This window comes from Pseudoduganella sp. GW821-FHT05F09, assembly GCF_059419605.1.
Genome location: NZ_JBWKSD010000001.1, coordinates 115,343 through 230,685 on the forward strand (window position 1 = coordinate 115,343; position 115,343 = coordinate 230,685).

Consider the following 115,343-nt stretch of genomic DNA (forward strand, 5'->3'; position numbering starts at 1 on the left):
AAAGGCGGCAGCCACAGGCAATCCCTTGGAGTACCTGATGCTGTCGGCCTCCACCGAGGAACTGGCTTCGCTGCGCCCGCTATTGACCGGCCCCAAAGAGCAAACCGCGCGAGGCCTGCTGGATGCACTGCTGGAGAGCCGTGCCATTTATCAGAAGAGCGCCTCGAAAGTGCGCGGCGACCGCGACCTCTCCAACCGTATGCGGTTGACGCTGTTAAAGGGGACCTTGGCCACCCGGCTCGGCGTGCAAGAGCAAAAGCTGCTGATCAAGGTCGGTGCCAATCACGCCTACAAGGGTATTAATCCACTCAATAATCGTGACATCGGCAACTTTCTGGCTGAACGCGCCGAAGGCCAGGGCCGTACCTCGCTGCACCTGATTGTGCTGGCGGCGAAGGGGACGCAACTAAGATTCGCGGGAGCGGGCAAGCCACATCAGCCGGCACCGATCGAACTTGACAGCTCTGCCTTCAAACTGCTGGCCGGTGCCAGCGCCACCGACGGCAGCTGGTCGCTATTTGATCTGCGGCCACTGCGGCCAGACTCGCGTAAACTGGCAGCGGGCGACATTGAATTGTTCAATTTGATTAACGGCTACGACTTCGCCCTGATTATCCCCGAAGGCAGCGCTTCGGCGCAGCTTGTGGCGCCGTAGAGGGTGGGGGGACATTGTCATAAATAGGGAAACCGCAGCGACCGCTTTGGAGCCAGTGGCAGAGCCCGCCGACAGTGGGCGATGCTGGCCAATATGTAACAGCAAGGGAAGGGAATAAGCATGACCGTTGGAAAAAAGCCGGACGCCGCGCGTCTGGACAAAATTGTGGCCGATGCACGACGCGCGGCCGACCAGCGCGAGCTGGGCTATCGCGAGCGCTCGCTGAAAATGTATCCGTGGGTGTGTGGACGCTGCATGCGAGAATTCACGCATACCAATGTGTCGCAACTTACAGTGCACCATCGTGACCACAATCACGACAATAACCCGCCTGATGGCAGCAACTGGGAATTGCTGTGCCTTTACTGCCACGACAACGAACACTCGCGTTATCTAGAGGCCGACCGGGGACTCAGTCTGAAATCGGCCGAGGTCGCGCCGGCAACGCACAATCCATTTGCCTCATTGGCGGGGCTGATGAAAAAGAAGGAGTGAAATTAGAGTGGTGTCGATGCTGTGAATAGGAACAATCGGTCAAGAGTGGTCCTTGAGCGGTACCAACGAATAGAGAATGAAAGCGCCTCAGAGTGAAACATTCAGCCCAGAAGAAGTGGTTCGTCATTGCGGGGTTTGTCTTTGCGGTATTTGCTTGCTACAGCGTACTTGGGGTGCTTCAGGCGCTAAGTCTCTACCAAGGAGAAAGGGTAGTAGTCAACCTGCGCTGGTGGGGCTCAGTCGCGCTAGCGAGTCTTTTTGCAGCGGGAATATGCCTGTATTTTGCCCTACGTCGTAACAGGACCTGAGTGACGCGCCGTGAGATGTCACTATCCGCAGCGATCAGCAGCCATTCAAGGTTGGGGCCGAACCGGAAACTAATATTTAGGAGTTTTCAATGCCTGGAAAATTTCTTACGCGAGATGCTATTGTTGATCTTGTCAAAAGCGAAGAGCGAACCAACAGCATACAGAGGCGTGAGGGGCTTACTTTGCATCCAGTTCGAGCAACCAAGTGTGGATGCTCGACACCTGGGTGTGGAGGCTGGCATAGCATCCTCACTGACCGCACAATTCCTACGCCAGAAGAATGTGACGTCATTCTTAAAATGGAGAAGGCGAGCAGGAAGTCGGGGTAATACGAGATACATGGCGCCGATGCGCCAGCCAAAGCGGACTGGTCTGAAAACCTACATAAAGGCAAAAATCACTGCCAGTTTGTAGCAGCGATGCGGATGCAGTCTTAGTTGGGCACTGCTTTGCGGCCCACGCAAAAGTGTGTGTGAATTTATGCCTATTATCAGCAGCTGGCGCGGAGACTATAGTGAATGCATGTGTTTAAACAGGAGGACATATGCAAGTCACACCCTTGGAAATTGGTTTTGGCGCCGTCATTGAAGGCATGGATCTCCGCCAGGTTGACGGCAGTACAGCCGCGTTGTTGCGTGCCTCATTGCTCGAGTATGGCCTGCTGGTGATACGCGGGCAGTCATTGACGCCACAGGAGCAGGTGGCGGCGACCAATGTGTTTGGCCAGCCCGAAGTGTTTCTCGTTGTGCGTGGCCAATTATCGTCATGGCCGGAGATTTTCCGCGTGGCGAGCCAGCCTGCCGACGGTCATGTGGAAGTGGGGCGCTATTGGCATTCGGACGGCTCCTTCCGGGAGGCTCCCACGCCCATCAGCTTCTGGTACTCGGTGATGCAGTCGGAGTTGGGCGGCGACACGCTGTTTACCGATCTGCAGCAAGCCTATGCCGAGCTGCAGCCCGATATCAGAGAAGAGTTCGATACGCTGAGGACGGCCCATCGCAACGGCGTGGTGCATCCGCTGGTGTTGCGCCATCCGAAGAGCGGAGCGCGAGCGCTGTACTTGAATATGGGCCTGACTGCAGGTGTCCTGGGCTACAGCCCGGAGCAGTCCAGGGCTGTGATGGAGGCCGTTGACAGGCATTACTCGCGGCCAGGTGCAAGCTATCGCCACCACTGGCTGCCCGGCGATGTTGTGGTGGCCGACAACCTGCATGTTGCGCACAAAGCGACGCCGCTGCCGGCGTCGGCTCGCCGGATTTTAAACCGCACGACTGTGCGTGCCGATGGTGTGCTCTGGCACGAGGAGCAGCAGGCGGCGTGATGGTGTGGCGCAAAAAGGATCTTCCCGGATTCGCGGAAAATCGACTTTGGACCGCAAGCTTGCGTCCGTCGTCCTTTGTCCGCACCGTTTCATGGTTTGGCCATGCTGGAACCTGTCTCGTTTTTTCGGATTTTACTAAAACGTGCTAACCGCTACTACCTCGTGATATTCGTCGATATTTCGCAAGTTTTCTCGCTAAACAGGAACTAAACCGCGCTAAACCTCTCTAACTAACGCAGGCTAAAAAATCGGATGCCGCCAAATGTTCGGCATCACAATTTTAGTAAGCGATAGCGCGCTGTAGTAAGCCTTAGCGGGAGTTAACAGCGTTTAGTAAAACGGTTTTTTCGGGAGGCGCCTATGCCTGCAATGCCGGTCTACATCCCTGTCGAAACGCTCGAGGCGCTGGCTAAGTTCACCGGCAACTGGTGGTCGGATACGTTTGCCATGGAGCCATTCATTCTCGAGGCGATAGACAACTACATCAAGGCGCCGCCAGCCCAACAACAACAGCCAGCGGCGCCATCCGAGGCGGGATACCAATGGAAGCAGGTCTTTCTTCCAGAAGGAACCAGGCTGCGTGCCTGCTTCGCCGGACAGCCCTACTACGCCACCGTAGAGGGGGCGCAGATCAAGTACGGCGAGCACGCCGTGTCGCCATCATGCTTTGCAAACCTGCACGGCAGCGGCAATCGCAATGCGTGGAAAGCCGTCTGGCTGCACTTGCCTGGCAGTGAGGAATGGCTGCTCGCAGATGTCTACCGGTCCGCCCGGAGTGCGGCCATCGTGCGTTTGCTTGGCAACGCGGTGCAGGCCGACTGTCCGCCGCAAGAGCAAGGGAAGCTGCCGCAGACGCGCCAAGCAAGCAACCGTTCGGCCGACGGCTTGCCTCCGCCGCCGTAAGCGCCGTGCGGCGAAACGCCATCCCGGAAGTCCGTAAAGAGCCAAAAAAAAGCCGCCCCCAGCTTGCACCTGGGGCGGCTTTCTCGGAGCTACGCTGCTTAGATTGCTTCCAGCGCGCTGTTGAAGGTGGCGCTAGGACGCATTACAGCCGAGGTCTTGGCTGGGTCTGGGTAGTAGTAGCCGCCGATTTCCACGGCTTTGCCTTGCACTTCGGCCAGCTCGGCCACGATCTTCGCTTCGTTCTCGCCCAGGGCTTTCGCCAGCGGCGTGAAGTGGGCTTTCAGTTCCGCATCGTCGTTCTGCGCGGCCAGGGCTTGTGCCCAGTACAGCGACAGGTAGAAGTGGCTGCCACGGTTGTCCAGCTCGCCAGTGCGGCTCGATGGCGACTTGTTGTTGTCCAGCAGCTTGCCGGTGGCTTCGTCCAGGGTCTTGGCCAGCAGCTTGGCTTTCGCGTTGCCGGTCTTGATGCCCATGTCTTCCAGCGATACCGCCAGCGCCAGGAACTCGCCCAGCGAATCCCAGCGCAGGTGATTTTCTTCCACCAGCTGCTTCACGTGCTTGGGCGCCGAACCGCCCGCGCCGGTTTCGTACATGCCGCCGCCGGCCATCAGTGGCACGATGGACAGCATCTTGGCCGAGGTGCCCAGTTCCAGGATAGGGAACAGGTCGGTCAGGTAGTCGCGCAGGATGTTGCCGGTCACCGAGATAGTGTCCAGGCCGCGGAAGGCGCGTTCCAGGGTGAAACGCATGGCGCGGGTCTGCGACATGATCTGGATGTCCAGGCCCTTGGTGTCGTGGTCTTTCAGGTAGGTCTGTACCTTCTTGATCACTTCGTTTTCGTGCGGACGGTAGGTGTCCAGCCAGAACACGGCAGGCATGCCGGAGTTGCGCGCGCGGGTGACGGCCAGCTTGACCCAGTCGCGGATCGGCGCGTCTTTCACCTGGCACATGCGCCAGATGTCGCCTTCTTCCACGGTCTGGGTCAGCAGCACTTCGCCGGTGGCCAGGTCGGTGATGTTGGCGATGCCGCCTTCCGGTACTTCGAAGGTCTTGTCGTGCGAGCCGTATTCTTCGGCTTGCTGCGCCATCAGGCCCACGTTAGGCACGGTGCCCATGGTCTTCGGATCGAAGTTGCCATGCCATTTGCAGAAGCCGATCATTTCCTGGTAGATGCGGGCGAAGGTCGATTCCGGCATCACGGCCTTGACGTCCTTCGGACGGCCGTCGGCGCCCCACATTTTGCCGCCGATGCGGATCATGGCCGGCATCGATGCGTCAACGATGATGTCGTTCGGCGAGTGGAAGTTGGTGATGCCCTTGGCCGAGTCGACCATGGCCAGTTCCGGACGGTTGGCGTGGCAGGCGTGCAGGTCTTTCAGGATTTCTTCCTTCTGCGACGCTGGCAGCTTTTCGATTTTCTCGTACAGGTTGCCCATGCCGTTGTTCACGTTCACGCCGATCTCGTCGAACAGCTTGGCGTGCTTGGCGAACGCTTCCTTGTAGAAGATGCGCACGCAGTGGCCGAACACGATGGGGTGGGACACCTTCATCATGGTCGCTTTCACGTGCAGCGAGAACATTACGCCGGTCTTGCGCGCGTCTTCCAGTTCGCGCTCGTAGAACTCGAGCAGCGCTTTTTTGCTCATGAACATGCTGTCGATGATTTCGCCGGCTTGCAGCGAGACCTTCGGTTTCAGCACGATGGTTTTGCCGGAGGCGGTGATCAGCTCCATCTTCACGTCGCGCGGCTTGTCCAGGGTCATGGACTTTTCACCGTGGTAGAAGTCGCCATGGTGCATGTGCGACACGTGGGTGCGCGATGCCTGGCTCCATTCGCCCATCGAGTGCGGGTTCTTGCGTGCGAATTCTTTCACGGCCTTCGGCGCGCGGCGGTCCGAGTTGCCTTCGCGCAGAACCGGGTTGACCGAGCTGCCGATGCACTTGCCGTAGCGGGCTTTCAGTGCTTTTTCTTCTTCGGTCTTCGCGTCTTCCGGGTAGTCCGGCAGCTTGTAGCCGCGTGCTTGCAGTTCGCGCACTGCCGCCACCAGCTGCGCTACCGAGGCGCTGATGTTAGGCAGTTTGATGATGTTGGTGTCCGGCAGCTGGGTCAGGGCGCCCAGTTCGGCCAGGGTGTTCGGGACTTTTTGCTCGTCGGTCAGGTATTCCGGGAACTCTGCCAGCACGCGCGCTGCGACCGAAATGTCGCTGGCGACGACGTCGACGCCGGCCGGTGCGGTGAACTTCTTGATGATGGGCAGCAGGGAATAGGTTGCCAGCAGCGGCGCTTCGTCGGTCAGCGTGTAGATGATTTTAGATTTTTGTGTTGCCATGTCATTCCCTCGTTTGCGGTCGGTGGTCTTACTTTCGTGGGTGTGCTTGGTATTGGCGCTGTGGCCTTTTTCACCCAAATGCGTATTTTAGACTGTTGCACCTAAGTTTGCCCAAAAAACCCCCAGAAACAGCACGGATAAGCCCTTCGCAGGGCATTTCTCCAAATTTCTCATAGCTGGCGCGAGAAAATACATAGCTGACGCCCCGCGAAGGCGGGTAATCTCGCAGGATAGTCAACCCTTAAATTTATGTTATGGCAATTTCTGCGAACAAAGTGGTCAAAATTGGCCTGGTCGGCCTGGGTAAAATTGCTGTGGACCAACACATCCCCGCGCTGCGCGGCAATCCCGGCTTTGAACTGGTAGCGGGCTGCTCGCCCCATGCGCGTCCGGACGGCATCCTGGCCTACCCGGACATGGAGGCCATGCTGGCCGCCCATCCCGAGATCGAAGCGCTGGCCATCTGCACGCCGCCGCAGGTGCGGCACCGCATCGCCAAGGACGCGCTGGCCACCGGCCGCCATGTGTTCCTGGAAAAGCCGCCCGGCGCCACCTTGGGCGAGGCCGAGGTGCTGCGCGCCTTCGCGGCGGAGAAGGGCGTGACGCTGCTGGCCAGCTGGCACTCGCGCTTTGCCCCGGCCGTGAGCCTCACGCGCGCGTGGATCGCGCAGCGCAAGCTCAAGAGCATGCATATCGTGTGGAAGGAAAACGTGCGCCAGTGGCATCCGGGCCAGGCCTGGATCTTCGCGCCGGGCGGCATGGGCGTGTTCGATCCGGGCATCAACGCCTTGTCCATCTTGACCGCCGTGGTGGGCGACGCGGTGATCGTGAAGAAGGCCGACCTGCACATCCCGGTCAACTGCGATGCGCCCATCGCCGTGGAGATGGAGATGGCCACCGCGCAGGGCGTGCCGGTGCGCGCCGATTTCGACTTCCTGCAGGAGAACCTGCAAACCTGGAGCATTTTTGCCGAGGCCGAAGACGGCGGCAAGCTGTCGCTGGGCATGGGCGGCACCATACTGGAAATCGACGGCCAGCCGGTGATGAAAGAGGCCGAGCGCGAATATCCGGGCCTGTATGCGCACTTCCACGAGCTGATCGCCAGCGGCGCTTCGGACGCGGACTTTGCGCCCCTGCGCATCGTGGCGGATGCCTTCATGCTGGGCAAGCGCATCGCCGCGCCGGAGTACATCGAGTGAAACAATCACGGCGATGATTGAATTGGTCAAGCCAATTTTGTAATTGGTCTTGCCGCAGCCTCTTGCTGGGACTACCATATTTACGGCATTAATCCGTAAGTCATGTAGTAGTCAAAAACCAAAGAGGGGACACGCAGCATGGACGAAAAAGGCCTGGGACCAATCGATCGACGTACTGTTTTGAAAGCGGCCGGCACTGCCGGCTTGCTGCTGGCTGGCGGCGCGGGAGGGGCGGGCGGCGCATTTGCCGCCGAGCCGCGCAAGCGCTATGCCGTGGTGGGCGTGGGTTCGCGCTCGCGCATGTACACCGGCGCCATCACCGGCAAATTCCGCGACCGTAATGAAGTGGTGGCCGTGTGCGACCGCAACGCCGGCCGCGCCGCGCTGGCGGTCAGGAAGATCGCCGCCACCGGCGCCAGCGCGCCCAAGGCCTACGGCCCGGACGACTTCGAGCGCATGGTGCGCGAGACCAAGCCGCAGTTCGTGATCGTCACCACCACCGACGCCAGCCATGATGATTTCATCGTGCGCGCGCTCGATGCCGGCTGCGACGTCATCACCGAAAAGCCGATGACCACCACGGCGGAAAAAGCCCAGCGCATCCTGGACGCCGTGAAGCGCAGCGGCCGCCATATCCGCGTCACCTTCAATTACCGCTATTCGCCGCCGCGCACGCAGGTGAAGGACATCCTGATGAGCGGCGAGATCGGCGACGTGCTGTCGGTCGACTTTACGTGGCTGCTCAACACCAAGCACGGCGCCGACTACTTCCGCCGCTGGCACAGCAACAAGGCCAATTCCGGCGGCCTGATGGTGCACAAGGCCACCCACCATTTCGACCTGGTGAACTGGTGGCTGGGCGCGCAGCCCGAGGTGGTGCACGCTTTCGGCTCGCGCCAGTTCTACACGCCGGTCATGGCCAAGCGCCTGGGCCTGGAGGGGGCGCACGAGCGCTGCCTGACCTGCACCGAGAAGGCCAAGTGCACCTTCTACTTCGACATTGCTGCGGACCAGGGCTTGAAGGAGCTCTATCTGGACAACGAGAAGCACGACGGCTATTTCCGCGACCAGTGCGTGTGGCGTCCCGAGATCAATATCGAGGACACCATGAACGTCATGGTCCGGTATGACAACGGCGTGCAGCTCAAGTACGCGCTGTCGGCCTACGATGCGTGGGAGGGCTATCACATCGCATTCAACGGCACCAAGGGTCGCCTGGAGCACCGCATTGTTGAATCGGCCGGGGTGGCCGGCGCCAACGAAACGCAGAGCAAGAGCGACAACGTGCAGATCCGCGTGATACCGATGCGCGGCGCGCCACGCGATATCGAGCCCTGGACCGGCGTTGGCGGCCATGGCGGCGGCGACGACGTCATGCTCACCGAGATCTTCGGCGATGCGCCGGCGGACAAGTACAAGCGCGTGTCCGACGAGCGGGCGGGGACGTATTCCTGCCTGGTGGGCATTGCCGCCAACCGGTGTTTCGTCAACGGCGCTTCGGTGCGCATTGCAGACATGGTCAACGGCCTGACGCCGCCGGACCGTGCGCCTATGCCGGACCGCAATGGTCCGGTGCCTATGCCTATGCGGACCGGCAAGGCCTGAGGCGGCTCCTGGCGGGTTAGCGGCGCCAGCCGCGTAACCCGCCATCCTTGTGGACAAATAGCAACGTCGTAGCCACCCTTGCCTGAAGAGTACGGTTTTCCTTGTTAAAGTGGTCTAACCAATTTAGTATCTGGCTATACCAAAAAAAATATTGATCGAACCAATTCGATTAGACACCTTGAGGAGGAGATCCCCCATGAAGCAAAAACCGCAACTCCAGCGTGCCGTGCTGGCAACCGCAGTCAGCCTGGCTGTACTGCAGATGGCCAGCCATGCGCAGGCTCAAACCGCCCCGGCCGGCGAGCAAGTGCAGGCCGTGGTCGTTACTGGCTCGCTGATCCGCCGTGTCGCCGACGAAGGCGCCACCCCGCTGACCACCATCAAAGCCACCGAACTGGCTGCGCGTGGCCACACCGAACTGAAAGACCTGGTGCTGGAGCAGCCGCAGTCGCTGTCGCTGGGCACCAACTCGGGCGCCGCCGGCCCCGTGACCAACTTGCGCGGCCTCGGCCCGATGCGCACCCTGTCGCTGCTGAACGGCCGCCGCCTGGCCAACGAGCCGCTGCAGGACCAGTACGTGTCCGTCAACGTGATGCCGCGCATGGCGCTGGACCGCGTGGAAACCCTGAGCGGCGGCGCCGCTTCGATCTACGGCGCGGACGCCATCGGCGGCGTGCAGAACTACTGGACCAAACGCGGCTACGAAGGCGCCACCATCAAGGCCGAATACGCCACGCCTGAAATGAGCGGCGGCGGCGACACCAAGTCCATCGGCGCCATCTTCGGCTACGGTAACCTGAGCAGGGACGGCTACAACGCCTACATCGCGGTCGACCACCAGAAGAAATCGGCGCTGTTCCAGAAGGACCGTCCGGAGCAGCACGACCCGGCCATCCTGCGCACGCTGGGCCTGGGCATCCTGCCGGACGCCCGCAACGCCAGCCCGTTCGCCAACTTCGGCTTTACCCGCGCGGCCAACACCAACTACAACCCGACCTTCGCCACCGGATGCGGCGACGGCACCTATGCGCTGCCAACGCTGGGCAACGCCAGCGCCAACACGCCGCCGACCTACGCGCCGGGCTGCGCCCGCAATGCGCTGTACTGGACCGCCATCACCGACGGCAGCGAGATCACCAACGTGGCGGCGCGCGCCAGCTGGAACTTGTCCGGCGGCCACAAGATCGACCTGGACGTCCTGCACAGCAATTTCACGGTGCAGAAATACCGTGGCATGCAGGTGCCGGGCGCTACGCAGCCTTTCACCACCTATACGCTGCCGTCCACCAGCCGCTTCTACCCTGGCAAAGGCATCACGCCTAATGTGCAGGTGGTGGGCAGCAACACCGGCGCCAACACGCCGACCATGTTTATCGACGCGACCAAGACGCCGGGCGCCGTCACCAGCCTGAATCTGAACAACCGTCCCATCTACTTCCAGTGGGGCCCCGCCGAACTGGGACCTGCCTACCGCAACGACGAACAGACCAACAACCGCCTGGTGCTGTCGGCCGAGGGCGAAGTCATGGGCTGGGACTACCGCGCAGGCCTGAACTACGGCGCCTCCGAGCGCGACACCCGGGTGGGCGAAGGCTACATCCTGTACAGCAAGGCGCAGGAAGGCTTCGACAAGGGCATCCTGAATCCGTTCGGCCTGCAGGACGAAGCCGGCGCGCAATACCTGCGCGACATCCAGGCCAATGACTACACCTACCGCCTGAACAAAGCCTACAACAAGAGCGTGGACGTGACCCTGTCGCGCGCGCTGATGCCGCTGGGCGGCGGCGACCTGACGCTGGCAGTGTCCGGCGAATTGCGCCGCGACTCGGCACGCACCTTCAACGCACCGCTGGACTATGTGCTGAAGAAGGCCGACGGCAGCTACAACATCGACGCCGCAGGCAACGTGGTGCAGTCCGACCTGGTGGGCGAAACCCCGCAAGGCGTGGCCAAGAAGCTGAAGCGCGACATCTCCTCGCTGGTGATGGAGATCGATGCGCCGCTGACCTCGACCTTCCTGCTGAACGGCGCCGTGCGCGCCGACCACTACGACGACCTGAAGCAAACCACCGTCAATCCGAAGCTGGCCGCACGCTGGCAGCCGATCAAGGAACTGGTGCTGCGCTCCTCGCTGTCGACCGGTTTCCGCGCGCCGTCCATCATGGACATCCAGAATCCGACGCCGGAAGTGCGCACCCAGGTGATGGATGACCCGGTGCTGTGCCCAAGCACGCAGCCTACGGTTGCAGGCACCGGTACGCCGAAGCCTGGCTACACTGCGGACCAGGTCTGCAACGTGACCACCAACTACTGGACCAAAACGCCGAACAACGCCTTCCTGAAGCCGGAGAAGTCGCGCGGCTTCTCGTTCGGCGGCGCGTATGAGCCGATCAAGGACCTGGCGCTGACGGTGGACTACTGGGGCCTGAAGCTGAAGGACGTGCTGGGCGCGCTGACCATCGCCGAAGTGCAGCAGAATCCGGCCAAGTACGAGGAATACATCATTCGCGGTGCGAACGGCGTCATCGACCACATCGTGGCCAGCCAGGCCAACCGCGGCCAGACCCGCATCCGCGGCGCGGACGTATCGGCCAGCTACCGCTTCCCGGCCACCAGCATCGGCAACTTCGATGCGAAGATCGACGGCACCTGGTATCACAAGTATGAGTTCCAGAGCGAGAAGGACGGCCCATGGCTGCAGAACGTAGGCATCATCACCAATGATGGCCGCTTCGGTGGCGCAGGCCCGAACTCCGGCCTGGCCGGCATGCCGCAGATGAATCCGCGCTGGAAGTACACGGCGGCTGTAACCTACACCACCGGCGACTGGAGCGGCACCCTGTCGCAGCGCTTCCAGACCGGCCTGACCGACCTGACGCCGCGTGCAGGTTCCACGCTGACCACGGTGGATTCGTACAGCCAGTACAACCTGAACGTGCGCTACAAGGGCTTCAAGAACACCACCATCAGCCTGGGTGTGAACAACTTGACCAAGGAATGGCCGCCGCTCACCTCCAACAGCATCTACGGTGGTGGCTACGTGACCAGCATGGCCGACATGATGGGCCGCGTGTATCGCCTGTCGGTTGAATACAAGTTCTAAAAAGCTTGTTTGAAGGGCGCGGCTCCGCTGTTGGCGGAGCCGCGCTTTTATCGTTGTTGGGAGACTGATTTGTTCATGACACTTCGCTGTTTCGCCGCTATTCCCCTGTTCATCGTCTTGACGGCCCACGCGGCTGCCCCCATCAACCGGCAAGCGCTGGCCGCGCGCCACTCCCCCCATTTATCCGCCATCGACACCATGGCCCCGCTCAGCGTGGGCAATGGCCGCTTCTGTTTCACGGCCGACGTCACCGGCCTGCAAACCCTGCCCGATCATTACCGCGCCGGCGGCACGCCGCTGGAAACGCAGGCGCGCTGGTCCTGGCATGAAAATGCCAACCCGAACGGCTACAAGCTGTCCGACGCCAACCGCGACTTCACCGCGCATGGCCGCACGCAGGGCTATCCCACCAACGCGGGCTCGCCGGCCGGCGTGTGGCTGCGCGAAAATCCGCACACCCAGCCGCTGCCGCAGATAGGTTTTGTGATGGCGGGCGAGGGCGCGCGTGCGCTGACCGCCCCCGACGTGGCCGCCGTGGACCAGCGCCTGGACCTGTGGCAGGGCCAGCTGCAAAGCCGCGTGCGGCTGCTCGGCCAGCCGGCCAGCGTGCGCAGCACCGCCAGTCCGGACAGCGACACGCTGGCGCTGCATATCGAAACGCCGCTGTTCGCACAGGGCAAGGTGGCGGTGCGCATCGCGCTGCCGCTGGGCTACGACCTGGCGGCGGCCAAGCACAATCCCCCTCTGGACTGGTCGCATCCCGACGCGCACAAGAGCACCGTGCTGGCGCAGACCGCGCGCACGCTCACCGTTGAGCACAGCCGCGACGCGTCGCGCTACAGCATGACGCTGGCCGGCGCCGCGCCGCTGTCCATCACGCGCAGCGGCCCGCACAGCTTCGACATCACGCCCGCAGCGGGCAAGGTGATGGACCTCACGCTGACCTTCGTGCAGCTTGGCGCGGGCACGCAGGGCGCCGAGAATGCGGCGGACCAGCCGGCGGGCAAGCTGACCGCCGCGCAAATATTTGCCCGCAGCGCCGCCTTCTGGCGCGGCTACTGGCAATCCGGCGCCGCCGTCGATTTCACCGGCAGCACGGACCCGCGCGCGCAGGAGCTGGAGCGGCGCGTGGTGCTGTCGCAGTACCTGGCCGCTATCCAGCTGGGCGGCGAGCTGCCGGCCCAGGAAAGCGGGCTGACTACCGCCACCTGGTTCGGCAAGCACCACAGCGAAATGGTGTGGTGGCACACCGCCCACTTCGCGCTGTGGGGCCGTCCCGGCTACACCGCGCGCACGCTGGACTGGTTCAAGCGCACGCTGCCCGCCGCGCGCGCGGTGGCTGCCGAGCGCGGCCTGCAAGGCGCGCGCTGGATGAAGATGACCGGTCCCGGCGGCCGCGAAAGCCCGGGCGGCAATCCGCTCATCGTCTGGAACCAGCCGCACCCCATCCACCTGGCCGAGCTGCTGTACCGGGCCGACCCCACGCCCGCCACGCTGGCGCGCTACGGCGAACTGGTGTCCGAAACCGCGCAGGCCATGGCGTCCATGCTGCACTGGCAGGAAGAGCGCCAGCGCTATGTGCTCGGCCCGCCGCTGTGGATAGCGCAGGAGATCTACGACCAGTCCACCAGCATGAATCCGGCCTATGAGCTGGGCTACTGGGCCTGGGGGCTGGAGAAGGCGCAGCAGTGGCGCGAGCGCGCAGGCCTGCCGCGCAATCCGGACTGGGAACACAAGCGCACCCATTTGTCCGCGCTGCCGCAGAAGGACGGCAAATACGTGGCCGTGGAATCGCATCCGGACACCTGGGACAACGTGGACAGCCGCCATGACCATCCGTCCTTCCTGATGGCGCTGGGCCAGTTGCCGGGCGACGGCGTGGACCCCGAAACCATGCGCAGCACGCTGCACGCGGTGCTGGTGCAATGGGACTGGGCCACCAAGATCTGGGGCTGGGACTATCCCATGATCGCCATGACCGCCGCGCGCCTGGGCGAGACCGAACAGGCGGTTGCCGTGCTGATGAAAACGGACGGCCCGAACAACAGCTACACGCAGGCGGGCCACAACCCCAACAAGGGCTTGCCGGTCTACCTGCCCGGCAACGGCGCGCTGCTGGCGGCCGTGGCCATGATGGCGGGCGGCTGGGAAGGCGCGCCAGGCCGCGCCGCGCCTGGCTTCCCTGCGGACGGCCGCTGGGTGGTGCGCGCGGAAGGATTCAAGAGGCTGCCATGATGAGTAAACGCTACTTCCTTAAAGCCGCCGTGGCTGCGGCGGTCGCACTGGGCGCCGTCCTTGCCGCGCCGTGGAGCGCTGCGGCGCCCGCCGTGGTGGAACGCTGGGGCAGCACGGAGATTGCGCTGTCCGGTCCCAGCGCGGGCAATCCCTTCATGGAAGTGGAGCTGTCGGCCACTTTCCGCCAGGGGGAGCGCGCGCTGAAGGTGGCGGGCTTCTACGACGGCGACGGCCAGTACAAGATCCGCTTCATGCCGCCCGAAACCGGCGAGTGGGAATACGAAACGCAGAGCAACCGCGCGGAACTGAGCGGCCGCAAAGGCACGCTCACCGCCGTGGCGCCGTCGGCCGGCAACCACGGCCCGGTGCGCGTCAAGAACACCCACCATTTCGCCTACGAGGACGGCACACCGTTCTGGCAGGTGGGCACCACCAGCTACGCCTGGGCGCACCAGACCGAGGCGCTGGAGCAGCAGACGCTGGCGACGCTGGCCGGTGCGCCGTTCAACAAGCTGCGCATGGCGATCTTCCCCAACCAGGACGTGAAGAACCAGCCGCAGCGCTTTCCTTTCCCGGGCCAGCCGCCCAAGGGCTGGGACCTCACGCGCTTCAATCCCGAATTCTTCCGCCATATCGAACAGCGCGTGGGCCAGCTGCGCGAGCTTGGCATTGAAGCGGACCTGATCCTGTTCCACCCTTACGACAAGGGCTACTGGGGCTTCGACAGCCTGCCGGCCGACGTCAACGAGCGCTATCTGCGCTACGTCGTCGCGCGGCTGGGCGCCTACCGCAACGTGTGGTGGTCCATGGCCAACGAGTTCGACTTCCTCAAGGCCAAGAGCATGGCGGAGTGGGACAGCTACTTCCAGACCGTGCAGGCCAGCGACCCATACCAGCACCTGCGTTCCATCCACAACGCCTTCGTGTTCTACAACCACACCAAGCCCTGGGTCACGCACGTGAGCGTGCAGAGCGGCGCCATTGCCGAGGACTTCGAGCGCGCGGTGCTGTTCCGCGACGTCTACAACAAGCCCGTGGTGTACGACGAGGTGAAATACGAGGGCAATTTCTCGCGCCGCTGGGGCCAGCTCAAGCCGGAGGAAATGGTGCTGCGCTTCTGGGAAGGCGCCATCGCGGGCACGTATGTGGGCCACAGCGAAAGCTATGAAGACCCGAACGGCCTGGTATGGCTGGGCAAGGGCGGCGTGCTGAAAGGCCAGAGCCCGCCGCGCCTGGCCTTCTTCCGCAAGATACTGAGCGAGAGCCCGCCGGAAGGGCTGGAGCCGATAGACAAGTGGCAGAACCATCCCTTCGCGGGCAAGCATGCGCAGTACTACCTAGGCTACTTCGGCCTGGGCAAACCCAAGAGCTGGCCGTTCGTGCTGTTCAAGACCGGCCTGAAAGACGGCATGAAATTCAGGGCCGAAGTGATCGATACATGGAATATGAAGGTGACGCCAGTGAACGGTACTTTTGAAATCGACAAACGCGACGACTATACTTTTGCAGACAAAAACGGCCGCAGCATCGCGCTGCCGGGCAAGCCCTATATGGCGCTGCGCATCGTGCGGGTGGAGCAATGATGGCCGCCCGCCTGCCGCGCACCATCGCCGCCGCCGCGCTGTTGGCCGCCTTTGCGCTGCCCGCCGCCAGCCACGCCGAAATCATCGGCCACATGAAGCCTGCGGAAGCGCTGAGCGAAGCGGCCGTTGCCGGCCTTGCGGGGCAGGAGCAGGCCGCCTGGCTGGCCTACATCTCCCGCTCGCGCGCGCTGATGGCGGCGGACAAGGCCGCGCTGGCGGCCGAACGCGCAGGCATGGCCCCTGCGGCCATTGCGCCGCCGCCGCCGCATTCGGGAAGCCGTGACGGCGGCATGCCGCTGGGCCGTCCCGCCGCCTGGTACGGCGGCGCGGAAGCGCGCGTGGTGGCCCTGAACATTGTCAGCTTCCAGACGCCCGCCGGCGGCTGGGGCAAGAACGTGGACCGCAACGGCCCCGCGCGCCAGCGCGGCCAGCACTACATCGCGGACGACCACACGCCCGGCCTGCCGGTGCAGAGGGAAGCCTGGAGCTACGTCGGCACCATAGACAACGACGCCACCACCACCGAGCTGCGCTTCCTGGCCCGGGTGCTGGCGCAAACGCCGGCCGGGGAGGGCGCGGCCTACCGCGAGTCCTTCCTGAAAGGCCTGCGCTACCTGCTCAATGCGCAATATCCCAACGGCGGCTTCCCGCAGAACTACCCGCTGGAAGGCGGCTACCACGACGCCATCACCTTCAACGACAACGCCATGGGCAGCGTGGTGACGCTGCTGGACGAGGTCGGAGCCGGAAAGGGCGACTATGCCTTCGTCCCGGCCGCCATCGCCGCCGAGGCGCGCGCCGCCTCGGCCAAGGCGATCCGGATGATACTGGCCGCGCAGATTGTGGTGGCAGGCCAGCGCACCGGCTGGTGCCAGCAGCACGACCCGGTAACGCTGGCCCCTGTCGGCGCGCGCAATTTCGAGCCGCCATCGCTTACCAGCTCGGAAAGCGCCTCGCTGCTTAACCTGCTGATGCAGCAGCCCAACCCCACGCCGGACACCGTGGCGGCCGTCCGCGCCGCCGCCGCCTGGCTGCAGCGCGTCACGCTGCGCGACGTGGAGTACACCGGCAAGGAGTCGGCGGGTGGGCGGCAACTGGTGGCCAAGCCGGGCGCCGGCCCGCTGTGGTCGCGCTACTACGACATCGCCACCATGAAGCCCATCTTCGGCGACCGTGACCGCAGCATCCACGACGACGTGAACGCCATCAGCCTGGAACGCCGCAACGGCTACGCGTGGTTCGGCAACGGCCCGGCCCGGGCGCTGGAGAACTATGCCCGCTGGCCGCACCGTTGAAAGCATTTTATTTGACCAGGACAGGGCATAACGTTAAAATGAATGCACTAAAGAAATAGCATGTTGAAACCAAAACTCCGTTTCCGCATTACCTCACACAGGTAGCATCTCATCCCGCCCAAGCTTGCGCCACGATGAAGCTGCTGCCTCGAAACGGAGTACTCGCATGTTTGCCAAGACCACCATCCGCTTGCGGCTCATTTCCACCATGGCGCTGCTTGGCCTGCTTATTGTCGGCACGGGCCTGAGCGGCCTGCATGGCATGAACACCATCAACGCCAGCCTGCGCGACGTCAATACCAACACCATGCCGTCCGTGGTTGCGATCCTGAATTCGCAGCTGTTCCTGAGCCGCGCGCGGCTGGCCATGGACCGCGTGACCATGCACCCGGAAGATCCGGACGCGGCCAAGACCTTGCAGCGCGCCGCCGCTTTCGTGGCGGAGTCGGACAAGGCCTGGGCCGTCTATCTGGCGCTGCCGCAAGGCGCCGACGAAAAAGTGCTGTCGGACGACATGGACAGCCGCCGCCGCAAATTCATCGACGACGGCTTCCAGCCGCTGGCGGCCGCCGTCAAGGCGGGCGACGCGGCCAAGGCCGACGCCATCACCATGAAGACCATGCAGCCGCTGTTTGCCAGCCTGTCCGACAGCGCGGCCAAGCTGACCGACTACCAGGAACGCAGCAATCTGGCGCAGTTCGACGCCAGCCAGGCCATGTACAGCCAGCGCCTGTGGCTCACGCTGGGCGCCATCGGCGGCGGCGTGCTGCTGATGCTGATCGCCTGCGTGTCGCTGCTGCGCTCCATCCTGCGCCCGATCAACGAGGCGGTGGGCCACTTCACCAGCATCGCCGGCGGCGACCTGTCCAACCGCATTTCGGTGGACGGCCATGACGAAATGGCGGTACTCATGCGCGGCCTGGCCGGCATGCAGGCCAAGCTGGCGGCCCTGGTGCGCGGCGTGCGGGACGGCACCGCGTCCATCGCCACCGCCACCCACGAGATCGCCGAGGGCAATCTGGACCTGTCGCGCCGCACCGAGCAGCAGGCGGCCAGCCTGGAGGAAACCGCGTCCTCGCTGGAGGAGCTGACCGCCACCGTGCAGCAGAATTCCGAGCGCGCGCGCCAGTCCAACCAGCTGGCGCAGGCGGCGTCGGAGATCGCGGTCAAAGGCGGCGCGCTGGTCGGCGGCGTGATCGGCACCATGGGCGCCATCCGCGAATCGTCCACCCGCATCCAGGATATCATCGGCGTGATCGACGGCATTGCGTTCCAGACCAACATCCTGGCGCTGAACGCTGCGGTGGAAGCCGCCCGCGCCGGAGAGCAGGGACGCGGTTTCGCCGTCGTCGCGTCCGAAGTGCGCAGCCTGGCGCACCGCAGCGCCGACGCGGCCAAGGACATCAAGACGTTGATCGGCGACTCGGTGGCCAAGGTCGACAGCGGCGGCCAGCAGGTGGGCGAGGCGGGCGCCACGATGAATGAGATCGTGTCCAGCATCCGCCGCGTGGCTGACATCATGGGTGAGATCGCCGCCGCAGGGCACGAGCAGGAAATGGGCATAGGCCAGATCAATGTGGCGGTGGCCGAACTGGACGACGTGACGCAGCAGAACGCGGCGTTGGTGGAGGAAGCCGCTGCGGCGTCCGAATCGCTGAAGGAGCAGGCCGAGAAGCTGGCCGACGTGGCGAGCGCTTTCCGTGTCGACGGCGTGGACGGCGGTGCCGGCGCAAGCCGGACAGGCAGCGCGCGGCGTCCCGTTGTGGCGGGCCTGCTGCAAAGGGCCTGACGGGCGCCTGGGCGCTCGGTTAAGATGGCCGCTTATCGCATAAAACAGCAAGGATAAGCGGCATGAGCGACATACTGAAAACACTGCATGGCAACCGCCTGGCGGCCCCCTTCGCGCGGGCGCTGGGCCTGCCCAAACCCGTGACGCTGGCGCGCGCCGCCGGCGGCTACGAGGCGCAGCCCTTTGCGGGTCAGGCCGCGCTGCTGCTGGCGGCCGGCGGCGGCTACGCTGCGCAGGCCTTGCGCAGCGCGCTGGAGGAAGCCGGCGCCAGCGTGGCGGCCGCGCTGCCGGAGGACGAACGCCAGCAGGCCGGCATCGTGGTGATGGACGCCACCGGCTGCCGCTCTCCCGCCGACTACCGCGCGCTGTACGACTCCTTTCACCCCATCATGCGCCGCATCGCCCGCAACGGCCGCGTCCTGATTGCCGCGCCGCTGCCGGACGCGGGCGGCGATCCGGTGCAGGCCGCCGTGGCGCGCGGCATTGAAGGCTTCAGCCGCTCGCTGGGCAAGGAACTGGGACGCAAAGGCGTCTGCGTGAACACCGCCTACGTCGCCGCAGGCGCGGAAGACCGGCTGGCGGGCGTGGTGCGCTTCTTCTGCGGCAAACAATCCACCTATGTGTCCGGGCAGGCGGTGCGCGTCACCGCGCGCGTGGCGGCGCCGGGCGCCTTGCCGCAGGCGCAGGTCCTGGCGGGCAAGACCGCGCTGGTGACCGGCGGCGCGCGCGGCATAGGCAAGGCCATCGTGGAGCGCCTGTCGCAGGAGGGCGCGCGCGTGGTCTGCCTGGACGTGGCGGCGGCCGCCGAGGAGCTGCGCAGCACCTGCGCGCAGTTCGGCGCCATTCCGCTCACGCTGGACATCACCGCGCCGGACGCTCCGGCCCAGCTGGCGGACTTCCTGCGTGGCCAGGGCGGTGGCCTGGATATCCTGGTCCACAACGCGGGCGTGACGCGCGACCGCACACTGTCCAATATGAAGCCGCAGGACTGGGACATGGTGGTCAACATCAACTTCGCCGCCATTACGGCCATCGACGCAGTGCTGCTGTCCAGCGGGCTGCTGCGCGACGAGGGACGGATTGTGTACCTGTCGTCCATCAGCGGCGTGGCGGGCAATTTCGGACAAAGCAACTACGCGGCCACCAAGGCGGCGCTGATAGGCTACGCGGCGGCACAGGCGCCTTTGCTGGCGGCGCGCGGCATCTGCGCCAACGCCATTGCGCCGGGCTTTATCGAAACCGCCATGACAGCGAAGCTGCCGTTCTTCACGCGCGAGATAGGCAGCCGCCTGAACGCGCTGATGCAGGCCGGCCAACCCAGGGACGCGGCCGAGCTGGTGGCCTTCCTGAGCAGCCCCGGCGCCTATGGCGTCAGCGGCGAAACCATACGCGTGTGCGGCCAGGGCGTGATGGGCGCGTGAGCTGTCATGTCAATGTAATAATCCTGTGATCCAATAAGGTCCGCTGTAAAAAACATAACAGGGACCGGGAATCATGGGCTTCAGCGTGATGGTGGTCGAGGACGAGTCGGCTATCCAGGAGCTGATCGCAGCCTCGCTGAAAGGATACGAGGTGCGCTGCACGGGCAGCGCGGAAGCGGCCGTGCTGGCGCTGGCGCAGGCCACGCCGGACTTGCTGCTGCTCGATTGGGGCTTGCCGGGACAGTCCGGCATAGACCTGCTCCGCCGCCTGCGCGCGCAGGCCCGCACGCGCGCGCTGCCGGTCATTATGCTGACCGCCCGCAGCCAGCCGCAGGACGTGGTGTTCGGCCTCGAGTGCGGGGCGGACGACTACATCGCAAAGCCATTCAGCCCGCTCGAGCTGCGCGCCCGCGTGCAGGTGCAACTGCCGCGCAGGGCGGGCATGGCGCTGAACGGCTTGCAGCTGGACCCGGCGGCGCGGAGCGTTTCGGCCGGCGCGCGCGGCCTTGCACTGGGGCCTGCTGAATTTTCCCTGCTGCGCCATTTCATGCGCCACCCGGAACGCATCCATACGCGCGCTGCCTTGCTGGAGCAGGTGTGGGGCAATGACAGCGGCGTGAGCGAGCGCGCGGTCGATACACGGGTGCGGCGCTTGCGCCTGGCCCTGCAGGCCAGCGGCCACCACGCCATGATAGAAACCGTGCGCGGCGACGGCTACCGCCTGGCGGTGTCGCGCTGAGCGCGGGTTGATGGCATGGACGATATCGTTACGCCTTCGGCGCGCGAGCTGGAATACCTGGTGCGGATAATTGAACGCGCGGCCACCGTGCGCGCCCGCGCGGGCTGGTCTTCCTGGTCGCAGGGACTGCTGCAAACGCTGCTGCCGCATCAGGCCATGGTTTGCCTGCAGTTCGGCGAACGCGGCCAGCTGCTCGATGCGCATTGCCTGCACGGCGAGATGGCGCACGCGGCGCAGGAGGAGCGCCTTTGCGCCCTGGCGGCGCGCTTGTCCGCCATCTGCCGCAGCCAGTATGGCTTGCCGTGGGCGGTTGCCGGGGCGGAGACGTCCGCTGCGCTGGCGGAACTGCGGCGCGAGATTGCCGGGCTGGTGGCGGGCGGGCTGCTGCTGCACGGGTCTGGCGATCTGCAAGGCGGCGCCAGCATGTTCGTGCTGTTCGGGATGCCGGACGAGGGCAGGGCGCGGCACAAGTATTTCATCGAGCTGCTGCTGCCTTGCATGCATCTGGCCTGGCAGCGGCAGGCGGCGCACCAGTCCACGCCCGGCCTGCCGCAGCAGGCGCCCGCGCTGGCCGACCCGCTCACCGGGCGCGAGCTGGAGATACTGCGCTGGCTGAAGGAGGGCAAGATCAACGCGGAGATCGGGCTGGCGCTGGGGATCAGCGCGCATACGGTGAAGAAGCATGTCTACAACATCTACCGCAAGCTGAATGTGCAGAACCGCGTCCAGGCGCTGTCACGCGCCGCCGCGCTGGCGTTGACCGCGCAGGCGGTTTGATGCGCGCCGCGCGGACAACGCCTATGCTGGCGGCGTTTGCCTGCGCCGTGGCCATGGCGCTTGCCGCCGCCCCGTGCAGCGCGGCAGGCGCAGCTTCGGCTTCGAGGCCGCTGACGCTGGAGCTCTACAACGTCACCCTGCAGCAGGCTTTCGGCGAACTGGCGCGTTCGTGCGGGCTGGTATTCGACTTCGGCGCCGGCGTGCGCACCGACCGCCGCATGTCGCTCTTCCTGAAAGACGCCGAGCCTGAATCGGTCCTCTACTACGCACTGCGCGCCAACAGCCTGGCCATGCTGCCTCCGCGCGAGGGCCGCGCATTGCTGGTGCCGGCCGACGAGACCGACGACGCGCCCACGGTGGCCATCGGCACATCCTCCTTGCTGATCGAGGTGAGCAAGGATGACGCGGACGTGCAGCAGCAGCGCGCCCGCATGCCGCCGCCGCCCTCCGCGCCAGCGGCAACGCCAGCCGCAGCGGCGTCCACGGCGGCGTCCACAGCACAGCCGGCAGGCACGCTGCTCGACTGGAAGATCCGTCCGCGATCGCGGGTGGGCAGCAATTTCACCGTGCAGATTTTCCTGCGCTCCGACCGCCAGGTGGATGCCGTGCCGCTCACCGTCAGCTTCGACGGGCAGGCGTTCGAAGTGGTGCGGGTGGAGGCGGGCAGCTACTGGGGGCCGCAATCGAGCCTTGGCAGCCGGGTGGACCCTGGCGGAACGCTTACGCTGGAAGCCGCGCGCGCTGAAGCCGCCGGCACCGGCGCCGGCACGGTAGCCGGCCAGCCCGGCCTGCTCGCCTCCATCACCTTCCGCGCTGCCGCCGCCGCGCCGGCCGCCCATATCCAGATTGTCGCCGCGCGCGCCGTGGGCAGCGACGGCAAGGACGCCGGCGTGGCCGTCCCGCTGCGGCACGCGATGCAGGTCCAGCCCTGAGCGCGCATACGCCGTTCGGCCTATTTTCCATGTCAAACATGACATCACGTTGACACACTTGCAATCTACCATCCTCGGCTGAGCTGCGACGCGCGCAGCGACATCAAACCCCCAACGGAAGCCGACTATGCAAACCCCTTTCAAACTGAAGCACCACCTGCTGCTGGCCGCAATGGGCATGGCCGCCGCCGCGCTGGCCCACGCCGAACCGTTCAAATTCGGCGTCATGGCCGATACTCAATGGACCAGCAACGACGCGGGCAACAACCCGAACACGGTCGCGCTGGGCATCATCAACCAGATTCTGCCCAAGTTCGTGGAGCATCAAGTGAAATTCGTGGTGCAGGTGGGCGACCTGACCGACAACGGCAGCACCGGTGGCCTGGACACCTGGAATGTGGCCGCGCAAACCCTGTACAACAACCGTATCGGCTTCTACCCCGTGCGCGGTAACCACGAGCCTTCGGCCACCGCCGCCGCGCGCTTCACCGCCAACTTCCCGCAAACGCGTGGGCAGGGCGCGAACGTGGCGGGCGCCATCAACCACGCCAGCCCGGCCACGCCGGTGGGCCTGACCGGCCTGACCTACTCCTTCGACTACGGCAACACCCGCTTCATCGCCGTGGACCAGTACACCCGCACCAGCGGCAGCACGCCCGCCGTGAACTCGGCCGCGCTGGACCAGCTGGGCTGGATCGGCCAGCAGCTCGACGGCAAGCCCGCCGACAGCCACGGCTTCGTGTTCGCCCACAAGGAACTGATCGGCCAGAACCACACCGACGTGCTCACCGGCGCGGACCCTGCCGCCAACGCGGCGCAGCGCAATGTGCTGATCGGTGCGATGGCGCGCAACAAGGTGCGCTACTTCCTGGGCGGCCATGACCACATGCACCACCGCTCCATCGTCAAGAGCCCGGACGGCGCGGCCACCGTGCAGAACATCATCCACTCTTCCGACAGCTACAAGTTCTACGTGCCGTCGGTGCCGTCGAAAGACCAGACCTACAACGCCGGCAACCGCCAGGAAATGCCGATTGCGCAGGAGCTGTTCAGCATCGGCTACTACATCTTCACCGTGGACGGCCCGCGCCTGACGGTGGACCACTACGCGTCCGACAACGGCTGCGGCGGTTCGCTGGGCGCAGGCCGTGACTGTGACCTGACCCGCACCCCGGCGCTGACCTTCTTCAAGCGCGAGAGCTACGGCTACAGCCTGAACGGCAAGGAGTTCATCGTGCAGCCGGGCGCCAGCTTCGCCAGCATCGCCGACGCGGCGCCGGCCGGCGGCAACTGGGGCGGCACCAAAATGGCAATCCTGGACGGCGCCAACGCCGTCTCCACCACGCTGTATGACGGCCGCGTGGCGATCCAGGACGTGAACACCGGCTGGTCCAGCCGCGCCGACATCGACGCCAACGGCGCCGCCAAACTGAAAAGCGACGCGCTGACCCTGTGGGGCATGGAAAACGCCATCGGCAGCGAAGAGGCGGACGTGTTCACCCTGTCGCTGAGCTACGACGCCAACGCGCGCGGCCCGCTGGCGCTGGTGGCGCGTCCCTTCAACGGCAGCGCATGGGAGCCGGTGGCCTCGCGCAACCTGGGCGGCAGCGCCAAGTACGTGGTCGGCCCATGGAAAGCCGGCTATGCGCTGGGCACCTACGGCGTGGACCCGGCCACCCGCACCGCCTGGGCGGTGGTCAACCGCGGCGGCGAGTTCGCCGTAGCGCAAACCATCAGCGGCGACCTGAATGGCGACGGCGTGGTGGACAGCCGCGACGTGGCCCTGCTGACGCAAAAGGTCAACCGCGACGCCTCCGAACTGCCGGCCGCCGACCTCGATAACGACGGCAAGATCACCGCGCTGGACGCCCGCAAGCTGGCCAGCATCTGCAACAACGCCAACTGCGCCATCGCCAACTAACCCCTATATCTGGAGCTACCATGATCAACATCATCCGCAAACAGGCGCGCAAGGCGCTGACCGCAGCCCTGCTGGCCGCCAGCGCCATCGGCGCGCCCGCCATGGCCACCACCCTGAGCTTCACCCCCGCCGCCGGCAGCGTGACGGTGGGCGGCAACGTCGCCGTTGACGTGCGCGTATCCGGCCTGGCAGCAGGCGTGGACGTGGGCGCGTTCGACTTCAGCGTGCTGTTCAATTCCGGCGTGCTGAACCTGACCGGCTACAGCCTGGGCGCCGCGCTGGGCGACCTGTCCGCCTTCGAAGCGCTGGACGTGAGTGCCGGCAGCACCGGCAGCGGCAAGTTCAACCTGGCCGAGATCTCGCTGCTGTCCGACCTGGGCTTGCAGCAGGACTCGTTCACGCTGGCCACGCTGTACTTCACCGCCGTCGCTTCCGGCAATGCCGCGCTGTCCCTGGGCGACGTGGTGCTGGGCGACGCCTTCGGTGACGCGCTGGCTGCGGACCTGGGTGGCGCCGCCATCAGCGCCGTGCCGGAACCGCAAGCGCTGTTGCTGTTCATGAGCGGCCTGGCGCTGCTGGGCGCCGCGCGCCGCCAGCGCAAGCAGTAATGCAGTGGGCGCCCGGCTTCGCGCCGGGCGCCATCGAGACTCCGCCGACCCAGCCTATCCCCGCATCCATGACCTCCATCCTCAAGAGTTTCCAGCGCCGCGCCGCGCTGCTGTGCGCCGCCATGCTGTGCCTGGCCGCTGCGCCGTCATTTGGCGCTGCCGCCGCCGCCGTCCCCGCCGCGCGCAACGGCGAAGCCGCCCCCATGCTGATCGCGCGCCAGGGCCACACGGCCACCGTGCTCAGTGACGGCACCGTGCTGGTGGCCGGCGGCATAGGCCGCGACGGCGCCGCTACCACCCACACCGAAATCTACGACCCCAAGACCAATAAGTGGACCGAGTCCGAGACCATGACGGTGGCGCGCTCGCAGCACACCGCCACGCTGCTCGCCAACGGCAACGTGCTGGTGACCGGCGGCGTGGACCGCACCACCTTCCGCAACAACGCCGAAGTGTACGACCCCGCCGCCAACACCTGGTTCGCGCTCGGCCCCATGAGCGAAGCGCTGCGCGCCGCGCACACCGCCACGCTGCTGCGCGACGGCCGCGTCTTCATCGCCGGCGGCCACGGCTATCCGGACGACGACGAATACGAAGACACCATGGCGCTGGCCACCGCCGTCATCTACGACCCGCAGTCGCAAACCTGGACCAAGGCCGCGCCCATGCGCACCGCGCGCCAGCTGCACGCGGCCACCTTGCTGGCCAACGGCAAAGTGCTGCTGAGCGCAGGCGCGGGCGAGTTCGGCGGCCTGTCCGACAGCGAGATCTACGACCCCGCCAGCAACAGCTGGGCGCCGGGCGGCGTGCTGCGCGAGCAGCGCTGGTCGCACACGGCCAGCCTGCTGCCGAACGGGAAAGTGCTGGTCACTGGCGGCTTCGGTTCCAACCGCTCGCTGGCCAGCGCGGAACTGTACGACGCCGCGCAGCAGCGCTGGTCGCCCGCCGCGAGCATGGCAGCCGCGCGCCATTTGCACACCGCCACGCTGCTGCCCAGCGGCCGGGTGCTGGCCGAAGGCGGCGTGATCGCCAGCGGCTCGCTGCCCACGGCGGAGCTGTACGACTACGCCGCCGACCGCTGGACCCCGGCCAAGGTGGCGCTGCGCAAGCGCTTCAGCCATTCGGCCACGCTGCTGCCCGGCGAGCGCCTGATGCTGCTGGGCGGCCTGGACGCCAACGACATCCTGTCCAGCGCCGAGGTGTTCAGCCTGAAGGCGGTGGAGGCGGCGCCGTAGCGGGGGGCGGGCGAGGTAGTCCTTTTTTCGCTTTTGCTATACGTTTTTTGGTATTGATCGGTAAAGCTTTTCAAGTTGATACTGGCTGTCCGATCAATCCATTTTCCCTGCCATGCGCCTGATTCCCCATCTGCTGCTCGCCGCCGGCGTGGGCATGAGCGTGTCCGCCCATGCCGCCGACCGTGTTTCCTTCAACGCCGACTGGCGTTTCATGAAAGGCGAGCCGGCCGGCGCCGCAGGGACCGGCGCAGCGCCTGGGCTGGACGACAAGGCCTGGCGCAAGCTGGACCTGCCGCACGACTTCGGCATCGAAGGCCCGTTCAAGCAGGAGTACGAAGGCGAAACCGGCAAGCTGCCTTGGTGGGGCGTGGCCTGGTACCGCAAGACCTTCACCGCGCCGGCCGCCGACGCGGGCCGGCAAGTCTACCTCGACATCGACGGCGCCATGTCGCACGCCACGGTATGGCTCAACGGCCAGCAGGTGGGCGGCTGGCCTTACGGCTACAGTTCCTTCCGCGTGGACCTGAGCAAGCACCTGAAGCCGGGCGCGGAGAACGTGCTGGCGGTGCGCATCGATAATCCGCCCGACTCCTCGCGCTGGTATCCGGGCGGCGGCATCTACCGCAATGTGTGGCTGGTGAAAGCCGCGCCGCTGCATGTGGCGCATAACGGCACCTTCGTCACCACGCCCATCGTCAAGGCCGGCGAGGCCACGGTGGACGTGCAGGTGACGCTGGAGAACAGCGGCGGCGCCACGGCCGCGCAAGTGTCGACCGCGATTTACGCGCTGGATGCGGCGGGCCGCCGCACCGGACCGGCGCTGGCGCAAAGCAGTCCGTCGGCGCTGACCAAGGTGGGCGCGGGTAGGCAGATCCTTCTGGCCCAGTCGCTGCAGCTGGCGCAGCCCAAATTCTGGAGCCCGTCCAAGCCGCAGCGCTACGTGGCGGTGACCACCGTGTCCGGCGAGGGCAAGGTGGCGGACGAAGTGGAAACGCCGTTCGGCGTGCGCACCGTGGCCTTCGAGGCCGGGCGCGGGCTGATACTGAACGGCGAACATGTGCCCATCCAGGGCGTGTGCATGCACCACGACCTGGGCGCGCTGGGCGCCGCGCTGAACGTGCGTGCGCTGGAGCGGCAGCTGGAGATCCTGCGCGACATGGGCGTGAACGCCATCCGCACCACGCACAATCCGCCCGCGCCGGAAATGCTGGAGCTGGCCGACCGCATGGGCTTCCTCATCGTGGAAGAGGCCTTCGACGCCTGGCGGCTGCCGAAAAAGAAGAACGACTACGGCACGCTGTACGACGAGTGGCACGAGAAGGACTTGCGCGCCATGGTGAAGCGCGACCGCAACCACCCCAGCATCATCATGTGGAGCATAGGGAACGAGATCCGCGAGCAGGGCGAACCGGAGGGCTGGAAGATGGCGGCCCACCTGGCGGACATTGTGCGCAGCGAGGATCGCACGCGCCTGACCACGGCCGGGTTCAACCACGTCGTTTCCGGCTACAACGGCTTCCAGACCGCCGTGGACGTGGTGGGCTTCAACTACAAGCCGTGGGAATACCCCACCTTCCACAAGAGCGCGCCGCATATCCCGGTGATAGGCAGCGAGACCGCGTCCACCGTCAGCTCGCGCGGCGAATACTTCTTCCCGGTGAGCGACGACAAGTCGAAAGGCCTGGCCAACTTCCAGGTCAGCAGCTATGACTTGTCGGCGCCGCGCTGGGCCTCCGCGCCGGAGCTGGAGTTCAAGGGCCTGGACGACAATCCTTTCGTGGCGGGCGAATTCGTCTGGACCGGTTTCGACTACCTGGGCGAGCCCACGCCCTACAACGCGGACAGCACCAATGCGCTGAACTTCACCGACCCTGCCGCACGCGCGCGCGCCGAGAAGGAGCTGGCGGAGCTGAGCAAGGTGAAAGTGCCGTCGCGCAGCTCCTACTTCGGCATCGTGGACCTGGCGGGCTTCAAGAAGGACCGCTACTACCTGTACCAGGCGCGCTGGCGTCCGGAACTGCCGATGGCGCACCTGCTGCCGCACTGGAACTGGCCGGAGCGGGTGGGGCAGGTCACGCCGGTGCATCTGTACACTTCCGGCGACGAGGCGGAGCTGTTCCTGAACGGGAAGTCGCTGGGCCGCAAGCAGCGCGGCGCGCGCGACTACCGTTTGCGCTGGGACGACGTGGTGTACCAGCCCGGCACGCTGAAAGCGGTGGTGTACAAGCAGGGCAAGCCCTGGGCCGAGGATACTGTGCAGACGGCGGGCAAGGCCGCCAGGCTGGCGCTGACGGCAGACCGCAGCGCGCTGCAGGCCGACGGCAAGGACCTGTCCTTCGTCACGGTGGCGATCACCGACAAGGAGGGCAGGCCGGTCCCGCGCAGCAGCAGCGCGGTGCGCTTCACCGTCAGCGGACCGGGCGAGCTGGTGGCCACCGACAATGGCGACGCCACCAGCCTGGTGTCCTTCCAGTCACCCGAGCGCGCCGCCTTCAACGGCCTGGCGCTGGCCATCGTGCGGACCAGGGCGGGGCAGGCGGGCGCGATCACGGTGACGGCGTCCAGCGAGGGCCTGACCGGCGGCAAGCTTACGCTGACCAGTTCCCCCCCGCGTTAGATTTCGCACAGACGCGGGTGCGTCGTGGTCCCAGATATCTGGCTGCACAAGCAGGTGATGGCGAAGCTGGCCGCCAACGGCGGCAAGGTGCCGGCGGACCTGGCGTCCTGACCGGCTCAATCCGCGCCGGGTGAACCTTCGTAGTTGACCGGCAGCCAGCGGTAGCTGGCGCCGGCGCCGTCCGGCGGGCCAATGCGGCCCAGGCCGGGGAAGGCGATATGGGCGGCGCCCACCACCATGCGCTGGCTGGCGGCCAGGTCCAGCAGCTGGCGGCGCTGGCGCTGCGCGCCGGCGGCACTGCTGTCGTATTTGACGGTGGCGTCCGGGTGCGGGAACTGCAGCGGCGCCACGTGGACGATATCGCCCCAGATCAGCAACTGGCGTCCCCTGCTCTCTACCAGGTAAGCGGCGTGTCCCGGTGTGTGGCCCGGCGCGGGCAGGGCGCGCACGCCGGTCTCCAGCTGGCCAAACGCGGCGTAGGGCTGGAAGCGGCCTGCGGCCTGGTAGGGCGCAACAGCGGCGCGCGCGCTGTCGAAGAAGCTGCGCAGGAATTCCGGCGCGGCTTGCTGCTCCTGCCTGCTCAGCCAGTAGTCCGCCTCGCCTTGCGCCATGCGCAGCACCGCGTTGGGGAAGGCCGCCGCGCCCTGGCGCATGACGCCGCCGGCGTGGTCCTTGTGCAGGTGGGTGAGCAGCACGGTGTCCACCTGCTCCGGCTGGTAGCCTGCCGCGCGCAGGTTTTCCAGCAGCTTGCCGCAGCAGTCGCCGTACAGCGCGCCGGCGCCTGCGTCGATCAGGATCAGGCGGCTGCCGGTGTTGACCAGGAAGGCGTTGATGGAGCCTTGCAGCGGCTGCGCCAGGCCCGCCTCGTCCAGCCCGCGCGCGATCTGCGCCGGGGTGATGTTGTTCATGACCGTGTCGATGGGGAAGGCGTGCGTGCCGTCGGACAGCACGGTGATTTCGAAGTCGCCCAGCATCATGCGGTAAAAGCCGGGCGCCTGGGTGCGCACTTGCGGCGCGCCCGCCTGGACGGGCGGCGCCAGCGGCACGAATTGCAGCATGGCTGCGGCCAGCAGCGGAAGGGTGAACCTGGTGGTGGTCGCAGCCATGGCGGTCACGCTCAGGAACGCAGGAAGGCCAGCAGTTCGGCGTTGAGCCTGTCCTTGTGGGTTGCGGGCAGGCCGTGCGGTGCGCCTTCGTACACGCTCAGCGTAGCCTGCGGCAGCAGCTCCACGGCGCGGCGGGCGGTGGCGGCGATCGGCACGATCTGGTCGTCGTCGCCGTGGATCACCAGCGTCGGCACGGTCATCTTTTTCAGGTCTTCGGTGAAGTCGGTTTCCGAGAACTGCTTGATGCAGGCGTAAGCGCTGCGGATGCTGCACTGCATGCCCTGCAGCCAGAAGGTGTCGCGCACGCCTTGCGAGTCCTTGGCGCCTTCGCGGTTGAAGCCGTAGAAGGCGCCGGGCAGGTCCTTGAAGAACTGCGAGCGGTCGGCCTGCACCGCGCTGCGGATGCCGTCGAACACTTCTATCGGCACGCCGTTCGGATTGGCCGGCCCCACCAGCATTTGCGGCGTGACCGCGCCCACCAGCACCGCGCGCGCCACGCGGCCGGTGCCGTGGCGGCCGATATAGCGCGCCACTTCGCCGCCGCCGGTGGAGTGGCCCACCAAGGTGGCGCCGTTCAGGTCCAGCGCCTCGATCAGCGTGGCCAGGTCGTCGGCGTAGGTGTCCATGTCGTTGCCGTGCCAAGGCTTGCTCGACAGGCCGTGGCCGCGGCGGTCGTGCGCGATCACGCGGTAGCCGTGTTCGGCCAGGAACATCATCTGGTCTTCCCAGGCGTCGCCCTGCAGCGGCCAGCCGTGGCTGAACACCACGGCCGGGCCGTGGCCCCAGTCCTTGAAGTTGATCAGCGTACCGTCGCGGGTGGTGACGGTGTTGATGGTGCGGGTAGTGGTCATGGCAACTCCTTGCTGGTTGGTCAAGCCTGCATTCTGGGCAGCGCACGATTGCCCGTCTATCTGGACTAAGGGATAGACGCAACTCCCACTTCATTGCGCCATGCGCAAAACCGCTCGTGGCGCGGCGCTGCGCGCCAGCCTCCGCCCCGGATCAGGCCAGCTGCCCCGCCAGGTGCTCGGCCAGCAGGTCGACAAAGGCCTTGATGGCCTGCGAGCCGCGCCGGTTGGCGGCGTACATGGCATACAGGCCGATCTCCATCTCTCCCGGATTGGCCTGGTAGCCGCCCAGCAGCGGCTGCAGCGTGCCGGCGGCCACGTCGCCGCGCACCAGCCAGTCCGGCAGCATGGCGATACCCACGCCGTCCAGCGCCGCGCGGCGCAGCATTTCCGAATTATTGATGGTGAGCGTGCCGCGTACCGGCAGCTCGGTGCAGGCGGTGTCTGCCCGTTCCTGGCCGCTCTCCTGGCTTTGATCCTGGCCTTGTGCCTGATCCCCCTGCTGGCATCGCAGGCGCCAGCCGCGCCGAGCCACGCCGTAGGAGAACTGCAGGCAGTTGTGGCGCAGCAGATCCTCCGGCGCCTCCGGCGTGCCGTGCTGCGCCAGATAGGCCGGACTGGCGCAGATGACGCGCTGGTGGCCGCTCAGGCGGCGCGCGATCAGGTTGGGCTGCTGCTGCGCTGCGCCGATGCGGATCGCCACGTCGATGCTGTCGTCCACCATATTGCTCACCGCGTCGCTCAGGTGCAGGTCGAGCTCCAGCCGGGGATGGCGGCGCGCCAGCTCGCCCAGCAGCGGCGCGATAAACATGGTGCTGAACGTGACCGGTGCCGACACCCGCAGCAAGCCGCCGGCCTGGCCGTGGCGGGCTGCGGCCGCGTCGTCGGCCTGGTCCAGCTGCGCCAGGATGGCCTGCGCGCTGGCGTAGTACTGCTGGCCGCTGTCGGTCAGCGTGACCTTGCGCGTGGAGCGGTTCAGCAGCGCCGTGCCGACCCGCTTTTCCAGCGCATCGACCAGCCGCGTCACCGACGACGCGGCCACCCCCAGCTGGCGCGCCGCCGGCGAAAACCCGCCGCTGGCCGCCACCAGGCAAAACGCCTTCAATTCCGCAAAACGATCCATCCGTGTTCCTTTATCTTTGCGCGCAGCGCAATGGTGTTGTCGGTCCCGCCCCGCTTATCGGCGCGCCCCGGCGCCGCTACAGTGGCTGCATACACTTAACCGGAGCCGAATATGAAAAACATCCTGCAAACCATAACCCTGGGCGGCCTGGCCCTCAGCAGCCGCATCGCCATGGCCCCCGTCACCCGCTCCCGCGCAGGCGAGGGCGGCGTGCCGACGGCGCTCAACGCAGAATATTACCTGCAGCGCGCCACGGCGGGGCTGATTATCAGCGAAGCCACCAATGTGTCGTCCAACTCGGCGGCCTTCGAGCTGGCCCCCGGCATCTATAACGAAGCGCAGCTGGCCGGCTGGAAGCGGGTTGCAGACGCCGTGCATGGCCGGGGCGGAAAAATCTTCATGCAGCTGTGGCACGGCGGCCGCGTGGGCAGCTACGCGCTGCTCGAAGGCCGCCAGCCGCTTTCGCCGTCCGGCTACAACGACGACCTGGGCCTGCTGCAAGTATATGGCGCGCTGCGCAACGGCCAATACACCCGCCTGGCCGCTTCGCCTTCGCGCGCCATGAACGTGGCCGAGATCCACGAGGCTGCGGAAGAATTTGGCGCCGGCGCCGCCAATGCGCTGCGGGCCGGCCTGGACGGCGTGGAAATCCATGCGGCCAACGGCTACCTGCCGCAGCAGTTCCTGTCGCCCCATGTTAACCGCCGCAGCGACGAATTCGGCGGCAGCGTGGAAAACCGCGCGCGCTTTCTGCGGCTGGTGGTCGAGGCGGTGCTGCGCGCCGTGCCGCCGGAGCGCGTGGGTGTGCGCATCTCGCCCTTCGCGCTGTATAACAATGCACTCGACGAGGGCGCCGCCGAGACCTATGCCTACGTGCTGCGCATGCTCGACAGCTACGGCATCGGCTACGTGCACGGCGCCGACACCAACGCCTGGGGCGGCAGCAGCGACATGGCCCAGTTGCTGCCGCTCATCCGCAGCAACTACAGCGGCGTGGTGATCGCCAACGCCGGCCTGTCGCCGGAACAGGCCGAGCAACTGGTCGCACTGGGGCGCGCGGACATGGTGGCCTTTGGCCGCCAGTTCATCGCCAATCCCGACCTGGTGGCGCGCATCGCCCGCAACGGCCCGTACAACGAGCCCGATCCGTTCAGCTTCTACGGCGGCGGCGCGCGCGGCTACACCGATTACCCGGCGTTGTAAGTATCAAACCTTACGCATCACACCTTAGTATGAGGCGGCATACCAAGGTCTGATTTTCAGGCCGCCATCCGTTATCTATAGTGATCAGCATCCCGCAGCTTTGCGGCCTGTACCGATCCGGAGGGAGTCATGCCAGTCGAACTGTTAGCCCGTTGGCGCCGTCCGCGCCGCGCCACCGCCGAGTGGCTGGTGCTGGCGCTGGTGCTGTTGATGAGCGGCCTGATGGCCGTGTATTTCATCTGGACCGAGCGCCGCCTGCTGCTCGGCTCCGATATCGAGCGCATGCGCATGCAGACGCTGATCATCGACGAGAATCTGCAGCACCAGCTGGAAGGCGTGCGCAATGCGCTCGACAGCGCGCGCGCCGCCTTCGGCACGCCGGGCGGCGCGGGCACCTGCGCCAGCGACTGCCGCCGCCTGCTGCTGCAATCGCTCAAGCGCGCCATGCCGGGCGTGCGGGCGCTGGTGGTGGTCGACCGCGAGGGCCGCATCCAGGTCTCGGACGACGACCTGCGCGACGCCCGCCTGGACGACAAGCTCTACACCAGCCAAGTGGCGCATATGCGCTCGCCGGACACACTCTACCTGTCGCAGCCCTACGAAAACACGCCCGGCGTGTTCAACCTCAAGCTGTCGCTGGCGATGGTGGACGGCGCCGGGCACAACGCGGGCGCGGTCAGCGCCATCCTCAACCCCGAATATTTCGATGCGGTGATGCGCTCGGCGCTGTACGCGCCCGACATGAGCAGCGCCATCACCGACGGCAGCGGGCACCGTATCCTGTACGTGCCGGCCAACCCGGCGGCCATGCGCGCCGACGGCGCCGCCGACCTCTTTTTTCGTTATCACCTGCACAGCGCCCTGCCGCTGACGGTGCTGGGCGGCGACCACCGGCTGGTGGTCCAGCGCACCATGGCGCTGCGCGAGCTGGGGCTGGACAAGGCGCTGGTGGTGAGCCTGACGCGCAGCCAGGACAAGATCGAGGCGGGCTGGCACAACCTGGCCTGGATCGCGGGCATGGCCTGGCTGCTGACCGGCGTGGCTGGCGCGGGCGGGCTGGCGCTGGCGCAGCGGCGCCGCATGGCGCTGGAACAGCTGGCGCTGGAGGGCGAGGAGGAGCGCGCCGCCGCCGCCGAGCGGGTGGAGCTGGCGCTGAACGGCGCCAACCTGGGCCTGTGGGACTGGGACCTGGTGCGCGACGTGCGCACCGTCGACGCGCGCGCCGCCGCCATGCTGGGCTATCTGCCCGGCGAGCTGCCGATTGCGCCGGGCAGCTGGCGCGCGCTGGTGCATCCGGAGGACTGGGAGGCGATGGACGCCGCGCTGGCCTCCCATCTGGACGATGGCAGCCGCTCCTACGAAGCCGAATACCGCATGCGCCACCGCGCCGGCCACTGGATCTGGCTGCAAAGCCGGGGCAAGGTGAGCGAGCGCGCGCCGGACGGTACGGCGCTGCGCATGGTGGGCACGCGCATGGACATCAGCGCGCGCAAGCTGGCCGAGGCGGAAATCGCCCACCTGGCGTTTTACGACGGCCTGACCAAGCTGCCCAACCGCCGCCTGCTGCTGGACCGGCTGGGCCACGCCATCGCCAAGTCCGAGCGCGGCGCCTGCCACGGGGCTGTGCTGTTCGTGGACCTGGACAATTTCAAGTCGCTCAACGACACGCTGGGCCACGACATGGGCGACCGTCTGCTGGAGATGGTGGCGTTCCGGCTGCAGCAGGTCACGCGCGACAGCGACACCGTGGCCCGGCTGGGCGGCGACGAATTCGTGATCCTGCTCGAAGTGTTGGGCGCCAGCGCGCAGGAGGCGGCGGCCCATGCCGAGGTGGTGGCGCAGAAAGTGGTCAGCGCCCTGAGCCTGAGCTATCCGCTGGACGGCCACGAGCTGCGCAGCACGCCCAGCATAGGCGTGGTGCTGTTCGGCGCGGGCAACCACACCATCAGCGACCTGCTGCGCCAGGCCGACATGGCCATGTACGAGGCCAAGGCGGCGGGCCGCGCCACCTTCCGCTTCTTCGATCCGCTGATGCAGGCGGCGCTGGACGCCACCGCCATGCTGGAATCGGACCTGCGCTTCGCGCTGGCGCGCGCCGAACTGGAATTGCACTACCAGCCGGTGGTGGACGCGGCCGGCCGGCCCACCGGCGCCGAAGCGCTGCTGCGCTGGCGCCATCCGCGCCGCGGCCTGGTGCCGCCGGCCGAATTCATTCCGCAGGCGGAAAAGAGCGGGCTGATTATCGATATCGGCGACTGGGTGCTGGCCACCGCCTGCCGCCAGCTGGTGCAGTGGCAGGAGCAGCCCTGCACGCGCGGGCTCACGGTGGCCGTCAACGTCAGCGCGCGCCAGTTCCGCCAGCCGGACTTCGCCGAGCATGTGCTGCAGATCGTCGCCGGCACGGGGGCGGACCCGCGCCTGCTGAAACTGGAGCTGACCGAGAGCATGCTGCTGGCCGACGTGGACGACATTATCGCGAAGATGGCGCGCCTGAAGGCCTGCGGCGTAGGCTTCTCGCTGGACGACTTCGGCACCGGCTATTCCTCGCTCAGCTATTTGCAGCGCCTGCCCATCGAGCAGCTGAAGATAGACCGCTCCTTCGTGCGCGACATGCTGCGCGCGCCGCACGCGGCCACCATCGTGCGCAGCATCGTCACGCTGGCGCACGGCATGGGCTTGTGCGTGGTGGCGGAGGGCGTGGAGACCCCGGCGCAGCGGGACGCGCTGTGCCAGATCGGCTGCGACGGCCTGCAGGGCTACCTGTTTGGCCGCGCCGAACCGGCCGATACTATACTTTGGTCTAAGATCATTCCTGTGGCGGTGGAATTATAATAAGAAGATATCACTCCGCATGGGAAGGGCAGGGCATGGTCAGGGTTCAAGGCAGCCCCTTGTTGTCGCTGTTGCTGGTCGGCCTGACGCTGGCCATATTCGCCGTCGACGCTTTCACGCCGCTGGATGTGGCCATCGCCGTCATGTACGTGGTGGTGGTGCTGCTGTCGGCCAGCGTGTGGCGCCGGCGCGGCGTGATACTCACCAGCGCCGTGTGCCTGGGGCTCACGGTGCTGGCCTACGCCTTCTCGCACGCGGCCATGTTCTCCGGCCCCGCCTCCGGCCGCATGATGGTCAGCCTGGCCGCCATCGGCATCGTCTCCTACCTCGCGCTGCGCTGGCAGGCCGCCACCAACGCGCTGATCGCGCGCGAGGAAGCGCTGCACCGCTCGCAGTCGCAGCTGGCCCATGTCACGCGCGTGACCATGCTGGGCGAGCTGGCGGCATCCATTGCCCATGAAGTGAACCAGCCGCTGGCCGCCATCACCACCAACGGCGGAGCCAGTCTGCGCTGGCTGAACCGCGCGGAGCCGGACCTGGACGAAGCGCGTGCCGCCATCGGCAGCGTGCTGGAGGAGGCGGGCCGCGCCAGCGAAGTGATACGCCGCATCCGCGCGCTGGCGCGCCGCAGCGATCCGCGCCATCTGCCGCTGTCGCTGAACGAGGTGGCGCAGGAGGCGGCGCGCTTCGTGCGGCGCGAGCTGGCCAGCCACCAGGTGGAGCTCAAGCTGGACCTGGCGCCGGACCTGCCGCAGGTGTGCGGCGACCGCGTGCAGCTGCAGCAGGTGCTGATCAATCTGCTCATGAACGCCATGCAGGCCATGCAGCATTGCGCGCCCGGCGAGGCCTTGCTGCTGCTGCAGACCCGCATCCACGAACAGGGCGGCGTGGTGTGCAGCGTGGCCGACACCGGCCCCGGCATCCCGCCCGAGCACCTGCCCAAGCTGTTCGACGCCTTCTTCAGCACCAAGGAGGACGGCATGGGCATGGGCCTGCCGATCTGCCGCTCGATAATCGAAACCCACGGCGGCCGCATCTGGGCGGGCATGGCGCCGCGCGGCGCCATGCTGTGCTTCTCCCTGCCCGTGACCGAGGAATGTTCCGCATGAACGTCTATATCGTCGACGACGACGCGCCGCTGCGCGCGGCCATTTCCAGCCTGTTGCGCTCCGTGGGCCTGCGCGTGTTCGATTTCGGCTCGGTGCCGCAGTTCCTGGCCCACCAGCGCGAGGAAGCGGCCAGCTGCTTGCTGCTGGACGTGCGCCTGCAGGGCATCAGCGGGCTGGAATTCCAGGCCGAACTCAATCGCGACGGCGTGTCCCTGCCGGTGGTCTTCATGACCGGCCATGGCGACATTCCCATGTCGGTGCGCGCCATGAAGGCCGGGGCGCTGGACTTCCTGGCCAAGCCCTTCCGCGACCAGGACCTGATCGACGCGGTGAACGCGGCGCTGGAAGTGGACCGTGGCCGCAGGCAGCAGAACCAGGCGCAGCATGCCTTGCAGGCCTGCTACCAGTCGCTCACGCCGCGCGAGCGCGAGATCATGGCGCTGGCCGCCAGCGGCTTGATGAACAAGCAGATTGCCGGACAGGTGGGCACCAGCGAGATCACGGTCAAGATCCATCGCGGCAACGCCATGCGCAAGATGCACGCACGCACCTTTGCCGACCTGGTGCGCATGGCCGAAGCGCTGGGCATCGATACTGCACGTAAGGGATAGCCACTCTATACCCTTGTATGATTCCGCTACCACGGCGCACACGGTATCTTGTTCCCATGCAGATTCAGGGAGTAAGCCGTGTCCAGTTCCACCACCATCACTAGCAGCACGAGTGCCCGCGTAGCCATCGTCGACGACCACGACGCCGTGCGCGGCGCCGTCAGCAGCCTGCTGCGCTCCAGCGGCTACGCCGTCACCGAATTCGATTGCGCCGAAAGCCTGCTGGCCGCCGGCGCGCAGCACGACTCCCACTGCATCATCAGCGACTTGCAGATGCCGGGCATGAGCGGCCTGGATTTGCTGGAGCACCTGCGCCGCAACGGCTGCGGCGTGCCGCTGATTATGCTGACCGCCTTCCCCGAGCCTGCAGTGCGCCAGCGCGCGCAGCAGGGCGGGGCGGCCGCCTTCCTGAGCAAGCCTTTCCAGTGCGACGAGTTGTTGCACTGGGTTGCGCTGTGCGTTGCCGCGTCCAGCCTTTCCTCCGTACCGTCCACCATTTAGGGAGCACTGCATGAGCACAGTCATGAACACCGCCACGCGCAGCCTGGCATCCGGCGCCGCCCCACAATTGCGCCTGCCGTCCGCGCCACGGCTGCGATGGAGCGCCTGCCATTCGCGCTGGGCCGCCTATGCGTTGCTGGTGTGCCTGATCGCCGCCAGCGTGGCTTTATCTGTGATGATAGAACGCTCGTCCGGTTCCGGCATGACGCGCCTGGTCCACCTGTTCGACATCGTGGCGCTGCTCACCGGGGCCTTCCTGCTGTACCACGTGCGTGCCCGCTTCCGCGTCGAGCAGCAGCTGGTGCACCAGGCCGGGCACGATCCGCTGACCGGGCTGGCGCACCGCCGCTCCTTCGAGGCGCGCCTGCGCAGCCTGCCCGTGCGGCCGCACTCCGTGGTGCTGGGCACCATAGACCGCTTCTCGCGCATCGTGGGCGGCTACGGCCACGGCTTCGGCGACCGCATGATCATCGGCCTGACCAGCCGCATCCGCCAGGCTGCGGAGGCGCGCGGCGGCGAGGTGTATCGCCTGGACGGCGCCAACTTCGCCATCCTGTACCAGGGCCGCCTGGACAGCCCGGAGTTCGACGCGGCCATTTCGGCGCTGCGGGCGGAAGTGGGCCAGCCCTATGTGTGCGAAGGCCACGAGGTGTTCACCACGCTGAGCCTGGGCGCCGTGTGCTACCCGCAGGACGGCGCAGAACCGGAAGTCCTGCTGCGCAACGCCGACGCCGCGCTGCAGGCGGCGCGCCAGGCCGGCGGCGACACGCTGGTGCACTACTCCGAAAGCCTGAACGCGCAGGCCGGCTTGCGGCTGGACCTGGAGGCCGAGCTGCGCCGCGCGGTGGAGCGCCGGGAGCTGGAGCTGCATTATCAGCCGCAGCAATCGCTGGCGGACGGCAGCCTGATCGGCTTCGAGGCGCTGATACGCTGGCGCCGTGGCGGCGAGCTGGTGTCGCCGGCCCACTTCATTCCGCTGGCCGAGGAATCGGGCCTGATCGTCTCCATCGGCGAGTGGGTGCTGGAAGAGGTGTGCCGCCAGCTCAGCCAGTGGCAGGCCGACAGCGGCCGCCAGCTGGTGGTGGCGGTGAACATCTCGCCGCGCCAGTTCGCCGCGCCGGGCTTCCTGGCGCATATCGAAACGCTGCTGGCCAGCACCCATATCGACCCGTCCAGCATAGAGCTGGAGATTACCGAAGGGGTGATGATGGAGAACGCCGAAAGCGCCATCGCGCTGCTGCAGCGCCTGCGCGCACTGGGCCTGCGGCTGTCGATCGACGACTTCGGCACCGGCTATTCCAGCCTGGCCTACCTGAGCCGCTTCCCCATCGACAAGCTCAAGATCGACCAGTCCTTCGTACGCAATATGGGCACCGTCAAGCAGCAGAGCGCCATCGTGCAGGCCACCATAGGCCTAGGCCACAGCCTGGGCATGACGGTGATCGCCGAGGGCGTGGAGACCGAAGCGCAGCGCGCGCTGCTGCACAGCTGGCAGTGCGACGAGATCCAGGGCTACCACTACAGCAAGCCCTTGCCCGCCCGCGCCGCATTGAATTTCCTGCAAGGCAGCGTGCAGCTGCGCGCCGCCTGAACCCACACCACACCGGAGACAAAAAATGAACTGGTTCTATCACCTGAAGATTGCGCACAAACTGCTGGCAGCCGTCGCCGCCGTGATGGCGCTGACCGTGGCGCTGGGCGTGTTCTGCTTCCTGCAATTGCAGCATCTGCACCGCGTCAACGACGACATCACGCAGCGCTGGGCGCCCGCGGTGCGCAATGTGCTGCTGGTGAAAGCCAGCCTGCTGCGCTTCCGCACTTACGAGCTGCAGCACGTGCTGTCCTCCCAGCCGGTGGAGTTCGACTACTACGAGGCGCAGATGAACGGTGAAATGGCGGAGATGCGCAGGGCGCTGGCGCTGTACGCGGCGGTGCCCAAGTCCGGCGCCGAGCAGGCCGACTTCGCCAAGTTCCGCTCCGCGCTGGACTCCTACGGCGCAGCGGTGCGCCAGGTAGTGCAGCTGGACCGCGCAGGCAACCACGCGGGCGCCATGACGCTGCTGCGCGGCGAATCGCGCACCTACAATTTCGAAGCGACGGACCTGGTGGGGCGCCTGGTGGCGGCGGGTGAGCAAGGCAGCGACGCGGCGGCGGCGTCCGCAGCCAGCGCCTACGCCAAGTCGCGCAGCATGATTAGCGCGCTGATCGCGGCCACCGTGGTGCTGGGCATGCTGCTGGCGGGCTGGGTGGCGCGGCTGATTTCGCGGCCATTGCAGGAAGCGGTGGACATCGCCCGGCGCGTGGCCGGCGGCGATCTGCGCGCCGTGGCCAAGACCTGCTGGCGCGACGAAACCGGCGACCTGCTGCGCGCGCTGAACGGCATGAACGCGCGACTGCAGCAGATGGTGGGCCAGGTGCGCGGCGGCGCCGACACGGTGGCTGCGGCCTCCGCGCAAATTGGCGCCGGCAATGCCGACCTGGCCAGCCGCACCGAGCGCCAGGCCGCGTCGCTGGAGGAAACCGCCGCCACGATGGAGCAGCTCACCGCCACCGTGGGGCACAACGCCGACAAGGCGGAGCAGGCGCACGGACTGATGGAGCGCACCGCCGCCGAGGCGCAGCAGGCCGAGCGCGCGGTGGGCGCCATGCTGGCCACCATGGAAGGCATAGACGCGTCCTCGCGCCGCATCGGCGACATCGTGGGCCTGATGGACGGCATCGCTTTCCAGACCAATCTGCTGGCGCTGAACGCGGCGGTGGAGGCGGCGCGGGCGGGCGAACAGGGACGCGGTTTTGCCGTGGTGGCGGGCGAAGTGCGCGTGCTGGCGCAGCGCAGCGCGCAGTCGGCCAGGGAGATCAAGCAGCTGATCGCCGCCTCCATCGAACAAGTCGGCGAGGGCAGCCGCGTGGTGCGCGGCGCCGGTTCCACCATAGGCGCGGTAACGGGCGGCGTGCAGCGCGTGGCGGGGCTGGTGGCCGACATCAGCTCCGGCAGCCGCGAGCAGAGCATCGGCCTGCAGCAGCTCAACGCCACGCTGGCCGAACTGGATGGCGCCACCCAGCAGAACGCCACGCTGGTGGAGGAATCGCTGGCCGCCACGCTGTCGCTGGGCGAACAGGCGCAGCGCCTCACGCGCAGCGTGGACCTGTTCCGCTTGCGGGACGCCGAACCGGACGAAAGCGTGATCGACATGGCCGTCCCCGCCGCCGCGCCCGCGCGCGGCCCTTTGCGCGGCGGCGCGGTGCGCCGTCCGGTCTACGTGGCCGGCGTGGTCTGAACGTGCTAGGCCACCACGGTGACCACGTTGAGCAGGCCCTCGCGCGCCATCTTGGCGTAGGGGCAAACGCGTTCGGCGTTGCGCACCAGTTCCTCCGCCGTGGCCTGGCGCAGGCCGGGCAGGCGGATTTCCACATTGGCCATGAGCAGATACATGCCGTCCACCGGATCGCGCGCGAACGACACCGCAACCTGGACGGAGCACTCGGCCGAGCTGAGTCCCGCCTTGGCCGCCAGCAGGTACAGCACGCCGTGGAAGCAGGCCGCGAAGCCCGCCGCGAACAGCTGCTCCGGATTGGTGCCGCCGCCCGGGCCGCCCAGTTCCGGCGGCAGGCGCAGCGCCAGCTCCAGGTTGCCGTCGTCCGAGCGCGCCACGCCCGAGGCGCGTCCGTGTCCAGCCTCGCCGCCGGTCACGGTCACGGTGGTGGTGTAGAGCGGCTGGATGTCCTGCCCGACATATTTGTCGAGCAGGGATAAGGGCGGCGCTGTCGGTGCTGGCGGCTTCATGTTCTGGTGGTCTCCTGGTGGCGGGCGCGCGGATGCGTACCGTGCGGGCCAGTGTAGGCCGCTGCCGTCGCAGCCGGTAGATACGCGCCGGGCCGCACGCTGGTGAGCGCCGCGCAACAGTGTTTTGCAAGGTGCGCGGGCGCGTGGCGGATTGGTGCCTGGCGCTCACCAGCGTGCGGCCCGCCATGCGTCTACCGGAGCAGCCGGCGCGCTCCTAGAATGATTCTGTGCCGCGAGCTTCCGCAAGCGGACGAACACCCAACCAGGAGAACATCATGACGCAGCGTATCAACTACCAGGAACAATCCCCCGAGCTGTTCAAGAAACTCGTCGAACTCAATGCCGTCATCAAGCAGGGCGCGATCGAAGAATCCATCCTCGACCTGGTGGCCATCCGCGCCTCCCAGATCAACGGCTGCGGCTTCTGCGTGGACATGCACATCAAGCAGGCCACCATCCACGGCGAGCGCGCGCTGCGCCTGCACCACCTGGCCGCATGGCGCGAATCGACGCTGTTCATTCCGCGCGAGCGCGCCGCGCTGGCCTGGACCGAAGTGCTGACCCGCCTGCCGGAACAGGGCGTGCCGGACGATATCTACGAGCGCGTGCGCACGCAACTGTCCGAGAAGGAGCTGTCCGACCTGACCTTCGAAGTCATGGCTATCAATGCGTGGAACCGCATTAACGTCGCCTTCAAGTTCGTGCCCGGCTCTTACGACAAAGCCTTCGGCCTGGACAAAGCCCACCTCGAATAAAACGCCGTAGCGGGGACGGGGTTTCCACCCCCGCCCCCCGCCTGTGCATGGAGCCAATATGAATGCCCCGATACTGCCGTTCGCCGGCCGCCCTGCGGCCCACCGCATCAAGGTTTACCTGATGCATAGCTCTCCCATTGTTTGCGCGGGGCTGGGCGCCATGCTGGCCGGCGCACCGGACCTGGAAGTCAGCGCACCGGCCCGCTGGCCGTGCGCCGACGAGGCTTGCGTGGTGATCGCCGACTACACCTCCGCGCTGCGCGCTGCGCGCGAGTGCGGCCAGGCCTCTGCGCAGGGGACGCGCGCCATGCGGCTGCTGGTGGTGAGTTCGCAAGGCAAGGCGGGCGAGGTGCGGCATGCGGTCGACAGCGGCGTGCACGGCTACCTGCTGCAGGAGGCCGACGCCGGTGAATTGCTGGAATGCGTGCGCCTGCTGGGCATGGGCTGCCGCTACCTTGGCGCGGCGGCCAGCCGCAGCGTGGCCAATGCGCTCCAGCTTCCGCCGCTGACGCGGCGCGAGGCGGACGTGCTGTCCATCCTGTCGCGCGGCCATCCGGACAAGCTGATTGCGCGCGAACTGGGCATAGGCGTGGGCACGGTGAAAACCCATATGAAGCAGCTGATGCAAAAATTCGACGTATCCACCCGCACCCAGGTGGTGCTGAGCGCGATGGAGCAGGGGCTGCTGGCCGCGTCCTTCAGTCCACCAGCGTGACCACGCTGAGCAAGCCCTCGCGCGCCATCTTGGCGTAAGGGCAAACCCTTTCGGCGTTGCGCACCAGTTCCTCGGCGGTGCCCTGTTTCATGCCAGGCAGGCGCACCTGCAATGCGGACGTGAGCAGATACATGCCATCCATGGGATCGCGCGCAAAGGAGACGGTCGCTTCCACCGAAGCGCCGGCCGCACTCAGGCCGGCCTTGGCCGACAGCAGGCTGATTACCCCGTGAAAGCAGGCCGCAAAGCCGGCCGCGAAAAGCTGTTCAGGATTGGTGCCGCCGCCCGGGCCGCCCAGTTCGGGCGGCAGGCGCAATTGCAGCTCAAGGTTGCCGTCGTCCGAACGGGCCACGCCGGAGGCGCGCCCGTGTTCGGCCTCGCCCCCCGTCACCCGCACCGTCGTTGTGTAGAGGGACTGGATGTCCTGCCCTACATACTTGTCGAGCAGCGAAAGCGGCGGGGGAGCGAGCGGCTTCATTTCTTCTGCAGCCAGTTCTGTATGGTGGCCGCGCCCAGGCGCGCCTTGCCGGCCGGGACCAGGGTGCGCTCGTTCAGCAGCGCGCCGAAGTAGCGCGCGCCGGCGTCGGCTTCCACCTTGCGAGGATCGCCGATGGACACCAGGTACTGCTGCACCAGCCCGGACAGGGGGAAGGCTTCCGGGCCGGCGATTTCCACCGTGCCGTTGACCGGCGCGGCGGTGGCGTAATCGGCCATGGCCAAGGCCACGTCGTCCGACGAAATCGGCTGCACCAGGGCGGGGGACAGGCGCACGGTGTTGCCGTCCGCGCCGGACTGCGCGATCCCGCCGAGGAATTCGAAGAACTGGGTTGAGTGCACGATGGTGTAAGGCACCGAGGCTTCCTTGATCAATTTTTCCTGCGCTATCTTGCCCCGGAAATAGCCGCTTTCGGCCAGTAGGTCGGTGCCCACCACGGACAAGGCGATGTGGTGCTTTACGCCCGCCTCGGTTTCCGCCTTGAGCAGGTTGCGGCCGGAGGCGGTGAAGAAGGCCAGCACGTCCGCGTCCGCGAAGGACGGCGAGTTGGCCACGTCGATCACCACGTCGGCGCCGGCCAGCACCGCAGCCAGGCCTTCGCCGGTGACGGTGTTGACGCCGGAATTGGGCGAGGCGGCGATGGCTTCGTGGCCGCGTTCCTGCAGGATCTTGATGGTTTTGCTGCCTATCAGGCCGGTGCCGCCGATAACGACGATTTTCATGATGAAGCTCCTGGTGTTGCGCTCAGTGCGGCTGAGGCGTCCGGTTGCGGAGATCGCGGTACAAGGCCAGTGTAGGCCGCGCCCGGGCGCGCCGGTAGGCGCGTGGATGGCAGCACAGTGTTGAGCGGCGGGCACCAATCAAGGTGCGTCAAGGCGGGGAGAAATTGCCGATGCAGTAGAGGTCCAGCGCGCGGATCTGCAAGGTGATGTAGTCGATGAACACGCGGGTGCGGGTGGGCAGGTGGCGCCGGTTCAGATAGCAGAGATAGTGGCCGCGGTCGTCCGGCGCGTACTGCGGCAGCACCGCCACCAGCTGCCCGCTGCGCAGCAGCTCGCACACCTGGTAGCCGGCCAGCTGCGCCAGGCCTTCGCCGTTCAGTACGGACTGCAGCACCAGGTCGGCGTCGTTGAAGGTGCAGGCGGCCTTGGGCAGCAGCGTGCGCGACACGCCGCCCACCCTGAATTCCCATTCCTCCACGCGGCCGGTGGCGAGCCGGTAGGTGATGCAGCGGTGCCCGGCGATCTCCTCCACGCTGGCCGGCAGGCCGTGCGCCTGCGCGTAGGCGGGCGAGGCGCACAGCAGCAACTGCATGGGGATCAGCTGCTTGGCCACCACCTGGCTGTCGTCCATGCGGCCGTTGCGGAAGGCCACGTCCACCCGTTTGGCGATGAAGTCGGTGGGGTTGCTGTCCAGCACCAGATCCACCGTGATGCCGGGGTAGAGCGCGCGGAAGCCGCTCAGCAGCGGCGCCACCACCTTGCGGCCGAAGCCGGCCGTGGCGCACAGGCGCAGCTGGCCGCGCGGCGCGCCCGAGCGCAGGTCGCGCATCTCTTCCACGGCCTGCACGATGCGATCCACGCCGGGGCTGCAATATTCGTAAAACAATTCGCCTTCGCTGGTGAGCGTGGTGCTGCGGGTGGTGCGCAGGAACAAGCGCGTATCGAGCTGGGTCTCCAGTTTGAGGATGCTGCGGCTGACGGCGGACCGGCCTATGCCCAGGCGCTCGCCCGCCTTGGCGAAGCTGCCTTCGGTGGCGACGGCGATGAAGGCCACCACGCCAGCGTAAGTGGTGGCGAAGCTGGACGCCAGCGCGTCGGATTCTGCCGCGGAGAATGAATTCATGTTTTCCAGAGCATTATTCTGAGACAATATTGACAGTAAGTAGACTAAACCCGCAGGAGTAGTGAGTAAATGCCAAACAACGGCGATTTTCTGCCAGGCGCATCGCGCCGGCCCTTGGTGCTGTTCGTGGCCTTTCCCGGCATGTGCATGCTGGACATGGCCGGTCCGCAAACCGTGTTCTGGTGCGCCGACCGCGTGATGCGGGAGCGTGGCCGTCCCGGCTATGCGCGCCACACGGTCAGCCTGGAGGGCGGCCCGGTGCCCACGCTGGAGGGTGTGCCCATGCTCACCGAAACGCTGTCCGCCTTTGACCCGGCCGGCGTGGACACCATCGTGGTGCCTGGCGCGCCGAATATCGAACAGGTGCTGGTGCACGCGCAGCCGCTGGTGGACTGGCTGCGCAAGGCGGCGGCCAGCACGCGGCGCACCACGTCCGTGTGCAGCGGAGCGTTTGTGCTGGCGCAGGCCGGGCTGCTGGACGGCAAACGCGCCGCGACGCACTACGCCTTGAACGACAGGCTGAAGGAACTGCACCCACTGGTGGAAATCGACCGCGAGGCGATCTTCGTCCAGCAGGGCGGCACCTGGACTTCGGCCGGTGTCACCGCAGGCATCGACCTGGCGCTGGCGCTGGTGGAGGCCGACTGCGGGCGCGACGTGGCGCTGGCCGTGGCGCGCGAACTGGTGGTGTTCGTCAAGCGTCCCGGCGGGCACGCGCAGTTCAGCGCCTTGCTGAAAGCGCAGCTGGACGACGGTGACCGCTTCGAAGAGCTGCATCTGTGGATCTCGGACAACCTGGCCAGCGCGCACCTGACGGTGGAAGCGCTGGCGGCCCGTGTGCTGATGAGCCCTCGCAACTTCTCCCGCGTGTACAAGGAGACCACCGGCCGCACGCCGGCCAAGGCGGTGGAGATGTTCCGGCTGGAGGCGGCGCGCCGCATGCTGGAGGACTCCAGCCGCAACATCGACCAGATCGCCCGCGACTGCGGCTTTGGCGACGAGGGCCGCATGCGGCAGTGCTTCCAGCGCAACCTGTCGGTGTCGCCCAGCGCCTACCGCGAGCGGCGCGGCGGCGCCGCTTGATTTGTCCGTGATTGGTGCCTGCCGCTCACCAGCGTGCGGCCCGCCGCAGGCCTACCGGCGACGCCGGCGCACTCCTAGAATTGATCCTGTTGCAGCCACTTATCCCAACAGGAGTATCGAAATGGACATCAAGAAAATCTGCCTGAGCCTGGCCCTGAATGCCGCCATCGCCGTGGGCATGCCGCTGGCGCACGCCGCGCCCGGCGGCGTATCCTTCAAGCCCCTCATCAACAAGGACGTGGCCGAAATGCCCGGCAAGGAGCTGATGATGATCTCCGTGGAATACGCGCCCGGCGGCGAGGACCCGGTGCACCGCCACGACGCGCACGGCATCGTCTACGTGCTGGAAGGCTCCATCGTCATGGGCGTAAAGGGCGGCAAGGAAGTCACGCTCAAGCCCGGCGACACCTTCTACGAAGGCCCGGCCGACCTGCACACCGTGGGCCGCAACGCCAGCAAGACCAAGCCGGCCAGGTTCGTTGTCTTCCTGCTGAAGGAAAAGCAAAAGCCGGTGCTGATACCGGCGCAGTGATGCTGCTGTGGCCTGGCCGCTAGCCCGGGCAGGGCATGCCGGCGGCGGCCCACGCTTCCAGTGCGCGGATAAACTCGCTGTGCGTCATCGGCGGCACGCTGCGTTTGGCGCCTGGCTGCCAGGCCCACAGCACCAGCGGGTCGGTCTTCATGTGCTCGATCACTTGCTGGCCGGTTTTTCGGTTTCCGTTGCGGGCCGGATCGCGCATCTGCCGGCACACGCCACGCTTGTCCAGCCCCTGCCAGCGCATGCTGAGCGGCGCCAGGTGCCAGTTGGGCGCGCCGGGCACGCGGCCTTGCGCCGTATTGACGCTCTGGTGGCAGGCGGCGCACTGCAACGCCGCCGAGCCATGGCCGTCCTTGCCGCGCACCACCTGCTGCGCGTGCAGCACGCCGAAATCCTTCTGGCGCGGCGCCTCGGCCTGGTGGCAGTTCACGCAGCGCGGCGTCATCACCACGCTCGCAACCGGGTCGAACAGGGCGCCTTGCCCGGGATCGGCTGGCGCTGGCGCGGCATGGATGGAGCCCGCCAGCGCGGCGCCCAGCAGCAGGGGCAGGTAGGGACGGCCCATCATGCCTGCCCCGCCGCTTTGTGGATGGCGGCGCGGATGCGCGGATAGGTGCCGCAGCGGCAGATGTTGCCCGCCATGGCCTGGTCAATATCCTTGTCGCTGGGCTTCGGGATGGCGCGCAGCAGGGCGGTGGCCGCCATGATCTGGCCCGACTGGCAGTACCCGCACTGCGGCACGTCGATCTCGGCCCAGGCCTGCTGCACGCGCTTGCCCACCGGCGTGGCGCCGACCGCTTCAATGGTGGTGATCTTTTTCCCCACGGCGGCCGATGCCGGCATCACACAGGCGCGCGTTGGCTGGCCGTCGATATGGACGGTGCAGGCGCCGCACAGCGCCATGCCGCAGCCGAATTTGGTGCCGGACAGGTGCAGCTCGTCGCGCAGCACCCACAGCAGCGGGGTGTCCGGCTCGGCCTGTACTTTGGTGGACTTGCCGTTGATGGTCAAGGAAATCATGTCTGCTCCTGTTAATTTTCCTGCAAGGCCGCGGCGATCGGCAGCTTGCGTATGCGTTTGCCGGTGGCGGCGAAGATGGCGTTGGACAGCGCCGGCGTCAGCGCCGAAGTGCCCGGTTCGCCCATGCCGCCGGGCGCCTCGTTGCTGGCGATGATGTGGATCTCGATCGGCGGCGTTTCGTGCATGCGCAGCACGCGGTAGTCGTGAAAATTGCTCTGCTCGACGCGGCCGTTCCTGAACGTGATGTCGCCCCACAGCGCACCGGAAATGCCGAACACCACGGCGCTCTCGACCTGCGCCCGCACGGTATCCGGGTTGACCACCACGCCGCAGTCGAGCGCGCAGACCACGCGGTCCACCCGCACCTCTCCGTCCTCCACGCGCGCATCCACCACCATGGCCATGTAGGTGCCGAAGGCGAATTGCACCGACAGGCCTCGGCCGGCGGATCCGGCCCTTGGCCCGCTCCAGCCGGCCTTGCGCGCAGCCAGCGTCAGTACCGCCTCGGCGCGCGGATTGTGCTTGAGCATGGCCAGGCGGTAGGCCAGCGGATCGATTTTGGCGGCGGCCGCCAGTTCGTCGACGAAGCTCTCCACCACGAACACGTTGTGGGTGGGGCCGACGCCGCGCCAGAAGGCGGTAGGAATGTGCGGCGGCTCGTGGCGCGTGTAGTCGACCCGGATGGCCTTGAAGGCGTAGGGCGGCGCCTCGGCTCCGTCCACCGTTTCAGGGTCGAACCCGTTGTTAAAGGCAGGCGGCAGGAAACGGCCCAGCACCGAGGAACCCGTCAGGTGGTGGAACCAGGCCAGCGGCATGCCTAGTTCGTCCACCCCGGCGCGCACGCGGTCGTAGAAATATGGACGATACATATCGTGCTGGATGTCTTCCTCGCGGCTCCAGATCACCTTGAGCGGGTGCTTGACCTGGCGCGCGATGCGCACGGCGCGCTCCACACCGTCGACCTCCAGCCGGCGTCCGAAGCCGCCGCCCAGCAGGAAGTTGTGCACGGTGACTTTGTCTTCCGGCAGGCCGGTCACCTTGGCTGCGGCGGCGCGGGCGCGAGTGACGACCTGGGTGCCGGTCCAGACCTCGCAGCGGTCCGGCTGCACATGCACCGTGCAGTTCATCGGTTCCATCGCCGCATGGGCCAGGAAGGGCAGTTCGTAAGTGGCTTCCAGCACGCGGCTGGACTTGGCCAAGGCCTGTTCCGGCTCGCCGTCGCTGCGCACTTTGGCGGCGCCCTGTTGGGCCGCCCGTGCCATGTCGGCCACGATGTCGGCGGTGGACAGGTTGGCGTTCGGCCCGTCGTCCCAGCGCAGCGCCAGCAGCGACAGGCCCTTCTGCGCCGCGCCGTAGTGGTCCGCCACCACGGCGGCGCAGTCGTCCAGCCGCACCACCTGGCGCACGCCTGGCACCTTCAGCGCCGCCGCTTCGTCCAACCCTAGCAGCCGGCCGCCATAGGCCGGGCTGATGGCCAGCGCCGCCACTTTCATGCCCGGCAGCTGGACGTCGATGCCGTACTTGGCCGAGCCATCGAGCTTGCCCGGCGTGTCGAGGCGGCGCGTCGCCTTGCCGATCAGGCGGAAGTCCTTCGGCTGCTTCAGCACGATGGCCTCCGGACCAGGCAGCGGCAGGGCGGCGGCAGCGGCGGCCAGCTCTCCGTAGCGCAGTTTGCGGCCGCTGGCGGCGTGTATCACCGCGCCTTGCTGCGCGCGGCAGGCCGAGGGATCGACCTGCCAGCTGGCGGCCGCCGCCTGCACCAGCAGCATGCGCGCGGCGGCCCCGGCCTGGCGCATTGGCAGCCAGGCGGCGCGGATGGTGGTGGAACCGCCCGTCACCTGGAAGCCCAGCGCCGGGTTGACGTAGCGCTGGTCGTCCGCGCCGGCGTGCTCCAGCACCACGTCCTTCAGGTCGAGTTCCAGCTCCTCCGCGATCAGCATGGGAATCGAGGTGTAGGTGCCCTGGCCCATTTCGACATACGGCATGGTCATGGTGACTTTGCCGTCGGCCGCGATGCGCAGCACTGCGTTGGCTTGCCAGGCCCCGCTTGCGGCGCCGTCGCGCGCCCGGGCGGCGGGAAGGGCGATCTGCAACAGCAGGCCGCCCCCCGCCGCCATGGCTTTGAGGAAGAATCGACGATCGGTCATGCACGCTCCTTGCGCAATAGAGTGCCTGCCTGCTCTGCGAGCGGCGGGGGGGATGTTGGGAAGATTGTACGAAGCGTGCGCGGCGGCCAGGGGACCAAAAACCGGCTAAAACGGACATCGCGGCAGGGGCGCATGCGCGCCGCCGCCTCACATGCTGAGGGAGGCGGGCGGGCGCGACGCGCGCATGAACTGTTGCGGAGGTTCGCCCAGCACCCGCAGGAACGCGCGGCGCATGCGTTCATCGTCGCCAAAGCCGGTCTGGACGGCGATGCGCGCTGCGGACCCATGGCCGCTTTCGATCAGCGCCCGCGCCGCCTCCACGCGCAGTTTTTCGATCGCCTTGGCGGGGGACAGGCCGGTCTCGGACTGGAAGGCGCGGCTGAAATGGCGCGGGCTCCAGTTCACCAGGTCGGCCAGCTGCTGTATGCTCAGCGGTTCGCGCAGGTTGTCCTTGATGAAGGAGAGCACCCGGCGGATGCGCTCCTGCTTGGGGTCGATTTCGGCCAGCAGCGAGAACTGGCTCTGCCCGCCGGAACGGCGGTGGTAGAGCACCATGGTCTGGCTGATTTTCTTGGTGATGTCGTGCCCGAGGTCCGCCTCCACCATGCCCAGCACCAGGTCGATGCAGGCGGTCATGCCTGCCGAGCTCCAGAACTTGCCGTCGCGGATGAAGATCTTGTCCGGCACCACGCTGGCGGCAGGGAAGCGGCGCGTGAGCGCCTCAGCAAAGCCCCAGTGGGTGGTGACCGAACGGCCGTCGAACACGCCCGCTTCGGCCAGGATGAAAGCCCCGGTGCAGATGCTTGCAATGCGGCGCGAACTGCGCGCGGCCGCCTGCAGGCGTTCCACCATGCCGGGGCAGGGTACTGGGATGGCGGGCGAGCTGCCGACTATCACCGTGTCATAGCGCTGTTCGCCGAAGGCCGTGGTCTCCACGCCCACGCCGGACATGCTGCGCACCATGCCGCCGCTCATGGACACGATATCGACCGCATAGCTGTCCGGCGCAAAGTGGTTGGCGATGCCAAACACCGACAGTATGGACAAGTCGAGTATGTGAAACCCAGGAAATATTAGCAGTGCTACTTTGGCTACCACGGATGCCTCGCCTAAAAAAAGTCAGTAAACGCCTTTATGCCATAACTGGCCGCCTTCTTCCATGTGCTTCGTGCCGCCGCGCTATTCGCCGGCCAGCCAATGGGCCGTGTTGACGACGTAGCGTTGGATATCGCGCAGCGCGGCCGGGTTGGCTGCCATGCCGTCTCCGGGCGGTTCGCTGACGAAGCCGGGGCAGCCGGTGCCTGGATCCCAGTTGTAGTCGCAGAAATGGTGGAACGAACTCTGGGCAATGGCGCGTCCGCGCTGCGCGTCGCCCTCGAAGGCGACGGCCAGATTGAACAGCGCGCCGCTCGCCAGGCTGCGTCCGCGGGCGATCACGCGCGCCGGTTCGCCCGGCGGGGCGCTGACGGCGCCCTCGTGCGGATGGGCCGGGAAAAAGCGGATTGCGCCGTTGGGCGAGCCGTGGTCGGCCAGCACCGGGTGCACCGGGCCGGCCACCGTCAGCTCCTGGTAGTCGCCGTTGCGGCCTGAATGGTAGTTGGGCCAATGGATATAAGGCGTGCCGGTATCGTCGTTGACGCGGCGGCGCGGGTCCGTCTCGGGATTCCGGGTATGGAAGTGATGTGCGTCGCCGATGCCAGCCAGTCCGCACAGGGACGAACCGAGGTCCATGTGGTCGCGCGCCACCAGCACCCCGCCGCCCTGCTGGCGAAAACGCTCGATTGCGCGGCATTCCTCCGCATGCAGTCCGGCGCCGGTGTCGACCGCGAGCAGCCAGAGGACGTCGATGCCGAGGGTGTCGAGCCGGGACAGCACGCTGTCCGGTCCACTGCCGGCGTCCCGGTCCCTGGCGATGACTTTGAAAGCCGGCTGCCCTTGCGGGTCGCGCTGCCCGGCGAGCAGGCGCACCAGGAGGCCGAAACGCGCCACGGACCAGTCGCCGCTTGTCGATGGGATGGTGGTCTGGACCAGGATGGTGGGCGGGCCGTCGGCGCGGCGGTGCTCTCCTGCCGGGTGTGGCTTGCTCGTCATGCGGGTGCGCTTCCTATGTGGCCGTTGGATGAAAGATGGCCGCATTATAGAAGTTTCTTAGCGCTTGAAAGGGACAATAAGCCCTCGATTCCTGCCATTGCGCGAGGCGGGCGCGCCGCTAGCGCAGGCGTCCGAGCTGGCCTGCCTGGAATTCGTCCTTTTCCTGCCACTTGGACGCGCCCAGCAGGATCACGTGCAGCTGCTGCACGAAATTTTCCTCCATTTCACCCTCCAGCAGCGGCTGGCCGGGCGGCAGGTCCAGGATGTCGGTGGCGGCGGCCAGCATGGTCATCACGATCAGGCCGCACACCATTTGCAGGCGCGGCGTCGGCAGGTCGCGGTAGCGGCCCAGCGCGCGGATGTCCTGCGCCATTTCATTGGTGAAGTGGGTCACGTCGGTGCGGATCGCCAGGCGCAAAATGCGGCTGCCGCCCGAACGCTCGGTGGCGATGAACTGGAACTGCAGCCGGTTCGCCTTCACATAGTCCAGGTACACCCGCACCGAACGGCGCAGGATGGAGCCGCGCGACACGTCGATCTGGCGCGCTTCGCGCAGCAGGCGCCGCAGCGTGATGCCGGTTTCGTCCACCAGCTCCAGCCCCAATTCGTCCGTGTTGCGGAAGTGGCGGTAGAAGGCGTTCGGCACCACGCCGGCTTGGCGGGTGATCTCGCGCAGCCCCAGGCTGGTGAAGCTGCGGCCTTCGCCCACCAGCGTCAGCGCCGCCTGCAGCAGGGCCTTGCGGGTGTCGGTCTTGCGCTCGGGCCGCGCCGCGCCTTCTTCTGATTCATGCTCGATCATGGCTTCCTTGTGTACAGGTGTACCGCCATTTTACACGGGCAATCCACGGAAATGTGACGGGCGTGTGACGGGGCTGCCTATTTGTTGTGCAGGCGGGACTTGACTTGATGTGTACAAGTGTCCACAATCATGGCTATTCTTATTATTTGCTATGCCATGACTATACGAGCATCCCTGGCGCGCCTGGCGGACATGTTTGCCTACCCGCTGCGCCACTCGCACTACGTGGAGCTGGTGAACCCGCTCTGGACCACGCACGCGCTGATGGCGCGGGTGGTGGGCGTGCGCGAGGAAACGGCCGACAGCCGCACCCTGACCCTGCGCCCCGGCGCCGGCTGGCGCAGCCACCGCCCCGGCCAGTTCGTGCGCCTGGGCGTGCCGATCGGCGGCCAGCGGCATACCCGCACCTATTCCATTTCGTCCGCGCCCGACCGCGAAGACGGCTGCATCACCGTCACCGTGAAGGCGGTGCCGGAAGGGCGCGTATCGGAGCGCCTGGTGCGCCAGGTGCGCGTGGGCGAATATCTGCCGCTGGGCGAGCCGCAGGGCGATTTCGTTCTGCCCGAGTCCATGCCCGTGCATCCGCTGTTTATTACCGGCGGTAGCGGCATCACGCCCATCATGAGCATGCTGCGCAACTACGTGCAGGAGTACGAAGTGGTGCCGGACACGGTGCACCTGCATTACGCGCCGCGTGAGCGCGACGTGATCTTCGGCGGCGAGCTCGATACGCTGGCGTCCACCCAGCGCCACTACCAGCTGTTCCGCCACTACACCCAGGACGGCGGCGCGCGTTTCAGCGCCGAACAGCTGGAAGCTGCCTGCCCGGACTGGCGCGAGCGCGAAGTGTGGGCCTGCGGCCCGGCCAGCCTGCTGGCGGCGGTGGAGGCGCACTGGCAGGCCGCCGGCCTGGCGCACCTGCTGCACGTGGAACGCTTCCACGCGCCCATGGCGGCCGGCACCGACCAGGCCACCGCCGGCCGCGTGCTGTTCGCGGGCAGCGCCACCGAGGCGCAGTCGGACGGCGTGACCAATCTGCTGCGCATCGCCGAAGATGCCGGCCTCAATCCCAAGCACGGCTGCCGCATGGGCATCTGCCACGGCTGCGACACCAAGCTGGTCAGCGGCTGCGTGCGCGACCTGCGCAACGGCGCCCTGATCGCCGAGCCGGGCGACACCGTGCAAGTCTGCGTCTGCAGCGCGGTCGGCGACGTCGAACTGGCGCTGTAACCACCCAACGAGAATTCCATGCCTATTCCATCCCACCTTACTCCCGCCGACATCGCCGCCTTTGGCAGCGATGTCGAAGCGATCCGCAACGAAGTCATGGCCAGCCGCGGCGAGCGCGACGCGCGCTATGTGCGCCGCCTGCTGAAAGTCCACCGCTGCCTGGAAGTCGGCGGCCGCCTGGGCATCTACGCCAGCCTGGCGCTGCTGCCGCAATGGGGCCACGCGCTTGCCGGCTGGGCCTTCTTCTGGCCCGTGATGGTGCTGGGCGTGCTGACGCTGGGCGCCGCCAAGATCCTGGAAAACATGGAGATCGGCCACAACATCCTGCACGCGCAATGGGACTGGCTGCGCGACCCGGAGATCCAGTCCGGCCGCTGGGAGTGGGATCACGTTTGCCCGTCCGACCAGTGGAAGCACGCGCACAACGTCAAGCACCACACCTGGACCAATGTGCTAGGCAAGGACGCCGACGTGGCGGGCTACGGCCTGCTGCGCCTGTTCTCCGGCCAGCGCTGGAAGCCCTTCAACCTGGGCAATCCGCTGTGGGCTTTGCTGCTGGCGGTGTTCTTCGAATGGGGCATTGCGATCCAGGAGCTGGAGCTGGGCCGCGTGATCCAGGGCCGCATGAAGTGGTCCGCGCTGCGCCCCATGTGGCTGCGCACGCGCGCCAAGATCCTGCGCCAGGCGCGCAAGGACTACCTGCTGTTCCCGCTGCTGGCCGGGCCGTTCTTCTTCTACGTGGCGGGCGCCAACGCGGCGGCCAATATCGTGCGCAATCTGTGGACCTACCTGATCATCTTCTGCGGCCACTTCCCGATGGACGTGCACGTGTTCACCAAGGCGGAAGTGGAGAACGAAACCCGCGCGCACTGGTATGTGCGCCAGCTGCTGGGCTCCTGCAATATCAAGGGCGGCAAGCTGTTCCACATCATGAGCGGCAACCTGAGCCACCAGATCGAACACCACCTGTTCCCGGACATGCCGAGCAACCGCTACGGCGAAGTGGCGCCGCGCGTGCGCGCGCTGTGCGCCCAGTACCGCCTGCCGTACAACACCGGCTCGCTCACGCGCCAGTTCGGCACCACGCTGCTGCGCATCGTGCGCATGAGCTTCCCCGGCTACAGCCCCTTGCTGGACGGCCCGCCGCCGGCGCGTCCGCCGCGCACGCGCAAGGTGGCCGACGCCGCCACCTCGGCCTGACGCCTTACTTCTTTTCAGCCTGCGGAGTGCGCACCAGCTTCTGCAGGCTGTATCCCTGCTTCTCCAGCCGTGCCAGCAGCGCCGCATAAGCTTGCGGCTCCACCGTTGGCGTGCGCGACAAAATCCACAGGTACTCGCGTTTCGGTTCGCTGACAGCGGCCAGCTGGTACTGCTCGTCCAGCTCGATCACCCAGTAGTCGGCCCACACCATGGGCAGGAATGACAGCCAGGCGGGCGCGAAGCGCACCTCCAGCTTGGGGGACGTGGCGGCGCCCACCTGGCGGCCCGCGGCCGTGGCCACGATGGCTTCGCCCCCTTCGATCGCGCAGCGGTTGGTCACCTGCACGGTCTTGTCGGGCTGCAGCGCGTAGTTCGCGGTGGTGTCGCCCACGCATTTGCGCTGGAAGTAGTTGGGGTATTTTGCGATTTCGTACCAGGTGCCCATATAGCGCGGCACGTCGAGCGCGGTGATGGGTTGCACGGGCGCGGCGGCGGCGCCCGTGCAGGCCAGGATAAGACTGGCGGCGGTCAGCAGTTTGCTCATTGTGGTTCTCTATGGCAAAAGTGCCATGGTAGCGCCTTTGCCAGTACTGCGCCGCCGTGCTGCTCGACGGGAGCTCAAACCATTTCACCCGATGATAGCGTCTGTAATTCGGTCGGGGTGAGTCCGAATATTCAAAGTTTGGTACCGATTAGTATTGTTTTGATAGTCGTTGAGATGGCCGGCATATAGCGTGGATAAGGCTTCCGGGCCAGAAAGATAAAATTTGACCAGGGCGAAATATTTCTATAAATTCCTGTTGGGATAATTGAAGTATTATTTTGAGGATACTACATTGAAAGTTATTTCTCAGTTTGCCTTTGTTTTTCTCTGCATTTATGGGAATTCCGCTTTTGCCGAAGAACGTGATATCCAACAGGTGATCGTGCCCGGGGATAAGTGCGATGGCTATGATGGAGCGATGAAATACAATTGCCAAAACGGACGTGATATCTACTACGATGCGGGTGGCAGTGGCACTCCTTCAAATGGTGGCGGCGGCGGAGGTGGTACTCCTGCCACACAAGAACAGCTAAAACCGCCAGCCGCAGCAGACTCGGGAACTTCCGCAAAGACCTGCAACCCGGTTATCTTGTCCACTGGCGAAAAATTCAAGGAGGAAGTGGACTACATTGCGCACGGCGCCTATGGACTTGGGGTATCCCGAACTTATCGCAGTAAGCAGGCCAATGGCGCAATGTTTGGGCCTAATTGGATGTCGAGCATAGAGGTTCCTCGGGTGATGTTTACCTTGGCAGGCTGCTCGGTCAAGCAAACTGGAGACTGCATTCCGGAGACCGTGACTATCTCTCAGCCGGATGGAACCAAGTTCACCTATAAGTTCAGCAATATTGTGCTGGCTGGCGCGATGTCAGCCGCTGAGAAGACCAGGGCCAGCCGAGCCCGCAACCTCATCAAAACGTCCGGAAAATCTGCCACCACAATGGCGGAAGGCGATACCTATGTTTATAACGTCGGTGGTTCAGCCTCTACCGGAGAGCTTTGGTATACGCCGAATAACAGCTGGATACTAATTAAGGACGAAATCGAATACTATTATGATGCAAGCGGCTACATTATCAGCGTACTTGAAAACAGTGGTGTGGGCGTCAGCTATACCTACGTTAATGGCACCTCCCGCGTGGATAAAATCACCCATACCAACGGCAAATTTATCCAGTTGACGTACGGCAGCAATGGACGCGTCAGTACGCTGAAGGATACGTCCTCCAAGATCTGGACCTACGGCTACAACACCAATGGAATGCTGACCTCGGTTACCGCGCCTGTGCAAGCCGGCCAAACCGCCGACGTCCGCGGTTACCTCTACGAAAACGCCGATCCGACTTTATTAACCGGCATTACCATCAACGGTGTCCGCTACAGCACATACAGTTACTATTCCGACAAGCGCGTCAGCCAAAGCTCGCTGGCAGGCGGCGAAGAGAGCGACAGCTTTGTCTATGGCACCAACAAGACCACGGTAACCAATGCACTCGGCCAGCCCACGGTGTACAACTTCACGACGGTACTGGGCGAGCAAAAAATTAGTTCCGTGGAGCGCACGGGTACTTCGACCTGCGGCGCTTCCAGCGCGAGCACCTTCTACACAGCCCAAGGTTATATTGACTACACGCTGGACTGGAAAGGCAACCGCACGCAATACAACGTCGATGGCGCCGGCCGGATTCAAAGTGTGACGACCGCCTTTGGCACGGCCGACGCCCTGAAGGTGACCAATGTCTGGTCCGGAAACCAGATCGACCATGTCGATTACATCGGCACGAACGGGGTTGCCTATGCGCGTACCACCTACGGCTACCACAACTCCGGCGTGGCGAACGGCCGCATCGCCAGCATCACGATGGACGACCTGAAGACCGGCAAGCAGAAGAAGACCACGTACGCCTACACCTTCAACGCCAACGGCACCATCGCCACCAAGACCATCACGCGTACCCTGCCTGCGGGCGCCTCGTCGGTCACGACGATCACCTACGACGCCTACGGCAATATGGCGACGAGCACGAATGGGCTGACCCAGCAGGAATCCTGGAGCAACTATGATGGGCTGGGACGCCCAGGCACGTACACCGATATCAATGGCGTGAGCACGACCATGGTGTTTGCGCCGAATACCAATTTGCTCAGTACGACGCTGACTGTGCCTGGCAGCGGGACGCGAACGACTACCTATACCTATAACAACAACAGGCAGGTCACCGACATCAATTTTGGCGATGGCCGCATCAAACGCTACCGCTACAACGCCGCTACCAGGCTCTACCAGACTGGCGATGCACTCGGCAAGTTCGTGACCGTGGCAATCAATGCCCCTAATAAAACCGTTACCGGCAGTTCGGAACGGCATGTCGCCGCCGGCAGTACGCCGACCGCCTCTGTATCCGGCAGCTTCAGCGCCACCACCGCGCTCGATTCGCAGGGCCGGCCGTACACGGCGTCCGGCAACGCCGGCCAGTTAGTGAACTACCGCTACGATCTCAACGGTAATCTGGAGAGCGTGACCGACGCGGCCAGCCACGTTACCCGCTACGAGTACGACGCGCAGAACCGCCTGACCAAGAGCACGGCTGCCGATGGTGGCGTGACCACGCTTTCCTACGACAACGACGGCATGCTGGAGTCGGTGCAAGATCCGCGTCTGCTCACGACGAGCTACAGCTACAACGGCTTTGGCGATGTGGTCTCGCGCACCAGCCCCGACACCGGCACCACCACCTACGCGTACGACAGCATAGGCCGGCTGTACACGGAGACGCGGGCGGACAACGTCACCATTACCTACGGCTGGGACAAGCTGGACCGGCCCACCACGCGCACGAGTGGCGGCACTGCCAACATCTTCACCTATGACGAAGGCATCTACGGAAAAGGCAGCCTGACCCGCACCAACGACGGCACGGGCCAGATGACCTTTACCTACAACGCCGCCGGGGAGCTGATCAGCAAGGCCAATGAAATCTACGGCAGCACCTACACGAACGGCTGGACCTACGACACGGTCGGCAGGGTGAGCACCATGACTTATCCGTACGGCCTGGCGCTGACGTATGCCTACGACAGCTATGGCCGCGTATCCGGCATCACCAGCAACCTCGCTGGCGCATCAGCCACGCTGGCCAGCAACTTCCTGTACCAGCCGGCGAACTCGCAGCGCTATGCCTGGCGCTTCGGCAATGGTTTGCCGCGCCTGGTGACGCTGGACACGGACGGCCGCATTGCGCAGATGAGCAGCAGTGGCGTGCACAATGTCACGCTCGGTTATAACAATGTGGACCTGATCAACAGCCTCACAGACGGCGTGTACAGCGCCATGACCTCCGGCTTCGGCTACGACGCAGCGGACCGCGTCAACTCCGTAACCCGCAGCAGCGACGCACAGAGCTTTAACTGGGATAGCGCCGGGAATCGTACCAGCCAGAGCCGGCAAGGCACGGCCTACACGTTCACGCCTGACTCGCAAAGCAACAGGCTTGCATCCTGGAGTGGCGGCGGCAAGTCGCGCAGCTTTGGCTACGATGCAATCGGCAACGTCCACACCGAAACGCGCACCGATGGCAACCGTGTCTACGACTACGACTTGTTCAACCGGATGAGCGCGGTCACCATCGGCGGCGTGCAAGTCGGCGACTACCGTTCCAACATTTATAACCAGCGCGCTTACAAGAACATCGGCGTGGGTACTGCTTATGTTTATGGACCGCAAGGAGAGCTGTTGACCGAAACTGGCGCCACGCCAACCAGCTACGTCTGGATAGGGGGCGAGTTGCTGGGAATCGTGCGGGGCGGCCAGTTCTACGCCAGCCACAATGACCACCTGGGCCGGCCCGAAGTGCTGAGCAATACTGCCGGTGCAGTCGTGTGGCGCGCGGAAAACGCGGCGTTTGACCGGAAAGTAGTGGTTGATACCGTAGGAGGAATGAATGTTGGCTTCCCTGGGCAGTATCTCGATAATGAAACTGGGTTGTGGTATAACTGGCACCGTTATTACGACGCTGCACTTGGCCGCTATCTCCAGAGTGATCCGATCGGCCTTGCGGGCGGTATCAATACCTATGCATATGTTGATGGAAACTCATTGAACAGGATTGATCCGACGGGGTTAGAACAATGTGATATTGATGCTGCAGAGAAGACCGCAAGAGAGCGCCTCCCTAATATGAATTTTGGTAAAGGTTCGCCAAAAGTCGACTACGCCGGAATGGGATGGTACGGACAAGCTCAAATTCCAGGACGGGAAGAAGGTTTTGACGGCTATATACACCTAAATAAAATGTTTCTCAAGCCACTAGATGCGAAAATGCAATTCAAAGTACTGGAAACCTATTATCACGAGGTCGGACATTTTACGTGGCAGGAAGCGTATCACGATGTAATCTATCCTTACGCCGCCAGGAATGCCGAGGCAAGTTGGGAAAGATTCCAAGCCGTGCGCAGTAAGCTCTGCAAATGTGCAAAATAATGTTGTTTTCATCTTCATCTATAAGTTGCAGAGTCCGGGTGATGCTTCTCGTTATATTTGTCACCGTCTGCTCGTTTCGTGTCCACGCTGCTGCTGTTGAGGAACAACCCACGCCCAAAGTGCCAATAACGTGCTTGTTGATTGAAAAGGCTTCGATTGTTATCAAGCGGTTTGATGAGCCGCCTTATGGGCAGGCCAATGTGGGGCACCAGATAGGTGTGGGCAACCGAAATGTATTGTCTATTCGAGCATGGGAGGACTTGGCTGACTCTGACACGTCGCAACTGTGGAAAGCAACATTGGAGTTTGCGCCTATAACTGCTGCCATGACTTTAGGTGAAGTTAAGCATATTCCTGTGTTGCGTAGTTACTTCACGTACGGGGGATTGTTCTGGTTGAATGGCGGGGGTTACGTTTGGGGCGAAAATACTATTCGCCAAGTCGATTTAATCAGAACGAAAACAGGGTTCGAGGCAGTGATCAATGGCCCCATTGCTGCCACAGCTGCGCTTAGCAGTGCCCCTACACGTACGACAGGCGTATGGCGGTGTAATGTCATTCGGCGAAAAGTTACGCAACTTGACCTATGGGAGGGGAAGCCGGGAACGAAATTTGAGTCTTTCCACCCAGCTAAAACGCTACGGCCGGTTGACCACCTGTAATGGTCAAAGTGGATGCGCTTGGCGCAAGGTGGGCGCATCCATGTAAACTGCGAGCGTGCGGGGCTCCAGGGGCATCGACAGATGTGTCATCTAATCGCTATACTTGGCATCGAATCGATATAGTTAAGAAGTTTCGCTAATAAATTATGGGAAATGATGAAGAAATCTCTGCGGCAATTGCTTAAGGATGGCTTCACAAAAACCAGAAGTGAACAATACGACGAAATGTCACGAGGCGAAAAAATAGGCTACTGGATATTTTGTGGTGTCGTTTTTTCTTTAGTCTTGATAGGTTGGATTATTGCATCGTGGCAATCATTGAGGTAAGGTGCCGACATGACTAGTTCCCGAACGGAGGTCCGATGCTGTTAAACATAGAGTTGAGAGTGCGTGTCCAGACCAAAATTGCTCGTATAGGGCTTGCGCAACATCTCACGCCGTCAAAACCGGGTTATTCGAGGTGGCCTTAGGTAGGGGCGCTGATTTAATCTGCTGCTGGCGGCTCCCTGGCCGACAAGCTTGGGGGAATATCTACCTAACTTCATGCGAGACATGAGGATGCAATCGAGCTTAACAAAGCCGCGTGCCCCCGTCGTGCATGTCTTGATCCGGGGACGCGAGCGCCCGCCACGTGTGGCGGGCTTGGACTACGTCGTGCAGTGATTTACATGCCTGGCGCCGGCACTTCCGGAATCGGGTTGCGCAGGCTCAGGTTAATCATGTTCCAACCCTTGATGACGGAGATGGCGTAGGCCAGTTCGGCCACTTCGGTGTCGTTGAAGTGCTCGCGCAGTTCGGCGTAGGCCTTGTCGGTGTCGTCCTTGTGCGGCAGGGCGTTGACGGCTTCCGCCCAGCCCAGCGCGGCGCGTTCGCGGGCGCTGAAGAAGGACAGCGGGGCTTCGCGCCAGCCGGCGATGGCGTTCAGGTGGCGGTAGTCCGCGCCTTGCTTCACCAGGTCGCGCCAGTGCATGTCGATGCACATGCCGCAGCCGTTGATCTGCGACACGCGCAGATTGACCAGCTCCACCAGGCGGGCGCCCAGCGAGCTTTGCTTGACGGCGCCGGACAGGGCGATCATGGCCTTCAGTGGAGCAGGGGCCAGGGTGAAGAATGGGATACGTGCGCTCATGATGGTCTCTCTTCTCAGTGTGGGGCAACGCCCAGTGCGCTGCCTTCATACTCATAAGACGTGCGCCGCCGCGCGCTTGTGACAGCTTTTTCAAAAAAAATCAAAAACTTCGCAAAAACACTCACGAGGATGCGCAAACCGCAGCGCGTGATTGAGACATAATCGGCTCCATCCCATCGTCCGTCTGCAAGGTATCCCGTGGCCCGAACTTCCCCCTCCATCCTGATCGCGGCGTGCTGGCTGGCCGCCGCCAACCTCCATGCCGCCGAAGTGCGCGACTTGTCCGGCCAGTGGCGCTTCGCCATGGACCGCGCCGACGAGGGCATGGCCCAGGGCTGGTACGGGCGCGACCTGGCCGGCAAGATCGCCATCCCCGGCATTTTGCAGGCGCAGGGGCAGGGCGACGAGATCACGGCCAAGACGCCTTGGGTGCTGTCCCTGTACGACAAGAACTGGGACCAGCGTGAGGACTACAAGCGGCACACGGCGCCGGGCAAGGTGAAAGTGCCTTTCCTGTCCCAGCCGCCGCGCCACTATCTGGGCGCGGCCTGGTACCAGCGCGACGTGGAAGTGCCCGCGTCCTGGCGCGGCAAGCGCGTGGCGCTGTTCCTGGAGCGGCCGCGCTGGGGCTCCACCGCCTGGGTGGACGACAAGAAGCTGGGCTCCAACCTCAGCCTGGTGGCCGAGCACGAATACGACCTGGGCCTGCTGGCGCCGGGCAAGCACCGCGTGTCCATCCGCGTGGACAACCGCATGCTGATGGCCTACCGGCCGGATGCGCACAGCGTGTCCGACTCGCTGGGCATGAGCTGGAACGGCATTATCGGCAAGGTGGAGCTGCGCGCCACCTCGCCCGTGTGGCTGGACGACGCACAAGCCTATCCCAATGTGCAGGACAGGTCGGTGCTGCTGAAGGTCCGCATCGGCAACGCGGCCGGGCGCGCCGGCAGCGGCGTGCTGACGGCGAACGGCGTGGCGCACCAGGTCAGCTGGGGCGAGGGCGGCGGCAGCGCCGAGATCAAGGTGCAGTTCCCGGCCGGCGCGCAGACCTGGGATGAGTTCCACCCAGCGTTGCACAAGATCCAGCTGCGGCTGAAGGGCGGGGCGGCGGACGACGCGCGCGAAGTGCGTTTCGGCTTTGCGCAGATCGCCGCGCGCGGCAAGGACTTTGTGCTGAACGGCCGCACCCTGCTGCTGCGCGGCACCCACCACGGCGGCGACTTCCCGCTCACCGGCTATCCGCCCACCGACGTGGCCTATTGGCGCAAGATCTTCCAGATCAACAAGGACTGGGGCATCAACCATATCCGCTTCCATTCCTTCTGCCCGCCGGAAGCGGCCTTCCAGGCGGCCGATGAACTGGGCATGTATCTGCAGCCGGAACCGGGCATGTGGAACGAGGTCTCGCCCGGCACCGCCATGGACAAGATGCTGCACGAGGAAACCGAGAGGATCATCCGCGCCTACGGCAACCATCCGTCCTTTGTGCTGCTCAGCCCCGGCAATGAACCCAAGGGCCGCTGGAAGGAGGCCTTCGACCAGTGGATAGCGCACTACCGCGTGGCCGATCCGCGCCGCCTGTATTCCAACGGCACCGGCCACACCGAGAAGGAAGTGCCGGGCCTGGGCGAGGGCACGGACTTCCTGGCCATGCAGCGCATCGGCCCCAAGCCGCTGCGCGGCAACAAGGGCTGGTTCGGCAGGGACTACGGCGACTCGCTGGCCGAGATCCATGTGCCGGTGGTGTCGCACGAAGCCGGGCAATGGGTGGCGTATCCGGACTTCAGCGTGATCGATAAATTCAAGGGCTATCTCCAGCCGGGCAACTACGAGATCTTCCGCGACTCGCTGGCCAGGCACGGCATGGCCCACCGCAACAAGGACTTCGCCTACGCTTCCGGCAAATTCCAGCTGAACAGCTATAAAGAGGACATCGAAGCCAATCTGCGCACGCCCGGCATGATGGGCTACCAGCTGCTGGACCTGCACGACTACCTGGGCCAGGGCACGGCCCTGGTGGGCCTGCTGGACACCTTCTGGGAGCCCAAGGGCTACGCCACCGCCAAGGAATTCCGCCGCTTCAACGGCCAGACGGTGCCGCTGGCGCGCGTGATGAAGCGGGTCTACACCGGCAACGAAACGCTGACGGCCGAGGTGGAAATCGCCCATTTCGGCGAAAAGGCGCTGGCCAATGCGCGGCCTTACTGGAAGCTGGTGGACCCGGCCGGCAAGGTGGCCGCCGGCGGCGACTTCCCGCAGCAGGCCATTGCCATCGGCAAGAACATCAAGCTTGGCACGGTCACGGCGGCGCTGTCCGCGCTGCCGGCGCCGCAGGCCTACAAGCTGGTGGTGGGCCTGCGCGGCATGGATGTTGAAAACGACTGGAATATCTGGGTCTATCCGGCTCCGGCTGCTGCGGCTGCTCCGGCTGCGCAGGACGGCGTGCTGGTAACGCACAGCTGGCCGGCGGCCGAGGCCAGCCTGGATGCGGGCGGCAAGGTGCTCTACCTGCCGCTGGCGGCGGACCTGGACTGGAACTCGCCGCCGTTGGACGCGGTGCCTGTATTCTGGAACCGCCTGATGAGCCCCGCCTGGGGCCGTATGCTGGGCGTGTGGGTGGACCACCGCCATCCCGCGCTGGCGCAGTTCCCCACCGAGTCCTTCAATGACTGGCAATGGAACGAGCTGGTGGCGGGCACGCGCGCGCTGAACCTGGACCGCCTGCCGTCCGGCCTGCAGCCCATCGTGCAGCCGGTGGACGACTGGAACCGCAACTTCAAGCTGGGCCTGCTGTTCGAGGCGCAGGTGGGCAAGGGCAGGCTGATGGTGGCCAGTACCGACCTGGAGCGCGACCTGGACCGCCGCGTGGTGGCGCGCCAGCTGCGCAGGTCGCTGCTGGACTATATGGCCGGCAGCGGCTTCAAGCCGCAGGCGGTGCTGACGGCGGCGCAGCTGCGCTCGGTGCTGTTTGACACCCAGGTGATGAAGAAGCTAGGCGCAACGGCGGTCACGGCGGCGGGCGGGCGTGATATCGCAAACGCCGCCAACGCCGCCAACGCCATCGACGGCGACCCCAACACCTTCTGGACTGCGGACGGCAAGAACGGCGCGCCGCGCGAGCTGGCGCTGGCCTTCCCGCAGCCGGTGTCGTTCACCGGCCTGGTGCTGATGCCGCGCCAGAACCACCGCGACCACGAGGGCGACGTGCGCGAATACGTCGTCCACGCCAGCGACGACGGGGAGAACTGGCGCGAACTCAAGCGCGGCGCGCTGGTATCGACCTTCGAGCAGCAGTCCATCGATTTCGGCCAGGCGGTGACGGCGCGCCAGCTGCGGTTTACGGCCCTGTCCGGCTTCGGCAGCGACACCTCCAGCTCGCTGGCCGAGCTGGCGCTGCGCTACACCGGCCCGGCGCTGCCGCCCAACGAAGGTCCGCTGAGCTACAAGCGGGTGAAGTCGGCATCCAGCGACATCGACGAGAACCTGCCGGCAGAGGAGAAGAAGAAACCGGCCCGCTAGAAACTGTTGTGGCCGCTTAGCATTTTCGCTAGGATGGGGGAAAGAGGAGGGATCATGCTAGCGCCTGCCATGCCTGTGAATGAAGCGACGCGCGTCGCCACGCTGAACGCGCTGCCCTTGCTCGACGCCTGCCCCGAGGAGCGCTTCGACCGCCTGACCCGGCTGGCCAAGCGCCTGTTCCAGGTGCCGGTGGCCAAAGTGACGCTGGTGGCGTCCGACGCGGTGTACACGCTGTCCTGTTCCGGCCAGCTGGGCGCGCCAGTGCCGCGCGAAGTGTCGTTTTGCGGCCACGCCATCCTCGGCGACGACATCCTGATGGTGCCGGACGCGCGCCTGGACGCGCGCTTCCACGACAGTCCGCTGGTGCAGGGCGAGCCCCATGTGCGCTTCTACGCCGGCTGCCCGCTGTTCGCACCCAACGGTTCCAAGCTCGGCACGCTGTGCCTGATCGACCACGTGCCGCGCACCATGGGCGAGGAAGATGTTGCTCTACTGCATGATCTGGCCACGATGGTGCAGCAGGAGATGGCGGCGGTGCAGATGGCCACCATGGACGACCTGACCAAGCTGTCCAACCGGCGCGGTTTTGAGATGCTGGCGCAGCAAGCCATCCACGTGTGCCTGCGTATGAAGAAGGCGGCCTCGCTGCTGTTTTTCGACCTGAACCAGTTTAAGGAAATCAACGACACGCGCGGCCATGCCGAAGGCGATCACGCGCTGGTGGCGTTCGCCGACGTGCTGCGCCATGTGTTCCGGAACAGCGACCTGATCGGCCGCCTGGGCGGGGACGAATTCGTGACCCTGCTGCTGGACGTGAGCCAGAGCGACACCCGGGCCGCCATCGAGCGGCTGCGCACAGCGCTGGAGCTGCACAACGCCGAGGAGCAGCGCGGCTACGATATCTGCTTCAGCGTGGGCCAGGTGGATTTCGATCCGCTGCGGCACGACACCATCGCCCGCATGCTGGCCGACGGCGACGCCGAGATGTACCGCAACAAGGCCGAGATGCGGGCACAGCGCCTGCCGCCGCAGTAAGGACCGGGCGGCCTCAGGCGAAGCACGAGCCCCAGCCGCGCTGGATCTCCTGCTTGGCGTAGCGGATGGCGGCATCGACCGCCAGCGCGCTGTCGGCAAAGGCGTCCGCGCGCGGCGTGCTCCAGGCCGTCTTTCGGTTGCCGCGCGAGATGCGGCATTGTGGGCGCCACTGGGTTCCCATCTTCACGGCGCTCGCTTCGATCATGAAGTTGCGGAAAGTGGCGTGCTGTATGGTTCCGTTTTTCATGGTGTTCTCCCTGTAGGACAACATCATCTCCCGGGACGGCCGGCGCGTCGGTGCGCAAGCGCACGGAGCCCGCTTAGTCCATCCGCTAATCCATCCGCTTGAGCATGGCGCGCACCTCGTCGGCCTGGGCGAATTGCATATCGCCAGCCATCAGGTGCTGCAGCTCCTTGCGCGCGCCGTCCTTGTTGCCGGTCTTGTACAGCGCCACCGCCACGTGGTAGCGGATGTCGCGCGCCTGCGGCGCCAGCGCACTGGCTTTCTGCAGGATGGCCAAGCCGCGGCCGGCGCCGTCCGGCTGCTGCTCCACCAGTATCCAGCCCAGCGTGTCCATCACCGCCGGCTTGTTGCCGGCCAGCTGGAAGGCCTGCTCGGCAGTGGATAGCGCGCGCTCGTCCTTGAGTTGCTGGTAGGTCCAGGCCTGGTTGTTGAGCGCCTGGACGTTGTTCGGCTCCAGCTTGAGCACGCTCTCCAGCTGCCGGGCCGCCTGCGGGTACTGCTTGTCCGCCATCAGCGTTTCGGCGCGGAACAGCAGCACGCGCACATCCTTGGGATGCTTCTCCAGCCATTGCGCCAGGCGCGCCTCGCCGTCCGGCTTGCGCCCAGCCATGCGCATGCCGTGCACGGTCTTGACCAGCAGCTCGCTGCTTTTGGCGTTGGCCCAGGCTTGCTCGTAGGCGGGCAGGGCCTGCGCGTAGCGGTTCTGGCTGACCAGCACATCGCCTTCCAGCTGGAAGCCGGCCGCCGCCTTCGGATACTGGCGCTGCAGCTGGCGCGCCATCAGCACGGCCAGCTCATGCTGCCCGTTGCGCACGTACAGCTCGGCCTGCGCCACTTGCGCGGCCGGGAAGTCCGGCTGCATCGCCAGCGCGGTTTTCAGCTGGTCCTCGGCCGCCGCCGTGTTCTTGAGCAGCATGTGCAGCGCCGCCACCTGCATGTGCACGGAAGCCGAGCGCGGCAGGGCCGCCGCCAGCTTCTTGTAGGTCTCCAGCGCCCCCACCAGCTCGCCGCTGGCGATCTGGCTTTTGCCCAGCAGGTCCAGCAGGTCCGGGTCGCTCGGGTTACTCACTTGCACCTTGCGCGCCAGCGAAATGGCTTTCTGCTTGTCGCCGATTTGCAGGTAGTGCGACAGCAGGCGCACGGAAGGCGCCACCGCGTCCGGGTAGGCCGCGCTGGCCTGCTCCAGCCAGTGCGTGGTGTCTTCCTGGTTGCCGGTGCTGGCGGCCAGAGCGGCCAGCGCGGTCATGGTTTCCAGGCTGTTCTTGTTCTTGGCCAGGAAGTCCTTCAGATGCCGGCGGGCGGCGTCCGGCTGCTTTTCGCTCACGTCCAGCTGCGCCAGGTTGGCCACGGCGGGATAGTAGGCCGGGTCCAGCTGCAAGGCTTTTTCGAAGCAGGCGCGGGCGCGCGCCGCGTCCTGCTTGCCGAGATAGACCAAGCCTTTGAGCTCCTGCACCGCGGCCACGGCCGGGTTGGCCTGCTCCAGCGCCTGCACGGCGGCATAGGCCTGTTCGTAGCGGTGCAGGCCCAGCTCGGTGCGCACCAGCGACATGCCGGCGTACTGCGATTTGGCGTCCAGCCGGGTGGCATGCTGCAAATCGCTCAGGGCCTGGTCGCGCTCGCCTTTGCCCAGCTTGCTCAAGCCCAGCTGGGTGCGCAGATTGGCCGCCTTCGGGTCGAGTTCGCTGGCCTTGGCGTAGTACTCGGTGGCCTTGCTGAAATCGCGGATCTGCATATAGGACTCGCCGGCCAGGGCCAGCAGCTGCACGTCCTGCTGGCTGTCCTTGATGATGGGGGCCAGCACGCTGAGCGCATCCGGCGACTGGCCGGTGCGCAGCAGGGTGCTCGCCAGCATCTTGCGCGCATACACGTTTTCCGGGTGCGCCTTCAGGTAGACGCGTAAATGTTTCTCGGCCGAGGGCAGCAGGTTCAGGCTGAAGTCCGCCGCGCCGGCCAGCAGCACGCTGGGCATGTGCTCGGGCGCCGAGTTCAGCACCGTCTGCAAGCCTTCCTTGGCGGCCGAGTGCTTGCCTTGCGAGAAATCCAGCAGGGCCTGGGTGTAGCTTACCAGCAGGCTGTTGGGCGTGGTCTTGGCGGCGGCGGTCAAATCGGCCTGGGCCTCGGCGAACTTGCCGATGGCGATCTGCAGATAGGCTTTTTCCACGTGGGCGGTGCGGTGCTGGGGGAAGACCTGCAGTGCCTTGTCGTACATGGCCAGCGCCGCCTCGTACTGGTGCTGGGCGCGCAGCAGGTCGCCCATGAACATCAGCGCTTCGGTGCTGCGCGGCGCCGCCGCCAGCGCCTGGCCGGCATAGGCGCGCGCGGGTTCCGGGCCTTGTTCCAGGAAGGCCACCCGGCCCAGGCCGATCAGGGCGGTGGAGTAGCCGGGCTGGCGCGCCAGCGCCGCTTCGAACAGCTGTTTGGCCTCGGCGCGGTGGTCCTGGGCCAGGTGGGCGTCGGCGCGCACGCACAGCAGGGCGGCGTTTTGGCCGTCGTCGGCCTGCCCGGTCTCGTCCAGCGCTTTCTTGAACTGGCCCTGCAGCACCAGCGAACGGCCCAGGATGGGCATGGTGTCGACGGGGTTGTAGCCGAGGTTGATGGCGCGGCGGATTTCCTTTTCCGCCGACAGCGCTTCGCCGGTTTCAATATACAGTTGCGCCAGCGCGAAGCGCGCAGGGGCGTCCACCGGATCGGCCTCGACCGCGTTTTTCAGTTCGATGCGGGCCGCGTCCAGGTCGCCCTTCTGGTGGTGGGCCTTGGCGCGCGCCAGCAGTTCGGCGGTCGTGTGTTGCTGGCAGGCGGCGAGGCTGGCCAGCAACACGGTAATTGCCGCCAATTTGTTGGTTCGGTGTAACATATATTCCCGCAAAGGTAAGATAACACGGCGCCGCATGTTGGCATGTTTGCCATTCTCCAGCAATATGGCCGTTGCGGCAACCCGAGCGGTATGCCGATCCGCTGTCGGTATTCTTTACAGTTTGGTTGGCTGTCCCGCGTTGCGGGGAGACTAAGCACCTGATTTAAAAGGCTTGTGCCAACTTGGCACGAATAATGCTTTAAAGAATTACACGTTACTAAGAGAAATATCATGAATAGATTGTTCACTTCGATGTGCGCCTTGCTGGCGATGCTGGCTGTGCCAGCAGTCCAGGCCGGCGCCATCACGGACAACGGCGTCAACGATTACTGGGGCTCGAACGCCCATGGCGACGGCGACGTCATCGGCGCGGCCATGTACGACATCAGCGGCGCGACCATCACGCGCGTCGGCAGCGTGCTGAAGATCACCATCTCCACCGCCTTTGCCGGCCACGCCGGCGCCGACCCGTGGGCCGACCCCGGTCCGACTGGGCAGGCCGGGATTGCCTATGGCGACCTGTTCCTGGCTTCGGCCTGGAAGCCCAAAGTCGTGGCGGGCGTGAGCAATTACCAGGCGGACAACGCCAGCACCGGCACCAAGTGGGAGTGGGGCTTCAGCCTGGACAACCGCTGGAGCAACACCGGCGGCACCTTCAAGCTGTACACGCTGGGCGGCACCACCAACGCCGAGAACATCCTCAATTCCGAGCAGGTGATGAATTGCTCGCAGCCTTGCACCTACCGCGACGGCCAGGCTGTTGAAGTGAAAACCACCAACTCCACCACCGCGAAAGTGGTGAGCGGCGTAACCGGCAGCTGGACCGTCACGCCCGACCAGAAGCTGACCTTTACGCTGGACATGACGGGCACCAGCCTGATCAATCTGCAGGCCTTCGCCATGCACTGGGGCGAGACCTGCCAGAACGACGTGATCGAGGGCTTTACCCGCGTGGTGCCGCTGCCCGGCAGCGCGGCGCTGCTGATGATAGGCATGGGCGCGATGCTGCTGCGCCGCCGCCAGCAGGGCGGCGCGCCAGTCTAGCGCTGCCTTCTGCTATACTTGCGGCACCGTACCAGCCCACCTTCGCGTGGGCTGTTTTATTTCCGCCGCCCGCCAGATCCGCATGAACCAGCTCCCTAGCCGCATCCGCACCGACGTCCTCGCCGGTTTGACCACGTCCTTCGCCCTGGTGCCCGAGTGCATCGCCTTCGCCCTGGTGGCGCAGCTCAATCCGCTCATGGGCCTGTATGGCGCCTTCTTTATCTGCACCCTCACCGCGCTGTTCGGCGGGCGGCCCGGCATGATTTCGGGCGCGGCCGGGTCGATGGCGGTGGTGATCGTGGCGCTGGTGGCGCAGCACGGCGCGCAATACCTGCTGGCCACCGTGGTGCTGGGCGGCCTGCTGATGGCGCTGTTCGGCCTGCTGCGCCTGGGCACGCTGATACGCATGGTGCCGCATCCTGTCATGCTGGGCTTCGTCAACGGCCTGGCCATCATCATTGCGGGCGCGCAGCTGGAACATTTCAAGATCGGCGGCCACTGGCTGCAAGGTGCGCCGCTGCTACTGATGGCGGGCCTGGTGGCGCTGACCATGGCCCTGGTCTGGCTGCTGCCCAAGCTCACCCGCGCGGCGCCGCCGGCGCTGGTGGCGATCGCCGCCGTGGGGCTGCTGGCCGCGCTGCTGGACCTGCCCACCCGCACCCTGGGCGACATGGCGCATATCGCCGGCGGCCTGCCGGCCCTGCACCTGCCGGCCGTGCCGTTCACGCTGGAAACGTTGCGCATCATCCTGCCGTATGCGGTGCTGATGTCCCTGGTCGGCCTGCTGGAAACGCTGCTGACCTTCAACCTCACCGGCGACATCACCGGCACCGAAGGCCAGGCCAACCGCGAATGCGTGGCGCTGGGCGGGGCCAATGTGGTGTCCGGTTTGTTCGGCGGCATGGGCGGCTGCGCCATGATAGGCCAGACCATGATCAACCTCGGCTCGGGCGGACGCATGCGCCTGTCGGGCGTGGTGGCGGGCGGCATGATTTTGCTGTTCATCCTGTTCCTGTCGCCGTGGATAGAGCGCATACCGCTGGCGGCGCTGGTGGGCGTGATGTTCGTGGTGGCGCAGCAGACCTTTGCCTGGGGCTCGCTGCGCGTGCTGGGCAAGGTGCCGCGCCATGACGCGCTGGTGATCGTGGCCGTGACCGCCATCACGGTGGCCACCGACCTGGCCACCGCGGTGCTGTGCGGGATAGTGATTGCCGCGCTCAGCTTCGCCTGGCAGCACGCGCGCGACATCGGCGCCGACATCGACGACGGCGAGCCGGGCGTGCGCAGCTACCGCCCGCGCGGCACGCTGTTCTTCGCCTCCACGGCGCGCTTCCAGGAGTTGTTCGCCCCGGCGGACGACCCGGCGCGCGTGGTGCTGGACTGCCGCCACCTGCGCCTGGCCGACCACTCGGCTATCGCGGCGCTGGACGCCTTGCGCGAGCGCTACGCCAAGGCGGGCAAGCGCCTGGAGCTGGTCCACCTGTCCGAACGCTGCAGCGCGCTGCTGCAGCGGGCCGGCCTGGAAGTGTAAAATGCGCCCATTCCAATAAGAGAGGCCGCCATGAACACGATATTCGCCGCACCGGTATTCGACGCCACCGTCATCTTCGAAGGCAACGAGCTGTTCAAGGGGCAGGGCGCGGCGCGCATGTGGGCCGAGAAGCTGGCCAAGGAACTGGAAACACCGATCGACGTGCGCAAGATCGGCACCGGCTGGGCGCTGTTCGGCGCCGTGGACGGCGCGGACTGCGTGTGGGCCATCCACGGCCAGCGCCTGAAGCGCATGCAAACGCCGGAGTGACCCGTAATTGAACTGGGATAATGGCCCGGTTCTGTAGTGCAGGCTGGACTTGACCCGTAATTGTCCGTAGTGTTGCTGGGAGTATGCAGTTCATTCCTACGACACAAGGGCTGGGTCATGAAAATAGCAGTAATAGGCTCCGGCATTGCCGGGCTGGCGTGCGCGCACCAGCTGGCGCGCATGGGCCGGGACGTCACGCTGTACGAGGGCGGCGACTGGTTCGGCGGTCACAGCAACACGGTGGATGTCACGCTGAACGGCGTCACGCATGGCGTCGATACCGGCTTCCTGGTGTTTAACCACGCCACCTATCCCCATCTGACGAGTCTGTTTGCCAAGCTGGGCGTGGAGACCGCCGGCACCGACATGTCCTTCTCGGTCAAGCTGCCGTTCGAAGGCGGCGGCATGGAATGGGCCGGCGCCAATCTGGACACCGTGTTCGCGCAGCGCCGCAATCTGCTGCGGCCCGCCTTCCTCGGCATGCTGCGCGACATCCTGCGCTTCAACAAGGCCGCCACCGCGCTGGCGCTGTCGCCCGAGGGCGGCATGCCCGGCAACCCCGCCATGGCGCTGGGCCACTACCTTGACCTGCACCGCTACGGCGCCGCCTTCCGCGACTGGTATCTGCTGCCGATGGCGGCCTGCATCTGGTCCTGCCCGACGGCGCAGATGCTGGACTTCCCGCTGGCGAGCTTCGTGCGCTTCTGCCACAACCACGGCCTGCTGCAGGTGAGCGGCCGTCCGCAATGGCGCACGGTGACGGGCGGCTCGCGCGAATACGTGCGGCGCATGCTGGAAGACATACCGCAGCGGCGCCTGGGCACGCCGGTGCGCCTGGTGCGGCGCGCGCCGGGCGGCGGCGCGCTGTCGGTGACGGTGCATACAGCGGGCGACATCCAGCAGTACGACGAAGTGGTGCTGGCCTGCCATAGCGACCAGGCACTGGCGCTGCTCGACCGTCCCAGCCCTGAAGAGCAGGGCGTGCTGGGCGCCATCCGCTACCAGCCCAACCGCGCCGTGCTGCACACGGACAGCCGCTGCCTGCCGCAGCGGCGCAAGGCCTGGTCGGCATGGAACTACCAGGGCGGGGTGGACGAACACGGCGCGCCGCGCGTGTGCGTGCACTACCTGCTCAATATGCTGCAGCCGCTGCCCTTCACCACGCCGGTGATCGTCTCGCTCAATCCCATCGATAAGCCGTCGCCCGAGCGGGTGCTGGCCAGTTTCGACTATGCGCATCCGGTGTTCGACGCCCGCGCCGTGGCCGCGCAAGCGCGCCTGCCGCAGCTGCAGGGCGAACGCAATGTGTGGTTCGCGGGCGCCTGGACCGGCTACGGCTTCCACGAGGACGGCCTGAAGTCCGGCATGCGGGTGGCCGCCGCGCTGGCCCAGAAGGCGGTACTGAGCCATGCCGCATAAGGAAAAGGACGAGCCAGACGGTATCCAGCTCTGCCTGGGCCAGGTGCGCCACAAGCGCCTGCGGCCGGTGCGCAATGCCTTCAGCTACGGCGTGTTCTACATCCGCGTGCCGGTGCACCGCATGCCGGAGCGGCAGGACGGCGCGGCGCGGCTGCGCTGGTTCTCGCACAACCGCTTCAACCTGCTGGCCTTCCACGACGCCGACCACGGCGACGGCGTGCGGCCGCTGCGCGCGTGGATAAGCGAGATGCTGGAGCGCGGCGGTGTGCGCGGCGCGGACGGTGAAGTCTGGCTGCAGACCATGCCGCGCGTGCTGGGCTATCTGTTCAATCCCGTGTCGTTCTGGTTCTGCCACGGCGCCGATGGCAGCCTGCGCGCCGTGCTGTGCGACGTGCGCAACACCTTCGGCGAGCGCCACCTGTATCTGCTGGAAACCGGGGCGGCGATACGCAACGGCGCCGAACTGCGGGCCGACAAAGCCTTTCACGTGTCGCCCTTCCTGCCGCTGCGCGGCAGCTACCGCTTCCGCTTTGTCCGTGTGCGCCGCGCCGGGGAGGACGAGCGGCAGCTGGCCTGCATCGACTATCTGGACGGCGGCGAGTTGGCCCTGTCCACCAGCATCAGCGGCACGGCGCATGCGCTCAGCGACACGGCCGTGCTGCGCGCCTGCGCCACGCATCCGCTGCTCACGCTGGGCGTGATGGCAAAGATCCACTGGCAGGCGCTGCGGCTTTGGTGCAAGCGCGCGCCTTTTTTCAGCAAGCCCGCACCACCGATTGAGGAACTTTCGAAATGACCATGCAACTGCCTATCTCCGAGTCGTCTGCGCTGCGCCGTGCCGCAGCCTGTCCCGCCGCTCCCGCCGGCGCAGCCGCTGCGGCGCGGCCAGCGTCCGCCCGCTTGCTGCTGGCCGCCTTGTCCCACATCCGCCACGGCGCCGTGCTGCTGCAAACGCCGGACGGCGCCGTCACGCTGTACGGCGAGGGCGGCGCGCCCGTCACTTTCAGGCTGGCCAACTGGAACGTCTGGCGCGCGGTGCTGCGCTCCGGCGACATCGGCTTTGCGGAGAGCTTTATCGCGGGCGACTGGAGCACCGACAACCTGCCCGGACTGGTGGAACTGCTGGCGCGCAACCGCGAGGAGCTGGAGTCGCTGGTGTACGGCAACTGGTGGGGCGTGCTGCTGTACCGCCTGCGCCATCTGCTGAACCGCAATTCGCGCAGCGGCAGCAAGAAGAACATCCACGCCCACTACGATCTGGGCAACGCGTTTTACCAGCGCTGGCTGGACCCGTCGATGACGTATTCGAGCGCGCTGTTTCCCTATCCGGGCCTGAGCCTGGAGCAGGCGCAGGAGGCCAAGTACCGGCGCATCCTGGCGCAGCTGCAGGTGAAGCCGGGCGAGCGCGTGCTGGAAATCGGCTGCGGCTGGGGCGGACTGGCCGAGATGGCGGCGCGCGGCGGCCTGCACGTGATAGGGCTGACGCTGTCACGCGAGCAGCTGGCCTACGCGAAGGCGCGGCTGGCGGAAGCCGGCATGGCCGCGCGGGCCGACCTGCGCCTGTGCGACTACCGCGACAGCGATGGCGAGTACGACGCCGTCGCCTCCATCGAAATGTTCGAGGCGGTGGGGCAGCAGTACTGGCCGAGCTATTTCGCCTGCGTGGCGCGCAGCCTGAAGCGCGGCGGGCGGGCCTGCGTGCAGACCATCACCATCGCGGACGAGCTGTTCGACCGCTACAGCCGCAGCACGGACTTCATCCAGCAATACATCTTCCCCGGCGGGATGCTGCCGTCGCAAGCCGAGTTCCGCCGCCACGCGGCCATGCACGGGCTGCGCGTGGAGGACGCGCTGCACTTTGGCCTGGACTACGCGGAAACGCTGCGGCAATGGCGCGCGGCCTTCCTGCGCGAGCAAGACAATATCAAGCCGCTGGGTTTCGACCTGAACTTCATGCGCACCTGGGAATTCTATCTGGCCTACTGCGAAGGCGCGTTCAAGGCCGGCAATACCGACGTGGTGCAATTCACGCTGGTCAAGGACTGATATGGGGAACCGCCACGCAGCCTGGGGACGGCGCGCAGCGGCGCGGCTCGCCGTGTGCCTGCTGGCCTGCTGCGCCGTGCCTGTCCTGGCGGCGGGCGATGCGGCCGCGCCGCAGCCCATGCTGCCTGCGGATGCCGTGCAGCCCCTGCAGCCGGCGCGGCTGGCGGGGGAGGGCGTCTACCGCTGGTTTGGCCTGCGGATTTATGAGGCGCGGCTGTGGGTGGGGCCGCAAGGCTATCGCGACAGCGCCCCCGCCGCCGCGCCCTTCGTGCTGGAATTGCGTTACGCGCGCGCCTTGCAGGGCAGCCGCATCGCGGAGGCAAGCGCGGAGCAGATGGAAAAGACAGGCGCAGGCAGCTCTGTGCAGCGCAAGGCGTGGCTGGAGACCATGCGCAGCCTGTTCCCGGACGTGCGCGAGGGAGACCGTATTGCGGGGCGCTACGTGCCCGGCGCGGGGGCGCGCTTCTATCTGAATGGCGTGCTTTTAGGCGGCGTGCAAGGCGGCGCGCCGCCGCCGATGCTGGACGCCGAGTTTGCGCAGGCCTTCTTCGGCATCTGGCTGTCCCCGCGCAGCACGGCGCCCATGCTGCGCGAGGCGCTGCTGCGCCAGGCCGCAGCGCAGCCATGAACACCCGGCGTCCGCCTGCCACCGCGCCGGGCGCCCCCTCCATGGCGCCCGCCGGCGCCGCGCTGGCGAGCTACGCGCTGTTCGCCTTGCCGCTGGCGATGGTGGCGCTGCCTGTTTACCTGTTCGCGCCGGCGCTGTACGTGCGCAGCGGCGGGCTGGCGCTGGCCGGCGTGGGGGCCGTGCTGCTGGCCGTGCGGGTGCTGGCCGCGCTGGCCGATCCGCTGCTCGGCTGGTGGATGGCGCGCAACCGGCGCGGCTACCCCTGGCATGCCGCCGTGTCGTTGGCGCCGCTGCTGCTGGGATACTGCGCGCTGTTCAATCCGCCCGCACTGGCAGGCGCGTCGCTGATGGCCTGGTTTGCCAGCGCGCTGATGCTGGTCTACCTGGGCTATGGCCTGGCCACCATCGCGCACCAAAGCTGGGGCAGCGCCATCGCACAGGGTGCAGCCGACCGCGTGCGGCTGATGTCGGCCCGGGAAGGCTGCGGCCTGCTGGGCGCCGTGCTGGCGGCCGCGTGCAGCGGCCTGCTTGGCTACGGCGCGCTGGCGCTGCTGTTCTGCGCCTGCCTGCTGCCCGCCGCCTGGCTGCTGCTGCGCCGCGCACCCCGGCCGGACCTGCATACACGGGCCATCGCCCCGGCCCGAGCGCAGGCCCAGGCGGGGGACCACGCGCAGGCCCGGGCATCGGCAATGGCACCGGCAATGGCACCAGCAATGGCACCAGCAATGGCAATGGCACCGGCACCGGCACGGTACGCATTGCTGGCGCCGTGGAATGAGCCGCGCTTTCGCTGCCTGTTCGGCGTCTACGCCGCCAGCGCGCTGGCAGGCGCCATCCCCGCCACGCTGTTTGTCTTCTTCGCAGCCGACCGCCTCGGCCTGCCGGACAGCTGGGCCGGTCCGCTGCTGGTGCTCTACCTGCTCGCGGCCGCCGCGTCCATGCCTCTGTGGGCAGCGCTGGCCAGGCGCTGGGATACGCTGGCCGCCTGGCAGGCCAGCATGCTGCTGTGCGCGCTGGTATTCATCTGGGCCTACGCCCTCGGCCCCGGCGACGGCGCGGCTTTCGCGGCCATCTGCGTGCTGACTGGCATCGCGGGCGGAGCGGACCTGGCGTTGTCCCCGGCCCTGCTGGCAGGGCTGGCCGCGCAAAGCCGCAGCGGCGGCGAGGAAGGGCAGCCATCCGCCGCGCCTTACTTCGCCTGGTGGAACTGGTGCACGCAGCTGGCGCTCGCGTTCGCCGCCGGCGCCACGCTGCCTGCGCTGGCCTTGCTCGGTTATGAACCCGGCAGCGCCGGTGCGGCCGCCGATACGGGCGCTGCGCCGCAAGGAACAGCCGCCCTCGCCGCAGCCTACGCGCTGCTGCCGTGCGCCCTGAAACTACTGGCCTGGCTGCTGCTGATGCGCGGCGCGAGGGGCAGCCTGAAAAGCCTGAACGGGAGAGAGATATGAAGATCAACATGCTGCGCGCCTGCTTTGCCGGCGCCGCCCTGAGCACCATGATGGCCGGCCTGCTGACCGGCTGCTCCACCCGCGCCGACCCGTCTTATTACGCGGCGCAGACGCCGGTGCTGGACGTGCAGCGCTACTTCAACGGCCGCGTGCTCGCCTACGGCATGTTCCAGGACCGCAGCGGCACGGTGCAAAAGCGCTTCACCGTCACCATGACCTGCACCTGGCGCGACGGCGTCGGCACACTGGACGAGGAATTCCTGTACGCCGACGGCACCCGCCAGCGCCGCGTGTGGACGCTCCGCCAGACCGCGCCCGGCCGCTACACCGGCACGGCGGCCGACGTGGTGGGCGAGGCGGTCGGCGTGGTGGCGGGCAACGCGCTGCGCTGGAACTACGTGCTGGCGCTGCCGGTGGACGGCAAGACCGTCAACGTCGACTTCGAGGACTGGATGTTCATGATAGACGAGGAAGTCATGCTGAATCGCGCCGCCATGAGCAAGTTCGGCATAGACCTTGGCTCGGTCACGCTGTCGTTCCGCAAACAGAAGGCAGGCGATGGCGCTCAATAAACCCATCACGGACTGGCAGGGGCGCTGCGTATGGATCATAGGCGCGTCCAGCGGCATAGGCGAGGCCGCCGCCCGGCTGCTGCTCGGGCGCGGCGCGCAGGTGGTGCTGTCCGCGCGGCGGGCGGACCTGCTGGAATCTCTGTGCGCCGGCCAGCCGCGCGCGATGGCCGCCCCGCTGGATATCACCGACGCCGCCAGCGTGCACCGCGCGCGCAGCGCGATCCTGGCGCGCGGCTGGCGCATCGACCTGGTGCTGGTGGTGGCGGGCGGCTACCACCCCATGCGCGCCGACGGCTTCGACCTGGAACAGGCCAACCGCCTGCTGGACCTGAACCTGCGCGGCGTGTACAACTGCCTGGACGCGGTCCTGCCGGAATTGCTGGAGCAGGGCGCAGGCGGCATCGGCGTGGTGGCCTCGGTGGCGGGCTACGGCGGGCTGCCGAAAGCGCTGGCGTATGGCCCCACCAAGGCCGCGCTGCTCAACCTGACGGAAACGCTGTATCTCGACCTCGCGCCGCGCGGCATCGGCGTCTACCAGATCAACCCCGGCTTCGTGGCCACCAGCCTCACCGCCGGCAATGACTTCGCCATGCCCGCGCTGATGACGCCGGAAGCGGCCGCGCAGGCGCTGGTGCGCGGGCTGGAGCGGGGCCAGTTCCACATCCACTTCCCGCGCCGTTTCAGCAACAGCCTGCGCCTGCTGCGGCTGCTGCCCTACGGCGCCTACTTCTGGCTGGTGCGCAAGGTGACCGGACTATGAACGAACAACAGCCGCTGGAGCGCCTGGTGCGCTTCTACGAAACCCTGGCAATCGAAACGGTGGGGGAAGTGCGCAGCGTGTACGCGCCGGACGCCTTCTTCAAGGACCCGTTCAACGAAGTGCGCGGCCACGCCGCCATCATCCCCATCTTCCAGCACATGTTCGTGCAGGTGGAGCAGCCGCGCTTCGTGGTGAAGGAGCGCATGGCCCAGGGCAGGCAAGCCTTCCTGACCTGGGAGTTCCACTTCCGCATGCGCAGCGCGCAAGGCGTGCAGACCATACGCGGCGCCTCGCACATCGAGTTCGACGAACAAGGCCGCGTGGCCATGCACCGCGACTACTGGGACGCGGCGGAGGAACTCTACGAGAAAATACCGCTGCTGGGCGCCCTCATGCGCTGGCTGAAACGGCGCGCGCGCAAGTAAGGCACGCGGCGCGCCTTATTCCGACAGCGACGGCGGCAGCGGCAGGCCGTCGGCGCGCGCCAGGCGCTCCAGTGCGGTCTCCAGCATCATGCGCGCCTGGCCGGCCGTGTTGCTCAGCTCCTGGTGCAGCGCCGCGTCGTCGGCGTTGCGCGAGGCGCATTGCTGGCTGTAGCGCTCGAAACTGCCCAGCATCATCAGGATGTCGGCCAGGTGGCGCGGGCATTCGCAGTTGATGCTGTTCGGCGCACTGGCCAGGATGGCGAGCGCCTGCTCGTCCAGGCGGCGCGGCGACGGCGCCGGCGTGACCGGCAGCACCGCCTGCAGCGGATGGCCCGCCAGCGCGGAACTGCACAGCACCGCCACCTCGGCCGGATCGGCCGGCACGCGCGCCACGAGGCAGCCCTGCTCGCGCAGGCGGCGCACGGTGGCGCTGTCGCAGAAGCGGTACATCACCACCAGGGCAGCGCCCGGCGCGGCGGCGCGCGCGGCGGCGATCAGCGGCAGCGTTTCAGCCGACATCTCGGACGATTCGATCAGCAGCACGTCGGCCGGCAGACCGGGCAGGGCGGCCGGCAGCGCTTCCAGCGAGGCGCAGGTGTGGATGATGTCGAGCGGCGGGACGGTGCGCACGGCGGCCAGGCGGCGCGCCATGGCGGCGCCCACCACGGCCACGCGCAGCGGCACGGCGGCGGCGCCGTCGTCCGGCGCCGCGTCCTGCGGCGGCAGCGAGCCCGCCATCACGGCCAGCTCCTCGAAGGACAGCGCCGCCACCATGCCGATGGGATGGCCCAGGTCCACCACGCGCTTGAGCAGGCCGAGGCGGCGCACCTGCTCGGCCGAATACAGGCGCTGTCCGTGCGGCGAGCGGTCCGCGCCGGACACGCCGTAGCGCCGCTCCCACACCCGCAGCGTCTCCACCGGCAAGCCGGCCAGCCGCGCGGCCACGCCGCTGCGGTAAGCGCCCTTCGGTACTGTATCTGCCACGTTCCGCCTCTAGCTGTTGTTCCGGTTCCGGATTCTAGCAGAGCGCGGGCGCGCGCTCAGCCGCCTTTAGGCGTATCGCGGCCGGGACGGTCATCGGCCAGCTGGCCCGCGCCGCTGTCCACCGGCATGCCCGAGCCGCGCGTGCCGCGCTCCCCTTTGGTCGGGCCGGATTCCGGCGCGGGGCGGCGCGCCGACTGCTCCGCGCGTCCCGTTTCGCCGTGGCGCTGCGATGAAAAGTCGCCCGCGCCCCGGTCCACCGTGGTACGGCCCTGCTCCGTGGACGGCATGCCCTCGCGCTGGGGCGTGATCACATTGTTGGCCGGATGGCCGTTGGCGATATTGCCGCCGAAATCCTGCTGCGAATTGCGGGGATCCGCAGCCCTGACGTCCTTGTCGCTGTTCATGGCGAGTCCTCCTGATCAAAGACGCCAGTATGCGCAGCGGGGCCGGCGGCGCCCAAGCGGCGCACGTGCCGCGCGCTTGTAAGACGGGACCGACGCCGCCTTACTGCGCGAAATGCACCCGCATCTTGGACGGGCGCGGCTGCGCGATATGGTCCAGCGGCAGCTCGGTCACCTGCTTGACCTTCTTCAGCGAGATATTCGACTTCACATTGGTCACGCCGGGGATGCGCAGCAAATGGTTCATCATGAACTCCGAGAACGAGGCCAGGTCGTGCGACACCACGCGGATCACATAATCGGCCTCGCCGGTGACGGAAAAGCACTCCAGCACCTCAGGCAAATCGCTGACCGCCTGCTCGAAGGTATCGCCCCAGGCGGTGCCGTGGCGGTCCAGCGTCACGTGGACGAAGGCCATCACGCCCAGGCCCACCACCAGCGGGTCCAGCATGGCCGCGTAATGGTCGATCACGCGCGCCTCCTCAAGGCGCTGGATGCGGCGGCTCACCTGCGAGGTGGACAGATGCACCTTCTCGCCGATGGCGCTGTTGGTGGCGCGGCCGTCGCGCTGCAATTCGGCCAGCAGGGCAAGGTCATGCCGGTCTACGCTGATGGTACTCATGGTTTTTCCTCGATTCATGCATATTTTGTGCGCGGGACCGCTATTATCGCGCACATTATGAACGAAATATTCACGGCGAATGGCTAAACTCATTCTATTACTTGAGGAGATCAGCATGACGCTAGAATTATGGGACAACCCGATGGGCACCGACGGCTTTGAATTCATCGAATACGCCGCGCCGGACCCGGTCGCCATGGGCAAGACCTTCGAAGCGATGGGCTTCACCGCCATCGCGCGGCACCGCTGCAAGAACGTGACCCTGTACCGCCAGGGCGAGATCAACTTCATCATCAACGCCGAGCCGGACTCGTTTGCGCAGCGCTTCGCGCGCCAGCACGGCCCGTCGGTGTGCGCCATCGCCTTCCGCGTGCAGGACGCCGGCAAAGCCCACCGCCGCGCGCTGGAACTGGGCGCCTGGGGCTTCGGCGGCCAGCCCGGCCCGATGGAACTGAACATCCCCGCCATCAAAGGCATCGGCGACTCGCTGATCTACCTGGTGGACCGCTGGAAGGGCAAAAACGGCGCCACGGCGGGCGCCATCGGCGACATCAGCATTTACGACGCCGACTTCGAAGCCATCCCCGGCGCCAACCCCAACCCGGTGGGCCACGGCCTGACCTATATCGACCACCTGACGCACAATGTGCACCGTGGGCGCATGGCAGAGTGGGTCAACTTCTACGAAACGCTGTTCAACTTCCGCGAGATCCGCTACTTCGACATCGAAGGCCAGGTCACGGGCGTGAAATCGAAAGCCATGACGTCGCCGTGCGGCAAGCTGCGCATCCCGATCAACGAAGAGGGCACCGACCGTCCGGGCCAGATCACCGAATACCTGAACATGTACAACGGCGAAGGCATCCAGCACATCGCCATGGGCAGCGACAACCTGTACGGCACGGTGGACGCGCTGCGCGCCAGCGGCATCAAGCTGCTCGACACCATCGACACCTACTACGAGCTGGTGGACCGCCGCATCCCCGGCCACGGCGAATCGCTGGACGAGCTCAAGAAGCGCAAGATCCTGATCGACGGCATGCCGGGCGACCTGCTGCTGCAGATCTTCTCCGAAAACCAGCTCGGCCCCGTGTTCTTCGAATTCATCCAGCGCAAGGGCAACCAAGGCTTCGGCGAAGGCAACTTCAAGGCCCTGTTCGAGTCCATCGAGCTCGACCAGATGCGCCGCGGCGTCCTCGAAGCCGTCTAATCACATCGGGGTCAGTTCTACCATCGCGTCACGGACTCTGCAGTAGTTGCGTGCTAAAGCTGAGCCCGTGACGCAATGGTAGAACTGACCCCGGTGGTCGGTGGTGGTGCTAGTTGCGGCCGCTGGCTTCGACGTGGATTTCGCTGCCGCAGCGGGAGGTTTGGGGGCCCTGGCCGGGTGTCGTGCCCAGCAGGCCGCCCAGGCCTTTGTCGACGCTGAAGTCGAGCGGCAGCTGGACGCGGATTTCCTGCAGCTGGCTCTGGCCCGCGCAGACCAGCATCACGCGGCTGGCGGCCGCTTCGCCGTGCTGGCTGCGCAGCGTGGCGAAGAACTTGTCGGCGTTGAAACTGCCGCCTATGTGCTTCAGGATCTGCTGGCCGATGGCGGAGCCGTTCACTACCTGCACCGCCGCCACGGCCTTCGTGAAGTAGGCGTCCGGGTCGAGCGACTGGCAGGCGCCGTGCTTGTTCCACTCGTATTTGCCAAAGCTGTTTTCGTAGTAGAAGTTGGGCATCCACTGCGCGATGCGTTCGACGGTCTCTTTTTTCAGCGCGAAGGGCTTGCCGTCGCAGTTGCCGTAGCTGGTGCCGCAGGCTTTTTTGTTGGGCCACAGGCCGTGCAGCGTGAGGTTGGTGACCACCAGGCTGCCTTTGTCCAGCGCGGCGCACTCGGGCTTGCCGGACGTGCGCGGGGTGTGCTCGCAGAAGCCGGGCTGCCAGCTGATGGCCAGCAGGTAGCTGTCCTGCTGGTTGGCGGTGGAGCAGATTTCGTGTTTGCCGCCGGCGCTGTCATTCGCGCCGTCCCTGGCGCTTTCCCGCGTGGCGGCGGCCGGCGCGGGATTCTGTGTGCCGCCGCCCGGCGCGGCGGCGCTGCCGCAGTCGCGCGCCACCCAGCGCAGCTCGGGCCTGGCGCCCGGCACTTCTATCCGCAGTTGTTCATAGCTGCCCGGCTTGTTGACTTCTTTGATCTCGTAGCTGCTGCCCGGCTTGAGCCGCACGTCCCCGGGATTGGTGCCCTTGGTGTAGGACGCGTAGGCTTCGCAGGCCTTGCCGGCCGTGAGGCTGCCGCTGGCGGGTTCGCTGGCCAGCGCGAGCGCGGGGAGCAGGGCGAGCAGGCATGCCGCCCTGAGTGTTGTTTTTTTCATCGTTGCCTTCCGGGTTCGTTGCCGCTATTGCGCTACATCATATAATCAGAACGCGGCAAAGAACAACGGGAAGGCGGATGCTTAGAACGCTTGTGCCGCCTGGGCGGCCGAAATCCGTCCCTTCACTTCCTTGTGGTATTTGGCCCGTGCGGCGGCCTGCTTGACCGCTTCCATCTCCTTGTTGGCGCGCTTGATGCGGGCTTTTTCCGCTTTGCTGCGCTGCTGGGCCACGTCTTTGTTGCCGATGCGATTGGTCATGCCGTTCTCCTTTGGTTGGTTCGGCTTCCAGCATGCCTTGCCCGCCGCGCGCCATCCGTTCGCTGGCTAACGCGTGCGCGCCATTCCAAATCCATATAGTAATTGGCAAAGAATTCAGTTGCCGCCACTTGGATTTTCACTACATAATGTAGTAAATTTACGATATGGCGGGTATCCAGCCCCTTGTATGGTGTGGATATGCAAGTTTTGCTGTAATTGTGTCCCTAAACTGAAAAATTACTACATACTGGTGAGGCGGGAGATGGACGGTTCAAAGTCGGTGGAATTCAAGGATGAATTGCTGGGGCGGGACATCCGCCAGTTGGGCCGCATGCTGGGCGATACCATACGCACGCAGCACGGCGACGAGGCCTTCAATCGTATCGAGAACGTGCGCCAGCTGGCGATCCGTTTCCGCCGCGAGCAGGATGCGGGCGCGCAGGCCTTGCTGGAGGAGGCGCTGCACGCGCTGTCGCCGGATGAGACCAGCCAGCTGATACGCGCTTTCGGTTATTTCTCGCTGCTGTCCAATATCGCAGAGGACCAGCACCACACCCGCCGCAGCCGCGCGCACTTACTGGCCGGCTCCGCGCCGCGCTTGGGCAGCCTGGCCAAGGCAGTGCAGAACGTGGTGGGCGCCGGCCGCACGTCGTCCTTCGGCGAGTTCTTCGCCGAGGCGCATATCAGCCCGGTCTTCACCGCGCACCCGACCGAGGTGCAGCGCAAGAGTACCCTGAACTGCCAGATGGCCATCGCGCGCGAGCTCGATGAGCGCGACCGCGTGCAGATGACGCCCGAAGAGCAGGAGCAGAACGACGAGGCGCTGGCGCGCGGCATCCATACGCTGTGGCAGACGCGCTTGCTGCGCACGGCCAAGCTGTCGGTGATGGACGAGGTGGAGAACGGCCTGTCCTTCTTCGACCGCACCATCCTGAACGGCCTGCCGCAGCTGTATAGCACCTTGCAGGACATGCTGGCCAAGCTGGATGCGCGCTGGGCCGGCGAGGAACTGCCGACCTTCATGAAAGTGGGCAGCTGGATAGGCGGCGACCGCGACGGCAACCCCTTCGTCACCGCCACCGTGCTGCGTGCCACGCTGGCGCGCCAGGCCGACGTGGCGCTGGAACATTACCTGGGCGAGCTGCACAAACTGGCTTCGCAGCTGTCGCTGGCGCAGACCATGACGGGCTGCTCGGAGCAGCTGCGCCAGCTGGCCGACGCTTCGCCCGACCATTCGCCGCACCGCGTCGACGAGCCTTACCGCCGCGCCATCTACGGCATCCATAACCGCCTGGCCGCCAACCGCGCGCTGCTGACCAGCGCCGCTGCCGCCGGCCGCGCCGATACCGGCGCCGCTGCAAGCGCCGCCGCCAGCGCGCGTGCGGCCGTTGCCACCATCTGGCCGGCCGCCGCTGCGGCGGGCTATGCGCCGGCCGCCCCCGGCGCGGGCGCGCAGCCTTACGCTTCGGCGCAGGAATTGCTGGCGGACCTGGAGACGGTGCACGAATCTCTGGTGGCGCATGGCTCGGCCGTGCTGGCGCGCGGACGTTTGCGCCAGCTGCGCCGCGCGGTGAAGGTGTTCGGCTTCTCGCTGGCGCCTGTGGATCTGCGCCAGAACTCGGACGTGCACGAGCGCGTGGTGGCCGAGATCCTGGCCTGCGCCCGTCCCGGCGTGGACTACGCCGCGCTGTCCGAGCCGGAGCGCTGCAAGCTGCTGCTGGAGGAGCTGCACACGCCGCGCCTGCTGATTTCCCCGTACACCAGCTATTCCGAGGAGACCAGCGGCGAGCTGGCCATCTTCCGCGCGGTGGGCGAGGCGCACCGCGCCTACGGCGCCGAGTCCATCACCAACTACATCATCTCCAAGGCCGACAGCGTGTCCGACCTGCTGGAGGTGGCGCTGCTGCTGAAGGAGCACGGCCTGCTGCGCGCCGGTTCGGTGACCGAGGAGTCGTCGATGGCGGTCAACATCATTCCGCTGTTTGAAACCATAGGCGACCTGCAGGCCGGCCCGGACATCATGGACCGCGCCTTCCGCCTGCCGCTGTATATGGACCTGGTGCGCTCGCGCGGCAGCCTGCAGGAAGTCATGCTGGGCTATTCGGACTCGAACAAGGACGGCGGCTTCCTGACCTCCGGCTGGGAGCTGTACAAGGCCGAAATCGAACTGGTGGAGGTGTTCCAGCGCCACGGCGTGAAGATGCGCCTGTTCCATGGCCGCGGCGGTTCCGTCGGCCGTGGCGGCGGTCCTAGCTATGAAGCGATCCTGGCGCAGCCGCAGGGCGCGGTGCAGGGCCGCATCCGCCTGACCGAGCAGGGCGAGGTCATCACCGCCAAGTACGCCAATCCGGAAGTGTGCCGCCGCAACCTGGAGGTGATGGTGGCCGCCACCATGGAGGCCACCATGCTGCCGCCGCGTGGCGCCGAGCCGGATGCGGCACAGCTGGCGGCCATGCAGGCGCTGTCCGACGAAGCCATGCGCAGCTACCGCTCGCTGGTGTACGAGACCGAAGGCTTTGAAACCTATTTCTGGGAATCGACCGTCATCTCCGAAATCGCGGCGCTGAATATCGGCAGCCGTCCGGCCTCGCGCAAGAAGTCCACCGCGATCGAAGACCTGCGCGCCATTCCCTGGGTGCTGAGCTGGGCGCAGTGCCGCGTGATGCTGCCGGGCTGGTTCGGCTTCGGCTCGGCAGTGCAGAAGTTCCTGGGCACGCAGCCGGACGGCCTGGCGCTGCTGCAGAAGATGTACCGCGACTGGCCGTTCTTCAACACGCTGCTGTCCAATATGGACATGGTGCTGGCCAAGAGCGACATCGCCATCGCCAGCCGCTACGCCACCCTGGTGAGCGACGCCGGGCTGCGCGAGGCCATCTTCGGCCGCATCCGCGCCGAGCATGAGCGCACCATCGCGGCGCTGAAGGAGATCACCGGCCAGGCCGAGCTGCAGGACGCCAACCCGCTGCTGCAACGCTCGATCCGCAACCGCTTCCCGTACATCGACCCGCTGAACCACTTGCAGGTTGAGCTGCTGCGCCGCTTCCGCGACGGCGACCCGGACCCCGCCACGCGCGAGGGCATTCATTTATCGATCAACGGCATTGCCGCCGGCCTGCGTAATAGTGGCTGAGCGGCTGAGCGGTGACCGATACCAACAACAGGAAAGAGACAACGTGCCAAACACCCCAACCGCAGTGACCCGCCGCGCCACCAAAATCGTGGCAACCATCGGCCCCGCATCGAACGACGTCGCCACCTTGATCCGCATGTTCAAGGCCGGCGTTGACGTAGTACGCCTGAATTTCTCGCACGGCAAAGCGCAGGACCACGTGGAGCGCGCCCGCATGGTGCGCGACGCCGCCGCCGAGTGCGGCCGTGAAGTGGCCATCATGGCCGACCTGCAGGGTCCGAAGATCCGCGTCGGCAAATTCGAAGAAGGCAAGATCCAGCTGGAAAACGGCGCCCGCTTCATCCTGGACGCCAAGTGGGGCGAGAACGGTGAATTGGGCAACCAGGAACGCGTGGGCCTGGACTACAAGGACCTGCCGCGCGACCTGCGCCCACAGGACGTGCTGCTGCTGAACGACGGCCTGATCGTGCTGGTGGTGGACCGCATCTCCGGCAGCGAAATCCACACCACCGTGAAAATCGGCGGCGAACTGTCCAACAACAAGGGCATCAACCGCCAGGGCGGCGGCCTGTCCGCGCCGGCGCTGACGGCCAAGGACATGGAAGACATCAAGACCGCCATGAGCTTCCAGGCGGACTATATTGCCGTGTCCTTCCCGAAGAACGCGACCGATATGGTGATGGCGCGCCAGCTGGCCAATATCGCCGGCGAGCCGTTCCAGCACAAGCCTTTCATGATCGCCAAGATCGAGCGCGCCGAGGCGATTCCGGCGCTGCAGGAGATTCTGGACGCGTCGGACGGCATCATGGTGGCACGCGGCGACCTGGCCGTGGAAGTGGGCAACGCCGCCGTGCCCGCGCTGCAGAAGCGCATGATCAAGATGGCGCGCGCGTCGAACAAGCTGGCCATTACCGCCACGCAGATGATGGAGTCGATGATCGTCAACGCCGTGCCTACCCGCGCTGAAGTGTCGGACGTGGCCAATGCAGTGCTGGACGGTACCGACGCGGTGATGACGTCCGCCGAAACCGCCTCCGGCAAATACCCGATAGAGACGGTGGAGGCGATGGCCGCGATCTGCCTGGATGCGGAGAAATGGAATCCTTCCAATCCGGATGTGGACCTGATCAACACGACCTTCAGCCGCATTGACCAGTCCATCGCCTACGGCGCGCTGTTCACCGCGCACCACCTGCGCGTGAAGGCCATTGCTGCGCTGACGGAGTCCGGTTCCACCTGCCTCTGGATGAGCCGCAACAATATCGATATCCCCATCATCGCGCTGACGCCCAGCGTGGCAACGCAGCGCAAGCTGGCGCTGTTCCGCAACGTGCAGGCGCTGGAGCTGAAGCAGACGCGCGACCGCGAAGTGGTGCTGCGCTCGGTGGAGGAGCTGCTGGTGGCGCGCGGTATCGCTGAACGCGGCGATACGGTGGTGCTGACCTGGGGCGAGCCTATGGGGCTGGTCGGCGGCACGAATGCGTTGAAGATCATGAAGCTGGGCGCGCCTGCGCATTGATTGCTTGGCGGGTTACGGCGGCGGGGCCGCCTAAGCCGCCCTACGGACTAATTAAGCCAACTAACGGAGACCTGGAATGACTGCTATTGTTGATGTGATTGCGCGCGAGGTGCTGGATTCGCGCGGCAATCCTACCGTGGAATGCGACGTGCTGCTGGAGTCGGGCGTGACGGGCCGCGCGGCGGTGCCGTCGGGCGCTTCGACCGGTTCGCGCGAGGCCATCGAGCTGCGCGACGGCGACGCCAAGCGCTATTTCGGCAAGGGCGTGTTGCGCGCCTGCGAGAATATCAATACCGAGATTGCGGAAGCCATCATCGGGCTGGACGCGAACGAGCAGGCCTTTATCGACCGCACGCTGATCGATCTGGACGGCACGGAGAACAAGTCGCGCCTGGGCGCCAACGCCACGCTGGCGGTGTCGATGGCGGTGGCCAGGGCCGCAGCCGATGAGGCGGGCCTGCCGCTGTACCGCTATTTCGGCGGCTCGGGCGGCATGGAGATGCCGGTGCCGATGATGAACGTCATCAACGGCGGCGCGCACGCGGACAACAACCTGGACATCCAGGAGTTCATGATCATCCCGGTCGGTGCGCCGTCCTTCAAGGAAGCGGTTCGCTACGGCGCGGAGGTGTTCCACACGCTGAAGAAAATCCTGCACAAGAAGGGCTTGAACACGGCCGTGGGCGACGAGGGCGGCTTTGCGCCGTCGCTGGCCAATCACGAGGAAGCGATTAAGCTGATTATCCAGGCGATCGAGGAAGCGGGCTACGAGCCGGGCACCCAGATCGCACTGGGCCTGGACTGCGCCGCCTCCGAGTTCTACAAGGACGGCAAGTACCAGCTGGACGGCGAGGGCATGAGCTTGACGGCTGTGGAGTTCACCAATCTGCTGGCCACCTGGTGCGACAAGTACCCGATCATCTCGATCGAGGACGCCATGCACGAAGGCGACTGGGAAGGCTGGGCGACGCTGACCGCCGCGCTGGGCAAGCGCGTGCAGCTGGTGGGGGACGATCTGTTTGTTACCAACACCAAGATCCTGAAAGAGGGTATCCAGAAGGGTATCGCCAATTCGATCCTGATCAAGATTAATCAGATCGGTACGCTGACCGAGACTTTTGCCGCGATTGAAATGGCCAAGCGCGCCGGCTATACCGCCGTGATTTCGCACCGCTCGGGCGAGACCGAGGATTCGACCATCGCGGATATCGCGGTGGGCACCAACGCGCTGCAGATCAAGACCGGCTCCATGTCGCGCTCGGACCGCATGGCGAAGTACAACCAGCTTCTGCGTATTGAGGAAGACCTGGGCGAGACGGCGTCTTATCCGGGCCGGGGGGCGTTCTACAACCTGCGCTGATGCATTGGCGGCTTACGCGCTGTATGTAGTGACTTGGGAGGTGGGGCAGAGGGGGAGGCGGATTTCGAAACGGCTGCCCTGGCCCGGCCCCTCGCTGTAGGCGGCTACGCTGCCGCCGTGCAGTTCCACGATTTTATGCACCAGGGCCAAACCCAGTCCCAGCCCGCCGTCGGCGCGGTCCGGCCTGCGCGCGCCTTGCGAGAACAGGTCGAAGATACGCGGCAGCAGGCCTGCTTCGATGCCGCTGCCGTTGTCGCTCACGGACAGCACCAGTTCCTCTCTCTCACGCATTGCTTCCACCCGTATCTCCGAATGCGGCGGTGAATATTTGATGGCGTTGGCCAGCAGATTGGCCGTCACTTGCACCAGCCGTATCGCGTCGCCGTTCACCCACAGTTCGCCTTCGATGGGCGCCACGCTCAGCACGTGCTGCCGGCTGGCCGCCATGTTTGCGGTCTGCTCGACCGCGCTGGCGATGACAGGCTGGATGCTGAGCGGCTTGCGGTCCAGCGAAATCAGCCCGCGCGTGACGCGCGACACGTCCAGCAAGTCGTTCACCAGCCGCGTCATGTGGGCGCTCTGGCGCGCGATCACGTCGCTGGCCTGGCGCAGCTGCTGCTCGCCCAGGCCGGGCATGGCCAGCATGTGGGCCGCCACGCTGATGGGGGCCATGGGGTTGCGCAGTTCGTGGCCCAGCATGGCGAGGAATTCGTCCTTGGCGCGGTTCTGCGCGTCCGCCACCTCGCGCGCGTGCTGGGCCTGCACCAGCAGCCGTTCGCGCTCGGCCGCCGCCTCGGCCAGCAGGTGCGCGGCCTGGTAGATGCTTTCGCCCAGTTCGTCCGCTTCGTCTATGCCGGACGGGGCGGGGCGCTTGGGCGGCGCGGAACCGATGGCGCCTGCCGCCGCGCTGGTCTGCGCGATGGCTTTGGCGATGCGCGCGCTGAGCGCCCAGGCAGTGGCCACCGCGAGCAGCAGCGCCATCAGCAGGCCCAGGCCGGACAGCAGCGCAATACGGCGCGCGTTGCCGTCGATGCGTTCGGCGCTGGTGCTGATGGCCACCCACCAGCCGGACATGGGCGAGCTGGCCAGCACCGCGTAGCCGCCGTCCGGCATCGCCACCAGGCCGCCTTGCCCGGCATGGATGGCGGCCGCGATGGCCGGCGGCGCGGCAGCGCCTATCTGGGCCGGCTGGCGGTTGGACTGGATCAGGCGGGCCTGGCGGTCGTAGATATGGTAGGTGTCGCCTTCGCTGTCCGGCGCGGGCAGGGCCTTGACCATCAGTGCGGCTTCGAAGGCGTAGCCCATGACGTACTGGCGGTCCTCCGCCAGCGAGAAGGGGTATTCCAGCGCCACCATGGGCTTGCGCGTGACGGGGCCGGCCAGCAGGTCGGTGACGGAGACCTTGGCGCTCTCCAGCAGCCGCGCGATGCGCTTGTGTTCGGCGCTACGCGTGTCGGGCAGGGGCACGCCGGCGGGCAGGGCGGTGTTGACGCGCTGCTGGCCGTTGGCGTCGTACAGCACCAGGTTGGCGTCGCGGTCCTGCATCAGCTGGCGCGCCTTGCCGGCGAAGGCTTCCATCTGCTCGGCTTCCAGCTTGCCGGAGGCGCTCAGCGCACGCATCAAACCGGCCGCCTCGTTCCATTGGCCGTCCACCGCCACCGAGGTGGCGCGCGCCGCTTCCTGCAGGCTGCGCACGCCCGCGTCGCGCTCGGCGTCGACCAGGCGCGCCAGCGGCGCGGCGAGAAACACCACCACCGGGACCAGGGCCACCGTGATGGTGAGGGCGAGCAGGGAACGAACCTTCATTGCAGCGGATTGGTTATCTTAACTGCAACAGTATATATGAGGCCGGGGCTGCGCGCGCTTGAAAACAGCTTAGAACTTCATCTCCAGGTTGGCCGAGAAGCGCGCGGAACCGGGCGAGCGGGTCCAGGTGCGGCTGCCGCCGTTGCTGTCGAGGTATTGCGAGTCTCCGAGGTTGTCTTCGCCCAGCGCGTTGCTCACGCCCAGGCGCAGCTGGTAGCCGGTGCGTATCTTGTACAGCAGATAGCCTTCCAGCTCGCGCCGTCCCTGCAGGCGGCTGCTTTGCTGCTCGGAGATGCGCACCGGCCCGCCCTGGCGGTAGGACAGGCTGGCGCCGGCGCTGTATTTGTCCTCGCGGTAGTCCGTGCCCAGCACCAGGGTGAGCGGGATCTGCTGGTCCAGGCGGTTGTCCGGACCCGGCACGGAATCGACCCTGGACCAGTTGCGGTTGGCGCTGGCGCGGAAGTCGAAGCCGGGCGCGTCCTTCATCAATGCCTTGAGGGGGAACTTCAGCTCCACGTCCAGCGAGCGCACGGTGGCGGTGCCGTCGTTGAGCGGCTGGATCAGCCAGTAGCCGCGCCCGTCCTGCGTCAGCTTGCTGCGGATGTAGTCGGAGATGCGGCGCTGCGAGGCGCCGACCGAGAACACGGCGCCGGGAGCGAAGAAGTGTTCATAGGTCAGGTCCACGCCGGTGGCCAGTTCCGGCTTCAGGTCCGGGTTGCCGCTGTAGTCCGGGTTGAAGCGGGTGTTCAGGTCGGACTCGTAGCGGCGCGCGCTGAGCTGGCCGGTGTTGGGCGCCTTGAAGGTGCGCGTCAGGGCCAGGCGCAGCTGGCGGCCGCTCTTGTCCGGGAATTTGTACAGGGTCTGGGCCACGGGGCTGAGCACGCGGTTGCGCGAGTCCGTCGTTTGCAGGCCGCTGCCGGAGCTGTCGGTGTTGATGGTTTCCCAGCGCGCGCCAAAGTAGACCGACCAGTCCTTGTTCACGTTCCATTCGTCCTGCGCGTAGGCGGCGATCTTGGTGACAACGGGATGGAATTCTTCGTTGATGCCGTTCTGCGCCAGGCCGATAATGCCTTCCACGCGATGGCTGCTGTCGTCCGAGCCCTGGCGGCTGGCTTCCCAGCCAGTGGACAGCGCATGGTCTTCGAAGATGGTGCGGGTGTATTTTCCGCTGGTGCCCGAGTGCGTGAACTGGGACGTGTTCCTTTGCACGCGCTGGAGCACCGTCTTTCGGTCAGCCGTGTAGGACAGGGAGTAGTTTTCGTTGTCCGAATTGGCGCGGCCGATATTGGCCTTGGCATCGAGCTTGCCGCCGGCGATTTTCGTGACCCAGTTGACGTCGATATTGCCGTAGCTGGAGCTGTTCCTGCCTTCGCCCTGGCGGTCCACGTAGTCCGGCTGCGGGAAGCTGCCGATGCGGTTGCTGGTCAGCGTGCCGGAGCCGTAGTTGAAGCGCTGCGACTGGATATAGGAGCTCAGGTTGAACTGGTCGTCGTTCGCCAGCTTCCAGTTCAGGCGCGGCGCCAGGCCGACCGAGCCGGACGCGTTGCGCTGGCTGCTGGCCTTGTCGCGCAGCTGCAGCACCTGGCCGGACGGCGAGGTGAATTGCTCGGTGCTGTCGTTGGGGTTCTTGCCGAGGAAGCGGGAGGCGGTCGCGTTCAAATACCAGGACAGCTGGCCGTCGCGGTCCGCCAGCGTGCCGTTGACGAACAGGTTGCGCTGCTGTTCCGAGTAGGCGGTGTTGACGCGCAGGTCGCGCTGCGGCTTGGACACCACTTTTTTCAGGATGATGTTGATGCTGCCCGCGATGGCCTGCATGGAATTCTCCGCCGTGGCGGCGCGCACCACTTCAATGCGCTCGATCTGGTCCGGCGCCAGCGTGTCCATCGTGAAGCCCGGCGGCGGGCGCTCGCCGTTCACCATGATCTGCGTGTAGCCGTTGCCCAGGCCGCGCATGCGGATGGCGTTGCCGATCACCGTCACGCCCGGGGCGCGTTTCAGCACGTCGAACACATTGGTGTCGCCGTACTTGATGATCTCCTCGTGGGTCATCACGGTTTTGCTGGCGGTGTCGTCGCGGCGCGCGTCGTACTCGTCCGCGCTGCCCTTGATTTCCACCTTGGCGATGGCGGGTTCGGCGGCGGCGGCCTTCACGGGCTCCTTCGGCGCGGCTTTGATGGTGTCTTTGGCCGGCTGCTGCTGGGCCAGGGAGGCGGTGGCCGTTCCGAGCAGGGCGGCCGCCAGGGCGATGGGGGTGAAACGCAGATTCATGTGGGAGCTCGGATTTTGCAAACCGCGCAATTATCATCCAGAGCTGCCAATTTGGCAATATTCTTTTCGGGCAATACTCAAATTATCATGGCGATGAGCGGGGACTGCGTGCGGAGGGGAGGCCCCCGCACGCAGGTTTACCGCTTACGGCTTACGGCTCAAGGCTGCGGGTCCCAGCCGGCGTTGCTGTTAAAGGCGCTGAACACCAGCGCGCGGGTGGCGAAGCCCGCCGCCACGTCGCCCGCGCCGAGCTGGAAGCCGCCCACGCGCGTGGCCAGGTTCAGTGGATTGCCCGCCAGGTCGGTGGTGCCGAACTCGCGCCAGCCGCTGGCGGCGGTGGGCACGGTGGGGTTGGGCGCGGGCTGGCCGTTCACGCCCAGGCCTGCCCATCCCGCCGGGGCGACATGGCTGTCCATCTTGCAGTTGATGAAGGCGATGTTGTCCCAGGTGGTGGTGCCGCCGGGGCTGCGGGCCAGCCAGGTGGCGCCGTTCGGCACGTCGCCGTGTTGCGGGCCGGGACCGGCGCCGTGCGTCAGGCTGCTGTTCAGGAATACAAAGCCCTTGTCGGTGGCGTTGGGCACGCGCGCCTGCAGCACGTAGCCGCCGCTGGTGGCGCTGGTGGTGTCGCCCACCGAGCGGATTTCGCTTTCCTCGAACAGCGCGGCGCGGCTGCCGCCCCAGATGAAGTCCACATTGCCGGCCACCAGCGAGTGGTAGAACCACGACCAGCCTTTCAGCTGAAGCGTGTCCTGCTCGCTGAGGAAGGCGGCGTTGACGGCGACCAGGCGACCCGCGTCGTTGTTGAAGTATATGGTTTCGGCCTGCGCCGAAATCGAAGACGAGCGCAGCGTGGTGTTGCGGATGGTGAGCGTGTCCAGGCGCAGCATGTCGGAGGTTTCCACCAGCAGCACCGAGCGGCCGCCCGATGGCGCGGCGGCGCCTGATGCCTGGCTGCCGCCGGAGCCGGAGTTCAGCGTGTCGTGGTTGGTGTACTGGATCACCACGCCGTCGCGGCTTTCGCCTTTCAGGGTCACGTTGTCCTTGCCGCGCAGGTAGAGCAGCTCCTGGTAAGTGCCGTTCTTGATCTGGATGGTCACCGGGGCGGCCTTGGTCAGCTCCTTCATGGCGAAGTTCAGCGCCGCTTGCACAGTGTTGAAGTCGCCGCTGCCGTCCGCCGCCACGGTGAGCGTGGCCGCCGCCGCCGGCGGGCCGGAACGGGTGGCGAAGCTCCAGCCGCCCAGCTTGCCGATGCCGAGGAAGGGCGCGCCGCCCAGCGTGCCCACGATGGTGCCGTTGGAGATGGCGACGTAGTATTCATCGCCATAGGCCAGCCGGTTGCTGTGCGGGCGCACCGTCAGCGTGTTGCCGCTGATGGTGACCGGCGTGCTGTTCACCTTGCGGATGGCGGCCTGGCCGGCGTAGCCGATTTCTTCGGTCTCGCCGCTGATCTTGATCACGTCCACCAGCGCGTCGTCTGCCTTGCGGAAGATGCGGATGGTGCCGCCCGAACCCAGTGCGGGCGGGCTGTCGAAGGTCAACTGCAAGGCCGCGTCCACGTTCACGCCGTCCTGCTGCACCGCCGGGCTGGCGATGCCGGCCAGGCCGTAGGTCTGAGTGGGCTGGATGAACTGCGCCGCAATGGTGGCTGCGATGGCGCGCTTGAGCGTGGGATCGGAGTCGCTGGTGACGGTGATGTTGGCCGTGCCCGCGCCCACCGGCGTGATGGTCAGCGTGCCGCCGTTGACGCCCACCGCAACCACGGCAGGGTTGCTGGAGCTGGCGGAGTATTCGTCGGCGGTGCCGTCGGCCTTGACGGCGGTGACGGCCACTTGCAGCGGCGCGTCGCCTGCTTCGGCGGCGTAGGTGGTGCCGGACGGGTTGAGCGTGAGCTGGGCCGGCTTCAGCGCCGGGTCGCCGATGCGCACGTCGTCGATCTGGAAGGACTTGTTGGCCGTGTACAGGCCCACCAGGCCGCGCGCGGCGAAGGAAGTGTCGGTCACGCTGCCCAGCGATTCGCCGTCCAGGTAGACGGTCAGCGTGCTGCCTTTCATTTCAAAGCGCACGGTGTAGAACTGCGCGTCCATGTTGATGGCCTTCTTCACCTGTTTGGGGCGGGTGAGGACGTTGTTCAGCATCTTGGCGATTTCCACCTGCGTGCTGGCGGTGGAGCTTTGCACGTTCAAGCCCGCGCCGTACCAGTTGGTGGCGTTGACGTAGCGCGTGATGAGGTACAGCAGCTTGTTGCCGGTGGTGCCGTTGGTGAGCGGCTTGATGCGCGCTTCCACGAAGTAGTCGCCGCTCGGCACCGAGGCCATGGCCGTGGCCTTGAGCGTGGCGAGCACGCCGCCGGTGCTGGCCGCCGTGTATTGCATCACCTTGTTGGTGCCGGTCGCGGTTTCCGCCTTGACGGAGAAGCTGCCGTTGGCTCCCGCCACTTGCAGCAGGTCCCAGTTGGCGCTGCTGCCGTTCTGGAAGTCGTCGCAGAAGTACAGGCCGGTGGCGGGGCAGGCCAGCGTCAGGCCGGGGTCCACCGAGACGTCGCCGGTGCCGGTGATGGTGGTGGCCAGCTTGCCGCCGCCCGCTTGCGCCAGCGCCATGGCTTTCACCAGCGCCGTGGGGCGCGCGGCGAAGGCGTAGGGCGGCGTCCAGCTCACGCTGTCGGAGATGGTGCAGCCGGCCAGCGGCGCACCGTTGAGCAGCGAGCCGGTGTCCTTGAAGGCGCCGGTGGCGGCGCCGCCGGGGTTCTTCACCACCTGCGCGCAGCTGGTGGTGCCGGCGATTTCGAACACGTTGGCGTTGGACAGGATCTTGGAGTTGTAGCCCGCGCCCACGCTGTATTCATAGCCGTACAGCGGCTCGTCCTTGCTGCCCACGAAGTAGTTGTTGAACAGGTGGACCTGGCCGTAGCGCACGCGAGGCGAGCGGCTTGTGACGTCGCGGAACACGTTGTTGCTGAAGGTGACGCGCAGCTTGCCCTCGTCGGCCGAGGCGCTGTCGCTGGAGCCGATCAGGTTGTTCTTGCGGTGCTGCGTGAAGTAGTTGTACGAAGCCGTCACGTAGTCGGACGCGTTGGTGATGTCCAGCGCGCCGTCGTGGCATTGCTTGACCATGCCGTTTTCAACCGGCAGCAGGTTGTCGGTCATGGCGCCGTCGCTGAAGCTCACGTGGTCCACCCACACGTGGTCGGCGCCGGACAGGGCGATGCCGTCGTAGGCCGAGTTCCAGTTGCCGGTGGAACCGTCGGTCGGGTCCCAGATCGGGCCGACGTCGCAGGGCGCCACGATCTTCAGGTTGCGGATGATGACCTGGGAGATGTTGGTGACCTGGATATGGCCGTTGATGATGCCGGCGTTGGCGCCGTCGCCGATCAGCGTGGTGTTGGGCTTCATGCGGATCACGCCGCGCGCAGCCTGGTCGCCGGTGTTGGCGTAGGGGATGCCCTCGCTCATGTCCACCGTGCCCACCAGTTTGATGATCTTGGGATTGTTGCCGCCGTTGTTCAGCGCGGCGAGCAGCTGCGCGCGGTTGTTCACGGTGTAGATGTAGCTGCTGATGGCGGCGGAACCGCCAGCGGTGCCGCCGGCCTGGCCCGCCCAGCCGTCGGCTGGCGCAGGCTGGCGTGCGGGGTCGACGGCGGCGGCGTTGAGCAATGCGGGCGCCGACGCGGCGAACAGCATCGCAAGGCAAAGCGCGGCCTTGAAACGGAGGTGTCTCATGTGTGCTCCTGTGTCAGGAATCTAATGTAAATGCGTGGACTTCGGGTGCGGTGCGGCTATGCGCGCGGCGCTTTGCGGCGGCGCGCCAGCGCGATGGCGCCGGCTCCCAGCAGCAGTATGGACATGCTGCCCGGCTCCGGCACGGTGGCTTCACGCGCGGCTGCAATGCTCATTTTGACGGGCGTGAAATCTCCGCTCCAGACCAGGGAACTCAGGTCCAGGCTGAGCGTGGTGCCGCCGTTCAGGATGGCGAACTGCGGCATGCCGCTCACCATGCTGGCGTCCAGCACGGAGAAGAGGGCAATGGGAGCGGCCAGCGAGCTGCCGAAATCGAAGCTGAAGCGGTAGTCGCCCGGCCCGAGCGCGGCGCCGGTGTTGTTGTAGATGGACAGCGTGCCGTCGGGCGCGAAGTCGAAGCCGAAGGCCAAGTCGCCGGTGAGGAATTCGACCGTGGTATCGAGCGGGTCGAGGGCGGTCTTGTTGCCGCTGGGCGAGCCGTTGAACAGGTCGTCCAGCCCCAGCATGGCGGCGCCCGAGCCGTTGTAGCTGCCTGTGATGACAGCCCCTTGCAGCGGCAGGACGGTGGCGTGCGCGCAGGCGGGGAGGGCCAATGCGCAGAATGTTCCGAAGGCGGCGGCCGAAGCGATAGCGGTGCGCGCCAGTGTCTCCCATGTTCTTTTTTTCATGTGTGCTCCTGGATTGTGGGACAGCAGGGATGATGCGGCGTCCGGACGTGCCGGCGCGCCATGGGGACACCTCGCGTGTCCGGTGCCGTTTTGACGAGGGCGGGGGAAGAGCGTGCCGAGGTCTCTGCGGGGAGAACTTGCATGTTGCACTTTTGCTCAATTGATTCTACTTTGGCCTGACCAATATATCAAGGCGGACGGACCAAATTCCTTGCGGCAACATTAACGGCTATTGCCGCCCGGACGTTTGTGTTTGCGGTAGAACGATTCCAGCTCGGCGCCGATCAATTCCTGGCCGGAGGTGACCATGAAGTCCTGGAAGGCGGCGGCGATGCGGGGCAGGGGCTGGTCCACCAGGTGCATCACGTGCCAGTCGCCTTCCACCGGGCTTTCCTTCATCGGCAGGATGCCGATCAGGCCGGACTCGAACTCCAGCGCGCAGGCGTGCACCGACACGAAGCCCACGCCCAGTCCGGCCGCCACCATGCTCTTGATCGCCTCGTTGCTCGACACTTCGGAGCCGAAGTGCAGCGTGTGGCCCGCCTCCTTGAACACGCGCTCCACCGTGGTGCGCGTGCCCGAGCCGCGCTCGCGCACCAGCAGGTTGGCCTGCACCACGTCTTCCATGGTGACGCGCTTCTTGCGCATCAGCGGATGCCGCGGGCTGGCCACGAAAGCCATGGGGTGATGCGCAAAGCGCGTGGCGTGGATGCGGAATTCGCGCGGCGGCGTGCCCATGATGGCCAGGTCGATCTCCTTGCGGGACAGCATGGCGACGATCTCGCTGCGGTTGCCCACGTTCAGCTTGAGGCGCACGTTGGGGCGTTCGGTGGTGAACTTCACCAGCATGGACGGCAGCAGGTGTTCCGCCGTGAGCACTGCGCCTATTCGCAGCGTGCCGCTGCTCACGCCCTGCAGCTCGCCCAGCTCGTCGCCGGCCTGTTCCCACAGCTGCAGGATGCGCTCGGAAAACTGCAGCAGCACTTCGCCCGCCGCGGTGAGCTGGATGTTGCGTCCGGCCTTGCGTGTGAGCGCAGTGCCGGCCAGTTCCTCCAGCGCGCGCAGCTGCGCCGATATCGCCGGCTGGGTGACGTGCATCTCCTCCGCCGCGCGCGACACGCTCTCATGCCTGCCCACCAGGACCAGCGCCTGGAGCTGTCGGAAACTCGCGTGATACATAAGCTATTCCTTATCAATCAGTAGAAATAAGTAATTTTTGTTTTCCATTCGGCGGGACTATATTAACAGTCAGAAGGAGGGACATCATGCAAACCATCGTTATCGTAGGCGGAGGCGCAGGCGGCCTGGAACTGGCAACCCGGCTGGGAGATACCCTGGGCCGCAAAGGGCAGGCGCGGGTGATACTCATCGACCGTTCACCCACCCATTTCTGGAAACCGCTGCTGCACACGGTCGCTTCCGGCAAGCGCGATCCGCAGGTCTACCAGATTGAATATCCGGCGCAGGCTGCGGCGCACGGCTTCACCTTCATGCACGCCGAGCTGCGTTCGGTGGACCGCGCGGCGCGCACGCTGGAACTGGCGCCGTGCCTGTCGGACGAGGAGGGCGGCGCGCCCGCCGTGCGCGTGCAGGGCTACACCACGCTGGTGCTGGCGCTGGGCGCCGTGACCAATTTCTACGGCGTGCCGGGCGCGGCGGAGCATGTCTGCACGCTGGACAATGTGCGCGAGGCCAAGGGCTTCTACCGCCGCTTCTTCGGCGCCTGCGTGCGGGCCAGCGAGGGCGCTGGCGGGGAGGGCGCTGCGGAAGGCAGCGCCGTGAATGTGGTGATCGTGGGCGGCGGCGCCACCGGCGTGGAGCTGGCGGCCGAACTGGGCTACAGCGCCCGCGCGCTGGCCAAGTACAAGATCCACACGCTGGACCCGGCGCGCGACGTGCGCATCACCATACTGGAACGCGGTCCGCGCCTGCTGCCGCACCTGCCGCTGGAACAGTCGGCGCGCGCGGAAGCGTATCTGAGATCGCGCGGCATCGAGATCTGCACAGGCACCGGCGTGACGCAAGTGGAAGCGGACCGCGTGCATGTGGGGGAGGGCGCGGTGCGTCCCGCCAGCCTGACCTTGTGGGCGGCCGGCGTGGAAGGCCCCGCCATCGTCGGCACGCTGGGACTGCCGCTGAGCCGCATGCGGCAGATCATGGTGAAGGCCACGCTGCAATCGGTGGACGATCCCAACGTGTTCGCCATCGGCGACTGCGCCAGCTTTGTCTGCCCGGTGAAAGGCGCCGCGCCGCCGCGCGCGCAGGTGGCGCACCAGCAGGCCGTGTTTTTAGCCAATGCCTTGGCCAATGCGTCGGCCAAGGCATTGGCCGCGCCGCACGCCGGCGAGGACGGCAAGCACGCCGCCCATCCGCTGCCCGAGTTCAGCTACCGCGACTACGGCTCGCTGGTATCGCTCGGCCCTGTCGCGGCGGTGGGCGTGTTGCTGGGCGGCGCCTTCGGCAGCAAGCTGCCGGTCAGCGGCGGCTTCGCCCACCTGCTGTACGGCCTGATGTACCAGAAGCACTTGATGGCCCTGCACGGCTTCATCCGCGCCGCAGCCGTCACCCTGGCCGACTGGCTGCGAAAACGGATCTCGCCTTCAGTCAAGCTGCATTGAGCCAATGTGAGCGATAACATTTTGCCTGCGTAGGGGACGGAAAATCGCTATCATGGCGGCATGACTACCGCCGCCGCTTCCCGTCCTCATATTTTTACCCTCGCCTGGCCCCTGCTGATTGAACTGTTCCTTGCCGTGGTGGCGGGCGTGGCCGGAACTGCGCTGGCGGCGCGCTTGTCCGATACCTACGGCGCCGCCTTCGCAATCGCCAACAGTATTTCAGTGACCTTGTTCATGCTGTTCCGCATAGTCGGCTCCGGCATCGGCGTGGTCATTACGCAGAACCTGGGCGGCGGACGGCGCGACATGGCGGACAAGGTGGCGCTGGCGATGCTCGGCGCCAGCACCTGGCTGGGCGCGTTCACCGCACTGCTGGCCTTCGGCGGCGCGCGCTGGCTGCTCGGCCTCATGCACGCCCCGGCCGACGTGCTGCCGCTGGCCACGCCCTTTTTGCAAGCGCTGGCCGCCGCCATGCTGTTCGACGCCTGGAACGCCTCCATGGCCAGCGTGATGCGCGCCCACCTGCGCACGCGCGACACGCTGGCGGTGCTGGCCGTCATGCACGTGAGCCATTTGGCGCTGGCCGTGCCGCTGATGTACGGCTGGGGGCCGCTGCCTGCCCTGGGCCTGCCCGGCTTCGCCTTCGCGCTGCTGATCAGCCGCGTGCTCGGCCTGGTGCTGCACCTGATGCTGTGGCGCCGCCACCTGGACATCCATCCCGTGGCCAGCGACTGGTGGAAGCTGCGCCGCGCCGAACTGGCGGCCGTGCTGCATATCGGCGTGCCTGCGGCGGCGGAAAACATCTCGTGGCGGCTGGCCTTCATGGCCAGCATGGCGGTGGCGGGCACGCTGGGCGCGCAGTCGCTGGCCACGCTCGCCTATGTGCACCAGGTGGGCGGCGTGGTGGTGATGTTCAGCCTCGCCACCGCCTTCGCGGTTGAAATCATGGTCGGCCACATGATAGGGGCGGGCGAGCTGCGCGAGGCGCACGGCCTGGTGCGCGGCGCGCTTGGACGCGGGCTGGTTATCAGCGGCGTCATCTCGGGCTGCGTGGCGCTGGCCGGCCCCTGGCTGCTGCGCTGCTTCACGCAGGACCCGCTCATCATCAGGAACGGCGCCGTGCTGCTGTGGATCGCGGTGCTGCTGGAGCTGGGCCGCACCTTCAACCTGGTGGTCATCAACGCGCTGCGCGCAGCGGGCGATGCGCGCTACCCGGTGCTGGCGGGCGCGGCGTCGATGGCCCTTGTGATGGCGGGCGGCAGCTGGCTGCTGGGTATCTACTTCGGCCTTGGCCTGGTGGGCCTGTGGATAGCCTACTCCGCCGACGAATGGATACGCGGCCTGATGATGTGGCGGCGCTGGTCGGTGCATGCCTGGGTGCCGCATGCGCGCGCCACGCGCCGCCGCTTGCGAGCAAAAGATCCGTCGGCGTGATTATTTGTGACTTTTGAGCGCTTAAAAAACGTCACAATACCGGCTTTGCCCGCAAGCGGGCGTGGACCGGGATTGCCGTGGACGAGAACTGCTCGAAAGGACTGCCAGGAAAGCACAGGCCAGGGCGTGCAGCCCGCGCCGCGCGCGCCGGCCTGGCATTGCTGGCCGCCGTGCTGGCCGCCGCCCTGGCGGCGGGCTGCTCGCGCAGCGAACGCTGGCAGGAGCAGGTGCTGCTGGCCAGCGGCCAGGTCATCCTGGTGGAGCGCGAGAGCAGCGACCATTCCGCTTCGATGCGCTTCGCCATTCCCGGCCGTCCGGGCGAGATCGCCGAATGGCATTCGCTGCACGACGGCGGTCCCTGGCAGCTGGAGAACCCGGTAGCGCTGGAGATGGAAAACGGCGCGCCGGTGGTGTTCACCGTGGTCTCCACCTCGCCCGGCTGCCGCCTGTTCACCAAGTACGTCGGCACCGGCGCCGGCTGGCGCGAAGAAGTACTGCCGGACCGCTTCAAGGGCCGCGACATGAATCTCTTCATCCGCAGCGGCCTGGCCGTGGGCGACGTGGTCACGCTGGACCACAAGCGCCGCGAAAGCAGCGCCATCTCCTACTCGCGCTCCCTGCGCTTCCTCGGTCCGGCGGACAAGGCTTGCGGCCATTAAATGAAATGCTGCACCGCAGCGTAAACGTCGATACAATAGAGCTGAAGAATCAAGCCTGGATTCATTAGCAAAGGAGATCGACCATGCAGAACCGTCCCTTCATCGCGCCCGCGCTGTTCAACGACCCGGACGCCGCGCTGGCCCAGGTCCAGGCGCTCTACGACGGCAGCATACGGCATCTGCGTGAATCGCTGCAGCGCTTCGTCGACGGCGAAACGCCGGACGAGCATGTGCGCGCCTGCTACCCCTACGTGAGGGTGCACACCGATACCGTGGCGCGCGCCGATTCGCGCCTGTCCTACGGCTTCGTGGCCGGCCCCGGCACCTACGAAACCACGCTCACCCGTCCCGACCTGTTCGCGCGCTACTACCGCGAGCAATTCAGGCTGCTGCTGAAGAACCACGGCAACCGCCAGCAAGTGCAGCTGGAAGTGGGCATGAGCGCGCAGCCGATACCCATCCATTTCTCCTTCGCCGAGAACGACCACATTGAAGGCAGCATGAGCGCCGACCGCCGTCTGCTGATGCGCGACGTGTTCGACCTGCCCAACCTGGCCGCCATGGACGACGGCATCGCCAACGGCACGCACGAGGCGCCGTTCGGCGAGTCGCAGCCGCTGGCGCTGTTCACCGCGCCGCGCGTGGACTACTCGCTGCAGCGCCTGCGCCACTACACCGGCACCTTGCCCGCCTACTTCCAGAAGTTCGTGCTGTTCACGAACTACCAGTTCTATATCGACGAATTCATCAAGCTGGGCCACGAGATCATGGGCCGCTCCGCGCAGGGCGAGGACGACTACGTGGCCTTTGTGGAGCCGGGCAACCTGGTGCTGCGCCGCGCCGGCGCGCCGTCCGAGCCGGGCGACGAACTGGGCTCGCCTTTACCGCGCCTGCCGCAGATGCCGGGCTACCACCTGGTGCGCAAGGACGGCAGCGGCATCAGCATGGTCAATATCGGCGTGGGTCCGGCCAACGCCAAGACCATCACCGACCATATCGCGGTGCTGCGTCCGCACGCCTGGCTGATGCTGGGCCACTGCGCCGGCCTGCGCAATACGCAGGAGCTGGGCGACTACGTGCTGGCGCACGGCTATGTGCGTGAGGACCATGTGCTGGATGAAGACCTGCCGCTGTGGGTGCCCATCCCGCCGCTGGCCGAGGTGCAGGTGGCGATCGAGGCCGCCGTGGCCGAGGTGACCAAGCTGACCGGGCATGACCTCAAGCGCGTGATGCGAACGGGGACCGTGGCCAGCACCGACAACCGCAACTGGGAGCTGCTGCCGCAGCGCACGCCGGAGCGGCGCTTCAGCCAAAGCCGCGCGGTGGCGCTGGACATGGAAAGCGCCACTATCGCCGCCAACGGCTTCCGCTTCCGCGTGCCTTACGGGACGCTGCTGTGCGTGAGCGACAAGCCCATGCACGGCGAGATCAAGCTGCCCGGCATGGCCAATGCGTTCTACCGCGAGCGGGTGGACCAGCATCTGCGCATCGGCATCCGCGCGGTGGAGATGCTGCGCGAACTGGGCGTGGACAAGCTGCACAGCCGCAAGCTGCGCAGCTTTGCCGAGGTGGCGTTCCAGTAAGCTTGGCGGGTTACGGCTGCGCCTAACCCGCCCTACGGCTATGCACTAACGATAATGGTAGGGCGGGTTAGCGCCGCAGGCGCGTAACCCGCCGGAGCCCGCGAGTACTTCTGGTCCTGAGTCCAGCGCCGCCGCGATTGCCGATGCGCCAGCCACTATTGCTGCCGCCTGTCAGGACTGGGGCGTTGCGCGGATGGCGAGCAGGTAGAAGGCCAGCGAGGCCAGGGCGGCGGCGAGCAGCACCAGCGGCAGGATGGCGGGGGCGGCGAACTGCACCAGCCCGGCCACGGCCAGCGGCCCGGCGGCGCGCGCGATCAGCGCGGGGCCGGCCAGCGCGCCGGAGATGGCGCCGTAGTGGCGGCGGCCGAACATGGTCTGCGGGATGGTGCCGCGCACGATGGTGAGGATGCCATTGCTCATGCCGTACATCATGCAGAACAGCGCGGCGGCCCAGGCGTGGCTGCCGAACAGCAGCAGCGCGAGCAGGGCGGCTGGCAGGCTGCAGAAGGTGATCTTGCCTATGGTGCGCGGCAGCGCATTGCGGCCTATCGTCATCTCGCCGATGCGGCCCGCCACCTGCATGGGGCCGACCAGCGCGGCCAGCCACACCGCCAGCGTTGCAGCGTGGCCGTATTGCTGCAGCAGCGGTATCAGGTGCACGGACAGCGCCGAAAAGATGAAGCTGTTGGCGGAAAAGGCGAAGGCCAGCTTCCAGAAGGCCGGGTGGCGGATGGCTTCCTGCAGCGAGTGCTCGCGCGGGCCGGATTGCAGCGCAGGCGCAGGCTCGGTCGGCGTGGCCGGCGCCGTTGCGGCTGAATGCGGCGGCAGTTGCTTGCCGGACGGGAGCAGCAAATGCAGAGGGAAGCTGAGGACAAGCTGCGCTGCTGCGTAAATCAGGCAGGTGGCGCGCCAGCCGGCGTGCGCGTCCAGGTATTGCGTCAGCGGCCACGACACGGTGCTGGCGAAGCCGCCGAACAGGGTGAGCGTGGAGATGGCTTTGCGGCTGTCCATGCCGAACTGGCGGTTGATGGTGGCGAAGGCCGCTTCATACATGGTCATGGCCATGGCGCATCCGAGCACGGTCCAGGCGGCGTAGTAGGCCGGCAGGCTGTGCACCTGGCTAAGCAGGGCGAAGCCCGCCGCGCCCAGCAGCGAGCCGGCGCCCATCATGCCGCGCCCGCCGTGCCGGTCCAGCAGCGCGCCGATGGGCGTGGCGGCCAGGCCGGACACCAGCAAGCTCCAGGAGAACGCGCCCACCACGGCTTCGCCGCGCCAGCCCATCTCGCGCTGGATTTCGGGCGCAAGGATGGCGATGGCGTAGTACAGCGCGCCCCAGGACATGATCTGCGTGCAGGCCAGGATGGCGAGGGTCTTCCAGCGTTGCGGCATGCGGCGGGCCTTAAAGTTCGATAATGCCGCGCCGGATGGCGATGGTGACGGCGTGGGTGCGGTCGTTGGCGCCCAGCTTGGCCAGCAGCCCGCTCATGTGGGCTTTCACGGTTTCCTCGGCGATGCCCAGCTCCGCCGCCACGCGCCGGTTGGAATTGCCCAGCGCGACCAGGCGCAGCACGCCGATCTCGCGCGCCGTCAGGGCATCGGCGGCGAAGTAGGCGGCCATTTCGGCGGCGATCTCGGGCGGGATGTGCTGCTGGCCGGCGTGGACCTTGCGTATCGTGTCCAGCAGGTCGGCGCGCAGCATGCTTTTCAGCAGATAGCCCGCCGCACCGGCCTTCAGCGCGCGCAGCACCTGCACGTCGCCCTTGTAGGTGGTGAGCACGATGATGCGGGCCAGCGGATCGCCCGCGCGGATGGCGGTGATGGCGTCCAGGCCGTTCATGACCGGCATTTGCAGGTCCATCAGCGTCACGTCCGGGCGGTGCTGGCGGTACAGCTCCACCGCCTGCGCGCCGTTTTCGGCCTGCGCCACCAGCGTTATGCCGGCGCCGTGTTCAAGCACGGCCGCCAGCCCCTCGCGCAGCAAGGGATGGTCGTCGGCGACGAGAACTCGGATGGATTCGGGGCTGTTCACGGCTTAATGATTCGTAAAATGCAAGATTTTACACGAGACAAGCAAATTTAGCGTTTGGTATACCCCAATCGGGGGTAGGGCATTGTGCGCTGCGGCGTTACGCTGCTTTGCATGGATACATTGCTGGAACAGGAATCTGAGCCCCTCGCCTTCGGCCGCTATACGCTGCTGCCGGGACGGGGCGAGCTGCAGGCGGCCGGCGGCAGCCCCGTCGCTCTCGGCCCGCGCGCCACGGCGGTGCTGACGGCGCTGATCGCCGCGCGCGGCAGCGTGCTGAGCCAGAGCAGCCTGCTGGCGCATGCCTGGCCCGGCCAGGATATCCACGCCAGCAATTTGCGGGTGCAGATTGCTGCGCTGCGCAAGGCATTGGGCGAGGACCGTGACCTGATCGGCACCGTGGCGGGGCGCGGCTATGTATTCACCGGCCGCATGAACGCCGTGTCTCCCGCCGCGCCGGACAGCCGCATGATACGGCCCTGCACCGGCCAGTTGCCCTTGCCGATGGCCGAGCTGATAGGCCGCGAGGCGCAATTGCAGGATGCGCTGGCGCGGCTGGAACACTGCCGCCTGCTCACGCTGGCCGGCCCCGGCGGCATCGGCAAGACCCAGCTGGCGCTGGCGCTGGCGCACCGCACGGCCGCCTTGGCGGCGGGCAGCGTGGCCTGGGCCGAGCTGGCCGATCTGCGCGACGGCTGCGGCGAACAGGACGTGGCGAAAGCGGTGGCCTGCGCGCTGGGGCTGGGGGCCGCCGCCGGAGTGGGCGCCGGCCTGCATGTTCCGGCCACGCTGGCGTCCTATATCGGCGGGCAGCCCATGCTGCTGGTGCTGGACAATTGCGAACACGTGGCCGACTCGGTGGCGGCGTTGGTGGAAGTGCTGCAGCAGCGCTGTCCGCAATTGCGCCTGCTGGCCACCAGCCGCCAGCCCTTGCTGGCTGCGGGAGAAACGGTGTGGCGCGTGCCGCCGCTGGCCGTGCCCGGTCCGGATGTGGTGGACGGCGCGCACCTGCTGCAATACAGCGCGGTGCAGCTGTTCGTGGCGCGGGTGCGTGCGGCGGACGGCGGCTTTTGCCCGGCGCCGCGCGTGGCGGCGCAGATTGCGGCGATATGCAGAAGGCTGGAAGGGCTGCCGCTGGCGATAGAGCTGGCTGCGGCCTGCGTGCCTGCGCTGGGCGTGGAGCAGACCGCCGCCGGCCTGGACGACATGCTGCGGCTGCTGCGCCGTGGGCGCCGCAACGCGCCGGTGCGGCACCAGTCCATGCGCGCCGCGCTGGACTGGAGCTACGCCTTGCTGGCGGAGCCGATGCGCTGCGCCTTGCTGCACCTGGCAACGCTTCCGGATGGGTTTACGCTGGAGGGGGCGGTGGCGGCATTGGCGCCGCAGGGTTTGTCCCCGTTTGAGGCGATCGATGCGCTGGCGGGGTTGGTGGCGCATTCGCTGGCGCAGGTGGACCACAGCGGCACGCCGCCGCGCTACCGCCTGTCCACCACCACGCGGGCCTACGCGCTGGAGTTGCGCGGCGGCGGGGAAGGCTGACTCAGTACCGGTTCCAGTTATTGCGCCGGTGCTCGGACGCCTCCTTGAGCAAATGGCCGGCGCGCTGCGCGTCGTCGTTCTGCACGGCCAGCGCCATGTCTTGCAGCGCCGGCGGATACTCATGCTCGGCCGCTTCCTCCAGCAATTTCAGGCCTTTGCGCTCGTCGCGCTGCACGCCCACGCCGTAGCGGTAGGCGTTGGACAGCAAGAACATCGCATGCGCATTGCCCAGCTCACTGGCCACCGCCAGCCATTGCACCGACACCGCCGCGTCCTTGCGCACGCCTTCGCCGTTGGCCGCCATCTGCCCCAGCGTGAGCGCCGCCTTGGCGTGCCCGCCTTCGGCCGCCTGCCGATACCAGGGCCAGGCGCGCTCCGGCTGCCCGGCCTGCGCCGGCGCGCCTGCGCGCAGCAGCTCGCCCAGCTGGAAGGCCGCTTCCACGTCCCCCGCGCGCGCCGCGTGCTCCAGCAGCTGCCGCGCCGCGCCCAGGCGCTCCGGCTGCTTGCGGTACAGCGTGCCCAGCTCGCGCTCGGCCACCGGCAGGCCCTGCCGCGCCCAGCGTTGCAGCTGCTGGCGCGCTTCGGGACTGCCGGTCTGCGCCGCCGACATGGCCGCCGCCTCTATCTGCGCGGAGGAGGGCGGCGCGTCCGGCCCGACGGCCGACCGGCTTGCCCCCGCCGCCGGCGCGGCGGCGCCGTGCATGCTCCACGCCAGCACCGCGCCCGCCAGCACCACCGATGCACCCGCCAGCAGATGTGTGCTTTTCATGGCGGGTTTCACTTGCTCAGGTCCACCGTGTACTTGGCGAAGCCGCTGGCATCCAGGCCGCCTTCGGCCGTCACGCCCGCCAGGCCGCTGGCCCTGGCCTGCGCCAGGTGGCCCGGCGCCGAGCGCAGGATCACCGGACCGGCCGTCGCCACCTTGACGAAGCTCCAGCTGCGCGCGCTGCCGTTGGCCGCCAGCGTGACCTTGCCGCTGCTCTTGCCCAGCGCCTGCAGGTAGTTGCTCACCACGGTCTGGTTGGCATCCGGCGACTTGATGATGGTCTTGCTGCCGTCGATGCCGGGCACCGCGCCGCCGCCGCCTGCGCGGTAGTCGTTGGTGGCCACGATGAAGTCGTCCCCGTCCGCCACGGCCTTGCCTTTGTAGGTCAGGCCGACGATGCGGCTGCCGCCCGGCTTGGTCACGTCGATCTGGTACTTCAGCTCGTTGTTCTCGGCGTAGAACACGTCGTAGTTGTAGATGGTGCCGTAGCTGGGCACCAGGTCCTGCTCGGCGGTCTTGGCCGGGTCGATCTGGCCGAACTGGCGCGCCGCCGTTTCCAGCCAGGCTTTCAGGTCCGAACCCTTGATCTTCACCGCCTGCAGGTTGTTATTGCTGTACAGGTAAAGGTCGCCCGGATTGCGCACCTGCAGGCCCACCGGCGCTGCCGCGCTGGCGCCCGGCGCCACGTCGGTGAAGTCCGAAGGACCGTTGCGGCCGGCCTTGAACGGCGCGCTGCATGAGATCACGGGAATGGACTTGTAGCCGGCCAGCGTGGCGTCCGTGCTGGTGGCGATGAAGTTCTTCACGTAGTCGATCTGCGCCTGGTTCACCAGCTGGATGGCGCTCACGTCGCCGGCCAGCGCGAAGTAGGCCGACATCTGGAAGTCCGTGCTCACGCCCAGCGGCTGCTTGGCGTAGGCGATGGTGGCGGCGTGCTCGCTGGCCACTTGCGCGGCGATGGCAGGGTCGGCGTTCACATTGGTCACGCCGTCGGTGTATTTGAAGCCGCGCGACTCCACCGTGGTCTTGCCCGGCTGGACCACCCACTTGTTGCCCTGGTAGACCAGGTCCATCTTGATGATGCCCAGGCGGCGTCCCCAGCTCTGCGCCATCACCGTGGGCACGCCGTTGACGAAGCCCTTCACGCCGTCCACATTGGCGCTGGCGGGCAGCGCGGTGAAGGATGGGTCCAGCGCGGCGGCGCCGCTCTCTTTCCCTTTCGGGAAGATCAGGTGCGAGTGGCCTATCATCAGCGCGTCGATGTCCATGCCGGGCGCGGTCAGGTGGTAGCTGGCGTTCTCCATTTTCGGGCTGTAGGTGCTGGCGTCGAGGCCGCCGTGCGACAGCGCCACCACCAGGTCGGCGCCTTTGCCGCGCAGCTCGGGCACATATTTGCGCGCCGCTTCCACCGCGCCGTTCACGGCCACTTTGCCGGCCAGGTTCTTCTGGTCCCATTCCAGGATCTGCGGCGGCACAAAGCTCATCACGCCGATATTGAGCTTCACGCTCACAGGCTTGCCGTCCGGGCCGGCGCCCTTGAATTCGCGCGCCAGCAGGCTGTAAGGCGAGAAGATGGGCTTGCCGCTGGCCACGCCGTCCACATTGGTCAGCACCAGCGGGAAGGCGGGGGCGCCGCAGTTGCCGGCCGGTTTGCTCACGCCGGGCACGCCGAATTCGGTGTTGGTCACCTGGCTCAGATAGGGCAGGCCGTAGTTGAATTCGTGGTTGCCCATGCCGCCCGCGTCGAACTTCATCGCGTTCATGGCCTTGTGGATGGCCAGCGTGGCGCTGCACGGCACCGGCGTGGTGACGGCCTGCAGGTCGCCCAGCAGCGTGCCCTGTATGGTGTCGCCGTTGTCGAGCAGGATGTTGTTGGGGAACTCGGCGCGCGCCGCCTGCACCAGCGTGGAGGTGCGTTCCACGCCCAGCGAGGTGTCCTCGGACAGCGAGTAATAGTTGTAGCTCATGACGTTGGTGTGCAGGTCGGTGGTCTCCAGCAGGGCCAGCGTGACGGTGGTGCCTTCGGCGTAGGCCGGCGCCGCAGGGGCGGGCGGCGCGTCCCCGTTGTTGGAACAGCCGGCCAAACCCGCCGCAGCCAGCGCTGCCAGCAATACCTTGTTCTTTGTCATTGCAGTGATTCCGTCAGTTGATAACGGCGCGACTCTACATTGATCAGGTGACAACAGCGTGACAGCAGCGTAACCCGAGCGTGACCCGGGCGGCCCGCTAGCGCGGCCTGCACGGCTCCAGCGCGATGCCGTAGCGGGCCGCCACTGCGCGCCACTGCAAGTCGCAGGGCAGGGCGGCCAGGGCGGCATTCAGGCTGGCGAGCAAGTCCTTGCGGTGCGGGCCGACAAACAGGCGCCGCGTGAACGGCGCCACGCCCGGCTCGGGCACGGCTTCCAGATGTCCTGCGAACTCCGGTTCGGCCGCCATGGTGCCATAGAGCAGGCGGTTCATCTGCGTGAAATCGATACGGCCGGCGGCGAGTTTCAGCAGATTGCTGCGCTCGCCGTTGGTGTCCTGGCGCGTGATCTGGCCGGCCGCCAGCTGGCGTTCGATATAGCCGTAGCGGTTGCCCAGCACGCCGCCGAAGCGCAGGCCCTTCAGGTCGTCCCCCGCGCTGAGCTGCGGCGGCGCGGCGCCGGCGTGGAACACCAGGACGTTGTAATCTTGAAACACCGGCTGGCTCCAGAGGAAGCGCGGCTGCTCCACGCTGTCCACAAAGGCGGGCGCCAGCAGCAGGCCCACGCCGTCGAAGGCCTGGGCGTCGCGCAGATGGGTCAGGACCAGGCGCTGGCGCGGCAGGTTCACCAGCAGCAACTGGTACTTGCCTGCCAGCTGCACATTCAGGCGTGCCACCAGCTCGGCGGCCAGCCCGCCGCCGCCGTCGCGCACGAAAGGCGGGGACAGATAGGTGTTGTAAGCCTCCACCTGCTGCTCGGTGGCGCAGGCCTGGTTGGCACACAGCAGTAAGGCAAGGGCAAGCAGCGTCAATCTCATGCAGCCAGTATACTTCTGTAGTCTTGCAGTCCCTGATACCAAAAACGATATCGAAAACGGTTAAAAATTGATTGGATTGTATTCGCTCGGCCCCATAAGATGGCCTCCTAAGCGGCAGTGCTCACGGGCCTGCTCATAAAACTAAAACAGACGGAGACCTTATGGAACGCGCTATCGGCCCGATTGCGGCCCAGCCCTATACTTTTATCTTGAAAGCTTCTGTCGGCTCGCTGCTCGCGGCCGGCCTGCTGAGCACTGCTTCGGTGTGGGCGCAGGAAGCCGCGCCGGCCGCGCAGGACGGCGTGAACGGCTCCGTGGTGACCGTGAGCGGCGTGCGCAAAGCGGCCCAGAGCGCGCAAACCATCAAGCGCAATGCCGATGAAGTGATCGACACCATCGTGGCCGAAGAAGCCGGCAAATTCCCGGACAAGAACGTGGCCGAAGTGCTGGGCCGCGTGTCCGGCGTGCAGATCCGGCGCGAGTCCGGCGAAGCGAGCTCCATCATCGTGCGCGGCCTGCCCGGCCTGGTCACGCTGCTCAACGGCCGTGAAATCTACACCTCCAATGGCCGCAGCCTGTTCCTGGCCGATATTCCAACCACCATGCTGCAGCGCGTGGACGTGTACAAAACCCAGAGCGCGGACATGGTCGAAGGCGGCACCGCCGGCGTGATCGACGTGCGCACCTCGCGTCCGTTCGACTTCAAGGGCTTCACCGCCAACGTGGCCGGGCGCGTGGAAAACCGCGACAAAGCCAAGACCAACGACCCGCAAGCGTCCGGCATGATCTCCAACCGCTGGAAGACCGATTTCGGCGACGTGGGCGCGCTGCTCGGCCTGTCCTACCAGAAGGGCAACTACCACGACGAAGTGACCTGGAGCGCGCCGCCCGAGCACCTGGTGCCGGGCGACCCCGCCGCCACCGGCCCGATCGACCTGGGCCACGTGAATGCGCTCGGCAAGCGCGTGCGCCTGTCGGCCAACTGGGCCGTGCAATGGCGTCCGTCGCGCGCGCTGGAGCTGTACGCCGAAGGCTGGTCGACCCGCATCGACCACGACATGGAGCGCCAGTTCTTCCTCGGCGGCGTGGGCTGGAACGCCAACTCGACCTACACCTTCTTCCCCGGCACCAAGCAGGTGGCCACGGTCACCTCGACCAACCCGAACGGCCTGTTCGCGCTCAGCTCCAACCAGGCCCCGCAGGACGACTCGGAAAGCCACCAGGGCGCCATCGGCGCGCGCTGGGACGTCACGCCCGACCTGCGCCTGACCACCGAATTCTCGCGCGTGAACAGCCGCTGGAAGCAGGAGTTCCCCATCCTGGAAATGACGGCCAGCCCAACCAAGATGGTGGGCAGCACCTACGTGAACGGCGGCGCCTACTTCAACTATCCGGGCTACGACATGAGCAACCCGGCCAACTACCGGCTGGGCGCCTTCATCGACAACTGGCAGGCCTCGGGCGGCCAGTCGAACGACTGGCGCGCGGACGCCGTCTACAACAACGGCATCGACAGCTTCTTCCACGAATTCAGCGGCGGCGTGCGGCTGGCGCAGCGCAAGGCGTCGTACCAGCATGAGAGCAACAACTTCCTGCCGGCGCTGGCCAACCCGCCTTCCGTATCCTCGCTGCCCGGCCTGCTGTGCCCGTCCATGCAGCTGGCCAACGACTACGGCATGAACCAGTGGCTGGTGGCCTGCGCCGGCTACCAGCACGCCAATATCGACCAGATCCGCAAGCTGTTTGGCCGCGACGGCAAGACCGCGCCCGATCCGTACTCGCTGTACCGCAATGGCGAGGACACCACCGCCTTCTACGGCAAGACCCGCTTCGGCTTCGACGCTTTCGGCATCCAGTTCGACGGCACGGCCGGCGTGCGCGTGGTGCGCACCGA

General features: G+C 66.3%; 91 protein-coding genes (2 of these 91 running past the window's edge). 58 read left to right on the top strand and 33 right to left on the bottom strand.

What is annotated here, in order from left to right:
- From AC07S4_RS00400 to AC07S4_RS00415, 4 genes are all read left to right on the top strand, one after another.
- Positions 1–655, top strand: partial view of a hypothetical protein gene (locus AC07S4_RS00400; protein ID WP_494984713.1) — the 3' portion only. Its footprint begins 587 nt before the window's first position; only the last 655 of its 1,242 coding nucleotides appear in the window; the start codon falls outside the window, past its left edge; the stop codon is at positions 653–655.
- Positions 656–775: 120 nt separating this feature from the next.
- Entirely contained in the window at positions 776–1,150 is a 375-nt protein-coding gene (locus AC07S4_RS00405) for a YajD family HNH nuclease (RefSeq protein ID WP_332852239.1), read from the top strand.
- Between the two features lie 852 nt (positions 1,151–2,002).
- Positions 2,003–2,779, top strand: coding sequence for a TauD/TfdA dioxygenase family protein (locus AC07S4_RS00410; RefSeq protein ID WP_494984714.1), 777 nt, complete (start codon positions 2,003–2,005; stop codon positions 2,777–2,779).
- Between the two features lie 360 nt (positions 2,780–3,139).
- On the top strand, positions 3,140–3,682 hold the full coding sequence (locus AC07S4_RS00415) for a hypothetical protein (protein ID WP_494984715.1): 543 nt from the start codon (positions 3,140–3,142) through the stop codon (positions 3,680–3,682).
- A 98-nt stretch (positions 3,683–3,780) separates the two neighbouring features.
- Here the strand turns inward: AC07S4_RS00415 and AC07S4_RS00420 are convergent, their stop codons facing one another.
- On the bottom strand, positions 3,781–6,012 hold the full coding sequence (locus tag AC07S4_RS00420) for an NADP-dependent isocitrate dehydrogenase (RefSeq protein WP_494984716.1): 2,232 nt from the start codon (positions 6,010–6,012) through the stop codon (positions 3,781–3,783).
- A gap of 254 nt (positions 6,013–6,266) precedes the next feature.
- On the opposite strand from AC07S4_RS00420, the gene AC07S4_RS00425 reads away from it, so the two are divergent.
- From AC07S4_RS00425 to AC07S4_RS00500, 16 genes are all read left to right on the top strand, one after another.
- A complete protein-coding gene (locus AC07S4_RS00425) occupies positions 6,267–7,211 on the top strand; it encodes a Gfo/Idh/MocA family protein (RefSeq protein WP_494984717.1) in 945 nt (314 codons plus the stop codon).
- A 138-nt stretch (positions 7,212–7,349) separates the two neighbouring features.
- Positions 7,350–8,816: a Gfo/Idh/MocA family protein gene (locus AC07S4_RS00430; protein WP_494984718.1), complete on the top strand. Its 1,467-nt coding sequence runs from the start codon at positions 7,350–7,352 to the stop codon at positions 8,814–8,816.
- Between the two features lie 196 nt (positions 8,817–9,012).
- Positions 9,013–11,919, top strand: coding sequence for a TonB-dependent receptor domain-containing protein (locus AC07S4_RS00435; RefSeq protein WP_494984719.1), 2,907 nt, complete (start codon positions 9,013–9,015; stop codon positions 11,917–11,919).
- A gap of 75 nt (positions 11,920–11,994) precedes the next feature.
- Positions 11,995–14,154: a hypothetical protein gene (locus tag AC07S4_RS00440; protein ID WP_494984720.1), complete on the top strand. Its 2,160-nt coding sequence runs from the start codon at positions 11,995–11,997 to the stop codon at positions 14,152–14,154.
- Positions 14,151–15,737 (top strand): DUF5060 domain-containing protein, encoded by a 1,587-nt coding sequence (locus AC07S4_RS00445; RefSeq protein WP_494984721.1) that lies wholly within the window; start codon positions 14,151–14,153, stop codon positions 15,735–15,737. The genes AC07S4_RS00440 and AC07S4_RS00445 overlap by 4 nt, the downstream gene beginning before the upstream one ends.
- The gene (gene pelA, locus AC07S4_RS00450) at positions 15,734–17,032 is read left to right on the top strand and encodes a pectate lyase (protein ID WP_494984722.1); all 1,299 of its coding nucleotides are present in this window, start codon (positions 15,734–15,736) and stop codon (positions 17,030–17,032) included. The genes AC07S4_RS00445 and pelA overlap by 4 nt, the downstream gene beginning before the upstream one ends.
- Before the next feature lie 166 nt (positions 17,033–17,198).
- Positions 17,199–18,821, top strand: coding sequence for a methyl-accepting chemotaxis protein (locus AC07S4_RS00455; RefSeq protein ID WP_494984723.1), 1,623 nt, complete (start codon positions 17,199–17,201; stop codon positions 18,819–18,821).
- A 62-nt stretch (positions 18,822–18,883) separates the two neighbouring features.
- On the top strand, positions 18,884–20,242 hold the full coding sequence (locus AC07S4_RS00460) for a 3-oxoacyl-ACP reductase (protein ID WP_494984724.1): 1,359 nt from the start codon (positions 18,884–18,886) through the stop codon (positions 20,240–20,242).
- 73 nt (positions 20,243–20,315) lie between these two features.
- Positions 20,316–20,981: a response regulator gene (locus AC07S4_RS00465; RefSeq protein WP_494984725.1), complete on the top strand. Its 666-nt coding sequence runs from the start codon at positions 20,316–20,318 to the stop codon at positions 20,979–20,981.
- 15 nt (positions 20,982–20,996) lie between these two features.
- Positions 20,997–21,758: a helix-turn-helix transcriptional regulator gene (locus AC07S4_RS00470; RefSeq protein WP_494984726.1), complete on the top strand. Its 762-nt coding sequence runs from the start codon at positions 20,997–20,999 to the stop codon at positions 21,756–21,758.
- Positions 21,759–21,781: 23 nt separating this feature from the next.
- Positions 21,782–22,690 carry a cohesin domain-containing protein gene (locus tag AC07S4_RS00475; RefSeq protein ID WP_494984727.1) on the top strand — a complete coding sequence of 303 codons (909 nt, stop codon included), beginning with the start codon at positions 21,782–21,784 and terminating at the stop codon, positions 22,688–22,690.
- Positions 22,691–22,817: 127 nt separating this feature from the next.
- Entirely contained in the window at positions 22,818–24,611 is a 1,794-nt protein-coding gene (locus AC07S4_RS00480) for a dockerin type I domain-containing protein (RefSeq protein WP_494984728.1), read from the top strand.
- A 20-nt stretch (positions 24,612–24,631) separates the two neighbouring features.
- Positions 24,632–25,219: a cohesin domain-containing protein gene (locus tag AC07S4_RS00485; RefSeq protein WP_494984729.1), complete on the top strand. Its 588-nt coding sequence runs from the start codon at positions 24,632–24,634 to the stop codon at positions 25,217–25,219.
- Positions 25,219–26,454, top strand: coding sequence for a Kelch repeat-containing protein (locus tag AC07S4_RS00490; RefSeq protein WP_494984730.1), 1,236 nt, complete (start codon positions 25,219–25,221; stop codon positions 26,452–26,454). The genes AC07S4_RS00485 and AC07S4_RS00490 overlap by 1 nt, the downstream gene beginning before the upstream one ends.
- A gap of 112 nt (positions 26,455–26,566) precedes the next feature.
- On the top strand, positions 26,567–29,071 hold the full coding sequence (galB, locus tag AC07S4_RS00495) for a beta-galactosidase GalB (protein WP_494984731.1): 2,505 nt from the start codon (positions 26,567–26,569) through the stop codon (positions 29,069–29,071).
- Between the two features lie 24 nt (positions 29,072–29,095).
- Entirely contained in the window at positions 29,096–29,182 is an 87-nt protein-coding gene (locus AC07S4_RS00500; protein WP_494985578.1) for a DUF3597 family protein, read from the top strand.
- 5 nt (positions 29,183–29,187) lie between these two features.
- On the opposite strand, the gene AC07S4_RS00505 is transcribed toward AC07S4_RS00500, so the two are convergent.
- The 3 genes from AC07S4_RS00505 to AC07S4_RS00515 form a co-directional block, all read right to left on the bottom strand.
- On the bottom strand, positions 29,188–30,129 hold the full coding sequence (locus AC07S4_RS00505; RefSeq protein ID WP_494985579.1) for an MBL fold metallo-hydrolase: 942 nt from the start codon (positions 30,127–30,129) through the stop codon (positions 29,188–29,190).
- Positions 30,130–30,188: 59 nt separating this feature from the next.
- Positions 30,189–31,010, bottom strand: coding sequence for an alpha/beta fold hydrolase (locus AC07S4_RS00510; RefSeq protein ID WP_494985580.1), 822 nt, complete (start codon positions 31,008–31,010; stop codon positions 30,189–30,191).
- Between the two features lie 169 nt (positions 31,011–31,179).
- Positions 31,180–32,148 (bottom strand): LysR family transcriptional regulator, encoded by a 969-nt coding sequence (locus tag AC07S4_RS00515; protein WP_494984732.1) that lies wholly within the window; start codon positions 32,146–32,148, stop codon positions 31,180–31,182.
- Positions 32,149–32,259: 111 nt separating this feature from the next.
- Between AC07S4_RS00515 and AC07S4_RS00520 the strand changes: the two genes are divergently transcribed.
- The 7 genes from AC07S4_RS00520 (at position 32,260) to AC07S4_RS00550 (ending at position 41,682) form a co-directional block, all read left to right on the top strand.
- Complete coding sequence (locus AC07S4_RS00520; RefSeq protein ID WP_494984733.1) at positions 32,260–33,351, top strand: alkene reductase; 1,092 nt, start codon at positions 32,260–32,262, stop codon at positions 33,349–33,351.
- 129 nt (positions 33,352–33,480) lie between these two features.
- Positions 33,481–36,183, top strand: a complete 2,703-nt coding sequence (locus tag AC07S4_RS00525) for a bifunctional diguanylate cyclase/phosphodiesterase (RefSeq protein WP_494984734.1) — start codon at positions 33,481–33,483, stop codon at positions 36,181–36,183.
- A gap of 35 nt (positions 36,184–36,218) precedes the next feature.
- A complete protein-coding gene (locus AC07S4_RS00530; RefSeq protein ID WP_494984735.1) occupies positions 36,219–37,292 on the top strand; it encodes a sensor histidine kinase in 1,074 nt (357 codons plus the stop codon).
- Positions 37,289–37,903, top strand: coding sequence for a response regulator transcription factor (locus AC07S4_RS00535; protein ID WP_494984736.1), 615 nt, complete (start codon positions 37,289–37,291; stop codon positions 37,901–37,903). The genes AC07S4_RS00530 and AC07S4_RS00535 overlap by 4 nt, the downstream gene beginning before the upstream one ends.
- Before the next feature lie 78 nt (positions 37,904–37,981).
- Positions 37,982–38,404, top strand: a complete 423-nt coding sequence (locus tag AC07S4_RS00540) for a response regulator transcription factor (RefSeq protein ID WP_494984737.1) — start codon at positions 37,982–37,984, stop codon at positions 38,402–38,404.
- 10 nt (positions 38,405–38,414) lie between these two features.
- Complete coding sequence (locus tag AC07S4_RS00545) at positions 38,415–39,995, top strand: putative bifunctional diguanylate cyclase/phosphodiesterase (protein WP_494984738.1); 1,581 nt, start codon at positions 38,415–38,417, stop codon at positions 39,993–39,995.
- 25 nt (positions 39,996–40,020) lie between these two features.
- Positions 40,021–41,682, top strand: coding sequence for a methyl-accepting chemotaxis protein (locus tag AC07S4_RS00550; protein WP_494984739.1), 1,662 nt, complete (start codon positions 40,021–40,023; stop codon positions 41,680–41,682).
- A 5-nt stretch (positions 41,683–41,687) separates the two neighbouring features.
- Here AC07S4_RS00550 and AC07S4_RS00555 read toward each other — a convergent pair whose 3' ends face one another.
- On the bottom strand, positions 41,688–42,188 hold the full coding sequence (locus AC07S4_RS00555; RefSeq protein ID WP_494984740.1) for an Ohr family peroxiredoxin: 501 nt from the start codon (positions 42,186–42,188) through the stop codon (positions 41,688–41,690).
- 275 nt (positions 42,189–42,463) lie between these two features.
- Between AC07S4_RS00555 and AC07S4_RS00560 the strand changes: the two genes are divergently transcribed.
- Entirely contained in the window at positions 42,464–42,943 is a 480-nt protein-coding gene (locus tag AC07S4_RS00560; protein WP_494984741.1) for a carboxymuconolactone decarboxylase family protein, read from the top strand.
- 58 nt (positions 42,944–43,001) lie between these two features.
- Positions 43,002–43,658 (top strand): response regulator transcription factor, encoded by a 657-nt coding sequence (locus AC07S4_RS00565; RefSeq protein ID WP_494984742.1) that lies wholly within the window; start codon positions 43,002–43,004, stop codon positions 43,656–43,658.
- On the opposite strand, the gene AC07S4_RS00570 is transcribed toward AC07S4_RS00565, so the two are convergent.
- From AC07S4_RS00570 to AC07S4_RS00580, 3 genes are all read right to left on the bottom strand, one after another.
- Positions 43,642–44,136, bottom strand: coding sequence for an Ohr family peroxiredoxin (locus AC07S4_RS00570; RefSeq protein ID WP_494984743.1), 495 nt, complete (start codon positions 44,134–44,136; stop codon positions 43,642–43,644). The two genes, AC07S4_RS00565 and AC07S4_RS00570, sit on opposite strands and share 17 nt — an antisense overlap.
- Positions 44,133–44,876 carry an SDR family oxidoreductase gene (locus AC07S4_RS00575; protein WP_494984744.1) on the bottom strand — a complete coding sequence of 248 codons (744 nt, stop codon included), beginning with the start codon at positions 44,874–44,876 and terminating at the stop codon, positions 44,133–44,135. Before AC07S4_RS00575 ends, AC07S4_RS00570 begins: the two co-directional genes overlap by 4 nt.
- A 148-nt stretch (positions 44,877–45,024) precedes the next feature.
- Positions 45,025–45,999, bottom strand: coding sequence for a LysR family transcriptional regulator (locus tag AC07S4_RS00580; RefSeq protein WP_494984745.1), 975 nt, complete (start codon positions 45,997–45,999; stop codon positions 45,025–45,027).
- A 69-nt stretch (positions 46,000–46,068) separates the two neighbouring features.
- On the opposite strand from AC07S4_RS00580, the gene AC07S4_RS00585 reads away from it, so the two are divergent.
- Together AC07S4_RS00585 and AC07S4_RS00590 are read left to right on the top strand one after the other, a co-directional pair.
- Positions 46,069–47,082: a GlxA family transcriptional regulator gene (locus AC07S4_RS00585; protein ID WP_494984746.1), complete on the top strand. Its 1,014-nt coding sequence runs from the start codon at positions 46,069–46,071 to the stop codon at positions 47,080–47,082.
- Between the two features lie 121 nt (positions 47,083–47,203).
- On the top strand, positions 47,204–47,614 hold the full coding sequence (locus AC07S4_RS00590) for a cupin domain-containing protein (RefSeq protein WP_494984747.1): 411 nt from the start codon (positions 47,204–47,206) through the stop codon (positions 47,612–47,614).
- 19 nt (positions 47,615–47,633) lie between these two features.
- On the opposite strand, the gene AC07S4_RS00595 is transcribed toward AC07S4_RS00590, so the two are convergent.
- From AC07S4_RS00595 to fabR, 6 genes are all read right to left on the bottom strand, one after another.
- Positions 47,634–48,188 (bottom strand): hypothetical protein, encoded by a 555-nt coding sequence (locus AC07S4_RS00595; protein WP_494984748.1) that lies wholly within the window; start codon positions 48,186–48,188, stop codon positions 47,634–47,636.
- Positions 48,185–48,640 (bottom strand): (2Fe-2S)-binding protein, encoded by a 456-nt coding sequence (locus AC07S4_RS00600; protein WP_494984749.1) that lies wholly within the window; start codon positions 48,638–48,640, stop codon positions 48,185–48,187. Before AC07S4_RS00600 ends, AC07S4_RS00595 begins: the two co-directional genes overlap by 4 nt.
- An 11-nt stretch (positions 48,641–48,651) precedes the next feature.
- Positions 48,652–50,787, bottom strand: coding sequence for a xanthine dehydrogenase family protein molybdopterin-binding subunit (locus AC07S4_RS00605; protein ID WP_494984750.1), 2,136 nt, complete (start codon positions 50,785–50,787; stop codon positions 48,652–48,654).
- 147 nt (positions 50,788–50,934) lie between these two features.
- Positions 50,935–51,867 carry a GlxA family transcriptional regulator gene (locus tag AC07S4_RS00610; RefSeq protein ID WP_494985581.1) on the bottom strand — a complete coding sequence of 311 codons (933 nt, stop codon included), beginning with the start codon at positions 51,865–51,867 and terminating at the stop codon, positions 50,935–50,937.
- Between the two features lie 99 nt (positions 51,868–51,966).
- Entirely contained in the window at positions 51,967–52,878 is a 912-nt protein-coding gene (locus AC07S4_RS00615; RefSeq protein WP_494984751.1) for a hypothetical protein, read from the bottom strand.
- A 118-nt stretch (positions 52,879–52,996) separates the two neighbouring features.
- On the bottom strand, positions 52,997–53,677 hold the full coding sequence (gene fabR, locus AC07S4_RS00620; RefSeq protein WP_494984752.1) for an HTH-type transcriptional repressor FabR: 681 nt from the start codon (positions 53,675–53,677) through the stop codon (positions 52,997–52,999).
- Between the two features lie 156 nt (positions 53,678–53,833).
- Between fabR and AC07S4_RS00625 the strand changes: the two genes are divergently transcribed.
- Positions 53,834–54,907 (top strand): ferredoxin reductase, encoded by a 1,074-nt coding sequence (locus AC07S4_RS00625; RefSeq protein WP_494984753.1) that lies wholly within the window; start codon positions 53,834–53,836, stop codon positions 54,905–54,907.
- An 18-nt stretch (positions 54,908–54,925) separates the two neighbouring features.
- On the top strand, positions 54,926–56,107 hold the full coding sequence (locus AC07S4_RS00630) for a fatty acid desaturase family protein (RefSeq protein WP_494984754.1): 1,182 nt from the start codon (positions 54,926–54,928) through the stop codon (positions 56,105–56,107).
- 4 nt (positions 56,108–56,111) lie between these two features.
- On the opposite strand, the gene AC07S4_RS00635 is transcribed toward AC07S4_RS00630, so the two are convergent.
- Complete coding sequence (locus tag AC07S4_RS00635) at positions 56,112–56,651, bottom strand: lipocalin family protein (RefSeq protein WP_494984755.1); 540 nt, start codon at positions 56,649–56,651, stop codon at positions 56,112–56,114.
- A gap of 292 nt (positions 56,652–56,943) precedes the next feature.
- Here AC07S4_RS00635 and AC07S4_RS00640 point away from each other — a divergent pair, with 292 nt between their 5' ends.
- Positions 56,944–61,131, top strand: coding sequence for an RHS repeat-associated core domain-containing protein (locus AC07S4_RS00640; RefSeq protein WP_494984756.1), 4,188 nt, complete (start codon positions 56,944–56,946; stop codon positions 61,129–61,131).
- Positions 61,132–61,172: 41 nt separating this feature from the next.
- Positions 61,173–61,793, top strand: coding sequence for a hypothetical protein (locus tag AC07S4_RS00645; protein WP_494984757.1), 621 nt, complete (start codon positions 61,173–61,175; stop codon positions 61,791–61,793).
- Between the two features lie 664 nt (positions 61,794–62,457).
- On the opposite strand, the gene AC07S4_RS00650 is transcribed toward AC07S4_RS00645, so the two are convergent.
- Complete coding sequence (locus AC07S4_RS00650; RefSeq protein ID WP_494984758.1) at positions 62,458–62,922, bottom strand: carboxymuconolactone decarboxylase family protein; 465 nt, start codon at positions 62,920–62,922, stop codon at positions 62,458–62,460.
- 198 nt (positions 62,923–63,120) lie between these two features.
- Between AC07S4_RS00650 and AC07S4_RS00655 the strand changes: the two genes are divergently transcribed.
- Both AC07S4_RS00655 and AC07S4_RS00660 read left to right on the top strand, forming a co-directional pair.
- On the top strand, positions 63,121–66,441 hold the full coding sequence (locus tag AC07S4_RS00655) for a DUF8487 domain-containing protein (protein ID WP_494984759.1): 3,321 nt from the start codon (positions 63,121–63,123) through the stop codon (positions 66,439–66,441).
- Positions 66,442–66,495: 54 nt separating this feature from the next.
- Entirely contained in the window at positions 66,496–67,476 is a 981-nt protein-coding gene (locus AC07S4_RS00660) for a sensor domain-containing diguanylate cyclase (protein WP_494984760.1), read from the top strand.
- Between the two features lie 13 nt (positions 67,477–67,489).
- Here the strand turns inward: AC07S4_RS00660 and AC07S4_RS00665 are convergent, their stop codons facing one another.
- Positions 67,490–67,723: a hypothetical protein gene (locus AC07S4_RS00665; protein ID WP_494984761.1), complete on the bottom strand. Its 234-nt coding sequence runs from the start codon at positions 67,721–67,723 to the stop codon at positions 67,490–67,492.
- Between the two features lie 85 nt (positions 67,724–67,808).
- Positions 67,809–70,553 carry an XrtA/PEP-CTERM system TPR-repeat protein PrsT gene (prsT, locus tag AC07S4_RS00670; RefSeq protein WP_494984762.1) on the bottom strand — a complete coding sequence of 915 codons (2,745 nt, stop codon included), beginning with the start codon at positions 70,551–70,553 and terminating at the stop codon, positions 67,809–67,811.
- Positions 70,554–70,805: 252 nt separating this feature from the next.
- Here prsT and AC07S4_RS00675 point away from each other — a divergent pair, with 252 nt between their 5' ends.
- From AC07S4_RS00675 to AC07S4_RS00725, 11 genes are all read left to right on the top strand, one after another.
- A complete protein-coding gene (locus AC07S4_RS00675) occupies positions 70,806–71,618 on the top strand; it encodes a PEP-CTERM sorting domain-containing protein (RefSeq protein WP_494984763.1) in 813 nt (270 codons plus the stop codon).
- Between the two features lie 82 nt (positions 71,619–71,700).
- Positions 71,701–73,149, top strand: a complete 1,449-nt coding sequence (locus AC07S4_RS00680) for a SulP family inorganic anion transporter (protein ID WP_494984764.1) — start codon at positions 71,701–71,703, stop codon at positions 73,147–73,149.
- 30 nt (positions 73,150–73,179) lie between these two features.
- Positions 73,180–73,419, top strand: a complete 240-nt coding sequence (locus AC07S4_RS00685; RefSeq protein ID WP_494984765.1) for a hypothetical protein — start codon at positions 73,180–73,182, stop codon at positions 73,417–73,419.
- A 117-nt stretch (positions 73,420–73,536) separates the two neighbouring features.
- On the top strand, positions 73,537–74,838 hold the full coding sequence (locus AC07S4_RS00690) for an NAD(P)/FAD-dependent oxidoreductase (protein WP_494984766.1): 1,302 nt from the start codon (positions 73,537–73,539) through the stop codon (positions 74,836–74,838).
- Complete coding sequence (locus AC07S4_RS00695) at positions 74,828–75,634, top strand: DUF1365 domain-containing protein (protein WP_494984767.1); 807 nt, start codon at positions 74,828–74,830, stop codon at positions 75,632–75,634. The genes AC07S4_RS00690 and AC07S4_RS00695 overlap by 11 nt, the downstream gene beginning before the upstream one ends.
- A 2-nt stretch (positions 75,635–75,636) precedes the next feature.
- The gene (locus AC07S4_RS00700) at positions 75,637–76,884 is read left to right on the top strand and encodes a class I SAM-dependent methyltransferase (RefSeq protein WP_494985582.1); all 1,248 of its coding nucleotides are present in this window, start codon (positions 75,637–75,639) and stop codon (positions 76,882–76,884) included.
- Between the two features lies 1 nt (position 76,885).
- On the top strand, positions 76,886–77,512 hold the full coding sequence (locus tag AC07S4_RS00705) for a chalcone isomerase family protein (protein WP_494984768.1): 627 nt from the start codon (positions 76,886–76,888) through the stop codon (positions 77,510–77,512).
- Positions 77,509–78,960: an MFS transporter gene (locus AC07S4_RS00710; RefSeq protein WP_494984769.1), complete on the top strand. Its 1,452-nt coding sequence runs from the start codon at positions 77,509–77,511 to the stop codon at positions 78,958–78,960. The genes AC07S4_RS00705 and AC07S4_RS00710 overlap by 4 nt, the downstream gene beginning before the upstream one ends.
- Before the next feature lie 8 nt (positions 78,961–78,968).
- Positions 78,969–79,532 carry a DUF3833 domain-containing protein gene (locus tag AC07S4_RS00715; RefSeq protein WP_494985583.1) on the top strand — a complete coding sequence of 188 codons (564 nt, stop codon included), beginning with the start codon at positions 78,969–78,971 and terminating at the stop codon, positions 79,530–79,532.
- Entirely contained in the window at positions 79,519–80,292 is a 774-nt protein-coding gene (locus AC07S4_RS00720; protein WP_494984770.1) for an SDR family NAD(P)-dependent oxidoreductase, read from the top strand. Before AC07S4_RS00715 ends, AC07S4_RS00720 begins: the two co-directional genes overlap by 14 nt.
- Entirely contained in the window at positions 80,289–80,717 is a 429-nt protein-coding gene (locus AC07S4_RS00725; protein WP_494984771.1) for a nuclear transport factor 2 family protein, read from the top strand. The genes AC07S4_RS00720 and AC07S4_RS00725 overlap by 4 nt, the downstream gene beginning before the upstream one ends.
- A 15-nt stretch (positions 80,718–80,732) precedes the next feature.
- Here the strand turns inward: AC07S4_RS00725 and AC07S4_RS00730 are convergent, their stop codons facing one another.
- The 3 genes from AC07S4_RS00730 to AC07S4_RS00740 form a co-directional block, all read right to left on the bottom strand.
- Positions 80,733–81,701 (bottom strand): MerR family transcriptional regulator, encoded by a 969-nt coding sequence (locus AC07S4_RS00730; protein WP_494984772.1) that lies wholly within the window; start codon positions 81,699–81,701, stop codon positions 80,733–80,735.
- Between the two features lie 56 nt (positions 81,702–81,757).
- Positions 81,758–82,105 (bottom strand): hypothetical protein, encoded by a 348-nt coding sequence (locus AC07S4_RS00735; RefSeq protein ID WP_494984773.1) that lies wholly within the window; start codon positions 82,103–82,105, stop codon positions 81,758–81,760.
- Between the two features lie 100 nt (positions 82,106–82,205).
- Positions 82,206–82,724 (bottom strand): Lrp/AsnC family transcriptional regulator, encoded by a 519-nt coding sequence (locus tag AC07S4_RS00740; protein WP_494984774.1) that lies wholly within the window; start codon positions 82,722–82,724, stop codon positions 82,206–82,208.
- Positions 82,725–82,839: 115 nt separating this feature from the next.
- On the opposite strand from AC07S4_RS00740, the gene hppD reads away from it, so the two are divergent.
- Entirely contained in the window at positions 82,840–83,934 is a 1,095-nt protein-coding gene (gene hppD, locus AC07S4_RS00745; protein ID WP_494984775.1) for a 4-hydroxyphenylpyruvate dioxygenase, read from the top strand.
- Positions 83,935–84,043: 109 nt separating this feature from the next.
- On the opposite strand, the gene AC07S4_RS00750 is transcribed toward hppD, so the two are convergent.
- Complete coding sequence (locus AC07S4_RS00750) at positions 84,044–85,078, bottom strand: ribonuclease T2 family protein (RefSeq protein WP_494984776.1); 1,035 nt, start codon at positions 85,076–85,078, stop codon at positions 84,044–84,046.
- Between the two features lie 81 nt (positions 85,079–85,159).
- On the bottom strand, positions 85,160–85,336 hold the full coding sequence (locus AC07S4_RS00755) for a hypothetical protein (RefSeq protein WP_494984777.1): 177 nt from the start codon (positions 85,334–85,336) through the stop codon (positions 85,160–85,162).
- Between the two features lie 262 nt (positions 85,337–85,598).
- Between AC07S4_RS00755 and ppc the strand changes: the two genes are divergently transcribed.
- From ppc to eno, 3 genes are all read left to right on the top strand, one after another.
- Entirely contained in the window at positions 85,599–88,466 is a 2,868-nt protein-coding gene (gene ppc, locus AC07S4_RS00760; RefSeq protein ID WP_494984778.1) for a phosphoenolpyruvate carboxylase, read from the top strand.
- 64 nt (positions 88,467–88,530) lie between these two features.
- A complete protein-coding gene (gene pyk / locus AC07S4_RS00765; protein WP_494985584.1) occupies positions 88,531–89,985 on the top strand; it encodes a pyruvate kinase in 1,455 nt (484 codons plus the stop codon).
- Between the two features lie 76 nt (positions 89,986–90,061).
- Complete coding sequence (eno, locus tag AC07S4_RS00770) at positions 90,062–91,345, top strand: phosphopyruvate hydratase (RefSeq protein WP_494984779.1); 1,284 nt, start codon at positions 90,062–90,064, stop codon at positions 91,343–91,345.
- 12 nt (positions 91,346–91,357) lie between these two features.
- Here the strand turns inward: eno and AC07S4_RS00775 are convergent, their stop codons facing one another.
- The 5 genes from AC07S4_RS00775 to AC07S4_RS00795 form a co-directional block, all read right to left on the bottom strand.
- Positions 91,358–93,151, bottom strand: coding sequence for a sensor histidine kinase (locus tag AC07S4_RS00775; RefSeq protein WP_494984780.1), 1,794 nt, complete (start codon positions 93,149–93,151; stop codon positions 91,358–91,360).
- A 69-nt stretch (positions 93,152–93,220) separates the two neighbouring features.
- Entirely contained in the window at positions 93,221–95,419 is a 2,199-nt protein-coding gene (locus AC07S4_RS00780) for a TonB-dependent receptor plug domain-containing protein (RefSeq protein ID WP_494984781.1), read from the bottom strand.
- A 158-nt stretch (positions 95,420–95,577) separates the two neighbouring features.
- Positions 95,578–99,135, bottom strand: coding sequence for a pectinesterase family protein (locus AC07S4_RS00785; RefSeq protein ID WP_494984782.1), 3,558 nt, complete (start codon positions 99,133–99,135; stop codon positions 95,578–95,580).
- Between the two features lie 56 nt (positions 99,136–99,191).
- Positions 99,192–99,821, bottom strand: a complete 630-nt coding sequence (locus tag AC07S4_RS00790; protein WP_494984783.1) for a PEP-CTERM sorting domain-containing protein — start codon at positions 99,819–99,821, stop codon at positions 99,192–99,194.
- 222 nt (positions 99,822–100,043) lie between these two features.
- Positions 100,044–101,000 carry a LysR family transcriptional regulator gene (locus tag AC07S4_RS00795; protein ID WP_494984784.1) on the bottom strand — a complete coding sequence of 319 codons (957 nt, stop codon included), beginning with the start codon at positions 100,998–101,000 and terminating at the stop codon, positions 100,044–100,046.
- Positions 101,001–101,086: 86 nt separating this feature from the next.
- On the opposite strand from AC07S4_RS00795, the gene AC07S4_RS00800 reads away from it, so the two are divergent.
- From AC07S4_RS00800 to AC07S4_RS00815, 4 genes are all read left to right on the top strand, one after another.
- Complete coding sequence (locus AC07S4_RS00800) at positions 101,087–102,439, top strand: NAD(P)/FAD-dependent oxidoreductase (RefSeq protein WP_494984785.1); 1,353 nt, start codon at positions 101,087–101,089, stop codon at positions 102,437–102,439.
- Positions 102,440–102,499: 60 nt separating this feature from the next.
- Positions 102,500–103,873 carry an MATE family efflux transporter gene (locus AC07S4_RS00805; protein WP_494984786.1) on the top strand — a complete coding sequence of 458 codons (1,374 nt, stop codon included), beginning with the start codon at positions 102,500–102,502 and terminating at the stop codon, positions 103,871–103,873.
- A gap of 77 nt (positions 103,874–103,950) precedes the next feature.
- Positions 103,951–104,532 (top strand): hypothetical protein, encoded by a 582-nt coding sequence (locus AC07S4_RS00810; protein ID WP_494984787.1) that lies wholly within the window; start codon positions 103,951–103,953, stop codon positions 104,530–104,532.
- A gap of 83 nt (positions 104,533–104,615) precedes the next feature.
- The gene (locus AC07S4_RS00815) at positions 104,616–106,115 is read left to right on the top strand and encodes an AMP nucleosidase (protein ID WP_494984788.1); all 1,500 of its coding nucleotides are present in this window, start codon (positions 104,616–104,618) and stop codon (positions 106,113–106,115) included.
- A 171-nt stretch (positions 106,116–106,286) separates the two neighbouring features.
- Here the strand turns inward: AC07S4_RS00815 and AC07S4_RS00820 are convergent, their stop codons facing one another.
- Both AC07S4_RS00820 and AC07S4_RS00825 read right to left on the bottom strand, forming a co-directional pair.
- Positions 106,287–107,504, bottom strand: a complete 1,218-nt coding sequence (locus tag AC07S4_RS00820) for an MFS transporter (RefSeq protein WP_494984789.1) — start codon at positions 107,502–107,504, stop codon at positions 106,287–106,289.
- A 10-nt stretch (positions 107,505–107,514) separates the two neighbouring features.
- Entirely contained in the window at positions 107,515–108,144 is a 630-nt protein-coding gene (locus AC07S4_RS00825; protein ID WP_494984790.1) for a response regulator, read from the bottom strand.
- 111 nt (positions 108,145–108,255) lie between these two features.
- On the opposite strand from AC07S4_RS00825, the gene AC07S4_RS00830 reads away from it, so the two are divergent.
- Positions 108,256–109,680, top strand: a complete 1,425-nt coding sequence (locus AC07S4_RS00830) for an ATP-binding protein (protein WP_494984791.1) — start codon at positions 108,256–108,258, stop codon at positions 109,678–109,680.
- Between the two features lies 1 nt (position 109,681).
- Here AC07S4_RS00830 and AC07S4_RS00835 read toward each other — a convergent pair whose 3' ends face one another.
- The 3 genes from AC07S4_RS00835 to AC07S4_RS00845 form a co-directional block, all read right to left on the bottom strand.
- The gene (locus AC07S4_RS00835) at positions 109,682–110,449 is read right to left on the bottom strand and encodes a tetratricopeptide repeat protein (protein WP_494984792.1); all 768 of its coding nucleotides are present in this window, start codon (positions 110,447–110,449) and stop codon (positions 109,682–109,684) included.
- An 8-nt stretch (positions 110,450–110,457) separates the two neighbouring features.
- Positions 110,458–112,575 carry a bifunctional 2',3'-cyclic-nucleotide 2'-phosphodiesterase/3'-nucleotidase gene (locus tag AC07S4_RS00840; protein WP_494984793.1) on the bottom strand — a complete coding sequence of 706 codons (2,118 nt, stop codon included), beginning with the start codon at positions 112,573–112,575 and terminating at the stop codon, positions 110,458–110,460.
- A gap of 97 nt (positions 112,576–112,672) precedes the next feature.
- Positions 112,673–113,449 carry a hypothetical protein gene (locus tag AC07S4_RS00845; RefSeq protein WP_494984794.1) on the bottom strand — a complete coding sequence of 259 codons (777 nt, stop codon included), beginning with the start codon at positions 113,447–113,449 and terminating at the stop codon, positions 112,673–112,675.
- 161 nt (positions 113,450–113,610) lie between these two features.
- On the opposite strand from AC07S4_RS00845, the gene AC07S4_RS00850 reads away from it, so the two are divergent.
- Positions 113,611–115,343: the 5' portion of a TonB-dependent receptor gene (locus tag AC07S4_RS00850; RefSeq protein ID WP_494984795.1), read on the top strand. Its footprint extends 883 nt past the window's final position; the window shows 1,733 of its 2,616 coding nt (coding positions 1–1,733); it begins with the start codon at positions 113,611–113,613; its stop codon lies beyond the right edge, outside the window.

What these genes read in the sequence shown, in the direction of transcription:
- eno (WP_494984779.1), top strand. Translation starts at nt 90,062, where the DNA reads ATGACTGCTATTGTTGATGTGATTGCGCGCGAGGTGCTGGATTCGCGC.
- AC07S4_RS00645 (WP_494984757.1), top strand. Translation starts at nt 61,173, where the DNA reads ATGCTTCTCGTTATATTTGTCACCGTCTGCTCGTTTCGTGTCCACGCT.
- AC07S4_RS00555 (WP_494984740.1), bottom strand. Translation starts at nt 42,188, where the DNA reads ATGAAGCCGCCAGCACCGACAGCGCCGCCCTTATCCCTGCTCGACAAA.
- AC07S4_RS00665 (WP_494984761.1), bottom strand. Translation starts at nt 67,723, where the DNA reads ATGAAAAACGGAACCATACAGCACGCCACTTTCCGCAACTTCATGATC.
- AC07S4_RS00535 (WP_494984736.1), top strand. Translation starts at nt 37,289, where the DNA reads ATGAACGTCTATATCGTCGACGACGACGCGCCGCTGCGCGCGGCCATT.
- AC07S4_RS00590 (WP_494984747.1), top strand. Translation starts at nt 47,204, where the DNA reads ATGGACATCAAGAAAATCTGCCTGAGCCTGGCCCTGAATGCCGCCATC.
- AC07S4_RS00785 (WP_494984782.1), bottom strand. Translation starts at nt 99,135, where the DNA reads ATGAGACACCTCCGTTTCAAGGCCGCGCTTTGCCTTGCGATGCTGTTC.
- AC07S4_RS00405 (WP_332852239.1), top strand. Translation starts at nt 776, where the DNA reads ATGACCGTTGGAAAAAAGCCGGACGCCGCGCGTCTGGACAAAATTGTG.
- AC07S4_RS00795 (WP_494984784.1), bottom strand. Translation starts at nt 101,000, where the DNA reads ATGTATCACGCGAGTTTCCGACAGCTCCAGGCGCTGGTCCTGGTGGGC.
- AC07S4_RS00480 (WP_494984728.1), top strand. Translation starts at nt 22,818, where the DNA reads ATGCAAACCCCTTTCAAACTGAAGCACCACCTGCTGCTGGCCGCAATG.
- AC07S4_RS00565 (WP_494984742.1), top strand. Translation starts at nt 43,002, where the DNA reads ATGAATGCCCCGATACTGCCGTTCGCCGGCCGCCCTGCGGCCCACCGC.
- AC07S4_RS00545 (WP_494984738.1), top strand. Translation starts at nt 38,415, where the DNA reads ATGAGCACAGTCATGAACACCGCCACGCGCAGCCTGGCATCCGGCGCC.
- AC07S4_RS00675 (WP_494984763.1), top strand. Translation starts at nt 70,806, where the DNA reads ATGAATAGATTGTTCACTTCGATGTGCGCCTTGCTGGCGATGCTGGCT.
- AC07S4_RS00490 (WP_494984730.1), top strand. Translation starts at nt 25,219, where the DNA reads ATGCAGTGGGCGCCCGGCTTCGCGCCGGGCGCCATCGAGACTCCGCCG.
- AC07S4_RS00660 (WP_494984760.1), top strand. Translation starts at nt 66,496, where the DNA reads ATGCTAGCGCCTGCCATGCCTGTGAATGAAGCGACGCGCGTCGCCACG.
- fabR (WP_494984752.1), bottom strand. Translation starts at nt 53,677, where the DNA reads ATGATCGAGCATGAATCAGAAGAAGGCGCGGCGCGGCCCGAGCGCAAG.
- AC07S4_RS00455 (WP_494984723.1), top strand. Translation starts at nt 17,199, where the DNA reads ATGTTTGCCAAGACCACCATCCGCTTGCGGCTCATTTCCACCATGGCG.
- AC07S4_RS00585 (WP_494984746.1), top strand. Translation starts at nt 46,069, where the DNA reads ATGCCAAACAACGGCGATTTTCTGCCAGGCGCATCGCGCCGGCCCTTG.
- AC07S4_RS00560 (WP_494984741.1), top strand. Translation starts at nt 42,464, where the DNA reads ATGACGCAGCGTATCAACTACCAGGAACAATCCCCCGAGCTGTTCAAG.
- AC07S4_RS00690 (WP_494984766.1), top strand. Translation starts at nt 73,537, where the DNA reads ATGAAAATAGCAGTAATAGGCTCCGGCATTGCCGGGCTGGCGTGCGCG.
- AC07S4_RS00465 (WP_494984725.1), top strand. Translation starts at nt 20,316, where the DNA reads ATGGGCTTCAGCGTGATGGTGGTCGAGGACGAGTCGGCTATCCAGGAG.
- AC07S4_RS00700 (WP_494985582.1), top strand. Translation starts at nt 75,637, where the DNA reads ATGCAACTGCCTATCTCCGAGTCGTCTGCGCTGCGCCGTGCCGCAGCC.
- AC07S4_RS00720 (WP_494984770.1), top strand. Translation starts at nt 79,519, where the DNA reads ATGGCGCTCAATAAACCCATCACGGACTGGCAGGGGCGCTGCGTATGG.
- AC07S4_RS00515 (WP_494984732.1), bottom strand. Translation starts at nt 32,148, where the DNA reads ATGGATCGTTTTGCGGAATTGAAGGCGTTTTGCCTGGTGGCGGCCAGC.
- AC07S4_RS00840 (WP_494984793.1), bottom strand. Translation starts at nt 112,575, where the DNA reads ATGACAAAGAACAAGGTATTGCTGGCAGCGCTGGCTGCGGCGGGTTTG.
- AC07S4_RS00605 (WP_494984750.1), bottom strand. Translation starts at nt 50,787, where the DNA reads ATGACCGATCGTCGATTCTTCCTCAAAGCCATGGCGGCGGGGGGCGGC.
- AC07S4_RS00755 (WP_494984777.1), bottom strand. Translation starts at nt 85,336, where the DNA reads ATGACCAATCGCATCGGCAACAAAGACGTGGCCCAGCAGCGCAGCAAA.
- AC07S4_RS00650 (WP_494984758.1), bottom strand. Translation starts at nt 62,922, where the DNA reads ATGAGCGCACGTATCCCATTCTTCACCCTGGCCCCTGCTCCACTGAAG.
- AC07S4_RS00525 (WP_494984734.1), top strand. Translation starts at nt 33,481, where the DNA reads ATGCCAGTCGAACTGTTAGCCCGTTGGCGCCGTCCGCGCCGCGCCACC.
- hppD (WP_494984775.1), top strand. Translation starts at nt 82,840, where the DNA reads ATGACGCTAGAATTATGGGACAACCCGATGGGCACCGACGGCTTTGAA.
- AC07S4_RS00845 (WP_494984794.1), bottom strand. Translation starts at nt 113,449, where the DNA reads ATGAGATTGACGCTGCTTGCCCTTGCCTTACTGCTGTGTGCCAACCAG.
- AC07S4_RS00750 (WP_494984776.1), bottom strand. Translation starts at nt 85,078, where the DNA reads ATGAAAAAAACAACACTCAGGGCGGCATGCCTGCTCGCCCTGCTCCCC.
- AC07S4_RS00715 (WP_494985583.1), top strand. Translation starts at nt 78,969, where the DNA reads ATGCTGCGCGCCTGCTTTGCCGGCGCCGCCCTGAGCACCATGATGGCC.
- AC07S4_RS00460 (WP_494984724.1), top strand. Translation starts at nt 18,884, where the DNA reads ATGAGCGACATACTGAAAACACTGCATGGCAACCGCCTGGCGGCCCCC.
- AC07S4_RS00600 (WP_494984749.1), bottom strand. Translation starts at nt 48,640, where the DNA reads ATGATTTCCTTGACCATCAACGGCAAGTCCACCAAAGTACAGGCCGAG.
- AC07S4_RS00625 (WP_494984753.1), top strand. Translation starts at nt 53,834, where the DNA reads ATGACTATACGAGCATCCCTGGCGCGCCTGGCGGACATGTTTGCCTAC.
- AC07S4_RS00815 (WP_494984788.1), top strand. Translation starts at nt 104,616, where the DNA reads ATGCAGAACCGTCCCTTCATCGCGCCCGCGCTGTTCAACGACCCGGAC.
- AC07S4_RS00570 (WP_494984743.1), bottom strand. Translation starts at nt 44,136, where the DNA reads ATGAAGCCGCTCGCTCCCCCGCCGCTTTCGCTGCTCGACAAGTATGTA.
- AC07S4_RS00615 (WP_494984751.1), bottom strand. Translation starts at nt 52,878, where the DNA reads ATGACGAGCAAGCCACACCCGGCAGGAGAGCACCGCCGCGCCGACGGC.
- AC07S4_RS00440 (WP_494984720.1), top strand. Translation starts at nt 11,995, where the DNA reads ATGACACTTCGCTGTTTCGCCGCTATTCCCCTGTTCATCGTCTTGACG.
- AC07S4_RS00595 (WP_494984748.1), bottom strand. Translation starts at nt 48,188, where the DNA reads ATGATGGGCCGTCCCTACCTGCCCCTGCTGCTGGGCGCCGCGCTGGCG.
- AC07S4_RS00520 (WP_494984733.1), top strand. Translation starts at nt 32,260, where the DNA reads ATGAAAAACATCCTGCAAACCATAACCCTGGGCGGCCTGGCCCTCAGC.
- AC07S4_RS00740 (WP_494984774.1), bottom strand. Translation starts at nt 82,724, where the DNA reads ATGAGTACCATCAGCGTAGACCGGCATGACCTTGCCCTGCTGGCCGAA.
- AC07S4_RS00580 (WP_494984745.1), bottom strand. Translation starts at nt 45,999, where the DNA reads ATGAATTCATTCTCCGCGGCAGAATCCGACGCGCTGGCGTCCAGCTTC.
- AC07S4_RS00630 (WP_494984754.1), top strand. Translation starts at nt 54,926, where the DNA reads ATGCCTATTCCATCCCACCTTACTCCCGCCGACATCGCCGCCTTTGGC.
- AC07S4_RS00800 (WP_494984785.1), top strand. Translation starts at nt 101,087, where the DNA reads ATGCAAACCATCGTTATCGTAGGCGGAGGCGCAGGCGGCCTGGAACTG.
- AC07S4_RS00635 (WP_494984755.1), bottom strand. Translation starts at nt 56,651, where the DNA reads ATGAGCAAACTGCTGACCGCCGCCAGTCTTATCCTGGCCTGCACGGGC.
- AC07S4_RS00695 (WP_494984767.1), top strand. Translation starts at nt 74,828, where the DNA reads ATGCCGCATAAGGAAAAGGACGAGCCAGACGGTATCCAGCTCTGCCTG.
- AC07S4_RS00445 (WP_494984721.1), top strand. Translation starts at nt 14,151, where the DNA reads ATGATGAGTAAACGCTACTTCCTTAAAGCCGCCGTGGCTGCGGCGGTC.
- AC07S4_RS00725 (WP_494984771.1), top strand. Translation starts at nt 80,289, where the DNA reads ATGAACGAACAACAGCCGCTGGAGCGCCTGGTGCGCTTCTACGAAACC.
- AC07S4_RS00805 (WP_494984786.1), top strand. Translation starts at nt 102,500, where the DNA reads ATGACTACCGCCGCCGCTTCCCGTCCTCATATTTTTACCCTCGCCTGG.
- AC07S4_RS00415 (WP_494984715.1), top strand. Translation starts at nt 3,140, where the DNA reads ATGCCTGCAATGCCGGTCTACATCCCTGTCGAAACGCTCGAGGCGCTG.
- AC07S4_RS00530 (WP_494984735.1), top strand. Translation starts at nt 36,219, where the DNA reads ATGGTCAGGGTTCAAGGCAGCCCCTTGTTGTCGCTGTTGCTGGTCGGC.
- AC07S4_RS00475 (WP_494984727.1), top strand. Translation starts at nt 21,782, where the DNA reads ATGCTGGCGGCGTTTGCCTGCGCCGTGGCCATGGCGCTTGCCGCCGCC.
- AC07S4_RS00485 (WP_494984729.1), top strand. Translation starts at nt 24,632, where the DNA reads ATGATCAACATCATCCGCAAACAGGCGCGCAAGGCGCTGACCGCAGCC.
- ppc (WP_494984778.1), top strand. Translation starts at nt 85,599, where the DNA reads ATGGACGGTTCAAAGTCGGTGGAATTCAAGGATGAATTGCTGGGGCGG.
- AC07S4_RS00790 (WP_494984783.1), bottom strand. Translation starts at nt 99,821, where the DNA reads ATGAAAAAAAGAACATGGGAGACACTGGCGCGCACCGCTATCGCTTCG.
- AC07S4_RS00735 (WP_494984773.1), bottom strand. Translation starts at nt 82,105, where the DNA reads ATGAACAGCGACAAGGACGTCAGGGCTGCGGATCCCCGCAATTCGCAG.
- AC07S4_RS00680 (WP_494984764.1), top strand. Translation starts at nt 71,701, where the DNA reads ATGAACCAGCTCCCTAGCCGCATCCGCACCGACGTCCTCGCCGGTTTG.
- AC07S4_RS00780 (WP_494984781.1), bottom strand. Translation starts at nt 95,419, where the DNA reads ATGAATCTGCGTTTCACCCCCATCGCCCTGGCGGCCGCCCTGCTCGGA.
- AC07S4_RS00820 (WP_494984789.1), bottom strand. Translation starts at nt 107,504, where the DNA reads ATGCCGCAACGCTGGAAGACCCTCGCCATCCTGGCCTGCACGCAGATC.
- galB (WP_494984731.1), top strand. Translation starts at nt 26,567, where the DNA reads ATGCGCCTGATTCCCCATCTGCTGCTCGCCGCCGGCGTGGGCATGAGC.
- pelA (WP_494984722.1), top strand. Translation starts at nt 15,734, where the DNA reads ATGATGGCCGCCCGCCTGCCGCGCACCATCGCCGCCGCCGCGCTGTTG.
- AC07S4_RS00705 (WP_494984768.1), top strand. Translation starts at nt 76,886, where the DNA reads ATGGGGAACCGCCACGCAGCCTGGGGACGGCGCGCAGCGGCGCGGCTC.
- AC07S4_RS00575 (WP_494984744.1), bottom strand. Translation starts at nt 44,876, where the DNA reads ATGAAAATCGTCGTTATCGGCGGCACCGGCCTGATAGGCAGCAAAACC.
- AC07S4_RS00410 (WP_494984714.1), top strand. Translation starts at nt 2,003, where the DNA reads ATGCAAGTCACACCCTTGGAAATTGGTTTTGGCGCCGTCATTGAAGGC.
- AC07S4_RS00775 (WP_494984780.1), bottom strand. Translation starts at nt 93,151, where the DNA reads ATGAAGGTTCGTTCCCTGCTCGCCCTCACCATCACGGTGGCCCTGGTC.
- AC07S4_RS00430 (WP_494984718.1), top strand. Translation starts at nt 7,350, where the DNA reads ATGGACGAAAAAGGCCTGGGACCAATCGATCGACGTACTGTTTTGAAA.
- AC07S4_RS00470 (WP_494984726.1), top strand. Translation starts at nt 20,997, where the DNA reads ATGGACGATATCGTTACGCCTTCGGCGCGCGAGCTGGAATACCTGGTG.
- AC07S4_RS00710 (WP_494984769.1), top strand. Translation starts at nt 77,509, where the DNA reads ATGAACACCCGGCGTCCGCCTGCCACCGCGCCGGGCGCCCCCTCCATG.
- AC07S4_RS00435 (WP_494984719.1), top strand. Translation starts at nt 9,013, where the DNA reads ATGAAGCAAAAACCGCAACTCCAGCGTGCCGTGCTGGCAACCGCAGTC.
- AC07S4_RS00420 (WP_494984716.1), bottom strand. Translation starts at nt 6,012, where the DNA reads ATGGCAACACAAAAATCTAAAATCATCTACACGCTGACCGACGAAGCG.
- AC07S4_RS00685 (WP_494984765.1), top strand. Translation starts at nt 73,180, where the DNA reads ATGAACACGATATTCGCCGCACCGGTATTCGACGCCACCGTCATCTTC.
- AC07S4_RS00835 (WP_494984792.1), bottom strand. Translation starts at nt 110,449, where the DNA reads ATGAAAAGCACACATCTGCTGGCGGGTGCATCGGTGGTGCTGGCGGGC.
- AC07S4_RS00425 (WP_494984717.1), top strand. Translation starts at nt 6,267, where the DNA reads ATGGCAATTTCTGCGAACAAAGTGGTCAAAATTGGCCTGGTCGGCCTG.
- AC07S4_RS00550 (WP_494984739.1), top strand. Translation starts at nt 40,021, where the DNA reads ATGAACTGGTTCTATCACCTGAAGATTGCGCACAAACTGCTGGCAGCC.
- AC07S4_RS00505 (WP_494985579.1), bottom strand. Translation starts at nt 30,129, where the DNA reads ATGCTGCAATTCGTGCCGCTGGCGCCGCCCGTCCAGGCGGGCGCGCCG.
- AC07S4_RS00830 (WP_494984791.1), top strand. Translation starts at nt 108,256, where the DNA reads ATGGATACATTGCTGGAACAGGAATCTGAGCCCCTCGCCTTCGGCCGC.